Origin of the sequence: Streptomyces sp. LHD-70, from assembly GCF_031157275.1 — a bacterium.
Taxonomy (GTDB): Bacteria; Actinomycetota; Actinomycetes; order Streptomycetales; family Streptomycetaceae; genus Streptomyces.
Genome location: NZ_JAVIFW010000018.1, coordinates 1 through 112,398 on the forward strand (window position 1 = coordinate 1; position 112,398 = coordinate 112,398).

Genomic DNA, 112,398 nt, shown 5'->3' on the forward strand with positions numbered 1-112,398 from the left:
CTTCGCCAGGCCCCAGGGGTTGCCCTTCTTCTCCAGGTTCTTGAGCATCGTGCCCGCCTCGGACGGGAACGCGGACTCGATCATCACCTGGTAGCGGCGCATGTCGACGATGTGGTCGATGTGCTCGATGTCGACCGGGCACTGCTCGACACAGGCGCCGCAGGTGGTGCAGGACCACAGCACGTCCGGGTCGATCACACCGTTCTCCTCGACGGTGCCGATCAGCGGACGCTCGGCCTCCGCGAGAGCCGCGGCCGGGACGTCGGCGAGCTGCTCGGCCGAGGCCTTCTCCTCGCCCTCCATGGACTTGCCGCCGCCGGCGAGCAGGTAGGGGGCCTTGGCGTGCGCGTGGTCGCGCAGCGACATGATCAGCAGCTTCGGCGAGAGCGGCTTTCCGGTGTTCCAGGCGGGGCACTGCGACTGGCAGCGACCGCACTCGGTACACGTAGAAAAGTCCAGCAGGCCCTTCCAGGAGAACTGCTCGACCTGGCTGACACCGAAGGTGTCGTCCTCGCCCGGGTCCTCGAAGTCGATCTCCTTGCCGCCCGAGGTCATCGGGAGCAGCGCGCCGAGCGAGGTCTCACCGGTCGCGTTCCGCTTGAACCAGATGTTCGGGAAGGCCAGGAACCGGTGCCAGGCCACACCCATGTCGGTCTTCAGGGCGACCGTGATCATCCAGATGAAGGAGGTCGCGATCTTCAGCCCGGCGAAGAAGTACGTGAGGTTCTGCAGCGTGGAGAGGTCGAGACCCTCCAGCGCGTGGACCACCGGGTACGAGATGAAGAACGACGCCTCGTAGCTGTCCACGTGGTGCATGGCGCCTTCGAGGGCGTGCAGCATGAAGATGCAGACGCCGACGATGAGGATGACGGCCTCGACGAAGTACGCCTGGCCCGCGTTGGAGCCCGCGAAGCGGGATTTGCGGCCCGGCTTGTTCGCCTTGCTGAGCTGGCGGATCACGATGAGCGTCAGGATGCCGAGCACCGTCATCGTGCCGAGGAACTCGACGAAGACGTTGTACGGCGCCCACTCGCCGATGATCGGCAGCAGCCAGTCGGCCTTGAACAGCTGGCCGAAGGCGTTGACGATCGTCAGGAGCAGCGAGAAGAAGCCCACCGCCACGAACCAGTGCGCGACACCGACGATGCCCCAGCGGTTCATCCGGGTATGGCCGAAGAACTCCCTGGCCACGGTGGCGGTGCGCTGCACCGGCTCGTCGGTGCGGGTGCCCGCGGGCACGTTCTGGCCGAGCCGCATGAAGTTGTAGATCTGCAGGAGGGCGCGGACGAACAGGGCCACGCCGACCACGATCAGAACCAGCGACACGATGATCGCGGCGAGTTGCATTTGGGGGCTCCTCGGGCCTGCGAGGGGTGGTCTCGTCGTTGACTACCGGGCTGACCGTTGATCTCACGTATCGCGAGATCAACGGTGATTACTAAGCGGTAACTTATGCAGTCCGTTTGAGACTACCCACTTATTGAGCCGCACTGTAGCCACGAGTGCGGTGATCTGTGTCGCTCAGGCAACCCTGAGTGCGCGTTCCGCGTGGGCCTCGACCGCGAGTGCGTTGGCCCGGTCGGGGGTGGTCGGGCCGCGCTCGGCTTTCCGTGGGCAGTAATTCGTGTTATTCGCGACAAATAGGTCTATTGCGAACTAGCTTATTGCTCGCTCGCCCTGCCCCGTCGCGGGGTCCGACGGGAGGACGCCCATGCTCTACGGAATCGTGGCCACCGTCGTGGCCCTGCTCCTGACCACCGTGCTCACCACCTGCGTACGCCTGCTCGGCCTGCGCACCGGCCTCGTCGACCGGCCCGGCGGCCGCAAGACGCACCCCCGCCCCACCCCGCACACCGGCGGCCTCGCCGTCGTCGCGGGCACGGTCACCGTGGTCTGCACCGGCTACGCACCGCTCGGCCCCGGAGTCGCCGTACTCCTCTGCGCCGCCGGAGCGGTCGCGCTGCTCGGCTTCGTCGACGACCTCAGACCTCTCGGCGTACGACCGCGCCTCGTCGTCGAAACCGGGGCCGCCGTGGCCGTGGTCTGGGCGAGCGGCCTCACCCCGGCCGCCGGGATCCTCGCGGTCGGCTGGATCGTGCTCATCACCAACTCCTTCAACCTGATCGACAACGCGGACGGCGCGATGGGCGTCGTCGGCGTCGTCACCGCGCTCGGGCTCGCGCTCTGCGCCGCCGCCGAGGGGCTGAGCGGACTCGCGCTGCTCCTCTGCGTGCTCGCGGCCGCCCTCACCGGGTTCCTCACACAGAACTGGCACCCCGCGCGGATCTTCCTCGGCGACTGCGGCTCCCTCTTCACCGGCTTCGTGCTCGCCTGCGCCACCGTGCTCGTGCACACCGGCCACGAACCGCTGCCCGGCGCCGTCGGCCTGGTCGCGCTGACCGTGGTGGGCCTCGCCGACACCGTTCTCGTCGCGCTCGCCCGCCGCCGCGCGGGACGGCCGCTGCTGATCGGCGGCACCGACCACATCGCGCACCGGCTGCGCCGCGTCGGCTTCACCGTGCCCGGGGCGGCGGTGGTGCTCGGGGCCACCGCCCTCGCCGGGACGCTCACCGGAGTGCTGATGCACCGCGGCGCCTGGGGCCCGCTCGCCGCGCTCCCGCTGTTCCTCGCGGTGGCGGCGGGTTGCTGGGCGCTGCTCAGGGTCCGGGTGTACGACCGTCCGGCCCCCGACACCGCCCGCCGCACCCCGCACGTCGGGCGGCCCCGGCGCTCCCGCACCTCCGGGCGCCGGGCCGCGCGCGGGGCCGGGGTGCGCGGGGCGGCCGGGGTGCGCGTGGCCCACCCGCGCAGCCCGCGGACCGCGTCCAGGCGCACCCGTACCGCCGCGGTCCTGGCGCGCGGGCAGGCGGCGGCGACGGCGACCGCGAGCGGGCCACGCCCGGCACCCCGGCCGACCCAGCCCCAGCCCCAGCCCCAGCCCGCGAGCCGGGCCCAGGCTGCCCAGGCCCGCACCCGCACCCGTACCGCCGTTCCCGGAGCGCGCTCATGACCAGGCTTCTCGACCGGGTGCGGGGCACCGCGCAGCGCTTCGGCCTCGACGTCACGCGCTACCCCGACCCCGCCGCGTACGAGTCCCAACTGGTCCGGCTCATCGAGGAGTTCGAGGTCGACCTGGTCCTTGACGCGGGCGCGTACGACGGGCGGTACGCGGGCGGGCTCCGGCGGGCCGGGTACCGCGGGCGGATCGTGTCGTTCGAGCCGCTCGACGGGGCGCGCCGCAGGGTCGAGCGGGCGGCGGCGCAGGACGACGCGTGGAGCGTGCTGCCGTACGCCCTGGGCGAGGAGAGCGGTCGGGCGGTCCTGAACGTTGCGGGGGACGGCGGCGCCGCCAGCTCGGTCCTGCCGATGCTGCCCCGCTACCGCGAGGCCCACCCGGGCTCGGCGTACGTGGCCCGGCAGCCGGTCGAGATGCGGCGCCTGGACGAGCTGTGGGAGCAGGTCGTGGCGCCCGGCGAGCGGGTCTTCCTCAGGCTCGACGTGCGCGGCTCCGAGTCCCGGGCGCTGCGCGGCGCGGGCGAGCACGCCGACGACCTCACGGGACTCCAGCTGCAGACCTCGTTCGTACCGCAGTACGCGGACGGGCCGCTGTTCGCCGAGGCGCTCGACTTCGCGCAGGCGTCCCTCGGGCTCACCCTGAAGTCCCTGGTGCCGGGGGCCGCCGACCCGCGCTCGGGCGAGCTGCTCCAGTGCGGCCTGGTCCTCTTCCGGGGCTGATCCGTCAGCGAGGTGGTGGCGTACGGCGTTCTCGTGGAGCGAAGTACGGGTGCAGCGCGGCCACTTCGGGCACAGGCGCATCACTGTTGCCCGTAAGAGCGGGATAAAAGTTGAGTCGGCCTGACTCAGGTCTGTTGACCGCTTCGAATCCGTCATGCATCCTTGAGCCTGTTCCACTCAAGTCATGGAGGAATTGAAATGGCACGTGCGGTCGGCATCGACCTGGGCACGACTAACTCCGTCGTCAGCGTTCTCGAAGGCGGCGAGCCCACCGTCATCACCAACGCCGAAGGCGCCAGGACCACGCCGTCCGTCGTCGCCTTCGCGAAGAACGGTGAGGTGCTCGTCGGCGAGGTCGCGAAGCGTCAGGCGGTCACCAACGTCGACAGGACCATCCGGTCGGTCAAGCGCCACATGGGCACTGACTGGAAGGTCACCATCGATGACAAGGACTTCAACCCGCAGCAGATGAGCGCCTTCATCCTGCAGAAGCTGAAGCGCGACGCGGAGTCCTACCTGGGCGAGAAGGTCCAGGACGCGGTCATCACCGTTCCCGCCTACTTCAACGACTCCGAGCGCCAGGCCACCAAGGAGGCCGGCGAGATCGCGGGCCTGAACGTCCTGCGCATCGTCAACGAGCCCACCTCCGCCGCCCTGGCCTACGGCCTGGACAAGGACGACCAGACGATCCTCGTCTTCGACCTCGGTGGCGGCACCTTCGACGTGTCGCTCCTGGAGATCGGTGACGGCGTCGTCGAGGTGAAGGCCACCAACGGCGACAACCACCTCGGTGGTGACGACTGGGACCAGCGCGTCGTCGACTACCTGGTCAAGCAGTTCAACAGCGGCCACGGCGTGGACCTCTCCAAGGACAAGATGGCGCTCCAGCGCCTGCGCGAGGCCGCCGAGAAGGCGAAGATCGAGCTGTCCTCCTCCACGGAGACCACGATCAACCTGCCGTACATCACGGCCTCCGCCGAGGGCCCGCTGCACCTGGACGAGAAGCTCACGCGCGCCCAGTTCCAGCAGCTCACCCAGGACCTGATCGAGCGCTGCAAGACCCCGTTCCACAACGTCATCAAGGACGCCGGCATCCAGCTGTCCGAGATCGACCACGTGGTCCTGGTCGGCGGCTCCACCCGCATGCCCGCCGTCGCCGAGCTCGTCAAGGAGCTGACCGGCGGCAAGGAGGCCAACAAGGGCGTCAACCCGGACGAGGTCGTCGCCATCGGCGCCGCCCTGCAGGCCGGTGTGCTCAAGGGTGAGGTCAAGGACGTCCTGCTCCTCGACGTGACCCCGCTGTCGCTTGGTATCGAGACCAAGGGCGGCATCATGACCAAGCTGATCGAGCGCAACACCACGATCCCGACGAAGCGCTCCGAGATCTTCACGACGGCCGAGGACAACCAGCCGTCCGTGCAGATCCAGGTCTACCAGGGCGAGCGCGAGATCGCGGCGTACAACAAGAAGCTCGGGATGTTCGAGCTGACCGGTCTGCCGCCGGCGCCGCGTGGCGTCCCGCAGATCGAGGTCTCCTTCGACATCGACGCCAACGGCATCATGCACGTGACCGCGAAGGACCTGGGCACGGGCAAGGAGCAGAAGATGACCGTCACCGGCGGCTCCTCGCTGCCGAAGGACGAGGTCGACCGCATGCGCCAGGAGGCGGAGCAGTACGCGGACGAGGACCAGAAGCGCCGCGAGGCCGCCGAGTCCCGTAACCAGGGCGAGCAGCTCGTCTACCAGACCGAGAAGTTCCTCAAGGACAACGAGGACAAGGTCCCCGGCGAGGTGAAGACCGAGGTCGAGGAGTCGCTCACCGAGCTGAAGGAGAAGCTCAAGGGCGACGACTCCGCCGAGATCCGCACCGCCACCGAGAAGGTCCAGGCCGTCGCGCAGAAGCTGGGCCAGGCGATGTACGCCGACGCCCAGGCCGCGCAGGCCGCCGGCGGCGAGGCCCCGGGCGCGGACGCCCCCGGCGCCGAGCAGGCCAAGGCTGACGACGACGTCGTCGACGCCGAGATCGTCGACGACGAGAAGCCCAAGGACGCGAAGGGTGGCGCCGCATGACGGAGGAGACCCCGGGCTTCGACGAGCAGAACGAGCCCGCTGACGTCTCCTCCGGCGACACCCCTGAGGCCGCCGAGTCGAAGGCCGCTCCCTCCGCTGAGGAGGGGGCGGCCCCGGCCGGAGACAATGCAGCAGCGGACGTAGGTCTGACGGCGCAGCTGGACCAGGCGCGCGCGGCGCTTGGCGAGCGCACCGCCGACCTCCAGCGGCTCCAGGCCGAGTTCCAGAACTACCGCCGTCGGGTCGACCGCGACCGGGTCGCGGTCAAGGAGATCGCCGTGGCGAACCTCCTGACCGAGCTCCTGCCCACGCTCGACGACATCGGCCGGGCCCGTGAGCACGGCGAACTGGTCGGCGGCTTCAAGTCGGTGGCCGAGTCGCTCGAGACGGTCGCCGCGAAGATGGGCCTGCAGCAGTTCGGCAAGGAGGGCGAGCCCTTCGACCCGACCGTGCACGAGGCCCTGATGCACAGCTACGCGCCGGACGTCACCGAGACGACCTGCGTCGCGATCCTGCAGCCGGGGTATCGCATCGGCGAGCGCACCATCCGCCCCGCGCGGGTGGCCGTCGCCGAGCCGCAGCCCGGCGCGCAGCCCGCCAAGGGCGAGAGCGACGCCGAGGGCAAGGACAAGAGCAAGAAGGCCGAGACCGCCGAAGCGGCGGACGACAAGGAGAGCGGTGGCCCGGACGAGGGCTGACGTGACCGGCAACGGGAAGGAGGGACGCCGGGGATGAGCACCAAGGACTTCATCGAGAAGGACTACTACAAGGTCCTCGGTGTCCCGAAGGACGCCACCGACGCCGAGATCAAGAAGGCGTACCGCAAGCTCGCGCGCGAGAACCACCCCGACGCCAACAAGAACAACCCCAAGGCGGAAGAGCGGTTCAAGGAGATCTCCGAGGCGAACGACATCCTCGGCGACCCCAAGAAGCGCAAGGAGTACGACGAGGCGCGCACCCTCTTCGGCAACGGCGGGTTCCGACCGGGACCCGGCGCCGGCGGGGGCGGCAACTTCAACTTCGACCTGGGCGACCTCTTCGGGGGCGGCCAGGGCGCGGGCGGCGGCGCAGGCGCCGGCGGCTTCGGCGGCGGCGGGATCGGGGACGTCTTCGGCGGGCTCTTCAACCGGGGCGGCGCCGCGGGCACGCGCACGCAGCCCCGGCGCGGCCAGGACATCGAGTCCGAGGTCACGCTGAGCTTCACCGAGGCGGTGGATGGGGCCACGGTCCCCCTCCGCATGTCCAGCCAGCAGCCCTGCAAGGCCTGTTCGGGCACCGGCGACAAGAACGGCACGCCGCGCGTGTGCCCGACCTGCGTCGGTACGGGGCAGGTCTCGCGCGGCGGCGGCGGAGGGTTCTCCCTCACCGACCCGTGTGTGGACTGCAAGGGGCGCGGCCTCATCGCCGAGACCCCCTGCGAGGTCTGCAAGGGCTCGGGCCGCGCCAAGTCGTCCCGCACGATGCAGGTCCGCATCCCGGCGGGCGTCTCGGACGGCCAGCGCATCCGCCTGCGCGGCAAGGGCGCACCGGGCGAACGCGGCGGCCCCGCGGGCGACTTGTACGTGGTCGTGCATGTGGACGCCCACCCGGTCTTCGGCCGCAAGGGCGACAACCTCACCGTCACGGTGCCGGTCTCCTTCACGGAGGCGGCGCTCGGCGGCGAGGTGAAGGTGCCGACGCTCGGCGGTCCCACGGTCACGCTGAAACTGCCCGCGGGTACGCCGGGCGGCCGTACGATGCGCGCCCGGGGCAAGGGCGCGGTCCGCAAGGACGGCACGCGGGGCGATCTGCTCGTGACGGTCGAGGTGGCGGTCCCCAAGGACCTGAGCCCCGAGGCCCAGGAAGCCCTGGAGGCGTACCGCAAGGCGACTGCGGACGACGATCCGCGGGCAGAACTGTTCCAGGCTGCGAAGGGAGCTTGAGCAGATGGACGGCCGTCGACGTAACCCGTATCAACTGACCGACGAGACGCCGGTGTACGTGATCTCGGTGGCTGCCCAGCTCTCCGGACTCCATCCGCAGACCCTGCGGCAGTACGACCGTCTCGGCCTGGTCTCCCCGGACCGTACGGCCGGGCGGGGCCGCCGCTACTCCGCCCGCGACATCGACCTGCTGCGCACCGTCCAGCACTTGTCGCAGGAGGAGGGCATCAACCTCGCCGGGATCAAGCGCATCATCGAGCTGGAGAACCAGGTCGCGGCGCTGCAGTCCCGGGTCGCCGAGCTGTCGGCGGCGGTCGAGGGCGCGGCGGCCGCGATGCAGCAGCGCGAGGCCCAGGTGCACGCCTCGTACCGCCGGGACCTGGTCCCGTACCAGGAGGCACACCCCACCAGCGCACTCGTGGTCTGGCGCCCCAAGCGCCCGGAGTGACCGACGGCAGGTCAACACGGAAGGCCCGCACCCTCAGCTGAGGGTGCGGGCCTTCCGTGTTGGGGGGTGGGGTGAAGGTCGGGTCAATGGGTGGTGTGCGGGGCGCCCCCCGACCGGAAGGGGGTCCGGCCGAGGCGCTGAGGTTCGCTCTTTGACTATCCAGGAGGAGGGTGGGAGGGGGAAGCCTCAGGTTGTTGCGGGGGCATGGAGTTGAGGGGGGATAAACGGGGCGTACGGCGTGCCCGAGTGGCCAACTGTTCCCTACGTCTACTGGTGTTCCTCCAGAAGGCCCGACTGGGCGATGAGATAGCCGAGTTGAGTGCGGCTGCCGCTGCCCAGGGCGGCCGCGAGCTTGGCGACATGGGCGCGGCAGGTGCGTACGTTCATGCCGAGGCGGCGGGCGATGGCCTCGTCGACATGGCCTTCCACGAGCAGCTTCGCGATGGACCGCTGGACACCGGTGATCCCGTCGGTTCTGGGGTCGTACGCGGGGATCTCCTCGTTGATCGGCACGGCCAGCCGCCAGAACTGGTCGAAGACGCCCACCAGGTACTCGACGAGTCCGGGATGCCGGAGTTCCAGGGCGACTTGGCGATCGCTGCGGGCCGGGATGAAGGCCACCTCGCGGTCGACGATGATCAGCCGGTCGATGATCTCTTCCAGGGTGCGCACCTCGACCTCGGGGCCGACCTGTTCGAGGTAGTGGAGGGTCAACTCGGTGTGGCGGGCGGTGTGTTGATAGAGCGTGCGCATCTTGATGCCCCGGTTGAGCAGGGGTTGCACGCGGCGCAGCGCCTCTTTCAGGGTCTGGGCGGGCCGGCCGCCGCCGGGTTGGACGGTCAGCAGCTCCTTCGAGCACCCGGCCACGACGCGGTCCAGGGTGGCATTGATCAGGCTGACGCCCTCGAGCACGGTGATGGCGTGCGTGGTCGGAGGGGCGAGGGCGCTGATGGCCATGAATGGCTCAAAAGCATCGGAGAGGGCAACCGTCAGGCGCCGCCGATCCTGTATCTCTCGCTCGACAGGTTGCAGCAACTGCGCCAGAGCGGCGGAGGGGGGGACCGGGCGCAGCCATTGCGGGTCGTCGGGGTCGGGGTGGACCAGCGCCAGATCGATCAGGCAGGGCGCGATACCGAGTTCTGACCGGGCTATTCGCCCTGTGCGCAAAGCGCTTGCATACAGGCGTGAACCTGCATCGCACAGCTCCGTGTGTGAATGGGGGTGGTCCGTTTTGTACTCTTCTTTTCCCATATGTGCACCCCCAGGCTCCTGCATATCAGGAACATGATGCCTGGCCTCTGTGGTGCTGAGGGCCGAGTGTGGGTCATCTTCTAGCTGCGGGGGCTAGGAAGCGACATCTTCAAGTGAGGTTGCTCAGTAATGGCCAAGAGATTCATACGTGCAGTGGTTGCTGCCGCCGTTATTGCTGCTGCCGCAGTGGGGGCTGTGGAGTCGACCGGGGGTGGCGGGGCGTCGGAGCTGCCGTCCCGCAACAGTGCAGCGTCCGTCGATCCAGGCTGGGTGGCACCCGCTGAGTCAGCTGCCGACAGTGCCCTCGACCCGGGTTGGAACTGAGTATGACTGTTCCGGAGGACACTCGCTTCCGGCGCGAGATGGCGTCCGCCTACCGGTCCGGGTGGCACTTCATCGACCTCGTCACGGCCCTTCCGGGTCCCGGCGATTCGTTGATGGTCACCCTCTTCGGTGAGCCGATCCTGGTCGTCCGGGACGACGAGGACGACGACGTGCGGGCCTTCCGCTGTCTGCGCAAACCACGCGGTGCCCCGCAGCCGGTGCGGTGTGCCATCCGATACGGAATGATCTTCGTCAACCTGGACCAGCGCGACCACGAGCTGGTCGAACCGGAAACCATCCCGGCCACCCCCCGCAGTGCCTGACGCGATTCCCCCGTCGTCAAAAGATCGCCCAGGCGCTTCCCCCCGCAGCGGCGTCATCGTGAACCTGGATCACGGTGGCGCCGCTGTGTGTTTGCTTGCGGGACCTACAGCGCCTACGGGACCTACAGCGCCTACGGGGCCTACGGGGCCTCGCGCAGCGCCCTGCTGCCCAGCGCCTTCGTGAGCGTGATCTCGATGAGCACCCGGTGCGGGTTCGGCGAGGGTGTCCGCTCGTACCGCTCCGCGTAACGGCGTTCCGCGTCGGCGATCGCCCCCGGCTCCGTACGGATACGGGCCCGGCCCTCCAGCGTCGCCCACAGGCGGCCGGCGAACTGGCACACGGCGGCCGGGGCCCCGTCCGCGCCCCCCGCCAGGATGTTGCTGACCTTCTTGCTGGACTTGCTGCTGATGACGCGGGCGACCCCCGCCTCCGGGTCGTACGTGACGCCGACCGGGACGACGTGCGGAGTGCCGTCGGGGCGCAGGGTCGTCAAGGTGCACACATGCCGTTCCCGCCAGAAGCTGAGGTAGGCGGGGCTGGGGTCGCGGGGGTCTATGGCCATGTCAAGGAATGTATCCCCCGCCGTACGCCCCATGGACTTGAGTGGAATAGACTCAACTTTATGCACGTTGGCGAAGTCAGTGTGAGGTCAGCGTGCTGGAGTGGTACGAGCCGGTGGGAGCCAAGGAGGTAGCGCGCACGTGGATGCAGAGCTGACGAACCGGAGCCGGGATGCGCTCAATGCGGCGACGAGCCGGGCCGTGTCCGGAGGGCACGCGGACCTGACGCCGGTGCATCTGCTGCTCGCCCTCCTCGAGGGGCGCGACAACGAGAACATCACCGACCTGCTCGCAGCCGTCGACGCCGACCAGGCCGCCGTACGCTCCGGGGCCGAGCGCGTCCTCGCCGGGCTGCCGAGCGTGACCGGGTCCACCGTGGCGCCGCCGCAGCCCAACCGGGAGCTGCTCGCCGTGATCGCGGACGCGGCGCAGCGCGCCAAGGAGCTGGGCGACGACTACGTCTCCACCGAGCATCTGCTCACCGGCATCGCCGCGAAGGGCGGCCGGGCCGCGGACGTACTGAAGGAACAGGGTGCGAGTGACAAGAAGCTGCTTGACGCGTTCGGCGAGGCCAGGGGAGGCCGCCGCGTGACGACCCCCGACCCCGAGGGCCAGTACAAAGCCCTGGAGAAGTTCGGCACCGACTTCACCGCCGCCGCCCGAGAGGGCAAGCTCGACCCGGTCATCGGCCGGGACCAGGAGATCCGCCGCGTCGTGCAGGTCCTGTCGCGGCGTACGAAGAACAACCCGGTGCTCATCGGCGAGCCCGGCGTCGGCAAGACCGCCGTCGTCGAGGGGCTCGCGCAGCGCATCGTGAAGGGCGACGTCCCGGAGAGCCTGCGCGACAAGCGTCTGGTGAGCCTCGACCTGGGCGCGATGGTCGCGGGCGCGAAGTACCGCGGCGAGTTCGAGGAGCGCCTGAAGACCGTCCTCTCCGAGATCAAGGAGAGCGACGGGCAGATCATCACGTTCATCGACGAGCTGCACACCGTCGTCGGCGCGGGCGCGGGCGGCGACTCCGCCATGGACGCCGGCAACATGCTCAAGCCGATGCTGGCCCGCGGCGAGCTGCGCATGGTCGGCGCCACGACGCTCGACGAGTACCGCGAGCGGATCGAGAAGGACGCGGCCCTGGAACGCCGCTTCCAGCAGGTCCTGGTCGCCGAGCCGTCCGTCGAGGACACCATCGCGATCCTGCGCGGACTCAAGGGGCGGTACGAGGCCCACCACAAGGTCGTCATCGCCGACTCCGCCCTGGTGGCCGCCGCGACCCTCTCCGACCGGTACATCACCTCCCGCTTCCTGCCCGACAAGGCCATCGACCTGGTCGACGAGGCCGCGTCCCGGCTGCGGATGGAGATCGACTCCTCGCCCGTCGAGATCGACGAACTCCAGCGCTCCGTCGACCGCCTGCGCATGGAGGAGCTGGCGATCGGCAAGGAGACCGACGCCGCGAGCAAGGAGCGCCTCGACAAGCTGCGCCGCGACCTCGCCGACAAGGAGGAGGAGCTGCGCGGCCTCACCGCACGCTGGGAGAAGGAGAAGACCTCCCTCAACCGCGTCGGCGAACTCAAGGAGAAGCTCGACGAACTGCGCGGCCAGGCCGAACGCGCCCAGCGCGACGGCGACTTCGACACCGCCTCCAAGCTGCTCTACGGCGAGATCCCGGGCCTGGAACGGGAGTTGGCGGAGGCCAGCGAGGCCGAGGCCGAGCAGGAGGCCGCCAAAACTGGTGACATCAAAAGCCAGATGGTCAAGGAGGAGGTAGGCCCCGACGACATCGCGGACGTGGTCGGCTCCTGGACCGGCATCCCGGCGGGACGGCTCCTCGAAGGCGAGTCGCAGAAGCTCCTGCGCATGGAGGACGAGCTCGGCAAGCGGCTGATCGGCCAGACCGAGGCCGTACGCGCGGTCTCCGACGCCGTCCGGCGTACACGCGCGGGCATCGCCGACCCGGACCGCCCCACCGGCTCGTTCCTCTTCCTCGGCCCGACCGGCGTCGGCAAGACCGAACTCGCCAAGGCCCTCGCGGACTTCCTCTTCGACGACGAGCGGGCCATGGTCCGCATCGACATGTCGGAGTACGGCGAGAAGCACTCCGTCGCCCGCCTGGTCGGCGCCCCGCCCGGCTATGTCGGGTACGAGGAGGGCGGCCAGCTCACCGAGGCGGTGCGGCGGCGCCCGTACAGCGTCGTGCTCCTGGACGAGGTGGAGAAGGCGCACCCGGAGGTCTTCGACATCCTGCTCCAGGTCCTCGACGACGGCCGCCTCACCGACGGCCAGGGCCGGACGGTGGACTTCCGCAACACCATCCTGATCCTGACGTCCAACCTCGGCAGCCAGTTCTTGAGCGGGCCCAGCTCGGTCGAGCCCCGCACGTCCGAGGAGCAGAAGAAGCAGCAGGTCCTGGAGGTCGTACGCGCCTCCTTCAAGCCGGAGTTCCTGAACCGGCTCGACGACCTGGTGGTGTTCTCCGCCCTCGGCAGGGACGAGCTCGCGCACATCGCCCGGCTGCAGATCGACCGCCTCGCGGCGCGCCTCGCCGAGCGCCGGATCAGCCTCGACGTCACGCCCGAGGCCCTGGCCTGGCTGGCGGACGAGGGCAACGACCCGGCGTACGGCGCGCGCCCGCTGCGCCGCCTCGTGCAGACCGCGATCGGGGACCGGCTCGCCCGGGAGATCCTCGCCGGGGAGGTCAAGGAGGGCGACACGGTCCGGGTGGACCGGGTCGGGGACGAGCTGCTCGTGGGGCCCGCGCGGTAAGGGGCGCGGAGCAAGCGGTAAGGGGCGCGGAGTAAGGGGCGCGGACCCCGAAGTTCGGCTCGTGGCGGATCGCCGCCGTCAGGGGTTGCGGCGACCCGCCGTCGATGGTGGAGGATGGGCGAATCCGTACGAAGGGAAATACACGGTGAGCATCGACCCGTCCTCGATTCCGAACTTCGGGGGCCAGCAGGAACCGCAGGCCGAAGGACCGGCGGGCCCCGTCGTCCCCGATCAGGACCTGGTGAAGCAGCTCCTGGACCAGATGGAGCTCAAGCACGTCGTCGACGACGAGGGCGACCTCGCGGCGCCGTGGGAGAACTTCCGCACGTACTTCATGTTCCGCGGCGAGGGCGACCAGCAGGTCTTCTCGGTGCGGACGTTCTACGACCGGCCGCACGCGATCGAGTCCAAGGCGCAGATCCTCGACGCCGTGGACGAGTGGAACCGCCGCACCCTGTGGCCCAAGGTCTACACCCACACCCACGAGGAGGAGGGCGGCCCGACCACCGTCCGCATCGTGGGCGAGGCGCAGATGCTGATCGGCACCGGCGTCAGCCTGGAGCACTTCGTGTCCTCCACGGTCAGTTGGGTGCGGGCCGCGATCGAGTTCGAGCGCTGGCTCGTCGAGCACCTCGGCCTGGTCGAGGACGTGGACTCGGCGGAGAAGCCGGACGAGGAGTAGGCCTCAGGGGCGTCCCCGGAGACTTCCCAGGTGTTCGTCGTTCGAGCTGATCGGCGCCTACATGGTCGGGTGAGCTGCGCGTCGTGCGCTGCGAGAACCAAGCGCGTACGACGTGTCGGCGAGAACCAAGTCGGCGCAGACACACCTAGCTTTACTGTGCGAACCGGGCAGGTTCCGTCCCGGCTGGTGTTGAGGGAGTAAGACCTTTCGGGTCGCTGACCTGTGGGGGCTTCCTGAGCCAGGAATCCCGCTTTCGATGGGGAGGGTTCAACAGATACGTCCCGTACGCGTGTTGCGTCAGGGGAGAGCCCGGCCGGGGCATGCCACTACCAGTGTGGCGTGTACCGGCCGGGCTCTCGACGTTCGGGCGAGCGTTGCCGCGAGCCCAAGCAGCAGCGGGAACGGAAGCGCAGCTTGGAGTAGATGGCCCCCGGAGCCGCCGCCACAGCTCGCAGACCGCGGCCGCGCCGACCGCCGCGGCCACCGCGAAGCCGTTCGGCCGGGAGAGGCCGGCGAGCGCGGCGAGCGAACCCGCCCACAGCCAGCGGCCGCTGAGATGGGGGTACGGCGCCCGTCAGGGCACGGTCAGGCGGGTTCGTTCACGTCCCGGTAGTTGCCGAGGAACCGCACGGCCCCGCCGTCCACGCGGTACAGGAAGAGCCCCGCGGCTGAAGCGAACTGCCGTGTGTCCGGGTCGAAGGCGAGGGTCTTGGCCAGGCCGTCGTACCGGGCCGCGCGCAGCCGCGTCGCCGTCGAGCCGCGTTCCGGGCCGCCCTCGGACGGGCGGCGCAGCGAGGCGGCGACGAGCAGCAGCGCGTCGTACGCCTCCAGGGCGAAGGGCGCGGCGGGGCCGGCGGCGGGGGCGTCCGGGAACCGCTCGGCGTAGGCCTCGGTGAAGCGGCGGGCGGCGGGCAGCCGGCTCGGGTCGGCGTACGTGGTCACGCACAGCCAGCCATCGGCGGCCTCCCCCGCCTCCTCAAGGAACGCGAAGCGGCCTCCTTCCCGGCCTCCTTCCTGGTCCCCTTCCCGGTCCCCTTCGCGATCCCCCTCGGGCAGCAGGACCGGTTCCGGTGCCATGCGCGGGCCGTCGAAGCCGCCGCGCCGCAGGGCCCGCGCGCACCGGGCCGCGCGGGACGGCGAGGTGCCGGCGTAGACCACCGCCCCGGCGCCGGACTTCCGTACCGCCGCGGCCGCCGCGTCGAACTCCGTATCGTCCGCGGCGACTTGGTGCAACGTGACGCGGCCGCCGGCGGGCGGGGCCTGCTGGATGCGCTCGACCAGGCCCCAGTCCTCGTCGTCGGTGGCGGCGCGGTCGTCGACCACGGCGGTGTGCGCGATGCGCTCGACCGCGCCGAGGTAGCGCACGAAGGCTGTGCCCAACTCGGTGGTGTCCGCGCGGAGTTGGAACAGCGCCTGGCGGGGCGCGAGGGGAAGCAGCGACTGCGCCGCGGAGACGGTCACCATCGGGAGCAACGCCTCCTCGTACCGCTCTGCGGCGGCCGTGAAACCCGGGCCTCCGGTGGGTCCGAGCACGGCGACGACCTCGGGGTCGGCCACGAACCGGTCCGCCGCATCGGTGGCCGGGCCCGTCTCGCCACGGTCGTCGCGGACCTTCAGGGCCAGGTCGAAGGGGCGGTCGTCGTCGGCGTTGAAGTGCGCCACCGCGAGCCGTGCGCCGCGCTCCTGCGCCCGCCCCGACTCCCGCTGCGCACCGGACAGATCGGCCTGCAGACCGATGGTGTGCCGCGGCAGGGCGCTCTTGCCGCCGTCGTCCGTGGCGCCGAACCCCGCCTGTCGTACGGCGAGGAGCCCGGCCCCGGCCACCACCGCCCCGGCCCCGGCGCCGAGACCGAGCCGGAGCATCCTGCGCCGGGTCGGACCGGCCGCGGGCACGGCTGTCTCCGCGGCGGCGGCCGCAGGGGTCGGTGGCGGCGGGGCCGGTGGCGGCGGGGCGGGTGGCGGCGGGGTGGGCAGGGCGAGTGCGGCCGTGGTGCGTGCGGCGATGAGGCCGGGCAGGGGCGCGGGCAGCCAGCCGTCGTCCCCGGCGGGCGGGTGGCCCGCGGCCAGGTGCTCCCGTACGGCGGCCGTGCCGGGGCGGTCGGCCGGGGACTTGGCCAGGCAGGCGCGCAGCAGCGGCAGGAGCGCCGCGGGGGCGCCGGTCACGTCGGGCTCCTCGTGCACGGTGCGGAACAGCGAGCCCGCGACGGTGGCCGCGTCGAACGGCCGCCGCCCGGTGACGGCGTACGCGAGGACGCAGCCGAGGGCGAACACATCGCTCGGCGGCCCGGCCGTCCCGGAGCGTGCCTGCGCCTGCTCCGGCGAGAGGAAGCCGGGGGAGCCGATGACCAGGCCGCTCGCGGTCAGTGCCGTGCCGCCGTCGGCGCGGGCGATCCCGAAGTCGATGAGCCGGGGCCCGTCCAGGGCGAGCAGGATGTTGCCGGGCTTGACGTCGCGGTGGACGAGGCCCGCCGCGTGCACGTCGGACAAGGCCTCGGCGAGCCGGACTCCCAGGGTGCGCACGGTGGGTTCGGGCAGCGGGCCGTACCCGTCGACGGCCTCGGCGAGGCTCGGGCCCGGCACGAACGGTGTGGCCAGCCAGGGCAGCGCGGCCTCCGGGTCGGCGTCGCTCACCGGCACCAGCCAGCGGCCGGACAGCCGTCCCGCGGCCTGGGACTCGCGCCGGAACCGCACCCGGAAGGCCGGGTCGGCGGCGTGCTCCGCGCGCACCAGCTTCACCGCGGCATGCGTGCCGTCCGGCGAGCGGCCCAGATAGACCACGCCCATCCCGCCCGCGCCGAGCCGTCCGAGCAGCACCCGCCCGCCGATCTCGACCGGATCGCCCGGGCGCAGCGGCAGCACCCCGGCCGTCCGCGCACCGGTGTCGTCGCTCACCGGCCGCCCTTCGACGGGTCTCCGCCGGCCACCGCACCGAGGAAGCGGAACGCACCGTTCTCGACCCGGTGCAGATAGCAGAGCTCGCCCTCGTACCGGCCGTTCTCCCGGTTGAACGCGAGCGGTTTGGTGACACCGCGGTACTCGGCGGCGCGCAGCAGCGTCGCGAGCCGCGCACGCTCCGGCGGCCGCCCGTCCCGCACCGCCCGCACCATCTGGTCGATCGCCAGGTTCGCCGCGTCGTACGCCTCCACCGCGTACCGTCCGGGCGGCCCGTCGAAGCGGCGGCGGAACGCGCGGACGAACGAGGCGGCCGCGGGCAGCCGTTCCGGGTCGACGTACGACGTGCCGAGCAGCCAGCCCTCCGCCGCCTCGCCCGCGCCGTCGGGGAACGCGGGCTCGGCGAGCTCCTCCGGGCCGAGACGGGGACCGTCGAACCCGGATGCCGCCAGCTTCTTGGCGACACCGACCGCGCCCTCGGCGTGCCCGGCGTAGAGGAACGCGTCGACTTTGGCCTTCAGGATGTCGGCGACCGGCGGGCCGAGGTCGTCCAGACCGCCGGGCACCACCCGCGGGTAGAACCGCGCGCGCTCCTTGCGCAGCGCGTCGGCGACGCCCTGCGTGAGCTCCCACCCGACGGGGTCGGTCGTGCGGTCCTGCAGCAGACCGGGGTACGAGACCTTCTCCTGCCGGGTCAGCTGGATCGCGAGGCCGAAGCCGAGCGCGTACACCAGCGGGCGGCAGTGCAACGACGCCCGGTACCGGCGGCCGACGAGCCGGAACGCGCCGGGCTTGACGAGGAGCATCGGCAGCAGCGCCTCCTCGTACGCGGCGACCGCGCCGTCGACGCACGCGTCGGAGGTCGGACCGATCACCGCGAGCACGCCCCGGTCCCGCACCAGGCGCTCCGCAGCGGACTGCGCGCGCCGCTGCGAGCCGCCGTCGTCCGCGGTCCGCAGGCCGAGCTCGAACGGCTTGTCGCGGCGCGCGTTGTACTGCTCCACGGCAAGCCGCACGCCCTGCTCGTGAGCCCGCCCGTCGGCCTTGCCGGGGCCGCTGAGGTCGGCGTGCACCCCGAGGGCCCAGCGGTCTTCGGCGCCCGGGGGTGCGTCGTCGCGGGTCAGGGCCCACAGCGCCGCGCCCCCGCCCGCCGCCGCGAGCAGCGCGCCGCCCGAGCCGAGCGCGAGGATCCGGCGGCGGCTCGTGGAGCCCGGGCGCGTGCCGGGTTGCGTGACCGGGTGGGTGGCCGGGTGCGTGCCTGGTTGTGGTGCCTGTGGGGGGTCGGCGACGGTCGGGTCGATGCCGGGCAGGGCCAGCATGCGGGCCGAGCGGTCGGCGATGTCCCGTACGACGTGCTCGGGCAGCCAGGCGCCGCCCGGCCCGCATGCCGGCCCTAGCCGGGACTCGATCCGCGCCGGGGTGGGCCGGGCCGCGGGGTCCTTGGCCAGGCACTCCCGGAGCAGCGCGCACAGCTCGTCGGCGGCCGGGTCCCGCACGGTGCCCGTGCCGCCGACACCGGCCAGATCCGGCTCGTCGTGCACCGTCCGGTAGAGCATCGCCTCCGCGGTGCCCTCGCCGAACGGGGCCCGCCCGGTCGCGGCGTACGCGAGGAGGCAGCCGAGGGAGAACACGTCGCTGGGCGGCCCGAGCCGACCGGTCCCGGCCTCGGCCTGCTCCGGCGAGAGGAAACCCGGGGTGCCCGCGACCACACCCGTAGCGGTGAGCGCGGTGAGCTCGGCGGACCGGGCGATGCCGAAGTCGATCAGGCGGGGACCGTCGACGGAGAGCAGCACGTTCGCGGGCTTCACGTCGCGGTGCACGAGCCCGGCCGCGTGCACGGCGCGCAGCGCGGCGGCGAGCATCCGGCCGAGGGCGCGCACGCTGTGCGTGGGCAGCGGGCCCGAGCGGCGGACCTCCTCGCCGAGGGAGGGGCCCGGCACGAACTCCGTCGCGAGCCACGGTGTGGCCTCGTCAGGACCGGCACCGGTCACCGGCACCGCCCAGGGGCTGACGACCCGGCGGGCGGCCTCCACCTCGCGCCGGAACCTGGCCCGGAAGTCCGGCTCGTCGGCCAGCTCCGGGAGCACCACCTTGACCGCGGCGAGCACCCCGGCGCCGGACCGCCCGAGGTACACCACGCCCATGCCGCCCGCGCCGAGCCGGGCAAGCAGGCGGTGCCCGCCGATCGTCGCGGGGTCACCGGGCAGCAGCGGCTCGCTCACGTCCGTACCTCGCCGATGTTCCGCACCCCGCCGACGTTCCGTGCGCCGCTCACTTCCGTACCCCCAGCTCCGTCACGACCCTGGCCGACATGTGCCCGACGGTCTTCGCGCCGACGGCGAAGACCTCCGCCGCCGTGTGCCCGTCGCTGCCGTTCACCGCGACGGCGAGGGTCACGCTGCCCATCCGGAACACGTCCCAGATGTACGGGTGCGGGCTGCCCGGCAGTTCGCTGTGGACCTGGCCGCTCTCCTGGAGGTAGTCGGTGGCGCCGCTGGTGTCGGGGTCCAGGTCGCCGCCGGAGCGCAGACCCGTGACCCGTTCGGTGCCGTTCAGTCGCTGGTCGGGGCAGCGCAACGGCTCCTCCAGGGTGCGGGCCATCTCCCAGCGGGCGCTCTCCTCGGTGCGGTGGACCGTGACCACGGCGGTGACCCGCAGCGGACCCGCATCGCCCCGCGCGGGCAGCTCGCCGCGCCGCCCGATGCTGACGAAGTCCCCGTCGGAGAGCGGGCGTTGGGCCCATACGCAGTCCTTGCCCAGCTCGGCGCTGCGCTGCGGACTGCCCTTGTAGCCGGGGTTCCTCTCGTACCCGGCGCCCCAGTCCTCCGGCCGCGCGATCACCTTGCGGGCGAGCTTCAGGGCCTCGGCGCGGTTCTCGGGCCTGCGCTCCGGGTCGGGCACGAAGTCCAGGAACCGCTGGGACGGGTCGGCGCTCGCGGAGGGCTCGCCGCTCGGGGAGGGTTCGGCGCTCGCGGAGGACCGGGCCGCGCCGGACGGCTCGCGAGCCCCGTCGCCCTCACCCTCGCCCGCCCCGCCCCAGCATCCGGTCACGAGCACGCCGACGGCGAGGACACCGCCGCACAGCCGCACCGCTCGCCTGGGCGTGCCCGTCTCCCTGCCCATACGTCCCCCCGAGCGTGCCGCGTCCGTTCACGGCGGATGCCGTCGTACGCCCATCGTGCCCGGCACCCGCCCACCCGCCGACGGGCCGAGGACGACCTGTGACGCAACCGATGCGCGCCGAGAGCCACCGCGTTACGTGGGGCCCTCAGAGCCGCTTCAGCCGGGACACCGCGTCATCCAGCACAGGGATCCTCTTGCAGAAAGCGAACCGTACGAACGGAGCGCCCTCGTCCCGGTGGTCGTAGAACACGGCGTTGGGGATGGCGACGACGCCGATGCGCTCCGGCAGGGCGCGGCAGAAAGCGAAGCCGTCGCTCTCGCCGATGGAGCGGATGTCGGTGGTGATGAAGTACGTGCCGGCCGGCCGGTGCACGGTCAGGCCCGCCTCCGCGAGCCCCGCCGCGAGCAGGTCCCGCTTGGCCCGCAGATCCTCGCGCAGGCCCGTGAAGTACGACTCGGGCAGCGCCAGGGCCTCGGCGACCGCGTACTGGAACGGCCCGGCGGAGACGTACGTCAGGAACTGCTTCGCCGAACGGACCGCGGTGACAAGCTCCGGCGTGCCCGTCACCCAGCCGACCTTCCAGCCGGTGAACGAGAACGTCTTGCCCGCCGACGAGATCGTGACCGTGCGCTCGCGCATGCCCGGGAAGGAGGCGAGGGGCAGGTGCTCGCCGTCGAAGACCAGGTGCTCGTACACCTCGTCCGTGACCACGAGCAGGTCCCGCTCCACGGCGAGTTCGGCGATCCCGGCGAGCTCCTCGCGGGTCAGGACCGTGCCGGTCGGGTTGTGCGGGGTGTTGAGCAGCAGCAGCCGGGTGCGGTCGGTGACGGCGCGGCGCAGCTCGTCCAGGTCCAGGTGGAAGCCGCCGCCCACGTCCCCGGAGGGCCGCAGCGTCACGGGCACCCGAGCACCGCCCGCGAGCGCGATGCTCGCCGCGTACGAGTCGTAGTACGGCTCCAGGGCGATCACCTCGTCGCCCGGCTCGACCAGGGCGAGCAGCGAGGCCGCGATCGCCTCGGTCGCGCCCGCGGTGACGAGGACCTCGGTGTCCGGGTCGTACGACAGTCCGTAACGGCGCTCCTGGTGCGCGGAGATCGCCGTCCGCAGCTCGGGGACGCCGGGGCCCGGCGGGTACTGGTTGCCCCGGCCGTCCCGCAGCGCCCGCACCGCCGCCTCCCTGACCTCTTCGGGCCCGTCGGTGTCGGGGAAGCCCTGACCGAGGTTGATGGCGCCCGTGCGCAGCGCGAGGGCGGACATCTCGGCGAAGATCGTGGTGCCGAACTCGGCCAGGCGGCGGTTGAGGAGCGGGCGGGACGCGGGTGAGGTCATGCGCGCCATCCTGCGCCGAACCTCTGGAGTTCCTCAACTCTGCTTTGGGGATACGAGGGTCCGGGGATCTGTCCTGCACACAACACACACGACACAAGGGGCGGGCGTCCGGTCACACCGGGGGAACGCTTCGGGGGAACGAAAGGAAGGAGGGGAAGGATCATGTGGGTCTTTCTCTTCATCTTGATGCTCGTGGTGATCATCGGCGGCTGTATGGCCGCCGGAAAAGCGGATTCGAAGCGCGGCTCCTCGCGGCGCCGCAACAGCGGCGGCTGGTGGGCCGGAGGCGCGGGCGGCAGCACCGGCGCCTCGTGCAGCGGGGGCTCGTCCTCCTGTGGCGGCAGCTCGTCCTCCTGCGGGGGCGGCGGAGGCGGCGGCGGTGGCTGCGGCGGTGGCGGTGGCGGCTGCTGAGGCGGCACGTGCCTCGCGGCGGCGCCCGATGGAGACAACTCCCGTCGGGCGCCGCCGCGTTGGTCCTCCTCGGTTCGCCGACCGCGTCACTCGCAGGCCTGGTCGAAGACGGCAGAACAGTTGAACAGTGAGACCACCCGAGGGGATGGAAACCCTACGAAGTTGGGTAAAAACGCTGTGGCGGTGCTGCCGTTCATGATTCCCTCTTACTCATCCACGCAGCCCTCGGCCGACTCGTGGGCAGTAAGCCGGCGAACCCCTTCTCCCTGCGCCCTCCCGGCGCAGCGCCCTGGGCGCACGGCCTAGACCTCCACGCATGCCCCGGAGCCCTCCCCATGCTCACGACTCTGCAGACCTCTTACACCGACACGCGCGCCGACGACCTCGCCTGGGCCCTGGGCCGCGAACCGCTGCCCGCCCTCGCCGCGCTCGACCTCAAACTCCAGGACGTAAAAGTGCAGTTGAGGCTCCTGGGGGCCTCGCACCAAGTCATCATCGAGCAGGGCGAGTCCCGCTGCTCCGAGACCGTCGCCTGCATCGCGGGCAGCAGCACCCCGCTCCCGCTCGGCGTCGCCAAGCGCGTGGGCGACTGGGAGTACGAGTTCGCCGCCCGCGTCGAGACCATGTCGAGCGGCTCCTTCGCGGGCCGCGCCCAGGAGTTACTCGCCCTGGTCTCCGACCACCCCAACGGGCTCGCGGGCGTCTTCCCCGGCAGCCCGCACGCGTTCACCGCACTCCTCGTGCAGCGCCGGGAGGGCCAGGTGCACTGGCGCACCTGGCACGCCTACCCGCAGGAAGGCCAGCTCGTCGCCACCCGCACCCGCGTGGGCGCCCGCCTGCCCGCGCCGCAGCCCGCCTGAACATCCGCCTGAACGCCTGCCTGAACGCCTGCCTGAATACTCGCCGCCCCCAACCGCCGGGCGCGCCGGGCCAGTTGAGCCCCGGCGTGTCCGCCCGCGCCCGCGCTCGTATGCGCCCGCCTCTCGCTCGTACGCGCCCGCCCCGCGCTACCGCACCACCGCCCGCGCGCCGGTGACGCTCCGCCGGGCGCGCCGGGCGCCGCCGTTCTCACACGTGTGGGTGACAGGGTGCGCACGTGTGGTGACGTAGCGTTCCCATCGTGATCGAGTCGCCGCTGTCCGCGCCGCCCGGAGCCCCACCGTCCGCGGGGCCCGAGGGTACGGCCGTGCTGCCCGTGTCACCGCGCGCCGGGCGCCTGCTCGTCCTCGTCGCCGTCTTCATCAGCGCCGCCTGCGGCCTCGTGTACGAACTCGAACTCGTCGCCCTCGCCTCGTACTTGATCGGTGACTCCGTCACGCAGGCCTCCGTCGTGCTCTCCGTGATGGTCTTCGCGATGGGCATCGGCTCCCTGCTCGCCAAGCACCTGCGCTGCCGGGCCGCCGCCGCGTTCGGCGTCGTCGAGGCCGCGCTCGCCCTGGTCGGCGGCTGCAGCGCCCTCGCGCTCTACGCCGGGTTCGTCTGGGGCGCGGGCACGCGCGTGCTGCTCGTCGCGTTCTCCCTCGCCATCGGCGTGCTCATCGGCGCCGAAGTGCCGCTCCTGATGACCCTGATCCAGCGCATCCGCCGCCAGGACGCGGGCGGCGCCGTCGCCGACCTCTTCGCCGCCGACTACGTGGGCGCGCTCGCCGGCGGCCTCGCCTTTCCGTTCCTGCTGCTGCCGTTGCTCGGCCAGTTGACGGGCGCGCTCCTCACCGGCGCGGTCAACGCGATCGCGGGCGGCGCCCTCGTCCTGTGGCTGTTCCGGCACGACCTGAGCGCCCGCACGCGCCGCCGCCTGCTCGCGGCCAACCTCGCCGTGCTCGTGCTGCTCGCCACCCTCGCCGCGGGCGTCGGCGACTTCGAACGTGCCGCCCGTCACACGATGTACGGCGCGGACGTCCGCGTGGCCCTGCGGACCGACGTGCAGGAGGTCGTCCTCACCGGCGGCAAGGAGTCCTCGCCCGGCGCCCTCGGCCTCTACCTCGACGGGCGGCTGCGCGCCGGCGGACGTGACGCCCACCGGTACCACGAGGCGCTCGTGCACCCCGCGATGCGCGGCCCGCACGCGCGCGTGCTGATCCTCGGCGGCGGGGACGGCCTCGCCGCCCGCGAGGTGCTACGCCACCCCGGCGTGGACCGCGTCGACGTCGTCGAACGCGACGCCGAGCTGGTCGACCTGGCCCGCACCGACCCCGCCCTCAGCGCCCTCAACGCGCACGCGTACGACAACCCCCGGCTGCACGTCGTGCACGGCGACGCCTTCCAGTGGCTGCGCGAGCCCCGTACGGGCGGCGCGTCGCGCCCGTACGACGTCGTGATCGCCGACCTGCCCGAGCCCGGCGGCACCGAGTCCGCCAAGCTCTACTCCCAGGAGTTCTTCGGCCTCGCCACCCGCGCCCTCGCCCCCGGCGGCCGGCTCGCCGTGCACGCCGGACCGGCGGGGCGGCCGCGGGTGTTCTGGACCGTGGAGGCCGGCGTGCGCGCGGCGGGCCTGCGCACCGCGCCGTACCGCGTCGGGGGCCGCCGCGAGGAGCCCGGCACGGGCCGCGAGCGCGCACCGCGCGACTGGGCGTTCCTGCTCGCCTCGCGCACCCCGCCCCGGCTCGGCCTGGACGCGAGACCCGCCCGCCGCTCCCTCACCCCGAGGATGCTCCGCGACGGCGCCCGCGCGATCGAACGCACCCGCGTCCCCGGCCTGCCGCCCTCCACCCTGGTGCACCCGAGATACGCGGGGGCGGCGACCCCGGTCGGCTGAGTGCCGAATGTGGGGATACGGGGGTGCGGCTCGTACGCGCGTGGGTAGGCTCGGCTGACATGGAGCATGAGGTGTTCGTTCCCGTGGAGACAGAGCCCCTGCGACAGGCGCTCGGTGATGCCGCCCGCGTCGCCCGCGGCATCCAGGGTCTCCAGCGCGATGCGGGCGGAGAGGCGGAACCCGTGTCGGGCCGCCTCAAGGTCCGGATCGCGGGGCACACGATCACGTACCGCGGCACCCTCCGCATCACCGAGGACACCTCGGCCGCCACCCCGTCCTTCACGGTCAGCGGCGAGGCGACGGAGGTACGCGGCTCCGGTTCGGTCGAACTCTCCCTCGGCGTGAGCCTGTTGGCCACGGACGAGGGCACGCGCCTGGTGTACTCCGGCACGGGCAAGGGCGACGGCCGGGTCGCGGAGCTGGAGAAGTCCGCGGTGGAGGCGGCCGTACGGCGGCTGCTGAACCGTTTCTCGGAGAGCCTGGCGGGAGCGGCCGCGCCGACGGCGGAGCCCGAGCCGGGGCCGTCCGAGCCGATGCCCCGGGGCCGGTCCGTGGATGCGCGGAAGAACGCCGACGCGGACCTGCTGGACGACGGCGACACGGCGGACGAGCCCGACGAGCCCGACGAGCCCGACGCGGCGGACCGGGCCGAGGCTCCGGGTATGGCCGAACAGGCCGGTGCGAGCGAGACCGGCGCGAGCGAGACCGGCGCGAGCGAGACCGACGAGGAGGAAGCCGTCCCGCCCTCCGCCCTCGACCCCTTCCACCAGGACGCAGGCGACGAGTCGTTCATCGCGCCGCCCGCCGAAGCCGCGCACGCCCGGCGCACGATGATCGGCCGCAGCGCCGAGGAGGTCGACCACGCGCCGCCGCGCGGACGGTACGCACCGGTGCCCGCGCCGCAGGCCGCCACCGCGGGCGACACCCTGCGCTGGGCCGCCCCCGCCGCGGCGCTGGTCGTCGCGTCGGCGATCGTCGTCGGCCGGGTACTGCGGCGGCGCAGATAGCCAGGCTCTAGGGTCGGGTCCGTGATGACTCAGGACACGGCGACCCTCGTCGCGGGCGATGCGGAACTGACAGTGCAGGGTGGCAACGGCTGCCGCATCGGGAGCCTCCGCATCGGCGGCACCGAAGTGCTCAGGCAGGGCGACCACTTCGGCTCCTTCCCCATGGCCCCCTGGTGCGGCCGCACCGAGAACGGCCGGTTCCGCAACGGCAGCCGGGTGCACGAGCTGCCGATCAACAACCCGCCGCACGCCATCCACGGCACCGTTCGTGACCAGCCCTGGCGCCGGGCGCGCGGCGCCGGGAACGCCGCGGTGTTCACGTACGACCTGGTCGAGCCGTGGCCGTACGGCGGGCGGGTCACGCAGGTCTTCGAGCTGGAGGAGAACGCCCTGACGGTCCGGATGGGCCTGGAGACGTACGGCGACTCCTTCCCGGCGCAGCTCGGCTGGCATCCGTGGTTCCTGCGCAACCTCGGCGGCGAGGACGTGCAGCTCGACTTCGACGCGGCCTGGCAGGAGGAGCGCGGCGCTGACCACCTGCCCACCGGCAAGCGCGTCGACCCGCGGCCAGGACCGTGGGACGACTGCTTCGGCATGCCGGACGGGGTGGGGGTCACCTTGCGGTGGGCGGAACAGCTGGAGCTGAAGGTCACGAGTCCCTCGGAGTGGGTCGTGATCTACGACGAGCAGCCGGAGGCGGTCTGCGTCGAGCCCCAGACGGGCCCGCCCAACGGCCTCAACACCCACCCGCGCCTGGTCACGCCGATCGAGCCGCTGGAGGCGTCGATGCGCTGGGACTGGCGCACGCTCTAGCCCGCCTGCCCCGCCCTTAAGGGGCGCGGGGAACTGCGCGACCAGCCACGACGGCGCGCCAGCCGAAGCACGACGCAAAGAGAGCCCCTCTGGGGGCACCTCCCAGCGGTAGCTGGGGGAGATTGAGGAGCGGGGGTCCGGGGGCGGAGCCCCCAGGGCGGTACGGGCACACCGGCGGCCCACTTAAGCTGACAACCATGAGTGACGTACGCGGCGAGCTGCTGCAGCAGATCAAGGACAAGGCCGTGGTGCACGGCAAGGTGACGCTCTCCTCGGGCATCGAGGCCGACTACTACGTGGACCTGCGCCGCATCACCCTCGACGGCGAGGCGGCCCCCCTGGTCGGCCAGGTGCTCCTGGACCTCACGGCCGAGCTGGACTTCGACGCCGTCGGCGGCCTGACCATGGGCGCCGACCCCGTCGCCGCGTCGATGCTGCACGCCGCCGCCGCGCGCGGAAAGCGCTTGGACGCGTTCGTGGTCCGCAAGGCCGCCAAGGCGCACGGCCTGCAGCGCCGCGTCGAGGGCCCGGACATCAAGGGCCGCCGCGTCCTCGTCGTCGAGGACACCTCCACCACCGGCGGCTCCCCGCTGGCCGCCGTCGAGGCCGTGCGCGAGGCCGGCGCCGAGGTCGTGGGCGTCGCGACGATCGTGGACCGCGCCACCGGCGCCGCCGAGAAGATCACCGAGGGCGCCGGCGTCCCGTACCTCTTCGCGTACTCGAAGGACGAGCTGGGCCTCGACTGACGGGTGTACCGGGCGGTCGCACCGAGCCGGCCGGAGAGTCTGGAAGGATGGGGGCGACGATGACGTCGCCCCCTCAATGAACCTCCGTGAGGGGCCCTCCGGTCAGGGCCACACTTACACCGCACATCACAAGGAGCGGCCAGATGCCCATCGCAACCCCCGAGGTCTACGCCGAGATGCTGGACCGGGCGAAGGCAGGCAAGTTCGCCTACCCGGCCATCAACGTCACCTCCTCCCAGACCCTGCATGCCGCCCTGCGAGGCTTCGCGGAGGCCGAGAGCGACGGCATCATCCAGATCTCCACCGGTGGTGCGGAGTTCCTGGGCGGTCAGTACAACAAGGACATGGTGACCGGCGCCGTCGCCCTCGCGGAGTACGCGCACATCGTCGCCAAGAAGTACGACGTCACCGTCGCGCTGCACACCGACCACTGCCCGAAGGACAAGCTCGACGGGTACGTACGCCCGCTGCTCGACGTCTCCGCCGAGCGCGTCGCCAAGGGTGACAACCCGCTGTTCCAGTCGCACATGTGGGACGGCTCCGCCGAGACCCTCGCCGACAACCTGGCCATCGGCCAGGAGCTGCTCGAGAAGGCCCGCGCCGCCAAGATCATCCTTGAGGTGGAGATCACCCCGACCGGCGGCGAGGAGGACGGCGTCACGCACGAGATCAACGACGAGCTGTACACCACCGTCGACGACGCGCTGCGCACCGCCGAGGCCCTCGGCCTGGGCGAGAAGGGCCGGTACCTCCTGGCCGCGTCCTTCGGCAACGTCCACGGCGTCTACAAGCCGGGCAACGTCGTGCTCCGCCCCGAGCTCCTGAAGGACCTGCAGCAGGGCGTCGGCGAGAAGTACGGCAAGACCTCCCCGTTCGACTTCGTCTTCCACGGCGGCTCCGGCTCCACGGCCGAGGAGATCGCCACGGCGCTCGAGAACGGCGTCGTGAAGATGAACCTCGACACGGACACGCAGTACGCCTTCACGCGTCCCGTCGCGGACCACATGTTCAAGAACTACGACGGCGTCCTGAAGGTCGACGGCGAGGTCGGCAACAAGAAGACGTACGACCCGCGCACCTGGGGCAAGCTTGCCGAGGCGGGCATGGCTGCGCGCGTGGGCGAGGCCTGCGCCGCGCTGCGCTCGGCCGGCACCAAGCTGAAGTAGTAGTACTTCTTCACAGTCCAGGGCCCGGCCTCCCGACACGGGGGCCGGGCCCTGCTGCGTACCGGCCGGAGTGGTCCCCGTGCAGCCGGAGTCGTCCCCGTACTCCTGGTCTGCCGCCGGAGTTATCCACAGGCTGAGCCCGTCCGCGGAGCGACAAGGCAGACTTGGGGCATGTCCATTCACGAGAACCTCCTCGGGGGCCCGCCCCCGACCCACCTGCCCGACGACCCCGAGCCCCGAGAACTCCTCGCGGGCGGTACGGCAGCCGCGGACGTCGCCGCCAAGTACCCGTCGTCCTCGCTGGCCTGGGCCCGTCTCGCCGACGAGGCCTTCGAGCGCGGCAGCACCGTCGAGTCGTACGCCTACGCCCGTACGGGATACCACCGCGGCCTCGACGCCCTGCGCCGCGCCGGCTGGAAGGGCCACGGCCCGGTGCCGTGGGAGCACGAGCCGAACCGCGGCTTCCTGCGCGCCCTGCACGGCCTCGCGCGCGCCGCGCAGGTCATCGGCGAGCAGGAGGAGTACGAGCGCTGCGCGACCTTCCTGCGGGAGTCGTCCGAGACGGCCGCGGAGACGCTGGGCTGACATCCGGCGGGCCGGTGTCAAGGCCTGCCTGGTCGCCGTGACCAGGCAGGTCTTGCCGGACCGGGGGAGGATTGCGGAGGATGCCGGGTGGGGACCGGGGCCCCCGTGCCGGCATCGGCAGGGGCGGACCGCTACCCGGAGCAGGCACCAAGGAGACAGCGATGTCCCACGAGGCGGAAGCAACGGCCGGGGAGATCCCCGAGGCCCCGCATCTCGACTTCGCAGGCACCACGCCGTACGAGGACTATGTACAGGCGGATGTCCTCACCCATCTGCAGCACCCCCTCTCCGACGACCCCGGTGAGATGGTCTTCCTCGTCACCACGCAGGTGATGGAGCTGTGGTTCACCGTGATCGTGCACGAGTGGGAGACCGCCGCGACGGCCCTGCGCCAGGACGACCTGGGCACGGCGGTGGCCGCGCTCAAGCGCAGCGTCCGTGAGCTGGAGGCGCTCAACGCCTCCTGGAAGCCGCTCGGGCATCTCACGCCCGCGCAGTTCAACTCGTACCGCAGCGCGCTCGGCGACGGCTCCGGCTTCCAGTCGGCGATGTACCGGCGGATGGAGTTCCTCCTCGCCGAGAAGTCCGCGTCGATGCTCGTCCCGCACCGCGGCGCCCCGCGCGTGCACGCGGAGCTGGAGAAGGCGCTGCACGAGCCGAGCCTGTACGACGAGGTCGTCCGGCTCCTCGGGCGCCGCGGCTTCGACATCCCGGAGGCCGTCCTGAACCGCGACGTGTCGCAGCGGTACGAGCCGTCGCCCGAGGTGGAGGCGGTCTGGACGGCGGTGTACGCCGGGGACCAGGACGGCGAACTGGTGCGCCTGGGCGAGGCGTTGACGGATGTCGGCGAGCTGGTGTGGCGCTGGCGCAACGACCATCTGGTGGCGACCCGCCGGGCCATGGGCTCCAAGGCCGGTACGGGCGGTTCCGCCGGAGTGGCCTGGCTGGAGAAGCGGGCCCGCAAGAACGTGTTCCCCGAGCTCTGGACGGCGCGCAGTCATGTCTGAGACCGAGGCCCTGCTGGACAGGGCGGCCAAGCTGGACAAGGCCGATGAACTGGCCGTGCTGCGCGAGCAGTTCGTGCTCGACGAGGTGGTGTACCTCGACGGCAACTCCCTCGGCGCGCTGCCGCGTTCGGTGCCCGGCCGGGTCGCGGACGTCGTGCAGCGCGAGTGGGGGCGCCTTCGCATCCGCTCCTGGACCGAGTCGGGCTGGTGGACCGCGCCCGAGCGGATCGGCGACCTGGTCGCCCCGCTCGTCGGCGCGGCGGCCGGGCAGATCGTGGTCGGCGACTCCACAAGTGTCAATGTCTTCAAGGCGGTTGTGGGCGCTGTCCGGCTGTCGGGCGGGCCCGAGGCGGGGCGGGACGAGATCCTCGTGGACGAGTCCACGTTCCCCACCGACGGGTACATCGCGCAGTCCGCGGCCCGCCTGACGGGCTGCACGCTGCGCCCGCTCGCCCCGGCGGACGTGCCCGCCGCGGCCGGCCCGCGCACTGCGGCCGTCCTCGTCAACCACGTCGACTACCGCACCGGGCGCCTGCACGACCTGCCCGGCATCACCGCCGCCGTGCACGCCGCGGGCGCCCTGGTCGTCTGGGACCTGTGCCACAGCGCGGGCGCCCTGCCGGTGGGACTGGACGAGCACGGCGTCGACCTGGCCGTCGGCTGCACGTACAAGTACCTGAACGGCGGCCCGGGTTCGCCCGCCTACCTGTACGTCGCGGAGCGCCACCAGGGCGACTTCGACTCGCCGCTGCCCGGCTGGAACTCGCACGCCGAGCCCTTCGGCATGCGCCCCGGCTACGCCCCGGCGGACGGCGCGCTGCGCGGCCGCGTGGGCACGCCGGACATCCTGTCGATGCTGGCTCTGGAGGAGTCCCTGAAGGTCTGGGAGGGCGTGCCGGTCGAGGCGGTACGGGAGAAGTCCCTGGCGCTCACGGACTTCTTCCTGGAGTGCGTCGCGGCGTACGTCCCGGCCGGGCTTGTCGCCTCGATCACCCCTGAGGTGCACGCCGAGCGCGGCAGCCAGGTCGCACTTCGGTGTGACGGTGCGGACGCCGTGATGGACGACCTGATCGCCCGTGGCGTGGTCGGTGACTTCCGCGCACCGGACGTCCTCCGCTTCGGCTTCACCCCGCTGTACGTGGGCTTCGCGGAGGTCGAGCGGGCGGCCCGGGTGCTGGGCGAGGTGCTGCACGGCCGGTCGTAGGGGAGCCCGCGCCCTCTGTTCCGGCGAGGGGCGGGTCTGGGGAAGGATCACCCCCGGACCCGCCCCTCACCGCCGGACCCGCCCCGGACCTGCGGAACCGGCCCCCGGACCCGCGGAACCGGCCCTGGATCCGCGGAACAGGCCCTGCTCTCACCGAAAGGCTGCACCACCATGTCGGACGACGCCGAAGAAGAGTCGGCCTTCTCGCACCCCACCGTCGCCCCCGACGCCACCGCGTCCTACGGCGAACACCCCGACCAGGTCGTCGACTTCTACGCACCCCGCGTCGGCGACGGCCGGCCCGCGCCGCTCGTCGTCGTCCTGCACGGCGGCGCCTGGCGCGCCCCGTACGACCGGCAGCACCTCACGCCGTTCGCGGACTTCCTGGCGCGCCGCGGCTTCGCGGTCGCCAACGTCGAGTACCGCAGAGGGCCGGGGGACATCCCCCCACAGGGCACGGCCGTGCCGCACCAGGGTGCTCAGGCGCCGGTGGCGGGGCGCTGGCCGGAGACCTTCGACGACGTGGCGGCCGCGGTCGACGCGCTCCCCGCCCTCGTACCGTCGCACCTGCCGCAGGCCGATCCGCGCCGCGTGGTCCTCACCGGCCACTCCGCGGGCGGGCACCTCGCGCTGTGGGCGGCGGCGCGGCACGTGCTGCCCGCGGACTCGCCGTGGCACCTGGCGCGCCCCACGCCCCTGCGCGGGGTCGTCGCGCTCGCCCCGATCGTGGGCTTCGAGCGGGCGGTGGAGCTCGACGTGTGCGGCGGCGCGCCGGTCCAACTCCTGGGCGGTAAGGCCAAGTTCGCGGACCGCGTCCCGCTCGCCGACCCGGCGGCGCTGCTCCCCACCGGCATCGCGACCACGCTCGTGCAGGGCCGCACGGACACGACGGTCCCGTACGAACTGGCCGAGGAGTACGCGGACGCCGCGGCGAAGTCCGGTGAGCTCGTGGGCTGCACGCTCCTGGAAGGCGTCGGCCACTTCCCGCTGATCGACCCGGCGGCGGACGCGTGCGCGGTGGTGGCGGAGGAGATCGCTCAACTCGCTTTCTGAGCAGAGAGCAGAGAGCAGAGTCATTTGCTCAACGGCCACAGCTGCCGCCCCTACAACTCCGCGAAAGCGTCGAGGAGTCCGGCCGCCACCCCCACATCCTCCGTGAGCGGGCGGTCCGCGAAGTCGTCCGGGAGGGCGCGGTCCGCGAGGGCGAAGGCGTGGCCGACCGGGAGGTCGGGGTCGACGGGTCGGCCGCGCAGGCGCAAGGCCCGTACGGCGGAGACCAGTTCGCAGCCGACGACGAGCCGGTAGGGCTCTTCGGTGCGCAAGGTCTGGCGGGCGGCGAGGGAGGCGAAGCTGGCCTGTTCCTCGACGCCGCGCGAGAGCACGGCGTGGCCGAGGGAGGCGGGCGCGGAGAAGGCCCGCAGGTCGCCGAGGGCCGCCCCGGCGGCGTACTCCAGGATCATCGTGCCGGAAGCGGCCGGCGCACCGTCGGCGAGGAAGGGCCGCAGGCCGGTGTACGCGGGTTCGTTGAGGGCGGCGAGCCGGGACGTGGAGAGCCGGGCGGTCTGCACCAGGGCGAGCCTGAAGTGGTCCAGGTCGAGGGCGAGTTGGGCGAGGTAGAAGCCGCCGTGGTGGTAGGCGGCGCGGTTGGCCGCGGAGATCAGCGGGTTCTCGGCGGCGGCGTTGATCTCCACCTGGAGAGTGCGCTCCAGGGCATCGGCGGCGTCCTGTGCGGGCCCGTGCACCTGCGGCAGGACCCGGAAGCCGTACGGGTCCTGGATGCGGTCCTGCGGAGGTGCGGGCCGGTCGGCGGCGCCGAGGAGGTAGCGGCTGCGGCGGGCCACGGCGTACGAACCGGGGTGCGGGCGGGCCGCGTGCACCGGCTCCGCGTACGCCTCGTAGGAGCCGTCGACGGCGAGCAGCGAGAGGGCGCCGACGACCTGGGTGGCGGCGAGCAGGCGGCGTGCGGCGTCGAGGGCGAGCGCGGACTGGCCGAGGGTGAGGGCGTTGCTGCTGATCAGGGCGAGGGCGTCGTTGTTCTCCAGGGCGAGCGGGGCCGGCGGGGTGCCGCCCTCCCACTGATGCTCACCGGCGAGGGCCAGGCCGACCTGGGAGAGCGCCGCGATGTCGCCGGTGCCGACGGAGCCGAACTCGTGCACCACCGGCTGCGCGCCCGCGTCGAGCGCCTCGCACAGGGCGGTGACGACGGTGGGGCGCAGGCCCGCACCCCCGGCGAGGATCTGGTTGGCGCGCACGGCGAGCATCGCGCGGACCTCGCGCGCGGGCAGCGGCTCGCCGATCGCGCCGGCGTGGGAGCGGAGGAGCCGAAGGCCGTGTTCGGCGGCGGCCCCGGTGGGCACGCTCTCGTTCCGGTTGGCGCCGACGCCGGTCGAGCGGCCGTAGACCCGCCCCGATGCGGCCAGGCTCAGGGCGGCGTGCCAGGATTCCTCGGCGCGCCGCATCGCCGCGGCGTCGGGCACGGGCCGTGCGGTGCCGTCGGCGAGTCGGACGACATCGGCGGCCGGCAGGTTCGCACCGTCGAGGACGACGTCGGCGGGCACCGCCATCGAGCCGGGTCCGCCCGGTCCTTCCGGCATGTGAGACGACATCACGCGCAAATCCTCCGTTCCGGGGCACTGCGTCTTGGCCGGTGAACGTTCGTAACCGGCGATTTACGTCGGGCCATTGACAACTTATTCAGCCACCAAGACTCTGCATGAGCATATGCAGCCGGGCAAGGGGCCAGTGATGATCCAATTCCAGGCAGTCCACAAGCAGTTCCCGAACGGCACGACAGCGGTGCACGACCTCTCCCTCGATCTGCCCGAGGGCGGGGTCACGGTCCTCGTCGGATCCTCCGGATGCGGCAAGACCACCACCCTCCGCATGATCAACCGCATGGTCGAGCCCACCTCGGGCACGATCCGCGTCGCGGGCAAGGACGTCACCGAGCAGGACGCCGCCGAGCTGCGCCGCTCCATCGGGTACGTCATCCAGCAGGCGGGCCTGTTCCCGCACCGCACCGTCCTCGACAACATCGCTACGGTGCCGCTGCTCCTCGGCTGGGGCCGCCGCAAGGCGAGGGCCCGCGCCGCCGAACTCCTCGACACCGTCGGCCTGACCGCCGAGGCCGGCAAGCGCTACCCGCACCAGCTCTCCGGCGGCCAGCAGCAGCGCGTCGGCGTGGCCCGCGCGCTCGCCGCCGACCCGCCGGTGCTGCTCATGGACGAGCCGTTCGGCGCGGTCGACCCGGTGGTCCGCACCCAGCTGCAGGACGAACTCCTGCGCCTGCAGCAGGAGTTGGGCAAGACCATCGTGTTCGTCACGCACGACATCGACGAGGCCGTCCGCCTCGGCGACCGGATAGCCGTGTTCCGCACCGGCGGCCACCTCGTGCAGTGCGCCCCGCCCGCGGAACTCCTCGCCCGCCCCGCCGACGCGTTCGTCGCGGACTTCCTCGGCGCGGAGCGCGGCCTCAAGCTGCTCTCCCTGACCGGCATCGCGGAGCTCCCGCAGCACCCCGCCCCGGACGGCGACCGCTGGGAGCTGCGGCGCGACCTGGCGGGCCGACCCCTCGCCTGGCGCGACACCGACACCGACCAGGAGACTCCCGTACGCCCCCTCAAGGGCACCGACTCACTCCTCTCGGCGCTCAACGAGTCGGTCGCGTCCCCCACCGGCCTGGTCGCCCGCGTGGACGCCGACGGCATCCTCACCGGTGTCACGTCCCGCGACACCATCCACGACCACGCGAACCGGCTGCACGTCACGGCGTCCCACGCCGACACCCCCGCGACCGACACCCCCGCGACCGACGGCACCGCGACCGACACCCCCGCGACCGACGGCACCGCGACCGACGGCACCGCGACCGACACCCCCGCGACCGACACCCCCGCGACCGACAGCGCCCCCGAAGACCGCACCGAGGACGGGCCCGCCGTGACCGTCACCAAGGGCGGCCCCGCATGACCATCGACTGGACCTGGATCTCCGAGCACGCCGCCGACCTCACCGCGCTGAGCCTCTCGCACCTCCAAGCGGCGCTCTCCGCCGTCCTGTTCGGCCTGCTGATCTCGCTGCCGCTCGCCGTCGTCGCGCACCGCGTCCGCCCCCTGCGCGGCCTCCTCCTCGGCCTCTCCAACGTGCTGTTCACGATCCCGTCGATCGCGGTGTTCGTGCTGCTCCTGCCGGTCTCGGGCCTGACCCGCACCACCACCGTCATCGGCCTGACCATCTACACGCTGGTGGTCCTGCTCAGGAACACCGTCGAGGGCCTCGACTCCGTCCCGGTGAAGACCAAGGAGGCCGCCACCGCGATGGGTACGCGCCCGCTGCGCGTGCTCCTCACCGTCGAACTCCCGCTCGCCCTCCCGGTGATCATGGCGGGCGTCCGCATCGCGACGGTCATGGCGATCTCCCTGGTCTCGGTCGCCACCTACATCGGCGACGGCGGCCTGGGCCAGCTCTTCACGGACGGCTTCCAGCGGAACTTCCCCACCCCGGTGATCACCGGCGTCGCCCTGACCCTGCTCCTCGCCCTGCTCGCGGACGCGCTCCTGGTCGCCGTGCAGCACGTACTGACCCCGTGGACCAGGAAGAGGGCCTGACATGTACGAACTCCTCGTGGATCTCGGCGGCTGGCTGACCGGCCCCGAGCAGTGGGCGGGCGCCGACGGCATCGGCGTACGCCTCCTGGAACACCTCCAGTACTCGGCCCTCGCCACCGTGATCGCCGCCGCCATCGCCCTGCCCCTCGGCCTCCTCATCGGGCACACCGGGCGCGGCGCGTTCCTCGCCATCAACCTGTCGAGCTTCGGCCGCGCGCTGCCCACGGTCGGCCTGGTCGTCCTGGTCTTCCTGGCCAGCGGCCTCTCCATGACGCCGGTGTACGTGGCGCTCGTCGCCCTCGCCGTACCGGCCATCGTCACCAATACGTACGCCGGGATGGCCGCCGTCGACCGGGACGTGAAGGACGCGGCGCGCGGGCAGGGCATGCGCTGGCACCAGGTCCTGTTTCACGTGGAACTGCCGCTCGCGCTCCCGCTGATCATGACCGGCCTGCGCCTCGCCCTGATCCAGGTCGTGGCCACCGCCACCATCGCCGCGTACGTCTCCTTCGGCGGCCTCGGCCGGTACGTCTTCGACGGGCTGGCCCAGCGCGACCTGGTCCAGGTTCTCGGCGGCGCCGTCCTCGTGGCCGTGCTCGCCGTCGCCCTCGACCTGCTGCTCGCCGCCGTGCAGCGGCTCCTCTTCCGCCACCGCGCCCCCGCCTCAGCCTCCGCGTAAGGACATCTGCCATGACCCAGCTCAACCGGCGCGCCCTGCTCGGCGGCCTCTTCGCCGCAGCCTCCGTCCCGGCCCTGGCCGCCTGCAGCGGCGGCATCACCTCCCTGGAGGGCGAGGGCAACTCCCCGGCGGGCGGCGGCTCCAGCAAGGACGGCCTGACCATCGGCACGGCCAACTTCACCGAGAACCAGATCCTCGGGTACCTCTACGCGGCCGTACTCGAGGACGCCGGCGTGAAGACGACCGTCCGCCCCAACCTCGGCACCCGCGAGATCCTCATCCCCGCGCTCAAGGGCGGCGACATCGACCTGCTGCCCGAGTACCAGGGCGCCCTGCTGCACTACCTCGACCCGAAGGCCACGGTCACCGAGGAGGGCGAGATGCAGAACGCTCTCGCCGTCGCCCTCCCCAAGGGCCTGCAGATCCTGCCGTACGGCAAGGCCGAGGACTCCGACGCCTTCGCCGTCACACGCGAGACCGCTGCCCGCTACAAGCTGCGCTCCCTCGCCGACCTGGCGAAGCACAACGGCAAGCTGGTGATCGGCGCGGCCCCCGAGGTCAAGAAGCGCACGGTCGGGGTGGTGGGCCTGGAGGAGGTCTACGGCGTCGAGTTCAAGGAGTTCAAGTCCCTCGACTCCTCCGGCCCGTTGGTGAAGGGCGCGCTCCGCAAGGGCGACGTGGACGTCGCGAACCTCTTCACCACGGACACGGACATCGAGGCGGAGGGCTGGGTGGTCCTGACCGACCCGAAGAACCTGGTCCCCGGCCAGCATGTCGTCCCCCTGATCGCCGACCGCAAGGCCGACTCCACGGTCCGCCGCGCCCTGGCGAAACTGGGCGCGGCCCTCACGACGGAACAGCTCACCGAGCTCAACCGCCAGGTGGACAAGGACAAGAAGGACCCGGAGAAGGCGGCCCGCGAGTGGGCATCGCGGCACGGCCTGGCGTGAGGTGAACGTGTCAAACAGTGCCGTCTCCCGTGGCACACTCCTCGCAGTGTGAAGTGCCCGCACAGGACAGGGGGATGTCGTGGGTTCAGCTTCTGGCGGCGGGGTGCCAGGTTCGGGTTCGGATTCGGGTGCTGATTCCGGTGCTGATCCGGGTTCTGATCCGGGTTCTGATCCGGGCCGGTACGGCGGCCTTCAGCCGATGACGGCGGCAGACGCCGCCGACCCGGGCGACCGCTTCCGCCCGGTCTCAGCCGAGGCCGCGCCCGAAGCCGAGCCCGAGGCCGCCCCCGAAGCCGCCCCCGAAGCCGAGGCCCCGACCCACGCCCCGGCCCAACCGGACACGCACACGGACGTACGCGACCTGGACCCGGCGCCCGCGACTGTTCCCGCCCCCGCGCCTGCCCCCGGCCCCGGCCCCGCCGCAGGGGTCACGACGATGCAGAGCGGCGGCGGAGGCGGTGCCGGAGGCGGATACGGCGTCAGCACGACCGAACTCGGCAAGATGGCAGACGAGTTGGACGAGGCAGCCACGCTCCTCGAGAAGGCCGACAAGGGCCTGTCGGAGTCGGCGAACACCGCCCGTATCCACAGCATGCTGGCCGCCGGACGCATGCTGAGCGGCACGACGAGCGCCTGGGACAAGGAGGTCACCCGACTGGCGAAGCAGTGCCGGTCGCTGGCCGACAAGATGCGCGAGACGCACACCACCTACACGACACAGGAACAGCGCACGGCGCAGGAGTTCGAGGCGATCCTCGCCGGGTTCGAGAGGGGTGCGTGATGGCGACGCTGGAAGAACGCCCGGACCCGACGGAGCGCCCGGACAAGAATCCGCACGACCACCCGAACGCGGTCCGCCGCGAGGACATCACGGTCTCCGAACTCGACGACGTACGCCCCCAGGCCTGGGAGCGCGCGGGCGAGGAGTGGGACGACCTGGCGGTGGCGGCCAGGAAGGCGCGTACGCACGTCGAGAACGTCCTCGACAAGCTCCCGCTCGTCTGGCAGAGCGAGGCATCGATGCAGGCCCGCCTCCAACTCCTCTCCCTCTACCAGGAGTTGACGATCGCGAAGCACGAGTCCAAGGCGGCAGCGGACACCCTCTCCGCCGCCAGGCACGGCTTCAAGCTCGCCTCCACCTGGCTCGACGAGGCCAAGGACCTGGCCAAGGAGAAGCACCTCACCCTGCACGACGACGGCAGCGTCTCCGTACCCGACCGGGACTATCCGCCCAACGACCCCGACAGCGCGGGCGCGGCCCGGCTCGACCAGGAGAACGCGGAGAGCCTGCGCACCCGCGCGGCGGCGGCGCTGGGCTACGCGGGCGACGTCAACGAGCACGTCGGGTACGAACTGGAGCGCGTCAAGAAGGCGGTGGAGTTCTCCGTCCTGGACGAGCGGACCCGCGAGGCCCTCAAGCAGGACAGGGCGGGCGCCAAGGACCTGAACCGGGTCTTCTCCGGCCGGGGCGGCGTGCTGCTGCCGCCACCGCTGCGGGACGAGGGCGCCGGGGACTACGACACCCGTGAGGCCACCGACGAGGACCGTGCCATCAAGAACAAGATGGGCTTCTTCGCGATGGGCTCACCCGGGGTGCTCGGCGGCCCGGTCTCCGCGAAGCACATGCTCCACTACCTGTCGAACACCGGCGAGCCGCTGGACATCGACGTGGATTCGATGATGGACGACCTGCCGGACATGAACCGGAACGTCGAGGCGCAGCTGAAGGAGAACACCCCGGCCTGGGAGGCGCAGGCACTCGCCGAGTACGAGCGGACCGGGAAGCCGGTGAAGATGGTCCAGCAGACCGGCTGGCAGGGCTGGAGCGCGACGCAGGACCCCGACTGGTACCACGCGGTGGGCTCCTTCCACTACAACACCGTTGCCCAGGTGGAGGTCGTGCCCGGCCCGGACGGCGAGCCGAAGACCACGATCAAGTACCAGACGCATGTGTACGACCGCTACAACTGGGACGCGCAGAAGGCGACTCCGGTACCGGCGATGGGCAACGTCTCCGACGCCGAGATGGCCCGGCTCCACCAGTCGGGCCAGGCCAAGGAGTACGACATGGGCGGACAGAGCGAAGTGCGCACGTGGAACGGCTGAGGCGGGGCTCATGGCAGCGGCGGGCGCTGTTCGGCTTCCTGGCGCTGTGCGTGCTGTGGATCGTCGGCGTGGCCGTGTGGTTCGTGGTCGCCCTCGTCACCCCGCCACCGCCCGAGCCCTGGGAGGACGAGGAGCGGGCGGCGGGTCTGCACCACGAGCAGGTGGACGCGGCGCGCTTCTACGTACCGGAGTTCTCCAGGACCGAGAAGAACGGCACGGTCGTGCTCCGGTACAAGGTGCGCGGACAGGATGATTCGACCGTGGCCGACTTCCTTTGGACGTACGACATCACCGTCAAGCCGGAGAAGTCCGGGCCGAACGAAGAGACGTATCGGGACCGCTTCGGTGAAGCGCGGCGGACGTTCACAGTGGTGTACGAGGACGCGGGCGCGGAGATCGACGACAAGTGGGAGTCCAGCGCCCGGATCACGGTCAGGGCGGTCCAGGACTAGGCGTTCATCTCGATGAGCACGGTACGCAGCAGCAGCGTATGGACGAGCGCACCGCTCGGGCACGGTCGGCAGCGCCAACTGAGCGGCCAGGTGCAGCCGTTGGCGGCGGGTACGGGGATGTACGAGACGAGCCCTGGCCCGCCCGTCAGACGAGACGCGTTCTCGGGCCACGCGCGGTGCGCCGTACTGCCCACCGGCACGAGGAAGTAGACGGCCCGCCGCCCCCGCTCCTCCACGACGACGGGCCCGGGCGCACCCCCGGTCACCTTTTCCAGCCGGTCGGCGAGCAGCCGCCCGAGGTCACCGTCGACGCGCACGGCATCGAACTGCACGCCCGCCTTGCGGAGTTGGAAGCCGGTGGCCGGGAGCCAGGTGGGGTTGTTTCCCAAGTTCATGGGGTCAGTGTCAGTGGGGCGCGTTAGCGTTTTCCATGACTCAGCGTTGATGGTCGGTCACGGTCGAGTGGGGTTGTGCCCGGTCGAGACCGGTAGAGGGGGTGTTCGCCCATGGCGCGAGCGGAGAACAGGGACACGGCGGGTACGACGGCCCGCCAGGTCGCGGAAATGGCCCGCGCGCTGCGCATCAAGGCGGGCTTTTCGCAGGAGGAGTTGGGCCGCAAGATCGGGTACACGGCGGCGGCGGTGAGCGCGATGGAGCGCTGCCCGCAACCGGCGAGCGATGAGATGTTGGTGCAGTTGGAGCGGGTTATCGGGGGTGGGTTGGGGTTCTTCGAGCGGGCTCGGGAGTACATGCGGTTGGAGCGGTATCCGGCTCAGTTCCAGAGCTTTGCGCGGCTGGAGCAGAAGGCGCTCACGTTGAACTCGTACCAGACGATGGCCGTGGACGGCCTTTTCCAGACCGAGGCCTACGCCCGGGCCCAGATCTCTGGAAACTTCCCGCCGCTCAGTGACCAGCGGGTCGAGGAACTCGTGGACGCGCGCATGGGCCGCAAGTCGCTCTTCGACCGCCGTCCTGCGCCGGTGTTCGAAGTAGTCCTGGATGAGGCGGTGTTACGTCGTGTGATCGGCGGAAGGAGCATCATGCGCGACCAGTTGACGCTGCTCCTTGAATACGGTCGATGGCGCAACATCATGCTGCACGTGCTACCGCTGGGACAGGGCCTCGTTGGGGAGAACGCGGGGACGCCTGGCCCGATGAAGCTGGTGGAGACCGTCGATCACGACCACATCGTGTACCTCGAAGTCCAGGACGAGAGTGTGCTGATCAGCGAACCCGCAAAGGTGAGTGCATATACCCATCGGTATGCGAAGATCCGTTCCCAGGCCTTGGGTACAGGTGATTCGCTGGGCCTCATCGAGGAGTTGGCAGGAGAGCTGAAGTGAGCGGCAGTCTCGGGTGGTTCAAGTCCAGCTACAGCAGCAGCACGGGCGGCGACTGCGTGGAAGTCGCCTCAGCCCCCGACCGTATCCACATACGCGACTCCAAGACCCCCGACCGGGCACGACTGGTCGTAGGGCGGGCCACCTGGGAGAACTTCCTGGCATGGACGAACCCCAACTCCTGAGCGCCGCCGACCCGGCGAACCCGTACCCGACGTACGCCGCGCTCCGCGCGCAGGGCCGGGCCCTGTGGAACGAGTCATCGCAGCAGTGGCTGATCCCGCACCACAGGGACGTCACCGCGCTCCTGCGAGACCGCCGTCTCGGGCGCACGTATCTGCACCGGTTCACGCACGAGGAGTTCGGCCGTACCCCGCCGCCCGCCGCGCACGAACCGTTCCACGTGCTGAACGACAACGGCCTCCTCGACCTGGAGGCGCCCCGGCACACGCGGATCAGACGGCTCGTGTCGAAGGCGTTCACGCCGCGCAGGGTGGCGGAACTCCAGCCGTACATCGAGGAGTTGGCGGGCGAACTCGCCGCGGACCTGGTCGCGGACGGCGGCGGAGACCTGGTGTCGCGGCTGGCCGAACCACTCCCCGTGGCGGTCATCGCGCAGATGCTCGGCGTGCCGGAATCGGACCGGCACCTGCTGCGGCCCTGGTCGGCGGCGATCTGCGGGATGTACGAGCTGAACCCGTCGGAGGAGACGGCGCGGGCGGCGGTCGAGGCGAGCGTCGAATTCACGGCGTACCTACGCGAGTTGATCACGGAGCGCCGCAGGAACCTGGGCGACGACCTGATCTCGGGCCTGATCGCCGTACACGACGAGGACGGGACCCGGCTCACGGAGCAGGAGATGATCTCCACGGCGGTGCTGCTCCTGAACGCCGGCCACGAGGCCACGGTGAACTCGACGGGCAACGGCTGGTGGGCCCTGTTCCGCCACCCCGACCAGCTCGCGGCGCTCCGCTCCGGCGGCGTGCCGCTGTCCACAGCTGTGGAGGAACTCCTGCGGTACGACTCACCGCTGCACCTCTTCGAGCGGTGGGTCCTGGAGGACATCGAGGTCGGCGGGGTGCCGATCCCGCGCGGCTCGGAGGTGGCCCTCCTCTTCGGCTCGGCCAACCGCGACCCGGACGCCTTCACGGACCCGGACCGCCTGAACCTGTCCCGAACGGACAACCCCCACGTCAGCCTGGGCGGAGGCATCCACTACTGCCTGGGCGCCCCGCTGGCCCGCCTCGAACTGGCCGCGTCCTACGGTCAGCTGCTGAGCCAGGCCCCGGGCCTGCGGCTGGCTGCCGAGCCGCGCTGGAAGGACGGACTGGTGATCCGGGGGCTGCGGGAGCTGGTGGTGGAGGCGGGGTGAGCAGGGGCTGGAGTGGGGCCAGGAGGGACCCGTAGTCCCTGAGAAGGACCCCCGGAGATCCGTAGCTGGGGTGACGACCGGCGTTCCGGGGGCGCCTACCGTCTTCGGTGTGACCCAGACGACCCAGGCGACCCAGACCTCGCCGACCCAGCCCTTGCCCACCGAGGCCGGACTGCTCCGCGCCGCTCTGCAGGCGTTCCGTAGCGACCTGCTGACCGGGGCGTTCGCGTTCCGGCCGATGGAGCCGCTCGTCGTGGAGGGCGAAGGCACCAGTCGGCTGCTGCGGTTGATACCGAAGTCCCGGCGCCGGTCCGCGCGTTGGCTGCCGCACGCGGGGACCCTCCTGGCGGCCGCGTTCGTCTTCCTCGCCGGGGCATGGATGCCGAACCGGGACTTCATCGAGGGCCTCTTCACCGCCCTGTTGGCCGTGGCCCCAGTGCTGCTGACGCTGTTCCGGCCGGTGGCCGCGTTCTGGCTGTCGTTCGCGCTGACCCTGCTCGCGGTACCCATGTCGCTCACGGCGCTCTTCCCTTGGACGTGGGCCGGATTCCTGGCACACCTGGCCGTGATGGTGCATGTGGCGCTGCGGTCCCGGCCCCGTGTCGCGGCGGAGATGTGGGGAGTCACCGTGGTCTTCGCGGTGCTCCTCGCGGGGTTCAACGGCGACTCCGCCGCGCCGGTGGCGATGCCGCTCCTAGCCGGACTGTGCCTGGCCACCGCCACCTCGCTACGCGGCTGGTCCTCCGCCCGCCGCGAGGTCGTCGCGAAGGAGCGTGAGGTTGTCGCCAAGGAGGAGGTGACGCTCGTCGAGCGGTCCAGGCGGACGCTGCTCGAAGAGCGCACCACCATCGCCCGCGAGCTGCACGATGTGGTGGCCCACCACATGTCCGTCGTCGCCATCCAGGCGGAGGCCGCCCCGTACCGGGTGGAGAACCCGCCGCCGGAGCTGGCCCAGGCCTTCGCCACGATCCGGGAGAACGCGGTCGCCGCGCTCACCGAACTCCGCCGCGTCCTCGGCGTCGTCCGCGCGGAGGACTACGAGGCCCCCGACGCGCCCCAGCCCACCCTCGCCGACCTCGGCGCGCTCCTCGACAACGTCCGCGAGGCCGGACTGACCGTCGACCAGGCCGTCACCGGCGCGGCCCGCGCGCTGCCGCAGGGCGTGGAGCTGTCCGCGTACCGCATCGTGCAGGAGGCCCTCAGCAACGCGCTGCGGCACGCACCCGGCGCCACCGCCAAGGTGGAGGTCTCGTACGTCCTCGGCGGCCTCGGCCTGCGCATCGTCAACGGCCCGCCGACCGGTTTGCTGAAGGCCTCTCCCGGCGCCGGGCACGGGCTGACCGGCATGCGGGAGCGGGTCGCGATGCTCGACGGCGAGATGACGGCGGGGGCGGCGGAGGACGGCGGGTACGAGGTGACCGTGTTCCTGCCCGTGCGGGGCGAGGCCGAGGAGCGTTCCGTATGACCGGCACCGAAGACGGCACGGGCGCGGACCGCATCCGCGTGCTGATCGCCGACGACCAGATGATGGTCCGCGAGGGCTTCTCCGTTCTGCTCGGCGCGATGCCGGGGATCGAGGTCGTCGGGGAGGCGGTGAACGGCCGCGAGGCGGTCGCGAAGGTCGCCGGACTGCGGCCCGACGTCGTCCTGATGGACATCCGGATGCCCGAGCTGAACGGCATCGAGGCCACCCGCGAGATCGTCGCCGCCGACACCGACACCCGCGTCCTGGTCCTGACCACCTTCGACCTCGACGAGTACGTCTACGAGGCCCTCCGCGCCGGCGCCTCCGGCTTCCTCCTCAAGGACGCCTCGGCCCGCCAACTCGCCGACGGCGTACGGGTCGTGGCCTCCGGCGAGGCCCTGCTCGCGCCGACGGTCACCAGGCGGCTGATCTCCGAGTTCGCGAAGCTCGGCGCGGCCGAGTCGAAGGCCCCGGCGGTCACCCAGCTCGGCGACCTCACGGAACGCGAGACGGAGGTCCTGGTCCTGATCGCCCAGGGCCGCTCCAACGCGGAGATCGCCGCACACCTGGTCGTCGCCGAGTCGACGATCAAGACCCATGTCAGCCGGATCCTGGTCAAGCTGGGCCTGCGAGACCGCACACAGGCCGCGGTGTTCGCGTACGAGGCCCGCCTGGTGACGCCTTCGTAGGTTCGATCACTCGTTCGGGTGGCGCGCTCGCGGAACTGTCGCCTCCGCCACCGGGGCCTCGACAGACTGGTGCATGCCTGCGAAGGGGGGACTCCGCCACAGGCCCGGGGCGCCGCACGACCGCCGTAGCGGGGCCGGGCTCAACCTGTCTGGATGTCCCGGCGTCGCAGCCCCGCCAACCCGACCGCCGTGGCCACGGCGGTCAGCGCGAGGAGGACGCCGAAGGGGCCCCACTCCATCGCGTTGCCCGGCAACCGGGGCAGGTGCTCGAACGGCGAGACGTCCATCGCCCGCTCCGGCAGGTCGAACGCCGCTCCCAGCCAGCCGAGCCCGAGGCACAGGCCCGCGTACGCCCAGCCGAGGACGGCCGCCCGCGGCACCAGCCCGTACACCAGCACCGCGACCGCGCCGATCAGCCAGATCGCCGGGACAAGGACCAGGCAGCCGCCGAGGATCGCCCCGGCCCGCTCGCCGTAGCCGAGGGCCAGACCGAGGCCCGCGAGAACCATCAGGAGGGCCGCACCACCGAACGCGATCAGCAGATGTCCCGCCGCCCAGCGCACCCGGCCGACCGCGCCCGCCAGCACCGGCTCACCGCGCTGCGAGGTCTCCTCGCCGTTCAGCCGGAGCACGGACTGCACCACGTACACCGCGGCGATCATGCCGAGCATCGAGATCATCGCGGCGAGGAAGGAGTCGGTGATCCCGGACTGGCCGCCCATCCGGGCCAGCAACTCCTTGGTCTGCTCGTTGTCCCCGACCAGATCGGCGACACCCTCGGTGATCCCGCCGAACATCACACCCGTGACGAGGAATCCGATGCCCCAGCCGAGCAGGCTGCCCCGCTGCAGCCGCCACGCGAGCCCGCCCGCCGTGGAGATCCGCCCCTCGGCAGGCCCCGGCCGGGCCGGCATGAAGCTCATGCCGATGTCCCGCCGCCCGGTCAGTACGTACGCGAGCACGGCCTGCACCGTGACCGCACCGACGAACAGCAGCAGCACCCACCACCGCTCCCCGCCGAAGGCCCGCAGATTCTCCGCCCAGCCCACCGGCGACAGCCACGTCAGCACATGCGAACCGTCGTCCGCGGCCGCGTCGCCCGCCGCCTTCAGGACCCAGGCGAGGCCGAGCCCGGCGGCCGTCAGGCCCTTGGCGAGCCGTGCGGTCTCGGTGAGTTGGGCGCACACCGCGGCCAGCGTCGCGAAGACCATGCCCACGCCGCCGATGCCGAGGCCGAGTGCCACCGCACCGCCGAGAGCCTCCCCGGCCAGACCGAGGACGACGAGCAGCGCGATACCCGTGTTGGCGATCAGCGCGACGAGCAGCGACGCGGTCAGCGGAGCCCGGCGGCCGACCATGGCCGCGGAGAGCATCTCCTGCCGGCCGGTCTCCTCCTCCTCGCGGGTGTGGCGCACGACCACGAGCAGGCTCATCAGCGCCGCGAACGCGGCCATGAACGCGAGATAGCGCCAGCTCACGAGCGCGCCGAGGGAGTCGTCGAAGACCGGCCCGTAGAGGGAGCGGAGAGAGCTGTTGGCGGCCATCGACGTGACGACCCCGGCCCGCTCGGCGGGGGTGTCGTAGATCTGGCCGAGGGTGTTCGTGGCGCTCGCCGTGGTGCCGCCGATGAGCAGCACCCACAGCGGCACCATCACCCGGTCCCGGCGCAGCGCGAGCCGCAACAGGGCTCCGGTGCCCGCGAGTTGACGCGATCCGCGCACCCTCGGCGGGACGGCGACAGGGGTCACGGCGGTCATCGCGCCATCGCCTTCTCGGAGTTCCGTCCGGCGCGGGCACCGGGCACATCGTCCTGGTAGTGCCGCATGAACAGCTCCTCCAGGGTGGGCGGCGTGCTGGTCAGCGACCGCACGCCGGACTCGGTCAGCGCGCGCAGCACCGCGTCCAGCTTGTCCGAGTCGACCTGCAGCTTGACCCGGTGCCCCCGGCCCCCCTCGATCGGACCGCCGTCGAGATCGTGCACGCCGGGCAGGGAGCCCAAGCCGTTCGGGGCGCCCGCGAGTTCGGCGGTGACGCTCGTACGGGTCAGGTGCCGCAGGTCGGCCAGGGAGCCGGTCTCGACGGTGGCGCCCTTGCGGATGATCGAGACGCGGTCGCAGAGCGTCTCGACCTCGCTGAGGATGTGGCTGGACAGCAGGACGGTGCGGCCCCGGTCGCGCTCCTCGGCGACACAGTCCTGGAAGACCTCCTCCATCAGCGGGTCGAGCCCACTGGTCGGCTCGTCCAGGATCAGCAGGTCCACGTCCGAGGCGAAGGCCGCGACCAGGGCGACCTTCTGCCGGTTGCCCTTGGAGTAGGTGCGGCCCTTTTTGCCCGGGTCCAGCTCGAACCGCTCGATCAGGTCGGCCCGCCGCGCCTTGTCGAGGCCGCCGCGCAGCCGCCCGTACAGGTCGATGACCTCGCCGCCGCTGAGGTTGCGCCACAGGGTGACGTCGCCGGGGACGTACGCGATGCGGCGGTGCAGCTCGACCGCGTCGCTCCACGGGTCCTTGCCGAGGAGCTGGGCGGCGCCCGAATCGGCGCGCAGCAGGCCGAGGAGTACGCGGATGGTGGTGGACTTCCCGGCGCCGTTGGGCCCGAGGAAGCCGTGGACCTCACCGGTCTCGACGTCCAGGTCGAGGCCGTCGAGCGCGTGTGTCCGTCCGAAGGACTTGTGCAGTCCGGAGACGGTGATTGCCTTCGTCATGATTTTGAACGTACGGTAGTTTCACAAATTTGTGAAGTTAAGGAAGCGTATAAACTCGGCAGGACGCGATGAGCAGGGGAGATGATCGGGGCATGGGCCAGCCGGCCGGTACGGAACGGGACGAAGAGGCGGTCGCACGCTTCGTGGAGAACTTCGCGGCCGTGTTCGTCGACGCGGGCATCCAGCGCATGCCCGCCCGCGTCTTCGCCGCCTTGCTCTCCTCCGACGCCGGCGCCATGTCGTCGGCGGAACTGGGCGAACAGCTCCAGGTCAGCCCTGCCGCCGTGTCGGGCGCGGTGCGCTACCTCAGCCAGCAGCACATGGTCTCCCGCGAACGCGAACCCGGCACCCGCCGCGAGCGCTACCGCGTCCACAACAACCAGTGGTACGAGGCGCTCGCCAACCGCGACCAGATCATGAAGCGCTGGGAGGAGGCGCTGCGCGAAGGCGTCAACAGCCTCGGCGCCCAGACGCCCGCCGGTCGGCGCATGGCGGAGACGCAGGCGTTCTTCGAGTTCGTGGGCCAGGAACTGCCCCTCCTCCTCGAGCGCTGGCGCGAACGGCGCGAGGAGCTGTACGGGGACCGCTGAAGGGCCGCGGGGACCGCAGCGCCCTCAGGGCAACGTCAGCGCCCACGCCTCCGGCCGCACCGTCCACGTCCTGGCCCTGACCGGCCCGGAGGTCACCGCGTCCGCGCGGTACCGGAAGTCCGGGCCCGAGACCGTCACCGCCCGCGCGTGCGCCCGCACCGGCGACTCCGCGCCCACGGCCCACACCTCGACCCGCGCGAACCCGCCCCGCAGCGGCCGCACCGAGACCCCCACGACCGGCTGGTCCAGGTCGACGAGCGTCACCCCGTCCGCCTCCACCCGCAGCCGCGCGGGCCCCGGCGCCGCACGCACCGAGGGCGAGGGCCGTACGAGCGTCCGCATCAGCGACTGGCACGTACGCAACAACGCCCCCGGACCGGAACCTGATCCGGAACCTGATCCGGAACCCGAGCCGGAACCTGATCCGGAACCCGAGCCCTCCGCTGGCCCCGCACCCGACCCCGCCCCCGACCCATCCCCAGGGCCCCCCGAGCCCCCCGCCCCTCCGGAACCGGACCGGTTCAGGGAGGCGTGTTCCGGAGCCACCGCCGGGATCGCGAGGCGGCCGAGCACCACCCCGTCGCTGTCGTCCACAAGGAGGTCGAGCCGCCGGGGCGAGCCGTCGAGGACCGCGCGGGCCGCGGCCACCGTGCCCGACGGCACCCCGAGCGCGTGCGCGAGCCCCGTCGCCGTACCCACCGGGACCAGGGAGAGCGCCGCGGCCGACAGCTCGCGCTCGCGGTGCAGCGCACCGACCGCACGGAGCAGCGCGCGGTCGTCGCCCACCACCACAGGCCTGCGGGAGCCGCGCCTGGTCAGGGCACGTGCGAACTCCTCCGGGCCGTCCGGCAGACAGACCTTGACCGGGCCGCCGGAAGCGCCCGCGCAGAGCACGTCCTTCGCGATCCGGACCGACTCCCCGTCGACCGCGCGGGCCGTCGGATCGATCACCACCAGGAGCGGATTGGGCGGCTGAAGCGGCTGCGCGCTCTGCCCGGCGGGCTCTGGAGCCGACACCTCGGTCCTTCCTCGGGTAGCATCTTTGTGCAAGAGCCCCTTGCGCTATTGCGCCAGGGGCTTCGTCTATTCCGGGGCACCGGTCCGACGGGTGCGGCCAATGAGGGTCGCCGGTGTGCGCGTACGACAAGCGTTCGTGCACGCCCCTGACCTTGGACATGCCCCGCCCGGAAGGGGTGTACGCCTGTGCCCGCACTTGTGCTGCTCGGTGCTCAGTGGGGTGACGAGGGCAAGGGAAAGGCCACCGACCTGCTCGGTGGCTCCGTTGACTATGTGGTGCGCTATCAGGGCGGCAACAACGCCGGCCACACGGTTGTCGTAGGCGACCAGAAGTACGCGCTCCACTTGCTCCCCTCCGGAATCCTCTCGCCGGGGTGTACGCCCGTCATCGGCAACGGTGTCGTCGTGGACCCGGCTGTGCTGCTCTCCGAGCTGAGCGGCCTCAACGAGCGCGGTGTCGACACCTCGAAGCTCCTGATCAGCGGCAACGCCCACCTGATCACGCCGTACAACGTCACCGTCGACAAGGTGACGGAGCGCTTCCTCGGCAAGCGGAAGATCGGCACGACCGGCCGTGGCATCGGCCCGACCTACGCGGACAAGATCAACCGCGTCGGCATCCGCGTCCAGGACCTCTACGACGAGTCGATCCTGGAGCAGAAGGTCGAGGCGGCCCTCGACACGAAGAACCAGCTCCTCACCAAGGTCTTCAACCGTCGCGCGATCGAGACGGACAAGATCGTCGAGGAGATGCTGACCTTCGCGGACCAGCTGAAGCCGTATGTCGCGGACACCACGCTGCTCCTCAACAACGCCATCGACGAGGGCAAGGTCGTCCTCTTCGAGGGCGGCCAGGGCACGCTGCTCGACGTGGACCACGGCACGTACCCCTTCGTCACGTCCTCCAACCCGACCTCGGGTGGCGCGTGCACGGGTGCGGGCGTCGGCCCCACGAAGATCAGCCGGGTCATCGGCATCCTGAAGGCGTACACGACCCGCGTCGGCGCCGGACCGTTCCCGACCGAGCTGTTCGACCAGGACGGCGAGGACCTGCGCCGCATCGGCGGCGAGCGCGGTGTCACCACCGGCCGTGACCGCCGCTGCGGCTGGTTCGACGCGGTCATCGCCCGCTACGCGACCCGCGTGAACGGCCTGACGGACTTCTTCCTCACGAAGCTCGACGTCCTCACCGGCTGGGAGCAGATCCCGGTCTGCGTGGCGTACGAGATCGACGGCAAGCGCGTCGAGGAACTCCCGTACAGCCAGACCGACTTCCACCACGCGAAGCCGGTGTACGAGTACCTGCCGGGCTGGTCCGAGGACATCACCAAGGCCAAGTCCTTCTCGGACCTGCCGAAGAACGCGCAGGCGTACGTGAAGGCCCTGGAGGAGATGTCCGGGGCGCCGATCTCCGCGATCGGTGTCGGCCCGGGCCGGGACGAGACGATCGAGATCAACTCGTTCCTCTGAGCCGTACTCGGTTCGTACGGTTCGTACGTTCACTCGAAGGGGTGGGCCGCTCTGAAGGGCGCCCACCCCTTCGCCGTGTTCGGCAACGCTTCTGCTCATGACCGAGCAGAGCCGCCACATGCTGGTGGAGGACTTCACCCCCGCGTACGCAACCGGCTTTTCCTCGCGATCACTGTGCAGGGCGGGCATCCCGGTGTACCTGCTCGTGGACCGGGACGCGGGCACTGTCGTCGTGCACTCCAGCCCGGAGTCCGAGCACGGCTACTACCGCCACCGAAGCATCCACCGGTTCGGGGAGAAGATCACCCTCCCTGACCCCGTCGGCGTCCCCCTCGACACCGAGACCCTGAAGGACTACGTCCGCTGACTCACCCCACCCGGGTCAACCGCACCGCGATCGACTCCGGGTAGCGCAGTTCCAGCTCGTTCTCCGACTTCCAGGTGAGCGTCTCCGGGACGCTGTGCGGGCAGCCGATGTTCCGGGGTGTGGACGGGTCCAGCTCAAGAGGGCTCAGGGTGACCGTGTTCTGCGTGGCGTCGACCAGTTCCGCGCTGCCGTTGCAGCGGTAGTCGATCGACCAGCCCTTGTACGTCGCGATCTTCGTGCCCACCGGCCCCTGCTTGATCTTCAGCGTGCCGGACACCTCCGACTTCCAGGTGCCGAGGAACTTGTCCGGGATGGGGCGCGGCGAGAGGCGGGTCTGCTTCAGCTCGGCGGACTTCTCTCCGGTCGTCCAACTCAGCTTGCCCGAGGACAACGTGAGGTTCTTGGCCTGGTTCAGGTCGCACTTGCTGACGGAGTCCCGGTGGCGCACCGACTTCACCGTGCGGAACGAGGACAGCGTGACCGTGTCTTCGTCCTGCCGGTCGACGGCGGCGGTGACCTTGCAGTACGAGTCGGGCGTCAGATACGCCAAGTGGGCCTTGGTTCCGGGCCGGTCGAAGATGACGCGCAGATACTCGTGCTCGTCGGTGACGGAGCTCTCCGCGTGCTGTACCAGTCCCTCCCAGGCCCCGCCGATGCGCGGCGCCGCAGGCTGGGTGCCGTCGGCGTCCTGACTCCGGTCGCCTGTGGGCTGCTTGCCGTCGCCCGGGGGGTCGTCGGAGCGCAGGGTGAGCACGACTCCGGACGCGGCGAGGACGGCCGCGACCGTGCCGAGCGCCACCCACGCCACCCGCGCACGCGACTTGGGGGCCCGCGTCGCGACGGCGGACCCCGCCTGCGTGGGCAGCCGGGTCGGGGTGGGCAGCCGCGTCGGGGGCGGGTCGAGCTGGGTGGGCGGGGCGTCGGCGTCGAGGAGTTCGGCGGCGCGCCGGCCCAGCTGGGCGAGGAGCGAGCCCGGGAGCCAGGCGCTGCCAGGCCCGATCGCCGCGCCCCCGGTGCGCGCCAACAGGTCGTCCACCGTGGGCCGTTGCTCCGGCGCCTTGGCCAGGCAGTCCCGTACGAGGGGGAGGATCCCGGGGGGTACGGCGGTGAGGTCGGGCTCCTCCTCAGCGATCCGGAACATCACGGCGTGCATCCCGCTGTCGGCCGTGCCGAAGGGCATCCGCCCGGTCGCCGCGTACGCGAGGACCGAGCCGAGGCAGAACACGTCCGACGCGGGCGTGAGCCGCTGCCCGCGCACCTGCTCGGGCGACATGAAGCCGGGCGAGCCGATGACGGCACCGGTGTGCGTCCTGATCCCGTCGACCGCCGGGTCGAGGGCGCGGGCGATGCCGAAGTCGATGACGCGCGGACCGTCGACGGTGAGCAGGACGTTGGACGGCTTGAGGTCGCGGTGCACGAGCGCGGCGCCGTGGATGGCCTGCAGCGCGTGCGCGAGGCCGCCGGCCAGGGCGAGGACGGAGGGCTCGGGCAGCGGCCCGTGGTTCCGCGAGACGACGGTGTGCAGATCGGGGCCCGGTACGTAACCGGTCGCCACCCAGGGCGTCTCGGCCTCGGTGTCCGCGTCCAGGACGGGTGCGGTCCACTGCCCGCCCACGCGCCGGGCGGCGGCCACCTCGCGGGTGAACCTCCGGCGGAACTCGGGATGCCCGGCGAACTCGGCGTGCACGACCTTCACGGCGACCGTGCGCCCGCCTTCGGAGCGCGCGAGATACACCCGACCCATGCCGCCCGCACCGAGCCGCGCGAGCAGCCGGTAGGGGCCGATGCGGGGCGGATCTTCGGTTGTCAGCGCGTCCACTCGTTCGACTGTAGTGGACGATCTCCCCGATTCGGCTGGGGATCAGGGGAGTTGGGGCCGATTCTCCGTCTGGGCCGACTCGCGGTATGGGCCGATTCTCGGTCTGGGCCGACTCTCAGTGGGGGCGACCCTCGCCGTTGATGCCGTCGCCCAGGCTGAGCGTGGGGGACGGCGTGACGCTGCGCGTCGGGGTCGGCGTCGGATCCGGCGTCCGCGTCGGGCTCGGGATGTCCGAAGGGGACGGGGACGCCGACGGTGACGCGGACTCCGTGGCGTCGTCCTCCGGCGGCGGCCCGAAGTCGTACGTCGGGCTCTCGTCGATCGGCGGGCTCCACGGCGTCTCCTTCGGGGGTTCGAAGGGGCCGGAGTCGGTCTCCATCAGCATCACCATGACCCCGGCGAACACCAGGCTGGCGAGGGCGAGGAAGAGCCCGACGGGGTTGTTGAGGTTGTAGACGTACCGGCTCGTGCCCCAGGGGCTCTTCTTGAACACCGGCTCGTGGTCGTCGTCCCCCTGCGGACCGTCCCCTCGCGGACCGTCCCCTCGCGTCCTGTCCCCCTGCGTCATCCCCGCAGCCTAAGGACTCCGGGTCACGGATCGATCGCCGGGCCGTCACCGCATGCCCGCAGGCCCTCCGGCGAGGCGCACGGGACATGGCCGTGGGTGCGGATCACGTCCTGGCCGCTGCCGCGCAGGGTGTAGTTGAGGAAGCTGGAGACGAGGGAGTCAGCGGGCGGCTGCCCGTACGTGTAGGCGTGCTCGATCTCCCGGAACGGGTACGGGGAGTCCGCGAGGCCCTCGATCGTCGGCGCCGCCCCGTCCAGGCTGAGCCGGTGCAGCCCCTTCGGTACGGAGGTGGAGCGCAGCTCGGAGTACCCGATGGCGCCAGGGATGTCCGCGACGTAGTCGAGGACCTCTTCCGTGCCGTCGACCTCGCAGCGCACGACCGAGACCTTCGGGTTGTCCTTGGTGCGGCAGTCGGCGGACGACCAGGCCACCTCGAAGCCGCGCAGGATGCGGCGCTGGAACACCGCGCGCGTACCGGAGTTGGCGTTGCGGCTGACCAGGACGACCGGCAGGGCGGGCAGCTTCGGGTCGAGGTCGCGCCAGGTGCGGGCCTCGCCGCGGTAGAGGCGGCGCAGGTCGGTGAGGGAGAGGTTCTTCAGCGGCACGCGGTCGTTGAGGACCATCGCGAACGACGAGACGGCGACCCGGTTCTCCCGCAGCTGCGGATGGCCGCTGGGCTTCGGCCCGTCGGAGAACGCGACCAGGGCGGGCGACGCGTCCGCCTTCGCGCCCGCCTCGGCGAGTTCGTTGATACCGGGTGCGCTGCCGTGCGCGTCGACGGTGATGTCCGAACCGGGGCAGTCCTTCTCGTACTTGTCGGCCAGTTCCTCGGCGACCCGCTTGAATGCGGTGGACCCGACGACCGTCAACTCGCCCTGGGCGCAGCCCATCGGCGGCCGGTTGCCGCCGACGACGATCAGCGTGGAGAGCGCGATCACAGAGAGCGTGAGCAGCCCGGCGAGCAGCTTCGCGGGGCGGCTGAGCAGGGGCGGGGTGTCGTCGGGCGTCGTACTGCGGTTGGGGCGGACCTTGCCGTCCCGGATGCCGCCGGTGATCGTGATGCCGTCGCCGACATGGCCGCCGGTGAGCAGCACGAGCAGCTTGAAGTGCTCGCCGGGGTTGAGCGGTACGCGCGGGATGCGCAGCGTGGACTCGTGGTGCACCATGCCGAGCGCGGGCGCGAAGTGCTCCATGAGGTGCCCGGACTCGCCGGGCTGGGTGACCGCTATGCCGCGGATGGCGCGATCGCTGAACTCGGCGGTGAGGCCGTGCAGTTCGCGTCCGGTGTAGTCGTCCCCGGCGATGCTCTGCGAGCCGTCGTTCTCGACCCGGAGCAGTACGAGGGTGGCGTCCGTCATCTGGCCCTCGTTGAACACGCCGAAGCGCACGTTCGCGCGGCCCGCGCCCTCGTCGCTGCCGATCGGGGTGTCCATCTGCACGCGGTAGCCGATCCGCTTGCGGCGCGGCACCCGGCGTTCGATCCAGAGGGTGACGAGCGTCGCGACGACACCGAGCAGGGCGGTGCCGACGGCGATCACGTTCTCGGTGCTGAGCCAGTCATCCACGAGGGCACGCTACGAGCGCGATGGGCGCCCCGGGCGATCAACTCCCTTGCTGTCGCCTGCTGTTCACCGCCCGGTCGTACGGGAGGTTCACCGCCCGGTCGTACGGGAGTACGTCTCGCTGCGTCCGTCCTCGTCGAGTCGGCGGACGACGAGGGTGCGCTCGTCCGGCATCGTGAGCTCGCGGGCCGGGCCCGGACTGCAGTTGTCCCCCTCGTCGGACGTGAGCGTGGCCGGGCCGAGCGTCACGGTGGTGGGGTCGGCGGAGCGGAGGCGCGCCGTCCAGCTGCAGTCCTGGTTCGGGCCCTCGCTGGACAGGCGCATGACCCGCTCGCCGCGCGCTCCCCGGGTGAGGGTCAGCGTGCGGGTGACGGGGCCGCCGGACGCCTGGGCCTCGTCCCGCCAGGTGCCGAGGAACGCCTGCGGGATCGTGCTGGACGCGGTCGGCGCGGGGCTCCCGTGCTGTTCCGTACGGCCGGGCTCCTCGCCGTTCATCACCCCGTACACCGAACCGCCCGCACCGACCGCGACGGCCACGGCGACCGTGACGAGGAACGCCGTGGTCCGGCCACTGCGCTGCGCCGACGGTTCGGGCTCGGCGCCGGAGTCGGGGCCGGAGGCGGTGTCGGAGGCGGTGTCGGCATCGGGCGACGGGTGCCCGAAACCGAAGGGCTGGGGCGGGCCGGACAAGGCCTGGGCGTGCGGCTCGCCGAAGGGCTGGGTGTCCGCGCCTGCGCCGGTGTCTGCGCCTGTAGTGGAGTCGGGGCCGGGGCCGGGTATCGGGGGGTGCGGGGCAGAGGGCGTGCCCGTTCCCTCGTCCCGGGCGCCGACCTCGTCCCGGGCGCCGACCTCGTCCCGGATGCCGACCTCGTCGTCGGCGGGCGACCGAGGTTCCGGTACGCGTACCTCCAGCGCGGCCGGATCCTCCACGTCGAGCAACCGCACCGCGTGCCGCCCGAGTTGGGCGATCAGCGTGCCGGGGAGCCAGGGTTCGCGGGCGCGCCCGTCGGCCACCGTGTCGTGCGCCCCGGTGCGCAGCAGCAGCGCGTCCAGGGAGGGGCGGTCCTCGGGGGTCTTCGCGAGGCAGGACCGCACCAGCTCCCGCAGCGGCTTCGGCAGCGCCCGCAGGTCCGGCTCCTCCTGGGCGATCCGGAACATCAGCGCGTGCACCCCGCTGCTCTCCGCGCCGAAGGGCAGCCTGCCGGTGGCGGCGTACGCGAGCACGGAGCCGAGGCAGAACACGTCGCAGGCCGGGGTGATCCGGTCGCCGCGGACCTGCTCGGGCGCCATGAACCCGGGCGAGCCGACGAGCGCGCCCGCACGCGTGAGCCCGCCGTCGGTCACCGTCTCCAGGGCGCGGGCGATGCCGAAGTCGATGACGCGCGGCCCGTCGATGGTGAGCAGGACGTTGGACGGCTTGAGGTCGCGGTGCACCACACCGGCGGCGTGGATGTCCCGCAGCGCGTGCGCGAGCCCGGCGGCGAGGATGCGCACGGAGCGCTCGGGCAGCGGCCCGTGCTCGTGGGCCACCACGCTGTGCAGCGAGGGCCCGGCGACGTACCCGGTGGCGAGCCAGGGCCGGGCCGCCTCGGTGTCGGCGTCCAGGAGGGGCGCGGTCCACGCCCCGCCGACCTGCCGTGCGGTCTCGACCTCCTGGCGGAAGCGGCCGCGGAACTCCTCCTGCTCGGCCAGCTCCGCGCGCACCAGCTTCACGGCGACGATGCGCCCGGAGGCCGACCTGGCGAGGAACACCTGCCCCATCCCGCCCGAGCCGAGGCGCCCGATGAGCCGGTACGCGCCGATCGTCCGCGGATCCGAAGCGGCAAGCTCGTCCATGGCCCCGTGCCCTCCCCGTACCGGCTTCCCCGGCTCGCAGCAGCCCGACAGTCCGAGGATAGGTTCCGGTCCGGCGACCGGCCCCGGCGTTTGCCGGACACCTCCTAGCGTTCAGGAACCGTTTCCAGCCCGTGCATCGCCTGGGACAGTCGCTCCAACACCCGTACGGTTTCGGCGAGTTCGTCCTGCCCGAGGGCCTCGGCGAGCTGTGCGGCGAGGCGGGCGTGGCCGGGGCGGATGCGGTCGACGCCGGCCCGGCCCTGCTCGGTGGGTGTGACGAGCTTGGCCCTGCGGTGGGCCGGGTTGGGCTCGTACCGCGCGAGGCCGTCCGCGACGAGCCGGTCGGCGACGCGCTGCACGCTCTGCCGGGTGATGCCCATCCGGCGGGCGATCGCGGCGACCGGAAGCGGCTCCTCCAGGACGGCTCCGAGCACCTGCCACCAGGCGGCGGTGAGCCCGGCGGGCCGCGCCAACTGCTCGGACACGGCGAGGAACTGGCCGTTGAGCCGGAACACGCCGAGGGCCGTCCGGCTGAGCGCCTCGGTCTCCTTCACTGCTCCTCTCCCGACCCTTCCGCCGCCGCGAGCACCTCGTACGCGGCCGCGTCGGAGTGCCGGAACAGCCGGTACCAGGCGTCGAGTCGCTCGCCCTCGTACACCCCGAGGCGGCCGAGGATCTCGCGCGCGAAGCCTTCCGGGTCGGTGCTGTTGGCGGTGATCAGATCGCCGTCGGTGACGGCGGTGTCGTCGACGTAGTGCTCGGCGCCCTTGTAGCCGGTGGCCTGGAGGTAGAACGAGACGTTGCTGGTGTGCGGCCGGTCGTCGAGCAGCCCCTCGCGGGCAAGGCCGGCGGTGGCGCCGCAGATCGCGGCGACGGGCACCCCGGCGTCGAGGAACGCGCGGGCCTTCCGGGCGAACGGCGCGAGCTGCTCGCCGCCCTCGTCCCACAGGTCGCCGCCGGTGAGGATGAGCAGCGCGCTGTCCTCCGGGCGTACGTCGGCGAGCGTGAGGTCGGGCGTGATGCGCAGGCCGCCGATGGTGGTGACCGGGTCGAGGCTCGCCCCGACGTACCGGATCTCGTAGCCGCCGCGGGCCAGCCAGGCCGTGGCGTGACCGGACTCCCAGTCGGCGTACGTGTCGTAGACGGCGACGTGCACGGGCTTGCGGGCGGTGCTGGTCATGGCTGCTCCCGGATACTCGGATCCTGTGAACCTGACAGCAGTCTGTCAAATCGACAGCATGTTGTCAATGACGTTCGGGCGGGGAGAGGGCTTAACCGCTCTGGGAGGCGGGCTTAAACCCCCCACCCCTACCTTCCGGGCCATGGAGAACCTGCAGAGCCTGCCGAGCCTCGCCGCCCACCTCGGCCTCGACCTCACCGCCGTGACCGTGCTGACCTTCGGCGTCTTCTATCCACGCCACCGCCGACGCGAGCTGGTGCCCGCGTATCTCGCCCTGAACGTCGCCCTGTTCGCCGTCGTCGCGGCCCTCGCGCGCGGTGGCACGGGCGGTGGGCTCGCCCTCGGCTTCGGGCTCTTCGGGGTGCTCTCGATCATCAGGCTGCGCTCCGACACGGTCCAGCACCAGGAGGTCGCCTACTACTTCACGACCCTCGTCCTCGGCCTCCTCTGCGGCCTCCCCGGCCTGGACCTCGGTACCGCCGCCGCGCTCTCCGCCGTACTCCTGCTCGTGATGTACGCGGCCGACCACCCCCGCCTCTACCGCCGCGACCGGCGCGCCCTCGTCACCCTCGATGCCGTGCACCGCGAACCGGACACACTCCGCGCGGATCTGGCCGACCGCCTCGGCGAACCGCTCGGCTGGACCGTCCGTGAGGTCGACTACGTACGCGACCTCATGGTCGTGGAAGTCCGCTTCCGAGAGCCGGAAGTCCGGGAACCTTCGGGCGGCGCCGTACGTACGTCCCGTACGCCCCGCCCCGCACCCCGGACCCGCACGATCGCCCCACGTCCCCCGCAAGAGGAGACCGTGTGAACCCCGCCCTGCGTGCCGTCGGCCGCGCCGCGCTCGCCGCTCATCCGATCCCGCTCGCCGAGGTCCTGGCCCGTGCCGAGCTGCTCGCCCGGTTCGACCACAGCTATCTGGTGCCGGTCGAGGTGTTCGAGGAGTTCGCCGCGCTGCTGACCGATCCGCGGCGGCCGAGCGGCCCGTTCCGGGCCCTGTCGATCGGCGGCAAGCGCTGGTTCTCGTACCACTCCGTGTACTACGACACCCCCGCCCTGCGGACCTTCCACGACCACCGGCAGGGGCGGAGGCTTCGGTTCCGGGTGCGCGAGCGGCTCTACCGGGACACCGGGGAGCGGCAGTTCGAGGTCAAGCTCAAGGGGCCGCGCGGCGAGACCGTCAAGCACCGCGAGCGGCTGACCGGCACCGACCACGCCCTCGACGCCGACCGCCACGCCTTCCTCGGCGGAGTGCTGCGGTCCGCGTACGGGATCGAGGCGCCGGACGGCCTGGAGCCCGCGCTCGTCACCGACTACCGCCGGGCCACGTTCGTCGCGGACGGCCAGCGGGTGACCTGCGACGCGGGGCTCGTCGTGCGGGAGGCGGCGGGGGAGGGGCGCAGTGCGCGGGCCGACGGGGGCCTGGTCCTGGTCGAGACGAAGACCCGCGGCCACCTGACCGAGGCGGACCGCCTCCTGCACCGCTTCGGCCTGCGCGCCTCGGAGTTCACGAAGTACACCTGCGGATTTGCCGCGCTGCGGCCGGAGTTGGGGGTGAATCGGTGGGTGCGACCGGTGCGGGAGGTGTTCCCCGCACCCCCCAGCCCGTCCGGCGTTTGAGGACGAGCGCCTCAGCGCGATACGGGGTCTGGGGCGGAGCCCCAGTTACGGGAAGGGGCGGGACTGGGGAAAGAACAGCGTCACCCGGGCCCCACCCGTACCGTCCACCACACACCGACCCCCCACCTCCTCCGCCGTACGCCGCGCGATGTCCAGACCGAGGCCCGTGGACCCACCACCGCTCGCCCCGCGTTCCGCTGCCGTATCCCCGAACCCCGGCCCGGCGTCGGCCACTTCGAGCCGCACACACCCACCCGGCCCGGGGCCGACCGTGACCCGAAAATCCGTCCCCTGCGGCGTGTGATCAAGGACATTCCCGATCAGCGCGTCCAACGCCGCCGCGAGATCGTCCTCCGCCACCGGCACCCACAGCTCCGCGTCCCCCGACGCGAGGGTCAGCTCCCGCTCCTGGTCCTCCGCCAACGGCAGCCAGAACGCGGTCCGTTCGCGGGTGACCCGGGCCAGGTCGGCGCGCTCGGGCCGGGTGCGCAGCGGCTTGCGGGCGCGCCGGATCACTTCGTCGACCTGCTGTTCCAGGGACGCCACGCCCGCCGCGATCCGCTCGCCCTCCGCCTCGTCGCGCAGCCCCTCCGCGTCCAGGCGGAGCGCGGCCATCGGGGTGCGCAGTCGGTGCGCGAGGTCGGCGGCGTTCTCCCGCTCGGCGGCGATCAGCTCGTCGATACGGGCCGCGAGATGATTCAACTCCTCACCCACAAGCCGGAGTTCGGGCGGCCCGGAGGGCGTGGCGCGGGCCGTCAGGTCGCCGTCGGAGAGCCGCTCCGCCACCCCGGCGAGGCGGCGCGCGGAGCCGACCAGGCGGGCCCCGAGCCGGTCGGCGATCAGCAGGCCGACGAGGACGAGGCCGAGCCCGATCCCGGCGAGGATCAGCCAGGAGGCCAACATGCCCTCGTACAACTGCCCCGGGGTCAGCGCCACCTGAACCACCGCCGTGCCCTCGCGCGGCCCCTGTACCGGGACCAGGACGAGGCGGCCGCCGTCCGGTGCCGCGTACGTGAAGGCGCGGCCGCGCCGGGCCAGGCGTACCGCGTCGCTCACGCGGGCGGGCGCGCCGAGCACCCGGCCGTCGGCGAGGATCACCGAAGTGGCGGGGCCCGAGGGCGAGTTGGCTCCGTCGACGAACGACTCGGCGGCGCCGGTGCCGAGGACGGCGCCCACGCCGGAGGCCACGTACTGCGCCCGCGCGGTCGCCTCGGCGGTCGCGCGCTCGGCGGCGTGCGTACGGGTGAGGAGCGCGAGCGGCACGAGCAGCGCGGCCAGGACGAGAGCGGTGGTCGCGGCGGTGAGAACGAGCAGCCAGCGCCGCATCAGCCGCCCGCTCCTTCCGTTCCTTCCGCTCCGTCCGCTCCGTCCGTTCCTTCCGCTCCGTCCCTTCCATCCGCTCCGTCCGTTCCATCCGGTGGTGCGAGTTTGACCCCCACCGTGCGGACCGTGTGCAGATAGCGCGGCCGCTGTGCCGTCTCGCCCAACTTCCGCCGCAGCCAGGACAGATGGACGTCGACCGTCTTGTCGGCCCCGCCCAGCGGCTGCTGCCACACCTCGGCGAGCAGCTCGCGCCGCGAGACCACCTGACCGGCCCGGCGCGCGAGGTGGGCGAGCAGGTCGAACTCGCGGGGCGTGAGGTCCAGGGCCCGCCCGTCCAGGACCACTTCGCGCCCGGCGAGGTCCACGCGAAGCCCGCCGACCCGCAGCGGCTCCGCCTCCTCGGGCCCGCCCAGGCGCCGCAGCACCGCCTTGATCCGGGCGTCCAGCTGGGCAGCGCCGAAGGGCTTCACGATGTAGTCGTCGGCGCCCGCGTCGAGCAGTGCCACCATGTCGGGCTCCTCGTCGCGGGCCGTGGCCACGATCACCGGTACGTCGCTGACCGCCCGCAGCATCCGCAGCACCTGCGCCCCGTCGACGTCCGGCAGGCCCAGGTCGAGGACGACGAGGTCGGGCCGGTCCGTGACGGCCGCGTCGAGCCCGCTCATCCCGGTGGGCGCGGTCGCCACGGCATGCCCCCTGTCGCGCAGGGCACGCACCAGGGCGCCGCGCAGCTGCGGATCGTCCTCGATGACCAGGAGATGGGGCATGCGGTCACGGTAGGACGGCAGTTCGGGCCGCGGGCAAGGGGGTACGAGGGGCTGCGCCCCCGCCGCGGCGGTTCCTTGGGCGGGCTTTAACCGGGCGTTAGGGAACGGTGGGGGAGGCTGGTCCCGTACGACTTCTCGTGGACAGGGCGGACAGGGGCGTACAGGGGCGGACAGGGGCGGACAGGGGTGGACGACGGGTGAAGGGGCGGAGTGCCGCGGTGACCGCGGCCTGGGCGGCGGTCGCGGCCGTGGCGGGCGCGCTCGGCGCCTGGACCCTCGCGGGGTTCGACGGGGCGGCGGGCGACCGGGGCCGGCCCCTGGACGACGCCGCGGTCCGCCGCGCCCTCGCCGCCCGCCCGTCGGCACCCGCGACACCCGGGACACCCGTGACGTCCGCGCTGCCCGCTTCCCCGGACCCGTCGGCCAGCCGGGAACCGGCCTCCCCCGAGCCCACCGGCAGGGCCACGCCCCCGCCCCGCCGCTCCACCCTCCGCTTCACCGGCGGCACCGCCACCGCCGAGTGCCGCCCGGACGGCACGGTCTACCTGACCTCGTGGAGCCCGGCCGACGGCTACCACGTCGAGGAGTACGCCCGCGGCCCCGCCCGCTCCGCCCGCCTGGAACTGGAGCCGAGCGCGGAGGACGCGTCGGACACGTCGGACGCGTCGGACGCCGAGGACACTGACGACGTCGAGTACGAGATCTCCTGCGGGCCCACCGGAAAGGCGACGGCGGCCCCGGCCCCGGAGGACGACGACTGAAGGGTCGCTCCGCAGGGCTCGACAGACTGTCGGGCCCACCCCCTGCGCACCGAACACGACGCCGATGGTCCGTCCGCATCCCGGACATTTACTCTCGGCGCATGACCCCTCATGTCACCCCTCAGGCCGATCCCGCGAAGGGCGCCGCCGTCAAGGCCGCCGACCGCGCGCACGTGTTCCACTCCTGGTCGGCGCAGGAGCTGATCGACCCGCTCGCCGTCGCCGGCGCGGAGGGTGCGTACTTCTGGGACTACGAAGGCAACCGCTACCTCGACTTCACCAGCGGCCTCGTCTACACCAACATCGGCTACCAGCACCCCAAGGTCGTCGCCGCGGTGCAGGAGCAGGCCGGGCGGATGACGACGTTCGCGCCCGCCTTCGCCGTCGATGTGCGCTCCGAGGCCGCACGCCTCATCGCCCAGCGCACGCCCGGCGACCTCGACAAGATCTTCTTCACCAACGGTGGCGCCGAGGCGGTCGAGAACGCCGTCCGCATGGCCCGGCTGCACACCGGCCGCCCGAAGATCATGAGCGCCTACCGCTCGTACCACGGCGCCACCTCCGCCGCGATCAACCTGACCGGCGACCCGCGCCGCTGGGCCTCCGACAACGGCACGGCGGGCGTCGTGCACTTCTGGGCGCCGTTCCTGTACCGCTCGCCGTTCTACGCCGAGACCGAGGCGGAGGAGTGCGCGCGGGCGCTCCAGCACCTTGAGGACACGATCGCCTTCGAGAACCCGAACTCGATCGCCGCGATCGTCCTGGAGACCGTCCCCGGCACGGCGGGCATCATGACCCCGCCGCCCGGCTACCTCGCGGGCGTCCGCGAGATCTGCGACCGGTACGGCATCGTCTTCGTCCTCGACGAGGTCATGGCGGGCTTCGGCCGTACGGGCGCCTGGTTCGCCGCGGACCACTACGACGTGGTGCCCGACCTGCTGACCTTCGCCAAGGGCGTCAACTCGGGGTATGTCCCGCTCGGCGGCGTCGCGATCTCGTCGGCCATCGCGGAGACCTTCGCGAAGAAGCCGTACCCGGGCGGTCTCACGTACTCCGGTCACCCGCTGGCCTGCGCGGCGGCGGTCGCGACTCTGGAGGTCATGGAGGAGGAGCGGATCGTCGAGCACGCGGCCCGCATCGGCGAGGACGTCCTCGGCCCCGGCCTGCGCGAGCTGGCCGAGCGGCACTCGTCGGTGGGCGAGGTCCGCGGCCTCGGCGTCTTCTGGGCCCTCGACCTGGTACGCAACCGGGAGACCCGCGAGCCGCTGGTCCCGTACAACGCGACGGGCGAGGCGAACGCCCCGATGGCGGCGTTCGCGGCGGCCTGCAAGAAGAGCGGTCTGTGGCCCTTCGTCAACATGAACCGCACGCACGCGGTACCGGCGTGCAACGTCACGGAGTCCGAGGCCAAGGAGGGCTTGGCGATCCTGGACGAGGCGCTGTCCGTCGCCGACGAGCACGTGGAGGGCTGAGCGGTCCGGGGGCCGGAGCCCCCGGACCCCGCGCTCTGTCGTTCGGCTGCGGCGCCGTCGTGGCTGGTCGCGCCCCGCGGCGGAGCCGCAGATGTCACAGCCCCGCGCCCCTGAAAAACCCACCCCTTCGGTGCTCAAAATTGAGCCCCTCCGGCGATTGAGGAGCGGGGGTCTGGGGGCTGGCCCCCAGAAGCTGTCCGCAGGACTTTCGGGAAGGGGCGGGGCGGGGAGAAGAACCGGTCAGCTGAAGACGATCATCGACCCTTGCCCAAGGCTCCGCGTAGCCGCCGCGTGCAACCCGAGCCACACATGCCGCTCCCGAGCAAACGGATCATCCCCGTAAGCAACCGCCGCCGCAGGCTCCTCCAGCTCCGTCGGGGCCGAGGGCGGCGCCGGAGCGGGCGGCGGGTTGGCCGGGTCGAGCCCGATCGACGAAGCCACGAACTCCAGCTCACGCAGCAACGCCTGCACCGACCCCAACGGCCCACCCCCCGCGAGGAGTTCCTCGTCGGCGAGCGGCGCCGCGAAGTCCACCGGTACGTACGCCCCCGCGTGGTCGTAGTGCCACACCAGGTGCGACTCCTTGGCCGTGGCCTCGAACATCTCCAGGAGCTGTTCGTAGTCCCCGCCCAGCTCGTCGACCGGCGTGACCTCAAGGCCGCACAGCTTCAGCAGATACGCCCGCCGCAGGAAGTGCAGCGCGTCGTAGTCGAAACCGGCGACCGGCGCCACGTCCCCGGAGAGCCCCGGCATGTACGCGAAGACCGGCACCGGCGGCAGCCCGGCCTCGCCGAGGGCCTTGTCGTAGAGGGCGAGTTCCTCCGCGAACGGGTTGTCGGGGCTGTGGCACAGCACATCGACGAGGGGGACGAGCCACAGGTCACAGGCCAAGGGACAACTCCTCGGGTCGGCGGTCGCGGTCGGCGTTCGTGCCGGAAGGGTAGTGCTCACCCCCGTACGGCACTCACCCCCGTACGGCACTCACCCCCGTACGGCACTCACCCGTACGGCGGGGTTCTCTGCGTTCTGCCCATCCAGGTCCCACACCCACACCCCGTCCACCAACTCCCCGTCCTTCCCCAGGAGTTGTCGCACCGTGGCCCGCAGCGCCTCCGCACCCGGCTGCGGGGCGAGCACGAGGGCGCCCGCGTTCCAGTACGCCAGGTCCTGCGCGGCCTGCCGGCGCCACGCCTCGCCGAGCCGCGGCGCGCGGCCCGAGTAGCGGACGTCGCGCAGCAGGTTCGCGGTGTGCCGGGGCGCCGCGCCGTAGATGCCGATGCGCTCCTCGCCCCAGGGCCCGTTGAAGTAGCCGCCGGGCAGCTTGAAGCCGAGGCCCGCGGCGGTCTGCCAGTGCAGGCCCTCGGCGTTCCCGGGGTCCGGCAGCGGCACGGGGACGAGGGTCTCGCCGCGCGCGGTGTCGACGTACCGCTTCCAGGTGCCGTCGGTGATGAACGGCGGTACGGCGACCCGCTCGACCGTGGTCAGCGGCATCGGCACGATCGGCACGAGCGCGGCGGCGACCGCGGCGAGGCCTAGGGCCCGTCTCCCCGCGAAGATCGGGGAGACGGGCCCTAGCGCGCGCCGCGACGGGCGGGCGGCGGCCAGGCGGTCCACGGCGAGCGCGACGAGCATGCCGAGCGCGGGCGCGCACACCATCGCGACCCTCGACTCGATGACCGACTCGAAGAGCGGCGCGTGCGCCAGCGGCCGCCACGGACCGGGCAGTACGACATCCGTCGACGGAATCCGGAACTCCGGCCCGAGCGACAGGAACGCCGCCGCGAGCGCCGTGAAGGCGAGCGCCCGCACGGCCGCCCGGTGCCACAGTCCGAGGGTGATCGCCAGGGCCAGGGCGACCAGCGGCCAGCCGTAGAAGGCGTTCTGCTCGGTGATGTTGAGGGCGAGCGGCTCGGCGGCCTCGCGGCTCCCGGCGAGCGAGCGCTCGGCGAAGGAGAGCAGCGCCAGCGGACTGTTGCCCGCGCCCTCGCCGTGCAGCACCGAGTGGTAGCTCTGCGGCCCGAAGAACTGCCAGTACAGCGGGTACGCGACGATCGGCAGCGCCACCCCCGCGCCGATCGCGAGCCCCTTGCCGAGCGGCCGCCACACCGCCCGCGCCACGTCCCGCCGCACCACCGCGTAGGCCACGGCGAACAGCAGCATCCCGATCACGGCGAGCAGCAGCGGCTCCTCGCCGAGGAAGATCTGGTACGCGGCGAACAGCCCGAGCACGACCCCGTCCCGTACGACCCGCGCACCCGGCGCACACAGCCTGAGCGCCCGGTCGACGATCAGCGGGATCATGAACAGGACGACGAAGTTGGGGTGCGCGTTGGCGTGGCTGACCATCGGCGGCGCGAACGCGGCGAGCAGCCCCCCGACGACCGCCGCGCCCCGCCCGGTGCCGAGCCACTTCCGGATCAGCCAGTACCAGGCGAGCCCGGTCGCGGCGAGACCGAGCGTCAGCGCGAGCGCGAGCGAGAGGGCGGGCCCGAAGGCGGCGGTGACCGGCGCGAGGGGTACGGACAGGCCGAGCATCACGGTGTTGGCCATCAGGTTCACGCCGTCGGGGAACCCCTGGAGATCGGTGAAGAGCGGGTTCCGCAGATGGGGACCGTAACCGACACTGTCGGCCGTGACGGCGAAGAACCACTCCCACTGGTTCTGGTCCTGCAGCGAGTCCGGCAGATAGCGGCTCGACGGGTCGGGCCAGCGGCCCTGGTGCAGCAGGAACGAGGCGAGGAGGAAGACACTCAGGACGGCGATCCGCGCGGGCGGGAGAGCCCGCGCCTTCATCACCGCCAGCTCGCCGAGGACCCGCGGATAGTCGAGGGGGCGGACCTTCGAGCCCTCCTGGTGCGCCCAGCGCACCGGCACTTCCGCGATCGCCAGACCCCGCCCGCGCAGGTACTGCAGCACCTCGACGTCGATGGCCCAGCCGTCGGTGCGGGCGGCGGCGAACGCGGCGCGGGCGTGCGCGCCGTCGAACAGCTTGAAGCCGCACTGGGTGTCGCGGATGCCGGGCACCGCGACCGCGCGTATCAGGAAGTTCCCGCCCCGGCCGAGCAGTTCACGCCGCCGGCTCTGGTGCGTCTCGATGGTCGAGCCGGGCCGGGCCCGGGAGCCGACGGCGGCCGCACAGCCCCCGCCGAGCTCCTTCTCCAGGTGCTCCAACTCCTCGACGGGCGTGGCCAGATCGGCGTCCGTGACCAGCACCCGCCGCCCGCGCGTATGCGCCACGCCCTGGCGCAGCGCGTACCCCTTGCCGCGGTTGCGGTCGTACGCGACGACCTGGATGCGGGCGTCGGCGGCGGCCGCCTCCTCGGCGATGGCGCGCGTGCGGTCGCCGGACCCGTCGTCCACGACGACGATCTCCCAGCTCTCCCACGGCCCCTCCGCGAGATACCGCCGCACGGCGTCAAGGCTGGGACCGAGGCGCAGCTCCTCGTTGTACGCGGGCACGACGACGGACAGCTCGGTCGTCGCTGACGTCACGGGGGCCACGGTCACTGCGCGAGGTTCTCGACCAGCGCGAGGGAGTGCTCGTTGTACGCGGCCACGAGGGCGTAGGCGGCCCCCGCGTCCCGCCGCGCCACCGCCTCGACCAGTTCGATGTGGCCCCGCCACAGCTTGCCGCGCAGATCGGGGGCGCGGCGCAGAAGCGGCACGGCGAACACCCAGGACTGCACGCGCAGCCGGTGCAGGAAGTCGCTGAGGTACGGATTGCCGAAGAGCCCGCCGAGCTCGCGCCAGAACCGCAGGTCGTAGCCGATCAGCACGTTCAGGTCCCCGGCGGTGGCGGCGCGCTGCGCCTCCTCGGCGCGGCGGCGCACGGAGACGAGGTCGACGCGGATCCCCTCGGTGCCGCGCTCGGCCATGCCCCGGAAGATCGCCTCGGCGACGATGCTGCGGGCCTCGACCATGCCGCGGTAGTCCCCGAGCGTGAACTCGTGCACCTTGAACCCGCGGTGCTGCACGGAGTCGAGCAGCCCCTGCGCGGACAGGTCGACGAGCGCCTCGCGCACGGGGGTGGCGGAGACGCCGTACTGGTCGGCGATCTCCTTGACGCTGAACTCCTGGCCGGGCCCGAGCCGCCCGGCCAGGACCTCGTCGCGCAGGGCGTCGGCGATCTGCTGGCGCAGAGTGCTGCGGGTGACCGCGGTGCTGCGCATGGTCGTGGCTGTCCCTCTCGAAGGCTCCGGCTGCCTGCCGTCATCGGAGCTGGTCACGATACGCGCCCGGCCTAGGGGCCCACCGGGCCGCGTCGACCGGGCCCGGGGGCCTCCTCGACGGCCTCGGCGACCAGGACCGCGTGCTCGAGCAGGGCCCGTACGTGCTCACCGGCGGCCCGGTAGTACACGTGGGTGCCGGCCCGGCGGGAGGTGACGAGTCCGGCGGTACGCAGCCGCGCCAGGTGCTGGGAGACGGCGGCGACCTGGGCCCCGGCCACCTCGGCCAACTGCCCCACGGGCCGCTCGCCCCGCGTGAGTTCCCACAGCACCGTGAACCGGGTCGGATCGGCCACGGCCTTGAGCACGGCCACCGCGGTGTCCCGCCGAGCGGAGGTTTGTTGCACATCCACGCAAGCAGCCTACGTGCGTGCCTCCGGCGGATAAATCAGCCCCTCGAATCAGCCCCTCCGGCGTTTGAGATGGGGGTCCCCCCTGCTCGAGCGAAGCCGAGAGCTTGGGGGAGGGGGTCCGGGGGCTGGCCCCCGTGCCGACGGCAGCCACGCGGCGCCAGCCGCATATCGGACACAGCCGGGAAGGGGCGGGGAGGGGACCAAACCAAGCCCGTCCGGCGCTTGAGGACGAGCCCGAAGGGCGACAGGGGTCCGGGGCGGAGCCCCGGTCAGCGAGCCTCCGGCGGCCGCTGCCGGGGCATGTTCGGCCGAGCCGTACCGGGCGGCAACGGAAACCGCCCCACCGGCGCCCCCTCCGACCGAGCCCCGACGGACACCGACGACTGCAGCCCCAACGGAGCCGGCCCGGACCGGAACTCCACCATCCAGTCCGCGGTCTCCGACCGCACCAGCTCCGTGACGTCCTCGGAGAACCTCCGCAGCACCCCGAGACACCGCTCCGCCGCCTCGCTCGCCGTGCCCTCGGTGGGCCCGAGCACCTCGCGCACGCTCTCCGACGCCCAGTCGAACTGCAGCACCTGGAGCCGCCGCTGCACCGCCTGCGCCGTGGCCATGTCCCTTATCCAGCCGGAGGTGAGCCCGAAGTACCGGTCGCAGGCCACGCACGCCACGGCCAGGAGCAGCGCCAGATACCCCCAGGGCGCCACCCCCTCGACCGTGGACGTCACGTCGAGCAGCGGCAGCGCCGCCCCGGCCACCGCGCCGAGCGCCGCCCCGAGCCGCAGCAGCCGCGCGCCCCGCCGCTTCCAGGTGCGGTCGGCCAGGTACCAGGCGGCGGTGTGCAGCGCGCCCGCCTCCACCCAGCGGTACAGCTCGTCCAGGCGCTCCGCGGGCTCACCCCAGTCGCCGAGCGGGAACGGCCGCCCGGTGAGATCGTCCGCGCCCCCCACCCCGGCCGCCCGTTCCGTACGGCGTTCCGTACGGCGTTCCGTACGGCGTTCCGTACGGCCGTCCGTACGGGGGTCCGCACCTTCGCCCGGCCCGTGCGCACCGCCGCCCCGTGGCACCTCGGGCTGCATATCCGGCTGGCTCACCCGGCACTCCCTCGCCTCCTGCGGACTGCGGTACGTACCGCCCCTGCCGGGACGGGTGTGGCTGATGTGCAGGACCCTTACTACCTCCCAATGGGTGGCCGTGAGCCCTTTTTCGTGGGTTTTACGGCCGGAAGTGGGCCTTGATCAGGTATAGGGCCCTGGTCCGCGGCCCCGCGCCTCACTCGAAAGAGTGCTGGGGCGATCCGCCCCTTGAACACGTAGGCTCGTGCCAGGCGGAAAAACCCGCCGCGTACGTCCGTACGTACGCCCGTACGGACGTAGCCCCCGACCAGTCGAAAGCCAGGAGCTGATCGTGATTCCCGGTGGTGGCCAGCCCAATATGCAGCAGCTGCTGCAGCAGGCCCAGAAGATGCAGCAGGACCTCGCCCAGGCGCAGGAGGAGCTGGCGCAGACCGAGGTCGACGGGCAGGCGGGCGGAGGCCTGGTGAAGGCCACCGTCAACGGCTCGGGCGAGCTGCGCGGCCTGGTCATCGACCCGAAGGCGGTGGACCCTCAGGACACGGAGACGCTGGCCGACCTGATCCTCGCCGCGGTGCAGGCGGCCAACGAGAACGCGCAGGCGCTGCAGCAGCAGAAGCTCGGCCCGCTGGCCCAGGGCCTCGGCGGTGGCGGCGGCATCCCCGGCCTGCCGTTCTAGCGGCGGCCCCGGGTCCGTCACGGAAGGGTGACGCCGGGATCTCCTCTATCTGAGGCCCCGGTCCACCAACTACCGTACGTACCAAGCCAGAACAGAAGCCAGAACAGAAGCCAGAACAGAAGACAGAAAGCACCAGGAAGGCAGTCCGTTGTACGAAGGCGTGGTCCAGGACCTCATCGACGAATTGGGCAGGCTGCCCGGCGTCGGTCCCAAGAGCGCGCAGCGGATCGCCTTCCACATCCTGCAGGCGGAGCCGACCGATGTGCGCCGCCTCGCGCACGCCCTCCTGGAAGTGAAGGAGAAGGTCCGCTTCTGCAGCGTCTGCGGGAACGTGGCACAGGAGGAGCAGTGCGCCGTCTGCCGCGACCAGCGGCGCGACCTGGCGATCATCTGCGTCGTCGAGGAGCCCAAGGACGTCGTGGCGATCGAGCGCACCCGCGAGTTCCGCGGCCGCTACCACGTCCTGGGCGGAGCGATCAGCCCCATCGAGGGCGTCGGCCCGGACGACCTGCGGATCAGGGAACTCCTCGCCCGGCTCTCCGACGGCACCGTCACCGAGCTGATCCTGGCCACGGACCCCAACCTGGAGGGTGAGGCCACGGCGACGTACCTCGCCCGCATGATCAAGCCGATGGGCCTGAAGGTCACCCGACTGGCCAGCGGCCTTCCCGTCGGCGGAGACCTTGAATACGCGGACGAGGTCACCCTGGGCCGCGCCTTCGAAGGGAGACGACTGCTCGATGTCTGACGCCACGCAGGTCAAGAACGGTGCGCCAGGGCGCGGGCCGGCCGCCGGTGCTCCGGCGCCGCCCGACCCGGCCGATTTCGCGGTGCAGATCGCCGATCAGGTCGAGAGCTTCATCCTCACGGTGACGGAGGTGGCCAAGGGCGACGAGCCGGACTCCGCCATTCCGTACCTCCTCCTGGAGGTCTCCCAGCTCCTGCTCGCCGGCGGCCGCCTCGGCGCCCACGAGGACATCGTCCCGGACGAGCGGTACGAACCGGATCTGGGACCGGAGCAGGCCGTCGAGGAGGCGGACGAGCTCCGCGAGCGCCTCGCCGCCCTCCTCGACCCGGTCGACGTCTACTCCGAGGTCTTCGACCCGTACGAACCCCGCAAGGCCCCGGTGGCCTGCCGTATCTCGGACGACCTCGCGGACGTCGTCACGGATCTGCGCCACGGCCTCGCCCACTACCGCGCGGGCCGCACGGTCGAGGCGCTGTGGTGGTGGCAGTTCTCGTACTTCTCCAACTGGGGCTCCACGGCCTCCGCCTCGCTGCGCGCCCTGCAGTCCCTGGTCGCCCACGTCCGGCTCGACCAGCCGCTGCAGGAGCTGGACGGCCTGGACACCGACCAGGACCTCGGCGAGGAGGACGAGCTGGCCGAGGAGGCCGGCAAGGTCATGGCCGAGGAGATCGCGGGCCCGCTCGGGCTGCGTCAGGGGCGGTGACCGGTGCTCGGGCGGATGGCCGGAACACGCACCTCCGGCATTCGCCCCGCTGTGACCCGCCCCACTTTCCGGAGTGTCCCGGAGCTCAGCGGGCATGTGCCGTTCTGGAGCGGCCGGGTGACAGGGGCCCTGGTGATCACTTCGTGAGCGGGACATCTCACGATGCGATATATGCGGGGCGATAACCGGCCGCTCGTTAAACTGAGCCGACCGCACCAAGAATTGAGCGAGGAGCGCACGTGAGCCTTGTCGTGCAGAAGTACGGAGGCTCCTCCGTAGCCGATGCCGAAGGCATCAAGCGGGTCGCCAAGCGCATTGTCGAGGCCAAGAAGAAGGGCAACCAGGTTGTTGCCGTGGTCTCCGCGATGGGTGACTCGACGGACGAGCTGATCGATCTCGCCGAGCAGGTATCGCCGATCCCTGCCGGGCGTGAGCTCGACATGCTGTTGACCGCCGGAGAGCGGATCTCCATGGCCCTGCTGGCGATGGCGATCAAAAACCTGGGCCACGAGGCCCAGTCCTTCACCGGCAGCCAGGCGGGTGTCATCACCGACTCGGTTCACAACAAAGCGCGCATCATCGATGTCACGCCGGGCCGGATCCGCACCTCCGTCGACGAGGGCAACATCGCCATCGTCGCCGGCTTCCAGGGCGTGAGCCAGGACAACAAGGACATCACCACGCTCGGTCGCGGTGGCAGCGACACCACGGCGGTGGCCCTCGCGGCCGCCCTCGACGCCGACGTGTGCGAGATCTACACCGACGTGGACGGCGTCTTCACGGCCGACCCGCGGGTCGTCAAGAAGGCCCGCAAGATGGACTGGATCTCCTTCGAGGACATGCTGGAGCTGGCCGCATCCGGTTCCAAGGTGCTCCTCCACCGCTGTGTGGAGTACGCCCGTCGCTACAACATCCCGATCCACGTACGGTCGTCCTTCTCGGGGCTGCCGGGTACGTGGGTCAGCAACGAACGACCGCAGCAATCTGCACAGTCTGCACAGGGAGCCGAGCAGGTGGAGCACGCCCTCATTTCCGGAGTCGCCCACGACGTCTCCGAGGCCAAGGTCACCGTCGTCGGCGTCCCGGACAAGCCGGGCGAGGCCGCGTCGATCTTCCGCGCCGTCGCGGACGCCGAGATCAACATCGACATGGTCGTGCAGAACGTCTCGGCGGCCTCCACGGGCCTGACCGACATCTCGTTCACGCTGCCGAAGGCCGAGGGCAAGAAGGCCACGGCCGCCCTGGAGAAGATCAAGCCGTCGGTGGGGTACGACTCCCTGCGCTACGACGACCAGATCGCCAAGATCTCCCTGGTCGGCGCCGGCATGAAGACCAACCCGGGCGTCACCGCGCAGTTCTTCGAGGCGCTCAGCGACGCGGGCGTGAACATCGAGCTCATCTCGACCTCCGAGATCCGCATCTCGGTCGTCACCCGCGCCGACGACGTCAAGGAGGCCGTGCAGGCCGTGCACACCTCCTTCGGCCTCGACAGCGACTCCGAAGAGGCCGTGGTCTACGGAGGCACCGGCCGCTGATGACCCCTGCGCCGACGGCCCCGGACGCCCACGCCCGACCCACACTCGCGGTCGTCGGGGCGACCGGGGCCGTCGGCACGGTCATGCTCTCGATCCTGTCCCAGCACGCCGACATCTGGGGCGAGATCCGACTCGTCGCCTCCCCGCGCTCGGCCGGCCGCAAGCTGGCCGTGCGCGGCGAGGAGGTCGAGGTCGTCGCGCTCACCGAAGAGGCCTTCGAGGGCGTCGACATCGCGATGTTCGACGTACCCGACGAGGTCTCCGCCCAGTGGGCGCCGATCGCCGCCGCCAAGGGCGCGGTGGTCGTGGACAACTCGGCCGCTTTCCGGATGGACCCGGACGTCCCGCTCGTCGTCCCCGAGGTCAATCCGCACGCCGCCCGGGTCCGCCCGCGGGGCATCGTCGCCAACCCGAACTGCACGACGCTCTCCATGATCGTCGCGATGGGTGCGCTGCATGCCGAGTTCGGCCTGCGCGAGCTCGTGGTCTCCTCGTACCAGGCGGTGAGCGGGGCCGGGCTCGCCGGAGTGGACGTGCTGCGCGAGCAGTTGAACCTGGTCGCGGGCAGCGACCTCGGGACGAAGCCGGGCGATGTGCGCCGTGCCGTCGGCGAGAACACCGGGCCCTTCCGCGAACCGATCGCGCTCAACGTCATCCCCTGGGCCGGCTCGCTGCAGGACGACGGCTGGTCGTCCGAGGAGCTCAAGGTCCGGAACGAGTCCCGGAAGATCCTGGGTCTTCCCGATCTGCGGGTGAGCGTCACCTGTGTCCGCGTACCGGTCGTCACGACCCATTCGCTGACCGTCCACGCCCGCTTCGAGAACGAGGTGACCGTGGACCGCGCCCACGAGATCCTCTCCACGGCGCCCGGCGTCGTCCTCTTCGACAACCCCGCGGCCGGTGAATTCCCCACCCCCGCGGACGTGGTGGGCACGGACCCCACCTGGGTCGGCCGCGTACGCCGCGCCCTCGACGACCCGGCCGCCCTCGAACTCTTCGTCTGCGGGGACAACCTGCGCAAGGGCGCCGCGTTGAACACGGCACAGATCGCGGAGCTCGTGGCGGCTGAACTGTCGTAATTCGCCCTCTTTTGTGGGTGGTTGGTCCGGAACTTCAGGGGAATCCCGGGCGAATTTCTATGTGACACCTGTGTAAGTTGTGTGCCTAACTTGCCGGTCCAGGCCACGTGAGCTGGACCACTGCCCCGTACGACGATTCGCTCCCCGCTCTCCGCGCGATGCGCAGGATTTTCTGCAACCGCGGTCGGCCGGGGAGCGTCTTTGCGGTCGGCCTTCCAAAGGCATCGCACTGAAACGGGGCACATCGGGGCGTAGGGGAAGAGCTGGTACGCATGACGGCATGGGGTGCATCGCTACACACGCGGTTCGCGGCGCCGGTGGCGCCCGCGGCAAACCTCCGGCGCGAGGCGTACAACCCTGACGGGGGGAAGCGTGTCCAACAAGCGTGGCAGAGGTACTCGAATTCCCCATGGCCCGCGGCGCAGCCGTGCGGCCGCAGCGCGGCGGCATGCCGGTGATTGCCCCCATGCCCGCGACGCGGCCCACCCGCATGCCCGGCCAGCGCGAGGGCGCTGACGAAGCCATGGCCTCCGGCACCACCGTCGACCACCTCACCGAGACCTACCGCGCGCACTACCGCTCGCTGCTCGGCCTCGCGGCACTGCTCCTCGACGACACCGCGTCCTGCGAGGACGTCGTCCAGGAGGCCTTCATCCGCGTGCACTCCGCGCGCAAGCGGGTCCGCGACCCGGAGAAGACGCTGGCCTACCTGCGCCAGACCGTCGTCAACCTCTCCCGCTCCGCCCTGCGCCGCCGCATCCTCGGCCTCAAGCTGCTCTCGAAGCCGATGCCGGACATGGCGAGCGCGGAGGAGGGGGCGTACGACCAACTGGAGCGCGACGCCCTGATCAAGGCGATGCGCGGCCTCCAGCGCCGCCAGCGCGAGGTCCTGGTGCTGCGGTACTTCGCGGACATGACCGAGGCTCAGGTCGCCGAGACCCTCGGCATCTCGCTCGGCTCGGTCAAGGCGTACGGCTCGCGCGGCATAGCGGCCCTGCGCGTCGCCATGGAGGCGTCGGCATGAGCAAGTACGACCCGCACGATGAGCGGCGCTATGACGGCCGCCCGGGAGATCAGGCCGGCAGCCGGTCCGGCGGCCGGACCGAAGGCTCGTCCGACGGCCGGGAGTCTCGGTACGACGACCGGCTCGGCCGTAACAGCGGCAACGCAGCTCAGTACGAACAGCACGGCGGGAACGAACCGGTGAACAACGGCCCCAGCACCCACGGCGACGAGGGCGCGAGCACTTACGGCGACGAGGGCGCGAGCACCTACGGCGGCGAGGGCGCGCACCAGAGCCCGGAGGGGGCGGAGAGGCTGGAGAGGCCGCAGGGTGTGGACGGTGCGAGCGGTTCGGCCGGGGCGCGCGGTTCGGCTGGTCCGGCCGGTGCGAGCAGTACCGCCGGTTCGGCCGGGCTTGACGCCGACGAACTGCTGGTCCGCAACCTCCTCCAGGACGCCGTTCAGGAACTCGAACCCTCCGACCAAGCCCTCGACCACCTGCGCCGAGCCGTGCCCGCCCGCCGGGCCCGCAAGCGTCAGGCCGTCGTGGGCATGGCCGCCGCGGCCCTGTTCATCGGCACCGCGGTCCCCGCCCTCGTCCACGTCACCAGCTCGCCGAGCGCCGACGACGACCATCCCTCGGCCGTCGGCCACAGCTCCCAGGTCCCCGGCGGCAACGGCTCCGCCCGGGTCACCGGCGGGGGCGAGCAGGGCGGCGACCAGCCCTCCGGCAAGGACGACGAGGGCGCCAAGGGCAAGGACGACGAGGGCGGCAAGGGCAAGGGCAAGGGCGACACCGAGCCCGGCGAGGGCGCGACGGCCGGCGCCGACCCGACGGCCACCGAAGCCATCACCGCCACCACCTGTGACGCTGCCCAGCTGGGCAGCGCCACCGCGACCGCCGAGCCGCCGGACGCCGAGGGCAAGGTCTACGGCACGTTCCGCGTCGCCAACACCTCCGACGCCGAGTGCACGGTCGGCGGTGCGGGCAGCGTCGTCTTCGCCGCCCAGGGCGCGGCCGACCCCGCGAAGATCAACGTCGTGGACCACGCCGCCGGTGACGCCGCGACCCGCCTCCCGGACCCGGCGACCAACCCGACCTCGGTCGCCCTCAAGCCGGGCATGGCCTACGAAGTCCGCTTCGCCTGGGTGCCCTCCGAGAGCTGCCCCGGCCCCGGCGCCTCCCCGGACCCGACGCCCACGGGCGACGGCGCCAGCGGCGGTACGGAGCAGAGCGGCATGGCGCCCCAACTCGGCGCCGAGGAAGGCCCGTCCGACGGCACGGTCTCGGTCACCCACACCGCAGAACCGGGTGCCCCCAGCGCGGCAACCACCCTCGCGGGCTGCGCCGGCACGATCTACCGAACGGGCGTACTGACGGCTTCTTGAGGTCGGTACGGGGTTCCAGCCCCGGCCCGGCTCAGGCCTTGGCCTTCTCCTCGGACGCCGTACCGGTGCCGGAGGCAGATCCGCACTCGGCTGCGCCTGCGTCCTCTCCTACGCCCGCGCCTGCGTCCTCTCCTACGCCCGCGCTCTTCACTTCGTCCTCGGCCCCGCTCTTCACTTCGTCCGTGGACGACGACCCGCTCGCCTGGTCGTCGCTCGGTACGAGGCCCAGCTCGGCGTCCTTCGCGAACTCCACCTCGCGCCGGAACAGCCGGAACCACATGAACAGCACGAACCCCGCGAAGATGAACCATTCCCCGGTGTAGCCCAGGTTCTGGAACGCCTTCAGGTCGAGCCCGCTGCCCTGCGGCGCCAGCGGCGGTACGGGTGTCATCCCATCCGCTGTCCGGTCGACGGTGACCCAGGCGTCGTACACCTCGTATGGCACCAGGTTCACCAGCGACGCGGCGCTGATCATGCCCAGCTGACCCTCGGGCAGGCCGCCCTCCTTGTGCACTCCGTCGGTGCCGGAGTTCTCCGAGGCCTGCAGCGCACCCGTGACCGTGACCTCGCCGGACGGCAGTTCCGGCGCCTTCGCCTTGCCGGCCTCACCGGGCATCCACCCGCGCACCACGGGCAGCGCCTTGCCCCCGTCCGTACGGAGCAGACCCAGGACGTAGTACCCCTGCTTGCCGTCCAACTGCCGCTCCGGAAGCAGCAGTTGACGGTCCCAGCGGCCGGTAGCGGTGGCCCGCTCGCCGGAGGTCTCCTTGTCGACGGGCAACAGCTCGGTCAGCGGCCGCGCCGGCCCCTTGCCCGCCTCGTCGCTGCGCTTCTCGGCCGCCTTATGGCTCTCCACACGGTCCTCGAACCGCCCGAGCTGCCAGGACCCCATGAACACGCAGAAGGGGATGGCCAGCACCAGGAAGAGGTTGATCCCCCACCATCGCGGAGTCAGCAGAAACCGATACACGCCTACCACCGTACGGTGCCCCACTCCGCCGCCGGGCTCAGGGTGCCGGGTAGGACCCCGGCCACCCGCCCGTACCCGGGCCAACCCTCCTCGGGCCAACCGTCCCCGGGCCAACCCTCCCCGGGCCAACCCTCCCCGGCGGGCCTCAGCCTCGCGCTCTGTAAGGGCTCACCCCCAAGTGCCGGGTGGCGAAGTCCAGCTCCAGGCGGACCTGCTTGATCCGCTCCTCCACGACCAGCGAACCGTGCCCCGCGTCGTACCGGTACACCTCGTGCACCGCGTCCCTCGCCGCCAGCCGGTCCACATAGTTTTCGACCTGGCGGATCGGGCACCGCGGATCGTTCACCCCCGCAGAGATGTACAGCGGCGCACGCACCCGGTCCACGTACGTCAGCGGCGACGAGGCCTCGTACCGCTCCGGGACCTCCTCCGGCGTACCGCCGAGCAGCGTGCGGTCCATCGACTTCAGCGCCTCCATCTCGTCGTTGTACGCCGTGACGTAGTCCGCGACGGGCACCGCCGACAGGCCCAGCGACCAGGACTCGGGCTGGGTGCCGAGCCCGAGGAGCGTCAGATAGCCGCCCCACGACCCTCCGGAGAGCACCAGCTTCGCCGGGTCGGTGAGGCCGGAGGAGACGGCCCACTCCCGGACGGCCTCGATGTCCTCCAGCTCGATGAGCCCGACGCGGTGCTTCAGCGCGTCCGTCCACTCCCTGCCGTATCCCGTGGAGCCGCGGTAGTTGACCCGCACGACCGCGTACCCGTGGTCCACCCAGGCCGCCGGGCCCGCCGCGAACGCGTCACTGTCGTGCCAGGTCGGACCGCCGTGGATCTCGAAGATCGTCGGGAACGGGCCCTCGCCGGCGGGCCGTTGCACGAGCGCGTGCACCCGGCCGGCCGGGCCCTCCACCCACACGTCCTCCACCGGAACCGAACTCGGAGCCTTCATGCCGGGCGGATCGAGGACGACCGCACCCGTCGTCGACCGCACCTGCGGCGGCTCGGCCGCTGAGGACCACAGGTACTCCACCGTGCCGTCGGGCCGCGCCGTTGCCCCCGAGACCGAGCCCTTCGGCGTCTCCACCTCGATCAGCGCACGCTCCGCCAGATCGAACCGGAACAGCTCGCTACGGGCCTCGAAGCTGTGCACGACGAGCAGCGCGGAGCCGTCCGGATACCACTCCGCGCCCACGTCACCCGGCAGCTCCAAGGCGAGGTCGAGCTCCTCGCCGGTGGCGACGTCCCAGATCATCGGCTCCCAGCGCCCGCGCCGCTGATGTCCGACGAGCAGCCGGGTGTCCCCCTCGACCGGCGCGAAGCCGAGCACCTCGAGGCCCAGCTCCTCCACGCCGCCCTTGGAGTCGTCGAGCTCGGCCACCGTGCTGCCGTCGAGCCGGACCACGCGCAGCGCGGAGTGCATGGCGTCGCCGTGCTCGGTGTGTTCGACGGCGATCAGCGTGCCGTCGTACGACAGGTCGCCGACGCCCGCCGACTCGCGGTGGCGGTAGATCTCGACGGGCTTCTCGCCCGCCCGCGCGACGTGGATCGTGGAGCCGTCCTCGTCCGTGGAGCGGCCCACGACGGCGATTCCGCCGTCCCGGCCGATGGCGAGGCCCGCCGGATACGAGGGTTCGAGGCCCGGAGCGGCCGGCTCGTCCGCTTCTACGGCATCCGCGCCCCCGTCCTGCTGCCTCTGTGCCGCGCCGCCCGCGAAGGGCTGACGCATCCACACGCCGAACTCGTCCCCGTCCGTGTCCGAGAACCACCAGATCCACTGGCCGTCCGGGCTCAGGGCACCGTCCGTCGTGCCGTTCGGCCGGTCCGTCACCTGGCGTTGCTCGCCGGTCGCTCGGTCCCAGGCGTACAGCTCGAATGTCCCCGTCGCGTTCGACACGAACAGCGAGCGGTCCGGTGCGTCCTCCGCCCACTCGGGCAACGACACACGTGGCGCCCTGAAGCGCTTCTCCCAGTCCGGCCAGTTCGGCATCTCCGCAGTCATGGCCCCATACTGCCTGGCCCGACCGACAACCTGCCGTCGCGGCCCTCAGCCTGTGGATAACTCCTCCCGGCCGCCTGTGGATAACTCTCCGAGCCGACCGGGATTGTCAGTGCGGCGATGCAGACTCGCGGCATGACTTCACACACGGCCTCACGCTCGTGCCTCCGAGGCGTGGCGCAGGCGCAGGCGCAGGGAAAGGCGCAGGGAAAGGCCAGGGGCCCGACCCGGGATCCGGGTCAGGCCCCTGACGTGATCATTCGCGACGACTGTGGTTCGGGGCGGCGGCCTCTCAGCGGTTGCCCTGGCGGCGTGCCTGGCTCTTCTGCTGCATCCCCCGCGTCTTGGCCGAGATCGACTGCACCTCGGGATGCGTGCTCTTCGACCGCGCCTGCTGAGCGGAAACCTTCGAGTGCTGGGGATCCTTCGGACTGTTATGGCCTTGGACGTTCTTGGGCATGTCCCCTCTCCTCCTCGCGTCAGAGCGCCATACGCATTCCACTGTCCCCCCGACCGTCCCCGTCGGCATCTTGACCATGCCCGCATTCACTCAGAGGCTGCCCTGACCTGCGCATATACGGCAATCGCAACCCGAGATCCCGCCCCGAGACCGGCGCAGACTCCAGCACGAAAGACTCGGAGCCGTGACTGCCGAACCCTCCTTGTACGTCGTCGTCTGCGCGGCCGGAGTCGCCTCTGACACCGGCAAGTTGATCACCGCAGCCCAGGAACGGCAGTGGGACGTGGGCGCGGCCTCGCCGACAGCGGACCGTCGCCGGGCACGGACGGCTTCCCCTGGGAGCGCGTGCTCGATCTCCTGCCGGGGCACGGGGAGGGCGACCACGGCCTCTCAGGCCATGAAGGCCAAGCGTGTGGCGCTGTCGGCGCTCAGATCGTCGCCGCGTCGATCACGAAGCGGTAGCGCACGTCCGAGTTCAGGACCCGCTCGTACGCCTCGTTGACCTGGCTGGCCTCGATCAGTTCGATCTCGGCGCCGAGGCCGTGCTCGGCGCAGAAGTCGAGCATCTCCTGGGTCTCGGCGATGCCGCCGATCATGGAGCCGGCGAGCACCTTGTTGCCGCCGATGAGGGAGAACAGGTTGAGCCCGATCGGCTCCTCCGGGGCGCCGACGTTCACCAGCGCGCCGCCCGTCTTCAGCAGGCCCAGATACGCACCGAAGTCCAGCGGCGCGGAGACCGTGGAGAGGATCACGTCGAAGCTGCCGGCCAGCGCCTCGAAGGTGGCCGGGTCGCTCGTCGCGTAATAGTGGTCGGCGCCCAGCTTCAGGCCGTCGTCCTTCTTGCGCAGTGACTGCGACAGGACGGTGACCTCCGCGCCGAGCGCGTGCGCGATCTTGACGCCCATGTGGCCGAGGCCGCCGAGCCCGACGATCGCGACCTTCTTGCCGGGGCCCGCGCCCCAGTGCTTCAGCGGGGAGTACGTGGTGATGCCGGCGCAGAGCAGCGGCGCGGCCACGTCGAGCGCGAGCCCGTCCGGGATGCCGACGACGAAGCCCTCGGTGACGACGACCTTCTGCGAGTAGCCGCCGTAGGTGGGCTCGCCGTCCTTGCCGACGCCGTTGTACGTCTGGATGTTCCCCTTGACGCAGTGCTGCTCCTGCCCGGACCGGCAGGGCTCGCACTCGCCGCAGGAGTCGACCATGCAGCCGACGCCGACGCGGTCGCCGACCTTGAACTTGGTGACGCCCGCACCGACGGCCTCCACGACACCGGCGATCTCGTGGCCCGGCACCATCGGGAAGATGGCCTCGCCCCAGCCCTCACGGGCCTGGTGGATGTCGGAGTGACAGATTCCGGCGAACTTGATGTCGATGAGTACGTCGTGCTCGCCGACGGCACGGCGCTCGATGGTGGTGCGCTCCAGCGGTGCCTTGGCGCTGGGAGCGGCGTATGCGGCAACAGTCGTGGTCATGGCCTCAAGACTGCTCCCGCCCCACCCCGATCACCAAAGAATCCGCAGGTCACCGCTTTGCGTACGTTCAGTGGTCCTACTACTGGCGGGGTCAGGCTCGCGGTCGGACGACCGGGAATACTGGATGTCATGGACGAGAACGATGCGGCCAAGCCACCCGCGGCGGACCGCCCGGACCGCCCGGACCATCCGGACCGCCTGGACCGGCGGGCCGAGCTCAGCGAGTTCCTGCGCACCCGGCGGGCCCGGCTCAAGCCCGAGGACGTGGGGCTCGCGTCGATGGGGCGGCACCGGCGGGTGCCGGGCCTGCGGCGCGAGGAGCTGGCGCAGCTCGCCGGGGTCTCGGTCGCGTACTACACGCGCCTGGAGCAGGGCAACGGGCGCAATGTGTCAGCGGAGGTGCTCGACGCCATCGCGCGCGCCCTGAGGCTCAGCGACACCGAGCACGCCCACCTTGTCCACCTCGCGAGGCCGACCCGGCAGCGCCGCAAGGCGCCCGCACCGAAGCGGCAGCAGCAGGTGCGGCCCGCGCTGCGGCACCTGCTCGACTCCATGGAGGGCGTGCCCGCGTACATCGGCGGGGCGCGCTCCGACATCCTCGCCTGGAACCGGATGGCGGCGGCCCTGTTCGGCGACTGGGGGCGGCTGCCGCGCGCCGAGCGGAACTGGGCGCGGCTCACCTTCCTCGACCCGGACTACCGAAAGCTGTTCCTCGACTGGGACACGAAGGCCACCGACATGGTCAGCTACCTGCGGCTGTACGCGGGGCGGAATCCGGAGGACCCGGAGCTGTCGGCGCTCGTGGGTGAACTGTCCGTCAAGAGCGAGGAGTTCAGGCGGCTGTGGGCCACGCATGACGTGAAGGAGAAGGGGCACGGGGTGAAGCGGATGCGGCATCCGGTGGTGGGTGAGCTGACGCTCGCGTACGAGACGCTGCACTTGCCGGATGACGATGGGCAGTTCTTGTCCGTGTATCACGCGGAGCCGGGGACTTCCTCGGCGGAGGCGTTGCGTTTGCTTGCCAGTTGGGGCGTGGGCGATTCGACGCGAGCGAACTTGTAGCCCCGATGAGGCGATCCGGTCCCCGTGGTCCTGACCTCCGGGAGACATCGATCAAGATCTTCTCCCTGCTTCTCCCCAACGATCACAGGGAGAAGCAGGAAGGGCCTGATCCGATATCCGGATCAGGCCCTTCCTGCTGTTACGGCTGTCGGGGTGGCGGGATTTGAACCCACGACCTCTTCGTCCCGAAGCAACTAGGAAGTGAGCCTGTTCCCGGGCTGATCTGCCTTTCACCTGCGGCGACGGTCCACGGTTGTGCGTGGCTATCCGCCGCTGTGCGTACGGGTTGTCACGCAGTTAGACACTCAAGGCTTCGGGTTCTGACTGCCCGTCACAGTCGTCTTCAGCTCACTTCAGAACTTCGAAGCGCTCCCGCACTTGCTCGTCCAGCTTGCCTTCTTCCAAGTCGCTAAGAGCGGCTGCGTATCCGGCCAGGACCGCCTCGTGCACGAGGTCGTAGAACTCGACCGGGATCAACTCGTAGACACCGGAGCAGACGTTCAGGGCTGCTTCATGCGAAGAGGAGTAATGGGGGTCGCGGACGTCGTCACCCAAGCGGCGGACGAGATCTCGTATCGCTTTCTTCTGGTCGTCGGTCACGTCGGGCCCACTACCCTCCCGACGCAGCTGACAACCGCGCCGCCCGCGCCGCTGGCTGGAGCATCGGAATCGCTTCGGCGTTGTGAGTGCAGCGAGGAGGTTGAACTCTTGCCGAGACCTGAGCTCGGTACACCGGTCGCCTGCTGGCTGGTGGGGCCAGTTACCGATGGATTGGAACCTCGTAGACGATCTCGCAGAGAGAGGTGGGCACGACGATGTCCGCCGTCTCCACGGGGCGGCCCTGATCGCTGTAATACGTGCGCCGGATGTGCGTGACGAGTGTCGCCTTCTGGATGCCGAGGAGTGATGCCTCTTGGGCACTTGCCTGCCGTGGCTCGGGTTGCTCCACGGCATGGCTGATCGTGACGCCGATCTCCGCCATGCGGTTCACGACCCCCGCCCCGGCGTGCGGTCCTCCCTCGGGAAGGACGACGAGCGTGCCGGCGGTGAGGTCGTACGGCTCCCAACTCGTCGACAGCTGCACCGGCTTGCCGTCGGCGAGGAACTCGTACTGGGTACAGACGCACAGGTCGCCCTCGGCGATACCGAGACGTGCCGCAATCTCCGCCGGTGCCGGAACCTTGGCCTCGGTCCGGCTCTCCCAGTCCCCTTGCCTGCCCACGGCCGACATGTCAGCGCGGAACGGCGACCCGCTGCGCTGTTCCCGCGCCGACGAGCGCACCATGCGTACGCGCTCGCGAGGCTCGGCGACGTACGTACCGGAACCCGCGCGGCCCTCCAACACGCCCTGGGAGATCAGTAGTTCCTGGGCCCGGCGAACCACGTTCTCGCCGACGCCGCATTCCTGAGCGATCTGGGCACGCGACGGGAGCCGGTCTCCAGGAGTCCACTCGCGCTCCGCGATGCGCTGCTGGAGGACGTCGGCGATGCGGAGGTACGGAGGCTGCTCAGGCATATGGAAAATCTAGTTCACTAGCTCTAATCTAGTTAACTAGCTGCACGTAAAGTGATCGCCTGGCGACGGAGGCTCCCCCTGTGCCCGCTTCGGAGACGAGAGCCGAGGACATCGCCGCCCGGTTATCCGCCCTCGGCCTCACGACGCGCACCGAACAGCACGCCCGACACACATCGATCGAAGCGGAGGTCCCGGAACCCCTCCCCGCCGAGACATGGCGGGAGGTCTTGGAAGTGGTGGCAGAGGCCGACCAATTCGGGTTCGTTGCCAGCAAGTTGAACGGTCGCACGTTATGGGCCGCCGTACGCAGAGCGGTCCCCGCGACGGGCGATGTCCGGGGACCTGGCCATCAGCGATAGGAGCTGATCAGCGTGTTCAACCGTATCCGCCGCGCCATCGCGCGCACCAGTAAGCGATACCGACCGAAGGAGAGGCAAAGCCGCGGCTTAACACCCGCCCGACCGGCGGTCGTTCACTTCGAGCACACCCCTTGGCCGGCGTTCCTCATGGGGCCTCGCCAAGACCACACGTACGGCCTCGTCGGCGAGGAGCGTGCGAAGCAGCTCGCCTGGTCCATGCCGGGGGAGGCCCACTGATGGCGCCCAACCAGACCGTCCCGACCCCCTACCAGTCGAGCTCATGCTGGATCGGCACGCACCGCGAGTGCGCACAGTTCTCGCCCGCGTCGGCACCGACCGGCGTCCCCGTGGTCTACGAGACGTGCACCTGCTCTTGCCACGTGCCGGTTGGCCAAGGGGTACCGAGGGGGGTTTCCCAGTGAAGGGTTGGGCACCCGGCGGCGCAGCGGTCGCCAACGTCGAGATCACATCGGTCAACGTGCAGCGCGGCGACGTAATCCAGATCGGCGGTCAGCCCTGCCGCGTTGCCGACCTCTTCCAACTACCGGGTGGTGCAAAGCGACTTCGTTTCGAGTCGGGCGAACTGCTGACCATGCACACCCACACCCGCCTCATCGCCCTACGGATGTTGAGGAAGTGGTGATTCAACCTGTGGCTTCCCGCCGTCACGCCATCGCTGACGACCTGAGAAACCAGATCTCGACAGGTCGAATCGCGGCCGGCGAACGCCTGCCTTCCGAGTCGGAACTTGCCTCGCACTACAAGGTCAGCACGCCGACGCTCCGAAACGCCCTCGCGATCCTCCAAGCCGAAGGTCTCGTCGAGAAGATCCACGGCAAGGGCAACTTCGTCCGCCGTCGGCTCCGCAGACTCACGTACGTCGGTGGTGGGCGCTTGACGGATGCGTGGAGTGGGGCGGAGGAGCCTCTACGTGTCACCATCAGCGCCACCAACATCAAGGCCCGAAGGGACTTGGCAGCCTTGCTTGGGGTCTCGGCAAGGACCACGCTGACGGAATTTGTGTGCCTCAGCTACGAAGGGAACCAACCGCACAGTCTGGCCCGCATCTACGTCCCACGAGACCTGGCGCCGACCGACCTGACCGATGGGGCGCCCTGGCGTGAGCGGGTGGAGGAACGACTGGCAGAGCTGTGCCCGCCACTGGTCGAGATTCGGGAGACGGTCGGCGCCCGGTGCCCGACACCAGAGGAGGCCTCGACCCTTCGGATCAGCTCGGCTCTGGCTGTTCTCGCGATCACACGCGTTGCGGCCGACATCGCGGGCCGCGTGGTCGAAGCGGCAGTGCTGGTACTCCCCGGCGACCGTGCAGATGCGGTGTTCACCACCCACCACACGACCGAAGGGAAGGGGAAGGAGGGATGACCTCACACAACGAGCTGCGACTCCTCCCATGGCCGGGGGCCGAGGGTAAGCCTTGCTTTTTGAGCACCGACGACAGCGGCAGCCACCTGTCCCGCTTGGCTGACAATATTGAAGCGATGCAGCTCGGCATCGCGGCCGAACTCCTGGAGCACGCATGGGAAGTGCTAGGCGATGAGGAGACAGATCCTGAGGAGTTGCGCCTCCTGGCAATGGATCTGACTGAAGTCCTGCACGACGCACTCCGTGTGGCGACAAGCCGCGGTTACCGCCCGGCCGGACCTCCTTCCTCCAGCCGTGACGGAGGGGATGACGGCTCGCCGCCGCCGGCGGCCATCTCCGGCTAGCAGCAACGCTTATCCCGACGACAGCGGAGCCCCAGACTGAGTCTGGGGCTCCGCTGCTTGGGTCGAGGGCCAGTCCCGTCAAAGCCCCCTTCCAACGACCTTCTGATCCGTAGCACTATGTGGAGCGGTCAGCGACCGTCAGGCCGTTCGTTCTGCGGTCCCGGAGAGTCAGCTCAGGTCGTGTGCGGGTGCCGTGGTTGCGGTACTTCTGCTGCTGTACTGCACACGGATCCGGAGGGCCTTTCGCCTCGCGGATAACGTGCTGGTCAGCAGCTTGATCAGGCCAAGTTCCCGAGCCTCTGTCCACAGATGGTCTAGATGTCAGCAACCGCCATCGTGGTGCCTACCAGCCTTGAAGCAGCCGTGAAAGGTATCCGAGCCAGCTCAAGTTGATGGCGCAACATCGGTCCCGCTGGGGGCCTTCCCTGGGGGCGCCGACTATGCGCCCTTGTGGCAGGACTGACGGCACGTCACCGTCGGACTTAGCAGTTGCCTCTGACAGTGCCGTGAGTACGAGGGGGGAACAACATGGGGGATCTGGGCGTCGGCATACCGTGGTCACAGCGCGTCTTCGGCGAGCTGGCCGTACCGCTGGCTAGGCGTATCCCGCAGTGTATTGGTAGAGCTCACGAGCGTGCGCGGGATGGGCATCGAGGTGTAGGTACGCAGACCTTGGAAGCCTATGGACACGGTCTTCATGCCTCGCAGTACGAGGAGCTGGAAGCCGGGCTCGCTGATCTTCCCGGTGTCACGGCGGTGCGTCTGCAGGCGCGCACGGTGATGGTCGTTGCTGGGCAGGTGCTCTATCCGATCCGCTATGCCAAAAGGGATCTACCGGTAACGGGTGCTCGACTCCGTCGCGCCGTCGGCCTTCGCGCTGACCTCATCCGACGCCACGGCCCTGAGCCTATGCAGGGCGAGTTGGATCTTGGACTTGAGGAGTTACAGGAACAGGAGTTCCATAGGGACCTTGGGCAACTTGCCCCAGACGTCGGAGTGGTCCTCCTGGCCTACGCGTGCGCGATGGGTACCGGGATCGTGCGTCTTGAGTGGGGAGACGCCGAGTTGCGCCGTGGTGACCGTCACCTTCTTTGGCACAACCACGAGCCCCTCGAACTGCCCGATGCCCGGCGATCGGCCTGACGCTCGCCGCTGACAAGGGCCCCGGGGACGTCGACTCGCACTCGACAGGGAACGGCGGCCGACTCCAGCCATGGCTGTCATGGGCGCCCTGTGAGTGGCGCACCGTCACCGTGCGAGCACGGCCCTGGTACCACTGGGCGCAATCGCCTGAGTGCACCGTGCCCGAACACCGCAGCGTGGAGTGCCAGGGAGAGGTCGACAGAGAGTCGCAGTCCACTGCACAAAGTAGCTGGCCCGTGCCATCATTACTCGAATCGCGATCAAGTGTCGGACGGCGGAGTGCACTCGGGGTGGGCTGCTGTGCACGAATGCGACGAAAATCGGGTGGGCGGGTACATGACGCAAGTGCCGCTAGTTGGAATGGGGACCATTAATTTTGAGTTTTTCAAGATTAAGACAGGCTCCGTCGATGGGGCGCGAGCGCACTTCGAAGAGATGGTGCAAGATCTCGTCGGAATTCTGCACCCTGATCTCTCCACCCTCGACGCCAACCCTGGCGACTGGGGGATCGATGCCTACGTTGGATCCCTCATCGATGGGCACGTAAACGTCTGGCAATCAAAATATTTTATCGACGAATTCGATAAATCTCAGCAAAAGCAAGTGCGGGAATCTTACGATCAAGCCTTGGCCTGTGCGAAGCGGGAAGGATACACGCTGTCAACTTGGACGTTGTGTATCCCCAGAAACCTAGACGGCCCTAATGAGAAGTGGTGGACCGATTGGAAGAAGAGGAAGGAGAAGAGTGATGGCGTAAGGATCGTGCTTTGGAACCAAGTTCAACTTCGCCGTCTGCTCCTCTCCGAAGATGCCAAGAACGTTAAAGAATACTACTTCAATCCATCAGCTTCGCTTCCGAGCCCCACTTATCGTCCGACGGTAGCCCTGACGGATTTCGATCAGTATGAAGGTGCGCTCTTCGTCCATCAACTACGTCACGCCGGCATGTTCGAGTGTGATGATGCAAAAGAAGAATTCTTCAATGCCGAGATTTTGAGTCATGAGGTGACGGACAAGGCTGTACCCGAAGAGATGGAAGCGCTATCTCGGTCAAAGTCTGAGCTCGGGTCCATCTGGGCGCAGAGATTCAATGTCTCGTGTCAATCGAATCTGCATGGACCGCTAGTTGGTCTCTATGTCGACGTAATGGATGCCGTTCGGAATCACCATCCCAATCTTCCTACGGTGATCCAATCTGGGTTGGTGCATGCGTTCGGAATTGTGCACCAGCGCGTAAATGATGGGAGAGCTGGTTGGTCACGCGACTTTCGAGATGTAGCTGCCGATCATATGCGGTCCGCTAGCTCCGGTAAAGTGGCGACGGGCAACACTCCTGACGCCGAATTCGCCAGCGAAGGTGCCGGTGAGCGCGATGACTAGTCAGGCAAATGTCCCCGATAAGCGAGCTCACGAGAGCTATTTCCGCCCTGAAGATCAAGAAGAGTTCAGGTTGGCCCAACTGCTACTTCTTCTGGAAACAGCAAACTTCACGAAACTTGTCCCCAGTATTGAGCGGCTAGGCGTTCTAGATTTCTTCGCGGCAAATCCCTTCTTGCTGGTGCAGCCAGAAGAGGACGAGTACCGCGATCTCGTGCTAGCCGGATTCTCGGTTAAGCCACTTACTTATGCTTCACCAGGGCATAGATTCGTTACTCGTCGCGCCAGGCTCCAGAGTGACTTGGCGCTGCTTGTCGCGTACGGCTTTGTTGAGCCGGCGACTGGCGATGGGTATCGCGTTTTTCGGATTACCGAATCAGGTAGTGATGCGGCAGGTCAGCTTTCAAGTATCTATGCTCTGGCATACAGGGAGAGCGTAGAGGTAATTGCGAAGCGTTTAAGGAAAGTGGCGGATAGTAAGTTGCCCGAGTTCTGCCGAAAATGGCTTAACGCGGATCCTGCAATGCTGGATCTACTCAACATCTGAGACAAGGAGATCGCGAGTATGACTATCCCAAAGGGTCCAGGGTTGAGGCTTCTGGGGCTGCGCCTTATCGGCTACAGGAAGAACTATGAAATCAGGTTCACCGACGGGGGATCATGGAGTCCGCTGAGCCTCATCGCGGGTGAGATCAGCACTGGAAAGACTACAATCCTAGAGTTTGTCGACTACTGCTTGGGTGGATCTTCTTTCCCCCAGCATCCCGAAGTCGTGGACGCCGTGAAGGCGGTGCAGCTCTCTATTGAGGCGAGCGTCCCGGTCGAGTTGGAAGAAGAAGACTCGGAAATCGGCCCTGATGCCGCAAGGCTTGGGTACGCTCGGCAGCGCTTCCTGATTCAGCGAAGCGTTGAGGGATCAATCAAAGATGTTCTCATTTTTTTCGGTGATTTGGATGAGGTGGAGCAAGTTGCTCCCAATGTCGTCTCCTCCGACTCTTCCGCGAGTGAGAGCATTTCGAAATTTCTCCTTACCCTTTGCGGGTTGGATGGAATTAAGCTCCGTGTTGCTCCGACAAGGCCAGACTCTGTCACCCACCAGCTCAGCTTCCGCGATACGGCTCCGTTGTGGTACCTGACTAACACGCGTCTTGATAACAAGAACTTGGTTTTTGAGCATGCGCCGCACAAAGCGAATAAGCTGCGGCAAGTGGTTGACATACTCTTCGACGTATTCGACGAGGGTCGCGCTGTCCTGGCGGGACAGGTTGCGGAATTGCAAGAGCAGCTACGCGGGGAACGCAAGGGTATTGATGCCCTGAGGCGCTTCATTCGCGAGCAGGGAATTCTAGGTCCCGTGGAACTGGATTCGCTGATGGAGCAGGCGACTGCCCGGCGAACTCAAGCTGTATTGAGACTGTCTGAAGTCGATGATGCGGCGCAGGAGCAGACGCTGTTCGCAGCTGAAGCTCGACGCGCATACCAGGATATGGAAGAGCGAGCCAGGGACGTCGCAGGAAGAGCGCGCGAGCGTGAGACCCTCTTAAGGAGGCTTTCACCCCTGCGGGCTCAGTACGCTGATGACCTGAAGAAGCTCACACTGCTCAAGGAAGCCAAGAGGCTATTTGATCCCTTGGCTGTTACCGTTTGCCCTGCCTGTGCGTCTTCTCTAGGCGATGTCAGTATCGTCAACGGAAGGTGCACCCTGTGCCGCTCTGCCGTGCCACATCTGGCGCATGAGGCACTAAGTGCTGTTGGCGCAGAGGCGAGCCAAAATGGGCAGACGGAATTGGAGACCTCCACAAGCGAATTTGATGTATCCAAGGAGTTAAGCAGTACCAAGAGGCGCCTAAATGAACTCAACGATTACATTGAGGCGGTCTCCGCTGAAGCCAAGGATGCTCGATCTGAAAGCAGTAATTTGGATGCCGAGTCCATCGTACTTCGCGGGCGATTTGACAGTCTGACCAGGGAAGCTGTAACGCCTCTCCTGGCGGAGCGTGACGCCGCCGTGCGGGCCGTGGCCGACGCCGACCTGTCTATCGATCAGGTAGCGAATCAGCGGCGCATGCTGGAATCGGTTGAGAAGCATGAGCGTGAAGTTGAGTCTCTTGCAGCACGCCTAACCGAAGCGCGCAGGCGTGCTGCAGATGCTGAAGCGGCGAGGCGCGAGCGGTCTGAGATGCTGGGTAAGTTGTCGGAGCGTTTCTACGACATTCTCCAGAGTTTCGGATATCCGAAGCTGACCGAAGCGGAAATTAACGGTCAGCTCATTCCTTACGTTCGTGGAATCCGGTACGACCGCGTTGGTTCATCGGGGGCAACTACTCTGATCTCGCTCGCGTGGGAGCTTGCAATTTTTGAGCTCGCTTACGAGGAGGGGCGGAGGCATCCTGGGTTCCTCATGATCGACAGTCCGCAGAAGAACCTCGCCCCCGAGGGAATTCTTTGGACGGCTGAAAGCGAGGAGAACGCGGAGGAGGTGGCTGAGGCGATCGTGCGGAGAATTTACCGACACCTGACCGAGTGGCTCGCAACTTCGGGCGCGGGGGCTCAGATCATTATCGTTGATAACGTCCCGCCCCCTTCGGTAGTGAAGTCGATCATTGTGAGGTATTCGGGCTCCGCTGCTGAACCTCCGTATGGGTTGATCGACGATGCATCTACCCCCTAAGGCAATCTCCCCGGGCCTACTGCGCCGGCGCCATTAGGTCGGTGGAGCGGCTTTGGGCTGGAGCTGCTTTGGGGCGAGTGATCTTGGCCCCGTAAGCTTCCGGCGAGTCGGGCAGTCAGTGGACCTGCCCGTTAAAGCACGACGTTGGGGCCAAGATCTTCGAGGCTCGCCCCAAAGTGGCTGCCTAAAGCCGTGGAGCCGACCGCCCCAGCCATATCGGGGTTTCTCTGACCTTCGCCCGCAGCACGCGAGCGCGCCGACGGGCGCGGCCAGCCGGGGCGGAGACAGGAGGCAGGCCGCGCCGCACAGGCGGCGCGCGCCCGCGCCGTGCGCGGGCCTTGATGAAGTAGGGAAAGTTCTATCGCGCTACGGCCCAGTGGCTGCGAGGGCGTCCCGGTTGGCTACGAGGCAGCTGCTCAGGTCTTCCAGCGAGCATGCGATCTGAGCATTCGAGATCGGCTCAAAGTCTGTGATCTCCGGTGCTGTTGCGCGGTAGTTGGAAGGATCGAAGCCGTATCCCTCGACGAGACTCCAGCCGGCCTGGACGTCTGCGGTGCCACCGTCTGCCGATGAGACGCGCAGCCAGGCTGTGCACTGATCCGAGAAGTCGTACGGCAAGTACGCAATGCCTCCTGTTCCCCTCAGCTCGTCGACCTGCTCCATCCACTGGTCCAGCAGACGTGCCAGGCCTGAACCGAGGTGCTGCACGGCGGTGGGGGACTCGTCGATCGCGAGGTAGTACGAATCGCATGTGTGGCGGTGCGCGCCAATGTGCAGCCGAAGGTCCCTGTGGTCGCCCTCTGGGGATATCCGCTCAAATCTCAGAGCTACAGATGCCGTCATGTTCAAGCCCTAGCTCTGAGTGGTGGCCAGGCGACGGCCGTCGTGGCTCCGTACATGTGGCCCGGCGCCGTCGAGGGCATCCAAGAGCCGGATCGCGTAGACCTCGGACATGTACTCCGAGACCTGGTCCGGCGTGAGCCAGTCAACGGCGGTCGATTCGCTGGACGTTCGCTCTTCGCCGCCCGCGGGCTTGCAGCGGAAGACCAGGGCCACGATGCCTCGGGTCGTGTTCTTGTAGACCCCGGTGAGCTCGTCCACCTCGACGTGGATGCCCGTCTCCTCCAGGACCTCGCGCCGTACGCCGGCCTCGGGCGTCTCGTCGAGTTCGAGCACGCCGCCCGGGAGTTCCCAAGTGCCGTTGTCCGCGCGACGGATCGCCAGCAGTCGGCCGTCTTCGCGTACGACGACTCCGGCCACGGACACGGAGTGCAGCGGCGTTGACTGGGCTTCCTGGGCGCTGTTACTCATGTACAGGAGCATAGGAGGAGAAGAAGGACTATGGGAACAGCGGTAGGAGGTGAGAGGTCCGTACCTCGGTACGTCCAGATCGCCGAAGAGATCGTTCAGCAGATCCGCGGTGGTGTCCTCGCGCCGGGCGACATGGTGCCGAGCGAGTCCGAGCTGGTCGATCGGTACGGAGTTTCCGGCGGGACGATTCGTAAGGCCATGGTCGAGGTGCGGGCCAGTGGGCTTGTGGAGACTCGGCACGGCAAGGGGTCCATCGTGAAGGATCGGCCGCCCGTACGGCACCGTTCTTCTGATCGCTTCCGGCGTTCGCACCGGCAGGGTGGCAAAGCTGCCTACCTCGCCGAGTCCGCACAGTCTGGCGCCGAGGCCAAGGTCAGCGTGCTCTACATCGGGCCCATGGAGGCCCCGGAGGATGCTGCCGAACGGCTCGGCGTCTCCGCCGGCACCCAGGTTCTCGCTCGCCGACGGCTCTACTTCCGTAACGGCACCCCGGTCGAGACCGCGACCTCGTACCTCCCGTGGGACGTCGTGAAGGACATCCCCGAGCTGTTCGCCGAGAACCCCGGCGGTGGTGGCATCTACGCCAGACTCGAAGAGCATGGGCACGAGTTCGCCGAGTTCGTCGAGACGCTGCAAGCGCGGTCGGCGGCTAAGGCGGAAGCCTCCGAGTTGGCGCTGAGTCCCGGTGCGCCCGTAGTGCATCTGGTCCGTGAGGCCCGTACGACAGAGGGGCGCGTGGTCGAGGTGTGCGACACCCTGATGGCTGCTGACCAGTTCGTTTTCGAGTACCGGATTCCCGCCGCCGACTGACGCGCGCTCAACTCCCCACAGCCCGCCCTGACTTGTTCGTCGCGGCGGGTTGACTCATGTACAGGAGTGCTGCACTCTTCTTTATGTCACTCATGTATATGAGTGACGGAGTCCAGCATCTATATAGGAGTGATCCGCTGTGCGTCAGATTCCCGTCGACACCTCCACCGCCACCGTGATGGTCGCCAAGGCCCCCCAGCCCAAGGTCAAGGACCGCCGTACGGGCGAGATCGCCCAAGACGTCGAGACCGGCGCCCAGTTGATGACCGTGGACGTGATGTTCGCGGCCAACGACGAGGTGGAGATCCTGTCCGTCACCGTCCCGCAGCCCGGTATCTCCGGCGAGCTGGCCATGGGTACCCCGGTCGGGCTGACCGGCCTCATCGCCCGCCCGTGGGAGAACGAGTTCAACGGGCAGAAGCGGCACGGCATCGCCTTCCGGGCCGTCGCCGTCACCTCGCTGATGGCCGGTGCGGCCGAGGCCAAGGCGGCCTGATCATGGCCGAGTTGATGATCACGGTTCTCGTGGTGGTCGCTGCTGCCGCAGGTCTTCTGCGGTGGCGGCGTCCCGCCTGGTACTGGGTGTGCTTCGGTGCCGCGTTCGCCTCGGTTCGGGCCTTGGTCCGCTACACCTCGGTCATGGAAGCCTGCGGGCTCACTGTCCCTCCGCCGCGCTGGCGGCTCACCTTGGCTCGGGTGGCCAACAGGCCGGTGCCGGAGGCTCGTTCGCCGCGAATCCTGAGGTTGCGGCCCACGCGGACCGGCCTCGTCATACGGCTCAAGCTTCGTCCCGGTCAGGATGCCTTTGACTTCGCGGCGTCGACTGATCGCCTGCGGCACTCCTTCGGGATGTACGCCGTCAGCTCACGCGAAGTTCGGTCCAGCGTCGTTGAGTTGAGGATGACGGGGTACGACGTCCTCGATCGCGTACGGATGCCTGCTGAGGCTCCTGCCGACAGGGCTTCGCCGTTTCGTATCCCGGTCGCGCTCCGCGAGGACGGTGCCGTCCACTACCGCGACTACCGGTCCGTCCCCCATGGCCTCACCCTCGGTGCCACCGAGTCCGGCAAGTCCGTCTACCAGCGGACTCTTGTCTGCGGCCTCGCACCGCTCGACGTCGCCCTGGTCGGCATCGACTGCAAGCAGGGGGTTGAGCTCTTCCCGCTCGCCCGTCGCTTCTCGGCTCTCGCCAACGACCCGGACACCGCACTCGAACTCCTCGAAGCCCTCGTGTCGCACATGGAAGACGTCTACCTGCTCATACGCGCCGAACAGCGCATCAGCGTCGCGGTCCCGGACGCAGAGATCGCCGCCGACATCTGGGACCTGCCCGCCGGCCTTCGCCCGACTCCGGTCGTAGTCCTGGTCGACGAGGTAGCCGAGCTCGCGCTCTTCGCCACCAAGGACGAGGAGAAGCGCCGCGACCGCATCATCACCGCGCTCGTACGTCTCGCTCAGCTCGGTCGCGCCGCCGGCATCTACCTGGAGATCTGCGGTCAGCGCTTCGGTTCGGAGCTCGGCAAGGGCATCACGATGCTTCGGGCCCAGCTCACCGGCCGTACCGCCCACCGCGTCAACGACGAGTCCAGCGCCAACATGGCCTTCGGAGACATCGCTCCCGACGCCGTACTGGCTGCCATCCAGATCTCGCCCGACACTCCGGGCATCGCCGTTGCAGGCGACTCGACCGGCGGCTGGGCCCGTATCCGCGCCCCGCACACCTCGCTGCGCAATGCCGTGAACCTCTGCAACGAGCACGCACACCGCACGCCGGACCTGCCTGCCCTCGCGCCCTTCCGGCCGGTCGTCACCGTGCCGTCTTCGGCTTCCGCGCCGCTCACCAAGTCCGCGTCCGCCACGGCCTGACACATCCCCCGCACCACGGTCGGCGCGACTGCTTCGTGCCAAGTCCCTACCCCACCCATGCTCAAAACAGGAGGCCAACTCATGGATGCCGACGAGGACTTCGCTCGTACCGCATCGCTGCTCGGCGCGCTCGACCTGTACGAGCGCCGCTACGAGACCGACGCCGAGTTCATCGCGGTTCTCGCCCCTGCTCTCGCTCTGTCCCTGCCTCCGGGCTTCCTCCCGCCCATGCCGCCTCGCGGTGACGAGCCGGGGGAGGGGTGGTGGTGACGCCCCGGGCCTCGGTAAAGGCGGACGCCGTCCTTGTCCAGGCGGTCATTGCTGGGGCTCTGTCCTTCGCCCACCTGCACGACCTCGCCGCCGCTGCCGGTCAGGACGGTTGGAAGGCGTGGGCCTACCCGATCAGCGTCGACCTGCTTCTGGTCGCGGCCTGGCGGCGGCTCCGTAGCGTTGGGCCGTCCCGGCTGGCCTGGTGCTGGTTCCTGATCGCTCTGGTCGCCTCGCTCGGGGCGAACGTCGCCACCGCCGGATTCCTCGACCTTGAGCACCCGCCAGCCTGGCTCCGGTTCGGCGTCGCCGGGTGGCCCGCGCTCGCGTTCCTCGGCGGCACGCTTCTGGCTCACACACCGGGGAGGGTGGCGGACGAAGAGCCGGTCGCGGTTCAGCCGGCTCAGGTGGCCCCTACTGCTTCTGAGCCCGAGGATCCGCCGTCCGTCGGGATCGGCGCTCGCGCCCCCGGAGAGCCCGCGGTCACGGATGCGACCCCACCCGTCCCCGCCGCCCTCGTCGCCCACGCTCGCAAGGTCGCCGAAGCCCACCAGGCACGTACCGGTACGGCCATCGACCCCGACACCCTCCGCGCCCGCCTCGGCGTCCCGTCCCAGCTCGCCGATGCCATCGCAGCCCAACTCACCTGACACACAAGGGAGTACGCCCCATGCCCGCCCGCAACCACTTCCACTCGGTGATGCAGATAGGTCCGGTCCAGATCGGCACCCACCGCGACCGCCGCGGCCGTACCAAGCACGCCGCCGCCTGCACCGCCGACCGCTGCGGCTGGTCCGCCGACTACTCCAGCCAGTCTGCCGCTCAGCTCGCCGCCCGCACCCACCGCTGCAAGGTCCGCTGAGGAGAACCCATGGACGTCCCGCTCTGGCTCGCGCTGCTCGCCGTCGGCGTACTTGGCGTGAAGCTCATCCGCCCGCCCTGGTGGCTCGTCGCCGTACTGCTCCTCGGCGGCTACCTCCTCTCCGACAGCCTGCTCACCCCGGTCATCGACACGGCCATCAACAAGTGATCGCTCACAGCAGGGAGTTGACCCCGATGTTCCAACCGAAGATCCCCACCAACCTGCAGCCGACGGCCACGCCCAACGCCACCCCGGCCACCGTCATCGAGCCGACCACGATCGCTCGGCACTATCCGCTAGCCCCGGCAGCGGCACAGCCCAACCGCCCCACGGTCCAGCTCACGCCCGGTGCCCTGGTCACCCTCGTCGCCGGCGGTACGACCGCAGTCCTGGTCCTGGGCGCTGTCCTGGTCTCGCTGCTCCTCGCCGTCGCCATCACTGCCGCGTCGACCGCCATCACGGCCCTGGTCATCCGCTCGCTCATGAACGCCGACACGAAGCGTCGCTGACCGGCCCCCGGGCGGCCCTGAAACCGCCAAGTCTCTGCCGCCCGGGAGCCGTGCCCAACCGATCCAAGAACCGGAAGGAACCTCCAGCATGGCCCACCGCACCCGCCCGCCATCCCGGATCTGCGCATCTTGCTGTGGCTTCGCCTCCGCCGCCATTACCCTCGGCGGCCGCGACCGCCACGGACCCCTTCGTACGATCACGGCCCACTGCCCGTCCTGCGACGGCACCGGCATCGCCCGCCCCACCCGCGTACGGGAGGGCGCCCGTGTCTAACGCCGCTCTTCTCGACCCAACCACCCTCGGGGACTTGCTGAGGGTGGCCTCGGCCGACGACTTCGACCGCTGGCAGGACCAGATCCGCCGCACCGGCGGCTGCGCCGACCCCATCCACCTCACCGGCTGGACCCTCACCAAAGACAAGACCACCGGCGAGACCCTGCACCACTACTCCACCGAGTCCGAGCCAGGCGGCCGTCTCCGCGTCGCCTGCGGCAATCGACGTGCCTCCCGCTGCCCGTCCTGCGCCTGGACGTACGCGGGCGACACCTACCACCTGATCCGCGCAGGCCTGGCAGGCGACGACCGCCGCGAAATTCCGACCACGGTCCGGGACCACCCGCGGGTCTTCGCCACGCTCACGGCCCCGTCCTTCGGCCCGGTCCACAACCGACCCGACCGAGGCACCTGCCGCTGCGGCACTCGCCACGCTAAGGACAACGAAGCGCTGGGCACGGCCCTGGACCCGACGACGTACGACTACGCCGCAGCCGTCCTCTTCAACAACCACGCCGGCGACCTGTGGATGCGCTTTACGACCCGGCTCCGTCGAGAGATCGCCGCCCGCGCCGGACTCACCCAACGCGAACTGAAGGACACAGCTCGCCTCTCCTACGGCAAGGTCGCCGAGTTCCAGAAGCGCGGAGCCCTGCACTTCCACGCGGTGATCCGTATCGACGGCCCGGACGGCCCTGAGACCCCGTCCCCGTCCTGGGCAACGGTCGCCCTGCTCACAGACGCAATCCACGCCGCCGCAACGCACAGCTACACATCCGTCTCTGTCCCGGCTGCCGAGAACGAACCGGCCCGAACCTTCTGCTGGGGGCGGCAGCTCGACGTCCGCCCAGTCAAAGCCTTCGGCGACGGCTCCGACATCACAGAACAGGCCGTCGCCTCGTACGTCGCGAAGTACTCGACCAAGGCGGCCGAGAACACCGGCACCCTCGACCGCCGCATCGGCGAACTCGCTGAACTCGACCGCTACGACGTCCCGGAGCACACCCGCCGCCTCATCGAGGCGTGCAAGGCGCTTGACCCGCTCTACCCGGACCGCCGCCTCTGGACCTGGGCTCACATGCTCGGATTCCGGGGCCACTTCTCCACCAAGTCCCGCCGCTACTCAACGACTCTCGGCGAACTCCGCCAAGCCCGAGCCGACTTCCGCGCCGCCCAAGAACGCGAAGCCCTCGGCCTCAACGACCGCGAACCGTCGACCGTCCTAGGCCTGTCGGACTGGCAGTACGCCGGCCACGGCCACACCCCCGGCGAATCCGCACTCGCCGCAACCATCGCCCGCGGCCTCCAACTCAACCGCGACACCGCCCGCGAAGCCCTGCACGACCAACTCGCCCTGGAAGGAACCGCAGCATGACCACCACCACTGTCACCGCCACCGCAGAGCTGCTGACCGTTCCGGAGGTCATGACACGGCTCAAGCTCGGTCGCTCCAAGGTCTACGACCTGATCCGAACCCATCGACTGCCCTCGATCACCATCGGCCGAGCTCGCCGGATCCCCGCCGAGGCTGTGCAGGACTTCATCCGTGAGCAGCTGGTGGAGGCTGCCTGATGGCAACACGTCGCAGCCGTGGTGACGGCGGCCTCCACTGGGACGAGAAGCGGCAGCGCTGGATCGCCACTGCGAACCTGGGTTTCGATCCGAGCGGCAAGCGGATCGTCAAACGGGGAAGTGGCAGGACCAAGACCGAGGCCAAGAACAAGCTCAAAGAGGTTCTGCGCGACCACGAAGACGGGCTCGCCATCGCGCCCACCAACTTCACGGTCGCGGACGCGGTGAACGACTGGCTCGCGTACGGCCTGGCGGGGCGTGATGAGCGCACGGTCGAAACCGTCACCAGGCTGAGCCAGCTCCACGTCATCCCGAGCCTCGGCGCGCGAAAGCTTCGCGATCTCAGCGCCGAGGACGTCGACCGCTGGCTGGCGACGAAGGCTCGCTCGCTCAGTACTCGCACCCTGCAAGCGCTGCACTCCTGCCTCAACCGCTCGGTCAAGCGAGCCATGGCGCGTGACAAGGTCAAGCGCAACGTCGTCGAGCTGTGCGCCGTTCCTGCCGGCCGACCAGGCCGACCGTCCAAGGCGCTCACATTGGCCCAGGCGGAATCGGTACTGAAGGCGGCCGAGGGAACCTCGATGTATGTGTACATCGTCGTCGCCCTGCTGACCGGAGCCCGCACCGAGGAGCTGCGCGCACTGACCTGGGACCACGTGTTCCTCAAGGGCAGGCCGGACGCCAATCCGCCGCAGCCTCCGCACATCGCCGTGTGGCGGTCGGTCCGACGAGGCGGAGACACCAAGACACGGAAGTCCCGGCGCACGCTCGCCCTGCCCGCGCGGTGCGTAGAGGTCCTGTGGGCTCAGTACGAAGACCAGGGCTGGGATCGTCTCGCAGCTGGAGACGACTGGGAGGAGAACGGGCTCGTCTTCTCCTCGGCTGTCGGCAAGCCGCTGGACGCGACCAACGTCCGACGCGCCTTCCGGACGGCCCTCAAGGACGCCGAAGGGATCAACGCCGACGAGTGGACTCCTCGGGAGCTCCGGCACAGCTTCGTGTCACTGCTCTCCGACAGTGGCGTACCTCTTGAAGAGATCTCCCGACTCGTCGGCCACTCCGGAACGGCCGTGACCGAGGAGGTCTACCGGAAGCAGATCCGGCCCGTGATCCAGACCGGCGCCGTGGTCATGGACGGCATCTTCAAGCGGGCCCCGGAGCGGTAGTCACTCAGATAGACACGCAGACGAAAACAGGTGAGGCACCTACCAAAGTTGGTAGGTGCCTCACCTGCTGTTACGGCTGTCGGGGTGGCGGGATTTGAACCCACGACCTCTTCGTCCCGAACGAAGCGCGCTGCCAAGCTGCGCCACACCCCGATGTCGCTGCTGTGGGTGACCACGTCGCGGCGACATCGATTACTTTAGCGGACCGTCGCTCGTAGACGAAATCCGGTTTTGGCGGGGCCCCAGGCCGGGGCGGATGTGGCCCCGGCCGAGAGGGTCAGGGCCAGCCGTAGGAGCCCGGCGGGCAGACTGCACCAGGCAGGCAGGCCCACCCGCCTGGTGCAGGAACGGGCACGCACAGGCGCAGGCCGCCTCAGCCGGTGCCAGCCCCGCGGCGGCGCCCTCAACCGTGACAGTCCCGTCGCAGCGTCCTCAGCCGTACTGGTCCCGCCGAAGCGTCCTCAGCCATGCCAGTCCCGCCGCAGCGTCCTCACTCGTGCCAGTCCCGTCGCGGCGTGAGCGTAAGCAGCGTTGCCTCCGGGGGGCAGGCGAAGCGGACCGGGGTGTAGCGGTTCGTGCCGCAGCCCGCCGAGACGTGCAGGTACGAGTCGTGGCCGTCGGCCGTGTGCCGGGAGAGGCCCTTGACGCGGTCCGTGTCCAGGTCGCAGTTGGTGACGAGGGCGCCGTAGAAGGGGATGCAGAGCTGGCCGCCGTGGGTGTGCCCGGCGAGGATCAGCGGGTAGCCGTCGGCCGTGAAGGCGTCCAGGGAGCGGATGTACGGGGCGTGCACCACGCCGATGGAGAAGTCGGCGCTCGATTCCGGGCCGCCGGCCACGCGGGCGTACCGGTCCCGCTTGATGTGCGGGTCGTCCACGCCGGTGAGGCCGATCTCGTACCCGTCGATCTTGAGCGTGCCGCGGGTGTTGGTGAGGCCGACCCAGCCCGCCGCGTCGAAGGCGTCGCGGAGGTCCTCCCACGGGTTGTGGACGACGCCGACCGCGGGAGCGTTGCCGTTCAGGCCGTGCCTGCCCTGCAGCTTCTCGATCAAGTACCGGGCGGGGTTGCGGAGTTTGGGGCCGTAGTAGTCGTTGGAGCCGAAGACGTACGCGCCGGGGAACTCCATCAGCGGGCCGAGTGCGTCCAGGGCCTCGGGGACGCCCTCCGGGTCGGAGAGGTTGTCGCCGGTGTTGATGACGAAGTCGGGGCGCAGGCCCGCGAGGGACTGGAGCCAGCGCTGCTTCTTGCGCTGCCCGCTCACCATGTGGATGTCGGCGACCTGAAGCACCCGCAGCGGCCGCATCCCCTCGGGAAGCACCGGCACGGTGACCCGTCGGAGCCGGAAGGAGCGGGCCTCGAACCCGGCCGCGTACACCACACCTGCGGCTGTGGCCGCGGTGATTCCCAGAGGTACTCCGTATCGCGCGCGCATACGCCCATCGTTGCAGAAGCGCCGCGGAAGTCGTACCGCCGGGAAATCTGCGGGCGCCATCGGCAGCGCACCTGCGACACTTGGGCCATGACCACGCTCAAGTCCAAGCTGCAGGAAGACCTCACCGCGGCGATCAGGGAGCGCGACGAGCTGCGCTCCTCCACGCTCCGGCTGACCCTGTCCGCCATCACGAAGGAGGAGGTCTCGGGCAAGTCCGCCCGCGAGCTCTCCGACGACGAGGTGCAGAAGGTGATCACCCGCGAGGCGAAGAAGCGCCGCGAGGCGGCGGAGGCCTTCGCCAACGGCGGGCGTGCCGAGCAGGCCGAGCGTGAGCAGGCCGAGGGCGAGGTGCTCGCGGCGTACCTGCCGAAGCAGCTGAGTGACGGCGAGCTGCAGGAGATCGTCGCGCAGGCCGTGGAGGAGGCGAAGGCCGCCGGTGCCGAGGGGCCGCGCGCGATGGGCCAGGTCATGAAGATCGTGAACCCGAAGGTCGCGGGCCAGGCCGAGGGCGGCCGCGTCGCCGCGGTGGTCAAGCAACTCCTCGCGGGCTGACCCGCCCCGGCGGTACGGCGGTACGTACGAACCCTGCACGGGACGTACGAACCCGCACGGAAAAAGAGGGTGCCCCCTGGTTCAGGGGGCACCCTCTTTCACATCAGCCGACCGGGCTCACCGCGGCTGCGGCCACCGACCGCCGCCGTTGCCGCCTCCGCCGCCGTTCCCGCCTCCGCCGAGAACGTCCGGCGGGAGCGTGAAGTCCGGCCACGGGTTGCCTCCGCCGGGCTTGTTCGGCTTGCCCGGCTTCTGGTCGTCGTCCTCGTGCTCGTCCTTGTCCTTGTCGCCCTTGGGCTTGTCCTTGGGGATGTCGACGAGGTTGAAGTCCGGCGCGGGCTTGCCTTCGAGGGCGCCCGACATCGCCGCCTTCCAGATGGGGCCGGGGACTTCACCGCCGTAGACCTTGTCGTAGTACCTGCCGCCGATGCTGATGTCGGTCATCTGCCGCTTGTGCTGCGGGTCGCCGACCCAGACCGCGCCGGCCATGTTCGGCGTGTAGCCCACGAACCAGGCCGCGTAACGGAAGTCGGTGGTTCCGGTCTTGCCCGCGCTGGGGCGGCTGCCGAGTCCGGCCTGCTTGCCGGTGCCGTCCTCGACCACGCCCTTGAGGAGGGTGTTGACGGTGTCGGCGGTCTTCGGCGACATGGCCCGGTTGCACTTGGTCTTCGGCACCGGCATGGACTTGCCGTCGGCGTCGGTGACCGCCTCGATCGCGACGGGCGTGCAGTACGTGCCCCGGCTGGCGAACGTCGCGTACGCGGACGCCATCGTCAGCGGCGACATCTCCTGCGTGCCGAGCGCGATCGACGGCGCCTGCGCCATCTGCTGCCCGTCGGCCCGGTTGACGCCCATCTTCTCGGCCATCGAGGTCACCGGGCAGATCCCGATGTCGCTGATCAGCTCCACGTAGTAGGTGTTGACCGACTTGGCGGTCGCCTCCCGCATCCCGTAGGGGCCGACCTCTTCCTCGTTCTCGTTGGTGAGCTTCTCGTTCTGCGTGTTCGTCCACTGCCCGGAGCAGGTGTTCACCGGGCTCGGGTACGGCATCTCGTACGGCGAACCGTACTTCTGCGTCGGCGACTTGCCCTGCTCGATGGCGGCCGCGGCGACGATCGGCTTGAACGTCGACCCGGGCTGGTAGCCGGCGCCGCCGCCCATGCGTTTGTCCACGGAGAGGTTGATGGCCAGTTCGTTCGGTCCGTAGCCGTACGGCCGGGACTGGCCCATGCCGAGGACCTTGCCGGTGCCGGGCTCGACGATGGAGACCGCGGTGGCCACCTGGTCGTTCTGGTGGACGTTGTCCTTTATGGCCGTCTGGACGGACTCCTGGGCCTGCGGGTCGAGCGTCGTCCTGATCTTCAGGCCGCCCTTGTCCCAGATCTTCGCCCGGTCCTTGCGGGTGTCGCCGAAGGCCGGGTCGTTCAGGAAGGCGTTGTGGACGTAGTCGCAGAAGAAGCCGGCGCCGCGCGCGGCCGTGATGCAGCCCTCCCGTGGGCGGCTGACCTGGAGGCCGAGCGGCTTCTTCTTGGCGGCGTCGGCCTCTTCCTGGGTGATGTCGCGAGTGGCGGCCATGCGCTGCAGGACGACATTGCGCCGCTTCTTGGCCTCCTCCGAGTCGTTGACCGGGTCGTACCGGCTCGGGGACTGGACGATGCCGGCGAGCAGCGCGGCCTCCTCCAGCTCCAACTCCTTGGCGGACTTGGAGAAGTAGCGCTGGGACGCGGCCTCGACGCCGTACGCCTGCTGCCCGAAGAACGTGATGTTGAGGTAGTTCTCCAGGATCTGCTTCTTGCCCAGCTCCTGCTCGACCTGGATCGCGAACTTCAACTCACGGATCTTGCGGCCGAGGGTCTGCTGGGTGGCTTCGGCGACCTTCGTCGGATCGTTGCCCGCCTCCTCGACGAAGACGTTCTTCACGTACTGCTGCGTGAGCGTAGACGCGCCCTGCGAGACGGTGCCCGACTGCGCGTTCTCGTTGAGGGCGCGCAGGATGCCCTTCATGTCGACCGCGCCGTGCTCGTAGAACCGGGAGTCCTCGATCGCGACGATCGCCTTCTGCATGTACGGCGAGATGTCCTTGAGGTCCACCAGGGTGCGGTCGCGCGAGAAGACCGTGGCGATCGTGCCGCCCTCGCTGTCCAGGATCGTCGTGCGCTGACTGAGCGGCGGACGCTTCAAGTTGGCCGGGATCTCGTCGAACTCCTCGACCGACCCCTTGGCCGCCAGGCCGAGCGCACCTGCCGCGGGCAGGGCGATACCGGCGAGCACAGCCCCCGCGAGGGCGCTGACACCGAGGAACTTGGCCGCCTGCTGAGTCGGGGACAGGCCTCCGCCCGAGCGCTTGTTTCCCATGAGGGGCAGCCTAATCCGTGGTCAAGGGTGTTCCGACGGAGCGGGTGCTCCTCGGGATGTTCGGACCGCAGCGCATGACACTTACGGCTTCTACGGCTTCACGCACCGGTTCTACGGCTTACGTCTACGGCTTCAGGCACCGGTGATACACAACAAGGCGCCCGCGCGAAAGCCCTAGTGAGAGGCCTACGTTCCGAATCGCCGGACAGGCGTAACGCCTTGGCCTAAGCTGGCTCTCACTGTCACAGCAGTGCGGTGCCGCATCAAGTGCTCATGCACGACCACATGCAGAGCTTGAGCGGAACCCGACCTGGCTGTTCGGCCCCTTCGCCGTCCCCGAATCCGGCGGAGCGGTGCCCGAATCCGCCGCATGTGTCACCTGGCGTCCGCTATGACTCAACTGAACTGTCCCGGTTTGCCGGGGATAGTCGCGCATGTCTTCGGCTCACTCCGTCGGGTGATCTGCCGCTTACGCATAGTCCGTTCGGGCCATTCAAGATTGGGCCCGAAGGGGGTGTTGCGCTGTGCCCGCCTTCCGTAACGTCCTCAACTGGCGGCGGTGAATATGCCGCTGCCGCCGTGGGGGAGCCTCGATTCGGGAGAGGACGGCGCCGGTATGGGCTGGGTAACCGACTGGAGTGCGCAGGCGGCCTGCCGCACTACCGATCCGGATGAACTGTTCGTTCAAGGAGCAGCGCAGAACCGGGCCAAGGCGGTGTGCACCGGATGCCCGGTGCGCACGGAGTGCCTGGCCGATGCGCTGGACAATCGCGTCGAATTCGGCGTGTGGGGTGGAATGACGGAGCGGGAACGCCGCGCACTGTTGCGCAGGCGTCCCACGGTGACCTCCTGGCGCCGGCTCCTCGAGACCGCGCGTACGGAATACGAGCGCAGCGCGGGAATCCTCCCCGTGGACGTCGAAGAGCTCGACGAGGTCCACGAGCAGGAGCACTACGAGACGTACGCCGCCGTGGGATAGCCGAGCCGGGGGAAAGCCTGGGCCCTGGCTCAGGCGGCCCCGGCCGGGCGGTCGCAGGATGCCAGGCGATCGCCGATGTCACGCAGGCCGGCGAGGTCATGGACGTCACCGGGCAGAGCGGCCACTTCGGTCACCGGGACTTCCGGGTGCAGCGCGGTGAAGCGATCGCGCGTGCGCTGCTCACGAGCGAGCAGCTGCATGCGTTCCGCGTGCAACCGCAAGAGCCCGGCGGCGAGTTGCTCGGCTTCGGACGGCTGCTCAGGGCGCTGCTCCGAGCGCTGCTCGGGCGGCTGCGTGGAGGTGGAGGAGTCCGTGGCAGGGGATGAAGTAGCCGTGGATTCAGGAGAGTTACGCAGTTCTTCTTTCCCGCCCTCCTGATCCACAATGCGAGGCTCGTCAAGATTTTCCGCAGCGGCGAGCGCCCGCTCGGCCGACAGCCGAGCGGCGCCGCTGCCGTGCACACGGTTCAGCACGAGCCCCGCCAGCGGCATCTCCTCCGCGGCGAGCCGCTCCACGAAGTACGCGGCCTCCCGCAGCGCGTCCCGCTCCGGCGCCGCCACCACGAGAAACGCCGTGCCCGGAGCCTGCAGCAGGCGGTACGTGGCGTCCGCGCGCGTGCGGAACCCGCCGAACATCGTGTCCATCGCCGCCACGAACGTCTGCACGTCCCGCAGGAACTGACCGCCGAGCAGCTTGCCGAGCGTGCCCGTCATCACGGACATGCCGACGTTCAGGAACTTCATCCCGGCCCGCCCGCCGACCTTCGCCGGAGCCATCAGGACGCGGATGAACTTGCCGTCGAGGAACGAGCCCAGGTTCTTCGGCGCGTCCAGGAAGTCCAGGGCCGAACGCGACGGCGGAGTGTCGACGACGATCAGGTCCCACTCGTCCCGGGCCCGCAGCTGGCCCAGCTTCTCCATCGCCATGTACTCCTGCGTGCCCGCGAAGCCCGCCGAAAGCGACTGGTAGAAGGGGTTGTTGAGGATGGCCTCGGCCCGCTCCGGGTCCGCGTGCGCCTCGACGATCTCGTCGAAGGTGCGCTTCATGTCCAGCATCATGGCGTGCAGCTCGCCGGCGCCGTCTCCGTCGAGGTCCTTCACCCGCCGCGGGGTGTTGTCGAGGGAGTCGATACCCATGGACTGGGCCAGCCTGCGCGCCGGGTCGATGGTGAGCACCACGACCTTCCGGCCGCGCTCCGCCGCCCGCAGGCCAAGGGCTGCCGCCGTCGTGGTCTTGCCGACGCCGCCCGCCCCGCAGCACACGATGATCCGGGTCGTGGGGTCGTCGATCAGCGGATCGACATCGAGCACCGGTACCGGATCCAACGTCATGCGACCCCCTGCTTGCGCAAGTCCGTGGCCAGGCGGTACAGCCCGGCCAGATCGATGCCCTCGGTGAGCAGCTCCAACTCGTGTACGGGCAGGTCCAGTTCGGTGAGCAGCCCGCGCTGCCCCCGTTCCAGGGCGACCCGCTCCTCGTACTCCGCGGCCTGCGCGAGCAGCGGATCGACCAGCTGCTCCGCGTGCCCGCCCTTGCGCGCCCCGCCGAGCCCGGCGCTCGACAGCGCCTTCGCCAGTTCCGTACGACGCACATCCGTCGGCACCGGAACCTCGACCACCGCGGGGCGCACCATGTTGACCAGGATCCGGCCCACCGGAAGCCCCGCGCCCCGCAGCTCGGCGATGCCGTCGACGGTCTCCTGGACCGGCATCTCCTCGAGCAGCGTCACTAGGTGCACCGCCGTCTCGGGGGACTTGAGGACCCGCATCACGGCCTGCGCCTGATTGTGTATCGGGCCGATCTTGGCGAGGCCCGCCACCTCGTCGTTGACGTTCAGGAAGCGCGTGATGCGGCCCGTCGGGGGCGCGTCCATCACCACGTAGTCGTAGACGTACCGCCCCTTCTTGTCCTTGCGGCGGACCGCCTCGCAGGCCTTGCCGGTCAGCAGGACGTCCCGTACGCCCGGGGCTATCGTCGTCGCGAAGTCGACCGCGCCGAGCTTCTTCAGGGCGCGGCCCGCGCTGCCCAGGCGGTAGAACATCTGGAGGTAGTCGAGCAGGGCCTGCTCGGCGTCGATGGCGAGCGCGAACACCTCGCCGCCGCCCGGCGCGACCGCCATCTTCCGCTCCTCGTACGGGAGCGCCTCCGCCTCGAAGAGCTGCGCGATGCCCTGCCTGCCCTCGACCTCCACGAGGAGTGTCCGCTTGCCCTCGGTAGCGAGCGCGAGCGCGAGAGCGGCGGCCACCGTGGTCTTACCGGTACCGCCCTTGCCACTGACGACCTGGAGCCTGCTCACGTGATCGAGCCTAATTCCTCGGCCCGCGCCGCGGAGGCTTCGGGGCGGATCGCCGCCGGGTTCGGGCAGTGAGGTCCGTTACGCCGCCTGCGGGGTGCACGCCCGCGCGGGGCTGCCGGAGGCAGGCATTACAGTCGGCCGTATGACCAAGTGGGAATACGTGACCGTGCCCCTTCTCGTGCACGCGACGAAGCAGATTCTGGACACCTGGGGCGAGGACGGCTGGGAGCTCGTCCAGGTCGTCCCCGGCCCCAACAACCCCGAGCAGCTGGTGGCCTACCTGAAGCGGGAGAAGCAGGCATGAGCAGCGCCGTCGAAGCCAAGCTCGCCGAGCTGGGCCTGACCCTGCCGGAGGTCGTCCCTCCGCTCGCCGCGTACCAGCCGGCGGTCCAGTCCGGGGTGTACGTGTACACGGCCGGGCAGCTGCCCATGGTGGACGGCAAGCTTCCGCAGGTCGGCAAGGTCGGCGGCGAAGTCACCCCCGAGGACGCCAAGGCGCTGGCCCGCACCTGCGCGCTGAACGCCCTCGCGGCGGTCAAGTCGGTCGCCGGTGACCTGGACCGGATCAAGCGGGTCGTGAAGGTCGTCGGCTTCGTCGCCTCGGCCACCGACTTCACCGGCCAGCCCGCCGTGCTCAACGGCGCGAGCGAACTGCTCGGCGAGGTCCTGGGCGACAAGGGCGTGCACGCGCGCAGCGCGGTCGGCGTCGCGGTCCTGCCGCTCGACGCGCCGGTCGAGGTCGAGCTCCAGGTAGAGCTCGAGGACTGAGCGGCGGCAACAGTGGTCGAGGGGCGGTCGTGATCCACGGCCGCCCCTCGAACATCCGCGCCACAGCGGATAGCCTCCGGCCATGGCGAATGGGCAGTGGTATCCCCCCGAGTGGCCGGACCGTATTCGCGCACTCGCGGACGGCACCCTGAAGCCGGTGCAGCCGCGCCGGGCGGCCACGGTCATGCTCCTCAAGGACACAGCGGGCGCCGAGGACACCGAGGGCACCACCGGTGGCATCGCCGTCCACATGCTGCGCAGACGCGCCTCCATGGCTTTCGCCGGAGGCGCGTACGCGTATCCGGGCGGCGGCGTCGACCCGCGCGACCACGAACGGCTTGTCGCCTGGGCGGGGCCGAGCCGCGCCGACTGGGCCGCCCGGCTCGGCGTCACCGAGACGGAGGCCCAGGCGATCGTCTGCGCCGCCGTGCGGGAGACGTACGAGGAGGCGGGCGTGCTGCTCGCGGGCCCCACGGAGGAGTCCGTGGTGTCCGACACCACGGGCGCCGACTGGGAGGCCGACCGCGAGGCGCTCGTGCGCCGCGACCTCTCCTTCGCCGCGTTCCTCGACCAGCGCGGCCTGGTCCTGCGCAGCGACCTGCTCGGCGCCTGGACCCGCTGGATCACCCCCGAGTTCGAACCCCGGCGCTACGACACCTGGTTCTTCGTCGCCGCGCTCCCCGAGGGCCAGCGCACCCGGAACGTCTCGACGGAGGCCGACCGCACCGTGTGGATCGCCCCCGCCGACGCCACCGCCCGATACGACCGCGGCGAGCTCCTGATGATGCCGCCGACCATCGCGACGCTCCGCCAGCTCGGCGCGTACGACAAGGCCGGCGCCGCGCTCGCCGCCGCGTCCGGCCGTGACCTGACCCCCGTAGTGGCCCAGGCCCGCCTGGAGAACGGCGAGTTGGTGCTCGTCTGGCCCGGCCACGAAGAGTTCACCAAGCACCTCCCGGCCGCGCACGGCGGCCCGAACGCCCAGGGACCCTCCGCATGACCGAAGCCGCCGCCCTTCCCGGCCAGCCGCGCGGCGGGGTGCTCTCCGGCCCCGCCACCGCCCGCACGATCAACGTCCTCGCCCCGAACCCCTCGGCGATGACCCTCGACGGCACCAACACCTGGATCGTCGCCGAACCGGACTCCGACCTCGCCGTAGTGATCGACCCGGGCCCGCTCGACGACGACCACCTGCACCAGGTCATCGGCGTCGCCGAGCAGGCGGGCAAACGGGTCGCCCTGACGCTCCTGACGCACGGTCACCCCGACCACGCGGAGGGCGCGTCCCGCTTCGCACACCTCACCCGTACGAAGGTCAGGGCCCTGGACCCGGCCCTGCGCCTCGGCGACGAGGGCCTCGGCGCGGGCGACGTCGTCACGACCGGCGGCTTGGAGCTGCGCGTCGTACCGACCCCGGGCCACACCGAGGACTCGCTGAGCTTCCATCTCCCCGCCGACCAGGCGGTGTTGACGGGCGACACGATCCTGGGACGCGGTACGACGGTCGTGGCGCACCCCGACGGCCGGCTCGGCGACTACCTCGACTCGCTGCGTCGGCTGCGCTCCCTGACGGTGGACGACGGCGTGCACACGGTGCTGCCGGGCCACGGTCCGGTCCTGGAGGACGCGCAGGGCGCCGTCGACTTCTACCTCGCGCACCGCGCCCACCGCCTGGCCCAGGTCGAGACGGCTGTGGAGAACGGCTACCGCACCCCGTCCGAGGTGGTCGCGCACGTCTACGCGGACGTCGACCGCTCCCTGTGGCCCGCGGCGGAACTCTCCGTACGGGCACAGCTGGAGTACCTGCGGGAGCACGGGCTGATCTGAGGCCCGCGCCCCGCGAACGAGGCTTGATCAGGGGCGCGGGGAACTGCGCGAAGGGCTCAGCCACGACGCTGCATCAGGCGAACGAGAACGGGGCCCCACCGGACGACCGGTGGAACCCCGCAACGTTCGAACAGGCAACCCCGCGGCTAGCGAGACCGCTTGGCCAACCGCTCCACGTCCAGCAAAATCACCGCACGAGCCTCAAGCCGCAGCCAGCCACGACCGGCGAAGTCCGCCAGCGCCTTGTTGACCGTCTCGCGGGAGGCGCCGACCAGCTGGGCCAGCTCTTCCTGCGTGAGGTCGTGCACCACGTGGATGCCCTCCTCGGACTGCACGCCGAAGCGGCGCGACAGGTCGAGCAGCGCACGGGCCACACGGCCGGGCACGTCCGAGAAGACCAGGTCGGACATCTGGTCGTTGGTCTTGCGCAGGCGCCGGGCGACGGCGCGCAGCAGCGCGGAGGCGACCTCGGGGCGTGCGTTCAGCCAGGGCTGGAGGTCGCCGTGGCCGAGACCGAGGAGCTTGACCTCGGTGAGGGCTGATGCGGTGGCGGTGCGCGGGCCCGGGTCGAACAGCGACAGCTCGCCGATCAGCTCGCCGGGGCCGAGGACGGCGAGCATGTTCTCGCGTCCGTCGGGTGAGGTGCGGTGCAGCTTCACCTTGCCCTCGGTGACCACGTACAGGCGGTCGCCGGGGTCGCCCTCGTGGAACAGCGCTTCGCTGCGTGCGAGGGTCACCTCACTCATGGAGGCGCGCAGCTCCGCCGCCTGCTCGTCATCGAGCGCCGCGAAGAGCGGGGCGCGCCGCAGAACGTCGTCCACGAGTTCTCTCCTATGTCGACCTGCTCAGGGGACCGTGGTCCCCATGATGCCGGACGGTCAAAACAGTGTGATCAGTCACAAGTTTGCCGTACCGGCGTGGCGTCCTGTGCGACAGGGGGCCCAATCGGGGTCTGTTCACCGGGGTCAGCGGCGGATGTCAGTGCCTGGCTTTAGTCTGGCCGAGTGTCCATTGGGCCGGTGAGAGGGCAGGACAAGGGGGCTGGGACGGTGGCGGAGCGCAGCGATTCCGCTGTGGGCGAACAGCCTTCAGGGAGCGCGAAGAAAGCGGCAAATCGGGCAAATGGGGAGGGGGTGGAGAGAGTGCCAGAAGCACCCATGAAGTCGACGTCATCGCCCAGGAGGGCGACGGCCAAGAAGGCGACAGCGACTCAGAAGGCGACACCAGCCGCGGACAAGACGGCGACGGCGAGCAAGAAGACGGCGGCGAGCAAGAAGACGACGGCGACGAAGAAGACGGCGACGGCGGCCGCGAAGAAGGCGGCGGCGACGAAGAAGTCCGCAGCCCCCACCGCCAAGAAGCCGAAGCCGTCAACTGCCAAGAAGGCGACGGCCGCAAAGAAGGCCACGGCCGCGGGGCCCGCCCTGAAGGTCCCTCAGCCCGAGTCCCGCCTCTCCCTCGTCCGCCGCGCCCGCCGCATCAACCGCGAGCTCGCCGAGGTCTATCCGTACGCCCACCCGGAGCTGGACTTCGAGAACCCCTTCGAGCTGCTCGTGGCCACGGTGCTCTCCGCGCAGACCACCGACCTGAGGGTGAACCAGACGACGCCGCGCCTCTTCGCCGCGTACCCGACCCCCGAGGACCTGGCGGCGGCCAACCCGGAGGAGGTCGAGGAGCTGATCCGGCCGACCGGCTTCTTCCGCGCCAAGACCAAGTCGATCATGGGCCTCGCGGCCGCCCTGCGGGACCGGCACGGCGGCGAGGTGCCCGGCCGCCTGGAGGACCTCGTCAAGCTCCCGGGCGTCGGCCGCAAGACGGCGAACGTCGTCCTGGGCAACGCCTTCGGCGTCCCCGGCATCACCGTCGACACCCACTTCGGCCGGCTCGTGCGCCGCTGGAAGTGGACCGACTCCGAGGACCCGGAGAAGATCGAGGCGCTGATCTGCGACATCTTCCCGAAGAGCGACTGGACGATGCTGTCGCACCGGATCATCTTCCACGGCCGCCGCATCTGCCACGCCCGCAAGCCCGCCTGCGGAGCCTGCCCCATCGCCCACCTCTGCCCGGCGTACGGAGAGGGCGAGACGGACCCCGAGAAGGCCCAGAAGCTCCTGAAGTACGAGAAGGGCGGCCTGCCGGGCCAGCGCCTGAAGCCCCCGCCGGACTACCCGGGCAAGG

The 112,398-nt window shown here is 70.4% G+C and carries 110 protein-coding genes, 1 tRNA gene and 2 pseudogenes (1 of these 113 only partly in view); 74 read left to right on the top strand and 39 right to left on the bottom strand.

The window, feature by feature from the left end:
• A partial coding sequence (locus RCO28_RS29470; RefSeq protein ID WP_308944344.1) for a (Fe-S)-binding protein occupies positions 1-1,347 on the bottom strand: 1,347 nt, incomplete at its 3' end.
• Between the two features lie 364 nt (positions 1,348-1,711).
• Between RCO28_RS29470 and RCO28_RS29475 the strand changes: the two genes are divergently transcribed.
• From RCO28_RS29475 to RCO28_RS29500, 6 genes are all read left to right on the top strand, one after another.
• Complete coding sequence (locus RCO28_RS29475; protein ID WP_308944345.1) at positions 1,712-3,010, top strand: MraY family glycosyltransferase; 1,299 nt, start codon at positions 1,712-1,714, stop codon at positions 3,008-3,010.
• On the top strand, positions 3,007-3,735 hold the full coding sequence (locus RCO28_RS29480; RefSeq protein WP_308944346.1) for an FkbM family methyltransferase: 729 nt from the start codon (positions 3,007-3,009) through the stop codon (positions 3,733-3,735). The genes RCO28_RS29475 and RCO28_RS29480 overlap by 4 nt, the downstream gene beginning before the upstream one ends.
• Before the next feature lie 198 nt (positions 3,736-3,933).
• A complete protein-coding gene (gene dnaK, locus RCO28_RS29485) occupies positions 3,934-5,805 on the top strand; it encodes a molecular chaperone DnaK (RefSeq protein ID WP_308944347.1) in 1,872 nt (623 codons plus the stop codon).
• A complete protein-coding gene (gene grpE, locus RCO28_RS29490) occupies positions 5,802-6,503 on the top strand; it encodes a nucleotide exchange factor GrpE (RefSeq protein WP_308944348.1) in 702 nt (233 codons plus the stop codon). The genes dnaK and grpE overlap by 4 nt, the downstream gene beginning before the upstream one ends.
• Positions 6,504-6,536: 33 nt before the next feature.
• Positions 6,537-7,727 carry a molecular chaperone DnaJ gene (gene dnaJ / locus RCO28_RS29495; protein WP_308944349.1) on the top strand — a complete coding sequence of 397 codons (1,191 nt, stop codon included), beginning with the start codon at positions 6,537-6,539 and terminating at the stop codon, positions 7,725-7,727.
• A 4-nt stretch (positions 7,728-7,731) separates the two neighbouring features.
• Positions 7,732-8,175 (top strand): heat shock protein transcriptional repressor HspR, encoded by a 444-nt coding sequence (locus tag RCO28_RS29500; protein WP_282536195.1) that lies wholly within the window; start codon positions 7,732-7,734, stop codon positions 8,173-8,175.
• A gap of 267 nt (positions 8,176-8,442) precedes the next feature.
• On the opposite strand, the gene RCO28_RS29505 is transcribed toward RCO28_RS29500, so the two are convergent.
• Positions 8,443-9,426, bottom strand: coding sequence for a helix-turn-helix transcriptional regulator (locus tag RCO28_RS29505; protein ID WP_308944350.1), 984 nt, complete (start codon positions 9,424-9,426; stop codon positions 8,443-8,445).
• Between the two features lie 326 nt (positions 9,427-9,752).
• Between RCO28_RS29505 and RCO28_RS29510 the strand changes: the two genes are divergently transcribed.
• A complete protein-coding gene (locus tag RCO28_RS29510; protein ID WP_282536198.1) occupies positions 9,753-10,073 on the top strand; it encodes a (2Fe-2S)-binding protein in 321 nt (106 codons plus the stop codon).
• 140 nt (positions 10,074-10,213) lie between these two features.
• Here the strand turns inward: RCO28_RS29510 and RCO28_RS29515 are convergent, their stop codons facing one another.
• On the bottom strand, positions 10,214-10,636 hold the full coding sequence (locus RCO28_RS29515; protein ID WP_308944351.1) for a pyridoxamine 5'-phosphate oxidase family protein: 423 nt from the start codon (positions 10,634-10,636) through the stop codon (positions 10,214-10,216).
• A 139-nt stretch (positions 10,637-10,775) separates the two neighbouring features.
• Here RCO28_RS29515 and clpB point away from each other — a divergent pair, with 139 nt between their 5' ends.
• Both clpB and RCO28_RS29525 read left to right on the top strand, forming a co-directional pair.
• On the top strand, positions 10,776-13,397 hold the full coding sequence (gene clpB, locus RCO28_RS29520) for an ATP-dependent chaperone ClpB (protein ID WP_308944352.1): 2,622 nt from the start codon (positions 10,776-10,778) through the stop codon (positions 13,395-13,397).
• Positions 13,398-13,542: 145 nt separating this feature from the next.
• Entirely contained in the window at positions 13,543-14,079 is a 537-nt protein-coding gene (locus tag RCO28_RS29525) for a YbjN domain-containing protein (protein WP_308944353.1), read from the top strand.
• A 585-nt stretch (positions 14,080-14,664) separates the two neighbouring features.
• On the opposite strand, the gene RCO28_RS29530 is transcribed toward RCO28_RS29525, so the two are convergent.
• The 4 genes from RCO28_RS29530 to RCO28_RS29545 form a co-directional block, all read right to left on the bottom strand.
• Positions 14,665-16,971, bottom strand: coding sequence for a bifunctional serine/threonine-protein kinase/ABC transporter substrate-binding protein (locus tag RCO28_RS29530; RefSeq protein ID WP_374991276.1), 2,307 nt, complete (start codon positions 16,969-16,971; stop codon positions 14,665-14,667).
• The gene (locus RCO28_RS29535) at positions 16,968-19,193 is read right to left on the bottom strand and encodes a bifunctional serine/threonine-protein kinase/ABC transporter substrate-binding protein (protein ID WP_308944354.1); all 2,226 of its coding nucleotides are present in this window, start codon (positions 19,191-19,193) and stop codon (positions 16,968-16,970) included. Before RCO28_RS29535 ends, RCO28_RS29530 begins: the two co-directional genes overlap by 4 nt.
• Before the next feature lie 49 nt (positions 19,194-19,242).
• Positions 19,243-20,094, bottom strand: a complete 852-nt coding sequence (locus tag RCO28_RS29540; RefSeq protein WP_308944355.1) for a hypothetical protein — start codon at positions 20,092-20,094, stop codon at positions 19,243-19,245.
• Positions 20,095-20,239: 145 nt separating this feature from the next.
• On the bottom strand, positions 20,240-21,433 hold the full coding sequence (locus tag RCO28_RS29545; protein ID WP_308944356.1) for a pyridoxal phosphate-dependent aminotransferase: 1,194 nt from the start codon (positions 21,431-21,433) through the stop codon (positions 20,240-20,242).
• A 153-nt stretch (positions 21,434-21,586) separates the two neighbouring features.
• On the opposite strand from RCO28_RS29545, the gene RCO28_RS29550 reads away from it, so the two are divergent.
• The 11 genes from RCO28_RS29550 (at position 21,587) to RCO28_RS29600 (ending at position 32,171) form a co-directional block, all read left to right on the top strand.
• Complete coding sequence (locus RCO28_RS29550; RefSeq protein ID WP_308944357.1) at positions 21,587-21,835, top strand: hypothetical protein; 249 nt, start codon at positions 21,587-21,589, stop codon at positions 21,833-21,835.
• Between the two features lie 335 nt (positions 21,836-22,170).
• Positions 22,171-22,695 (top strand): DUF2617 family protein, encoded by a 525-nt coding sequence (locus RCO28_RS29555; RefSeq protein ID WP_308944358.1) that lies wholly within the window; start codon positions 22,171-22,173, stop codon positions 22,693-22,695.
• Positions 22,696-22,955: 260 nt separating this feature from the next.
• Positions 22,956-24,590, top strand: coding sequence for a polyamine aminopropyltransferase (locus RCO28_RS29560; protein ID WP_308944359.1), 1,635 nt, complete (start codon positions 22,956-22,958; stop codon positions 24,588-24,590).
• Between the two features lie 83 nt (positions 24,591-24,673).
• Positions 24,674-25,597 (top strand): SRPBCC domain-containing protein, encoded by a 924-nt coding sequence (locus RCO28_RS29565; protein ID WP_308944360.1) that lies wholly within the window; start codon positions 24,674-24,676, stop codon positions 25,595-25,597.
• A 24-nt stretch (positions 25,598-25,621) separates the two neighbouring features.
• The gene (locus RCO28_RS29570) at positions 25,622-26,410 is read left to right on the top strand and encodes an aldose 1-epimerase (RefSeq protein WP_308944495.1); all 789 of its coding nucleotides are present in this window, start codon (positions 25,622-25,624) and stop codon (positions 26,408-26,410) included.
• A gap of 197 nt (positions 26,411-26,607) precedes the next feature.
• Complete coding sequence (gene pyrE / locus RCO28_RS29575; RefSeq protein ID WP_308944361.1) at positions 26,608-27,156, top strand: orotate phosphoribosyltransferase; 549 nt, start codon at positions 26,608-26,610, stop codon at positions 27,154-27,156.
• 143 nt (positions 27,157-27,299) lie between these two features.
• A complete protein-coding gene (gene fbaA / locus RCO28_RS29580; RefSeq protein WP_308944362.1) occupies positions 27,300-28,322 on the top strand; it encodes a class II fructose-bisphosphate aldolase in 1,023 nt (340 codons plus the stop codon).
• Positions 28,323-28,493: 171 nt separating this feature from the next.
• Positions 28,494-28,907, top strand: a complete 414-nt coding sequence (locus RCO28_RS29585) for a DUF3151 domain-containing protein (RefSeq protein WP_308944363.1) — start codon at positions 28,494-28,496, stop codon at positions 28,905-28,907.
• Between the two features lie 161 nt (positions 28,908-29,068).
• Positions 29,069-29,914, top strand: coding sequence for a tryptophan 2,3-dioxygenase family protein (locus RCO28_RS29590; RefSeq protein WP_308944364.1), 846 nt, complete (start codon positions 29,069-29,071; stop codon positions 29,912-29,914).
• Positions 29,907-31,118 carry a kynureninase gene (gene kynU / locus RCO28_RS29595; RefSeq protein WP_308944365.1) on the top strand — a complete coding sequence of 404 codons (1,212 nt, stop codon included), beginning with the start codon at positions 29,907-29,909 and terminating at the stop codon, positions 31,116-31,118. Before RCO28_RS29590 ends, kynU begins: the two co-directional genes overlap by 8 nt.
• A 171-nt stretch (positions 31,119-31,289) precedes the next feature.
• The gene (locus tag RCO28_RS29600; protein WP_308944366.1) at positions 31,290-32,171 is read left to right on the top strand and encodes an alpha/beta hydrolase; all 882 of its coding nucleotides are present in this window, start codon (positions 31,290-31,292) and stop codon (positions 32,169-32,171) included.
• A 50-nt stretch (positions 32,172-32,221) separates the two neighbouring features.
• Here the strand turns inward: RCO28_RS29600 and RCO28_RS29605 are convergent, their stop codons facing one another.
• Positions 32,222-33,724: an aromatic amino acid ammonia-lyase gene (locus RCO28_RS29605; protein WP_308944367.1), complete on the bottom strand. Its 1,503-nt coding sequence runs from the start codon at positions 33,722-33,724 to the stop codon at positions 32,222-32,224.
• 139 nt (positions 33,725-33,863) lie between these two features.
• On the opposite strand from RCO28_RS29605, the gene RCO28_RS29610 reads away from it, so the two are divergent.
• The 7 genes from RCO28_RS29610 to RCO28_RS29640 all read left to right on the top strand — a co-directional run bounded on the left by RCO28_RS29610 (position 33,864) and on the right by RCO28_RS29640 (position 39,912).
• Complete coding sequence (locus RCO28_RS29610) at positions 33,864-35,087, top strand: ABC transporter ATP-binding protein (RefSeq protein WP_308944368.1); 1,224 nt, start codon at positions 33,864-33,866, stop codon at positions 35,085-35,087.
• Positions 35,084-35,725 carry an ABC transporter permease gene (locus tag RCO28_RS29615; protein ID WP_308944369.1) on the top strand — a complete coding sequence of 214 codons (642 nt, stop codon included), beginning with the start codon at positions 35,084-35,086 and terminating at the stop codon, positions 35,723-35,725. Before RCO28_RS29610 ends, RCO28_RS29615 begins: the two co-directional genes overlap by 4 nt.
• A gap of 1 nt (position 35,726) precedes the next feature.
• Complete coding sequence (locus RCO28_RS29620) at positions 35,727-36,404, top strand: ABC transporter permease (RefSeq protein WP_308944370.1); 678 nt, start codon at positions 35,727-35,729, stop codon at positions 36,402-36,404.
• Between the two features lie 11 nt (positions 36,405-36,415).
• Complete coding sequence (locus RCO28_RS29625; RefSeq protein WP_308944371.1) at positions 36,416-37,354, top strand: ABC transporter substrate-binding protein; 939 nt, start codon at positions 36,416-36,418, stop codon at positions 37,352-37,354.
• A gap of 199 nt (positions 37,355-37,553) precedes the next feature.
• Complete coding sequence (locus RCO28_RS29630; protein WP_308944372.1) at positions 37,554-38,135, top strand: hypothetical protein; 582 nt, start codon at positions 37,554-37,556, stop codon at positions 38,133-38,135.
• Positions 38,135-39,460, top strand: coding sequence for a hypothetical protein (locus RCO28_RS29635; protein ID WP_308944373.1), 1,326 nt, complete (start codon positions 38,135-38,137; stop codon positions 39,458-39,460). The genes RCO28_RS29630 and RCO28_RS29635 overlap by 1 nt, the downstream gene beginning before the upstream one ends.
• Positions 39,448-39,912 carry a hypothetical protein gene (locus RCO28_RS29640; RefSeq protein ID WP_308944374.1) on the top strand — a complete coding sequence of 155 codons (465 nt, stop codon included), beginning with the start codon at positions 39,448-39,450 and terminating at the stop codon, positions 39,910-39,912. The genes RCO28_RS29635 and RCO28_RS29640 overlap by 13 nt, the downstream gene beginning before the upstream one ends.
• On the opposite strand, the gene RCO28_RS29645 is transcribed toward RCO28_RS29640, so the two are convergent.
• Entirely contained in the window at positions 39,909-40,307 is a 399-nt protein-coding gene (locus RCO28_RS29645) for a hypothetical protein (RefSeq protein ID WP_308944375.1), read from the bottom strand. The genes RCO28_RS29640 and RCO28_RS29645 overlap by 4 nt on opposite strands.
• A 111-nt stretch (positions 40,308-40,418) precedes the next feature.
• On the opposite strand from RCO28_RS29645, the gene RCO28_RS29650 reads away from it, so the two are divergent.
• From RCO28_RS29650 to RCO28_RS29670, 5 genes are all read left to right on the top strand, one after another.
• The gene (locus tag RCO28_RS29650; RefSeq protein WP_308944376.1) at positions 40,419-41,255 is read left to right on the top strand and encodes a helix-turn-helix transcriptional regulator; all 837 of its coding nucleotides are present in this window, start codon (positions 40,419-40,421) and stop codon (positions 41,253-41,255) included.
• Positions 41,252-41,437: a DUF397 domain-containing protein gene (locus RCO28_RS29655; protein ID WP_308944377.1), complete on the top strand. Its 186-nt coding sequence runs from the start codon at positions 41,252-41,254 to the stop codon at positions 41,435-41,437. The genes RCO28_RS29650 and RCO28_RS29655 overlap by 4 nt, the downstream gene beginning before the upstream one ends.
• A complete protein-coding gene (locus tag RCO28_RS29660; protein WP_308944378.1) occupies positions 41,416-42,624 on the top strand; it encodes a cytochrome P450 in 1,209 nt (402 codons plus the stop codon). Before RCO28_RS29655 ends, RCO28_RS29660 begins: the two co-directional genes overlap by 22 nt.
• A 70-nt stretch (positions 42,625-42,694) precedes the next feature.
• A complete protein-coding gene (locus tag RCO28_RS29665; RefSeq protein ID WP_374991277.1) occupies positions 42,695-44,089 on the top strand; it encodes a sensor histidine kinase in 1,395 nt (464 codons plus the stop codon).
• Positions 44,086-44,778, top strand: a complete 693-nt coding sequence (locus RCO28_RS29670) for a response regulator transcription factor (RefSeq protein ID WP_308944379.1) — start codon at positions 44,086-44,088, stop codon at positions 44,776-44,778. The genes RCO28_RS29665 and RCO28_RS29670 overlap by 4 nt, the downstream gene beginning before the upstream one ends.
• Before the next feature lie 140 nt (positions 44,779-44,918).
• On the opposite strand, the gene RCO28_RS29675 is transcribed toward RCO28_RS29670, so the two are convergent.
• Positions 44,919-46,535, bottom strand: a complete 1,617-nt coding sequence (locus RCO28_RS29675; protein ID WP_308944380.1) for an ABC transporter permease — start codon at positions 46,533-46,535, stop codon at positions 44,919-44,921.
• Entirely contained in the window at positions 46,532-47,482 is a 951-nt protein-coding gene (locus RCO28_RS29680) for an ABC transporter ATP-binding protein (RefSeq protein WP_308944381.1), read from the bottom strand. The genes RCO28_RS29675 and RCO28_RS29680 overlap by 4 nt, the downstream gene beginning before the upstream one ends.
• Positions 47,483-47,574: 92 nt before the next feature.
• On the opposite strand from RCO28_RS29680, the gene RCO28_RS29685 reads away from it, so the two are divergent.
• Complete coding sequence (locus tag RCO28_RS29685) at positions 47,575-48,072, top strand: MarR family transcriptional regulator (protein WP_308944382.1); 498 nt, start codon at positions 47,575-47,577, stop codon at positions 48,070-48,072.
• A gap of 24 nt (positions 48,073-48,096) precedes the next feature.
• Here RCO28_RS29685 and RCO28_RS29690 read toward each other — a convergent pair whose 3' ends face one another.
• Positions 48,097-49,089: a diacylglycerol kinase family protein gene (locus RCO28_RS29690; protein WP_308944383.1), complete on the bottom strand. Its 993-nt coding sequence runs from the start codon at positions 49,087-49,089 to the stop codon at positions 48,097-48,099.
• 186 nt (positions 49,090-49,275) lie between these two features.
• Between RCO28_RS29690 and RCO28_RS29695 the strand changes: the two genes are divergently transcribed.
• A complete protein-coding gene (locus RCO28_RS29695) occupies positions 49,276-50,559 on the top strand; it encodes an adenylosuccinate synthase (protein ID WP_308944384.1) in 1,284 nt (427 codons plus the stop codon).
• Positions 50,560-50,740: 181 nt separating this feature from the next.
• Positions 50,741-50,926: pseudogene (locus RCO28_RS29700) on the top strand (Uma2 family endonuclease); the annotation flags it as partial.
• Position 50,927: 1 nt separating this feature from the next.
• Here RCO28_RS29700 and RCO28_RS29705 read toward each other — a convergent pair.
• From RCO28_RS29705 to RCO28_RS29730, 6 genes are all read right to left on the bottom strand, one after another.
• Positions 50,928-52,745 carry a serine/threonine-protein kinase gene (locus RCO28_RS29705; protein ID WP_308944385.1) on the bottom strand — a complete coding sequence of 606 codons (1,818 nt, stop codon included), beginning with the start codon at positions 52,743-52,745 and terminating at the stop codon, positions 50,928-50,930.
• 115 nt (positions 52,746-52,860) lie between these two features.
• Complete coding sequence (locus tag RCO28_RS29710; RefSeq protein WP_308944386.1) at positions 52,861-53,313, bottom strand: hypothetical protein; 453 nt, start codon at positions 53,311-53,313, stop codon at positions 52,861-52,863.
• 23 nt (positions 53,314-53,336) lie between these two features.
• Positions 53,337-54,878 (bottom strand): substrate-binding domain-containing protein, encoded by a 1,542-nt coding sequence (locus RCO28_RS29715; RefSeq protein WP_308944387.1) that lies wholly within the window; start codon positions 54,876-54,878, stop codon positions 53,337-53,339.
• Positions 54,879-54,965: 87 nt separating this feature from the next.
• Positions 54,966-56,711 (bottom strand): serine/threonine-protein kinase, encoded by a 1,746-nt coding sequence (locus RCO28_RS29720; RefSeq protein ID WP_308944388.1) that lies wholly within the window; start codon positions 56,709-56,711, stop codon positions 54,966-54,968.
• A gap of 104 nt (positions 56,712-56,815) precedes the next feature.
• Positions 56,816-57,265: a MarR family transcriptional regulator gene (locus tag RCO28_RS29725; RefSeq protein WP_308944389.1), complete on the bottom strand. Its 450-nt coding sequence runs from the start codon at positions 57,263-57,265 to the stop codon at positions 56,816-56,818.
• On the bottom strand, positions 57,262-57,891 hold the full coding sequence (locus tag RCO28_RS29730) for a type 1 glutamine amidotransferase family protein (RefSeq protein WP_308944390.1): 630 nt from the start codon (positions 57,889-57,891) through the stop codon (positions 57,262-57,264). The genes RCO28_RS29725 and RCO28_RS29730 overlap by 4 nt, the downstream gene beginning before the upstream one ends.
• A gap of 142 nt (positions 57,892-58,033) precedes the next feature.
• Between RCO28_RS29730 and RCO28_RS29735 the strand changes: the two genes are divergently transcribed.
• Both RCO28_RS29735 and RCO28_RS29740 read left to right on the top strand, forming a co-directional pair.
• Positions 58,034-58,705, top strand: coding sequence for a DUF4956 domain-containing protein (locus tag RCO28_RS29735; protein ID WP_308944391.1), 672 nt, complete (start codon positions 58,034-58,036; stop codon positions 58,703-58,705).
• Positions 58,702-59,514, top strand: coding sequence for a VTC domain-containing protein (locus RCO28_RS29740; protein WP_308944392.1), 813 nt, complete (start codon positions 58,702-58,704; stop codon positions 59,512-59,514). Before RCO28_RS29735 ends, RCO28_RS29740 begins: the two co-directional genes overlap by 4 nt.
• 45 nt (positions 59,515-59,559) lie before the next feature.
• On the opposite strand, the gene RCO28_RS29745 is transcribed toward RCO28_RS29740, so the two are convergent.
• Both RCO28_RS29745 and RCO28_RS29750 read right to left on the bottom strand, forming a co-directional pair.
• Positions 59,560-60,840 (bottom strand): HAMP domain-containing sensor histidine kinase, encoded by a 1,281-nt coding sequence (locus RCO28_RS29745; protein ID WP_308944393.1) that lies wholly within the window; start codon positions 60,838-60,840, stop codon positions 59,560-59,562.
• Positions 60,840-61,604 (bottom strand): response regulator transcription factor, encoded by a 765-nt coding sequence (locus RCO28_RS29750; RefSeq protein ID WP_308944394.1) that lies wholly within the window; start codon positions 61,602-61,604, stop codon positions 60,840-60,842. Before RCO28_RS29750 ends, RCO28_RS29745 begins: the two co-directional genes overlap by 1 nt.
• 218 nt (positions 61,605-61,822) lie before the next feature.
• Between RCO28_RS29750 and RCO28_RS29755 the strand changes: the two genes are divergently transcribed.
• Together RCO28_RS29755 and RCO28_RS29760 are read left to right on the top strand one after the other, a co-directional pair.
• Positions 61,823-62,365, top strand: a complete 543-nt coding sequence (locus tag RCO28_RS29755; RefSeq protein ID WP_308944395.1) for a hypothetical protein — start codon at positions 61,823-61,825, stop codon at positions 62,363-62,365.
• A 101-nt stretch (positions 62,366-62,466) separates the two neighbouring features.
• Entirely contained in the window at positions 62,467-63,837 is a 1,371-nt protein-coding gene (locus RCO28_RS29760; protein WP_308944396.1) for an aspartate aminotransferase family protein, read from the top strand.
• Positions 63,838-64,077: 240 nt separating this feature from the next.
• Here the strand turns inward: RCO28_RS29760 and RCO28_RS29765 are convergent, their stop codons facing one another.
• The 5 genes from RCO28_RS29765 to RCO28_RS29785 form a co-directional block, all read right to left on the bottom strand.
• Positions 64,078-64,728, bottom strand: coding sequence for a hypothetical protein (locus tag RCO28_RS29765; protein ID WP_308944397.1), 651 nt, complete (start codon positions 64,726-64,728; stop codon positions 64,078-64,080).
• A gap of 90 nt (positions 64,729-64,818) precedes the next feature.
• Positions 64,819-67,338 carry a dolichyl-phosphate beta-glucosyltransferase gene (locus RCO28_RS29770; protein ID WP_374991278.1) on the bottom strand — a complete coding sequence of 840 codons (2,520 nt, stop codon included), beginning with the start codon at positions 67,336-67,338 and terminating at the stop codon, positions 64,819-64,821.
• 2 nt (positions 67,339-67,340) lie between these two features.
• Positions 67,341-68,006, bottom strand: coding sequence for a GntR family transcriptional regulator (locus tag RCO28_RS29775; RefSeq protein ID WP_308944399.1), 666 nt, complete (start codon positions 68,004-68,006; stop codon positions 67,341-67,343).
• 71 nt (positions 68,007-68,077) lie between these two features.
• Positions 68,078-68,416 (bottom strand): metalloregulator ArsR/SmtB family transcription factor, encoded by a 339-nt coding sequence (locus tag RCO28_RS29780; RefSeq protein ID WP_308944400.1) that lies wholly within the window; start codon positions 68,414-68,416, stop codon positions 68,078-68,080.
• A 269-nt stretch (positions 68,417-68,685) separates the two neighbouring features.
• A complete protein-coding gene (locus RCO28_RS29785; RefSeq protein WP_308944401.1) occupies positions 68,686-69,510 on the bottom strand; it encodes an SLATT domain-containing protein in 825 nt (274 codons plus the stop codon).
• A 313-nt stretch (positions 69,511-69,823) separates the two neighbouring features.
• Between RCO28_RS29785 and RCO28_RS29790 the strand changes: the two genes are divergently transcribed.
• From RCO28_RS29790 to RCO28_RS29820, 7 genes are all read left to right on the top strand, one after another.
• The gene (locus tag RCO28_RS29790) at positions 69,824-70,168 is read left to right on the top strand and encodes a YbaB/EbfC family nucleoid-associated protein (RefSeq protein ID WP_308944402.1); all 345 of its coding nucleotides are present in this window, start codon (positions 69,824-69,826) and stop codon (positions 70,166-70,168) included.
• Between the two features lie 148 nt (positions 70,169-70,316).
• Positions 70,317-70,916: a recombination mediator RecR gene (gene recR, locus RCO28_RS29795; RefSeq protein WP_308944403.1), complete on the top strand. Its 600-nt coding sequence runs from the start codon at positions 70,317-70,319 to the stop codon at positions 70,914-70,916.
• Positions 70,909-71,619, top strand: a complete 711-nt coding sequence (locus RCO28_RS29800) for a DUF5063 domain-containing protein (protein ID WP_308944404.1) — start codon at positions 70,909-70,911, stop codon at positions 71,617-71,619. Before recR ends, RCO28_RS29800 begins: the two co-directional genes overlap by 8 nt.
• A 239-nt stretch (positions 71,620-71,858) precedes the next feature.
• Positions 71,859-73,154 (top strand): aspartate kinase, encoded by a 1,296-nt coding sequence (locus RCO28_RS29805; RefSeq protein WP_282536254.1) that lies wholly within the window; start codon positions 71,859-71,861, stop codon positions 73,152-73,154.
• Entirely contained in the window at positions 73,154-74,233 is a 1,080-nt protein-coding gene (locus tag RCO28_RS29810; RefSeq protein WP_308944405.1) for an aspartate-semialdehyde dehydrogenase, read from the top strand. The genes RCO28_RS29805 and RCO28_RS29810 overlap by 1 nt, the downstream gene beginning before the upstream one ends.
• A gap of 448 nt (positions 74,234-74,681) precedes the next feature.
• Positions 74,682-75,257, top strand: a complete 576-nt coding sequence (locus tag RCO28_RS29815; protein WP_308944497.1) for a SigE family RNA polymerase sigma factor — start codon at positions 74,682-74,684, stop codon at positions 75,255-75,257.
• Entirely contained in the window at positions 75,254-76,624 is a 1,371-nt protein-coding gene (locus RCO28_RS29820) for a hypothetical protein (RefSeq protein ID WP_308944406.1), read from the top strand. Before RCO28_RS29815 ends, RCO28_RS29820 begins: the two co-directional genes overlap by 4 nt.
• 31 nt (positions 76,625-76,655) lie before the next feature.
• On the opposite strand, the gene RCO28_RS29825 is transcribed toward RCO28_RS29820, so the two are convergent.
• From RCO28_RS29825 to RCO28_RS29835, 3 genes are all read right to left on the bottom strand, one after another.
• Positions 76,656-77,594 (bottom strand): SURF1 family protein, encoded by a 939-nt coding sequence (locus tag RCO28_RS29825; RefSeq protein WP_308944408.1) that lies wholly within the window; start codon positions 77,592-77,594, stop codon positions 76,656-76,658.
• A gap of 145 nt (positions 77,595-77,739) precedes the next feature.
• Entirely contained in the window at positions 77,740-79,593 is a 1,854-nt protein-coding gene (locus RCO28_RS29830; protein WP_308944409.1) for a prolyl oligopeptidase family serine peptidase, read from the bottom strand.
• 289 nt (positions 79,594-79,882) lie between these two features.
• Positions 79,883-80,050, bottom strand: coding sequence for a hypothetical protein (locus RCO28_RS29835; protein ID WP_308944410.1), 168 nt, complete (start codon positions 80,048-80,050; stop codon positions 79,883-79,885).
• A gap of 184 nt (positions 80,051-80,234) precedes the next feature.
• Here RCO28_RS29835 and RCO28_RS29840 point away from each other — a divergent pair.
• Positions 80,235-80,357: pseudogene (locus RCO28_RS29840) on the top strand (flavoprotein); the annotation flags it as partial.
• A gap of 121 nt (positions 80,358-80,478) precedes the next feature.
• On the opposite strand, the gene RCO28_RS29845 reads toward RCO28_RS29840, so the two are convergent.
• Entirely contained in the window at positions 80,479-81,522 is a 1,044-nt protein-coding gene (locus RCO28_RS29845; protein WP_308944411.1) for an NAD(P)-dependent alcohol dehydrogenase, read from the bottom strand.
• Positions 81,523-81,651: 129 nt separating this feature from the next.
• Here RCO28_RS29845 and RCO28_RS29850 point away from each other — a divergent pair, with 129 nt between their 5' ends.
• A complete protein-coding gene (locus RCO28_RS29850; protein ID WP_308944412.1) occupies positions 81,652-82,584 on the top strand; it encodes a helix-turn-helix domain-containing protein in 933 nt (310 codons plus the stop codon).
• Positions 82,585-82,932: 348 nt separating this feature from the next.
• Here the strand turns inward: RCO28_RS29850 and RCO28_RS29855 are convergent, their stop codons facing one another.
• Positions 82,933-83,184, bottom strand: a complete 252-nt coding sequence (locus tag RCO28_RS29855) for a hypothetical protein (RefSeq protein ID WP_308944413.1) — start codon at positions 83,182-83,184, stop codon at positions 82,933-82,935.
• 160 nt (positions 83,185-83,344) lie between these two features.
• Complete coding sequence (locus tag RCO28_RS29860; RefSeq protein WP_308944414.1) at positions 83,345-84,100, bottom strand: GntR family transcriptional regulator; 756 nt, start codon at positions 84,098-84,100, stop codon at positions 83,345-83,347.
• A gap of 80 nt (positions 84,101-84,180) precedes the next feature.
• On the opposite strand from RCO28_RS29860, the gene RCO28_RS29865 reads away from it, so the two are divergent.
• The 8 genes from RCO28_RS29865 (at position 84,181) to RCO28_RS29900 (ending at position 91,377) form a co-directional block, all read left to right on the top strand.
• Positions 84,181-84,459: a hypothetical protein gene (locus tag RCO28_RS29865; RefSeq protein ID WP_308944415.1), complete on the top strand. Its 279-nt coding sequence runs from the start codon at positions 84,181-84,183 to the stop codon at positions 84,457-84,459.
• 418 nt (positions 84,460-84,877) lie between these two features.
• Positions 84,878-85,102, top strand: a complete 225-nt coding sequence (locus RCO28_RS29870) for a hypothetical protein (protein WP_308944416.1) — start codon at positions 84,878-84,880, stop codon at positions 85,100-85,102.
• Positions 85,099-85,842, top strand: a complete 744-nt coding sequence (locus RCO28_RS29875) for a GntR family transcriptional regulator (protein ID WP_308944498.1) — start codon at positions 85,099-85,101, stop codon at positions 85,840-85,842. Before RCO28_RS29870 ends, RCO28_RS29875 begins: the two co-directional genes overlap by 4 nt.
• The gene (locus tag RCO28_RS29880; protein WP_308944417.1) at positions 85,839-86,186 is read left to right on the top strand and encodes a hypothetical protein; all 348 of its coding nucleotides are present in this window, start codon (positions 85,839-85,841) and stop codon (positions 86,184-86,186) included. The genes RCO28_RS29875 and RCO28_RS29880 overlap by 4 nt, the downstream gene beginning before the upstream one ends.
• A 672-nt stretch (positions 86,187-86,858) precedes the next feature.
• Entirely contained in the window at positions 86,859-87,329 is a 471-nt protein-coding gene (locus tag RCO28_RS29885; RefSeq protein ID WP_308944418.1) for a hypothetical protein, read from the top strand.
• 336 nt (positions 87,330-87,665) lie between these two features.
• On the top strand, positions 87,666-88,709 hold the full coding sequence (locus tag RCO28_RS29890) for a hypothetical protein (RefSeq protein WP_308944419.1): 1,044 nt from the start codon (positions 87,666-87,668) through the stop codon (positions 88,707-88,709).
• On the top strand, positions 88,702-89,253 hold the full coding sequence (locus RCO28_RS29895; RefSeq protein WP_308944499.1) for an ABC-three component system middle component 2: 552 nt from the start codon (positions 88,702-88,704) through the stop codon (positions 89,251-89,253). Before RCO28_RS29890 ends, RCO28_RS29895 begins: the two co-directional genes overlap by 8 nt.
• An 18-nt stretch (positions 89,254-89,271) precedes the next feature.
• Entirely contained in the window at positions 89,272-91,377 is a 2,106-nt protein-coding gene (locus tag RCO28_RS29900; RefSeq protein WP_308944420.1) for a hypothetical protein, read from the top strand.
• A 366-nt stretch (positions 91,378-91,743) separates the two neighbouring features.
• On the opposite strand, the gene RCO28_RS29905 is transcribed toward RCO28_RS29900, so the two are convergent.
• Positions 91,744-92,220, bottom strand: coding sequence for a hypothetical protein (locus RCO28_RS29905; protein ID WP_308944421.1), 477 nt, complete (start codon positions 92,218-92,220; stop codon positions 91,744-91,746).
• A gap of 9 nt (positions 92,221-92,229) precedes the next feature.
• Complete coding sequence (locus tag RCO28_RS29910) at positions 92,230-92,700, bottom strand: NUDIX domain-containing protein (protein ID WP_308944422.1); 471 nt, start codon at positions 92,698-92,700, stop codon at positions 92,230-92,232.
• Between the two features lie 18 nt (positions 92,701-92,718).
• Between RCO28_RS29910 and RCO28_RS29915 the strand changes: the two genes are divergently transcribed.
• The 11 genes from RCO28_RS29915 (at position 92,719) to xerC (ending at position 100,014) form a co-directional block, all read left to right on the top strand.
• Entirely contained in the window at positions 92,719-93,498 is a 780-nt protein-coding gene (locus RCO28_RS29915; RefSeq protein WP_308944423.1) for a GntR family transcriptional regulator, read from the top strand.
• Between the two features lie 139 nt (positions 93,499-93,637).
• Entirely contained in the window at positions 93,638-93,994 is a 357-nt protein-coding gene (locus RCO28_RS29920; RefSeq protein WP_308944424.1) for a hypothetical protein, read from the top strand.
• 14 nt (positions 93,995-94,008) lie between these two features.
• Complete coding sequence (locus tag RCO28_RS29925) at positions 94,009-95,364, top strand: FtsK/SpoIIIE domain-containing protein (RefSeq protein WP_374991279.1); 1,356 nt, start codon at positions 94,009-94,011, stop codon at positions 95,362-95,364.
• Between the two features lie 81 nt (positions 95,365-95,445).
• The gene (locus RCO28_RS29930; RefSeq protein WP_308944426.1) at positions 95,446-95,634 is read left to right on the top strand and encodes a hypothetical protein; all 189 of its coding nucleotides are present in this window, start codon (positions 95,446-95,448) and stop codon (positions 95,632-95,634) included.
• On the top strand, positions 95,631-96,281 hold the full coding sequence (locus RCO28_RS29935; protein WP_308944500.1) for a DUF2637 domain-containing protein: 651 nt from the start codon (positions 95,631-95,633) through the stop codon (positions 96,279-96,281). The genes RCO28_RS29930 and RCO28_RS29935 overlap by 4 nt, the downstream gene beginning before the upstream one ends.
• Before the next feature lie 20 nt (positions 96,282-96,301).
• The gene (locus tag RCO28_RS29940) at positions 96,302-96,493 is read left to right on the top strand and encodes a mobile element transfer protein (RefSeq protein WP_308944427.1); all 192 of its coding nucleotides are present in this window, start codon (positions 96,302-96,304) and stop codon (positions 96,491-96,493) included.
• Positions 96,494-96,502: 9 nt separating this feature from the next.
• Positions 96,503-96,661, top strand: a complete 159-nt coding sequence (locus RCO28_RS29945) for a hypothetical protein (protein ID WP_308944428.1) — start codon at positions 96,503-96,505, stop codon at positions 96,659-96,661.
• Positions 96,662-96,687: 26 nt separating this feature from the next.
• Entirely contained in the window at positions 96,688-97,002 is a 315-nt protein-coding gene (locus RCO28_RS29950) for a SpdD-like protein (RefSeq protein ID WP_308944429.1), read from the top strand.
• A gap of 266 nt (positions 97,003-97,268) precedes the next feature.
• Entirely contained in the window at positions 97,269-98,651 is a 1,383-nt protein-coding gene (gene repSA, locus RCO28_RS29955; RefSeq protein ID WP_308944430.1) for a replication initiator protein RepSA, read from the top strand.
• Positions 98,648-98,848, top strand: coding sequence for a helix-turn-helix domain-containing protein (locus RCO28_RS29960; protein ID WP_308944431.1), 201 nt, complete (start codon positions 98,648-98,650; stop codon positions 98,846-98,848). The genes repSA and RCO28_RS29960 overlap by 4 nt, the downstream gene beginning before the upstream one ends.
• Positions 98,848-100,014 carry a site-specific integrase gene (xerC, locus tag RCO28_RS29965; protein WP_308944432.1) on the top strand — a complete coding sequence of 389 codons (1,167 nt, stop codon included), beginning with the start codon at positions 98,848-98,850 and terminating at the stop codon, positions 100,012-100,014. The genes RCO28_RS29960 and xerC overlap by 1 nt, the downstream gene beginning before the upstream one ends.
• Positions 100,015-100,093: 79 nt before the next feature.
• Here the strand turns inward: xerC and RCO28_RS29970 are convergent.
• Positions 100,094-100,167 (bottom strand) — tRNA-Pro (locus tag RCO28_RS29970).
• A 337-nt stretch (positions 100,168-100,504) separates the two neighbouring features.
• Positions 100,505-101,443 carry a metallophosphoesterase gene (locus tag RCO28_RS29975; RefSeq protein ID WP_308944433.1) on the bottom strand — a complete coding sequence of 313 codons (939 nt, stop codon included), beginning with the start codon at positions 101,441-101,443 and terminating at the stop codon, positions 100,505-100,507.
• An 87-nt stretch (positions 101,444-101,530) separates the two neighbouring features.
• On the opposite strand from RCO28_RS29975, the gene RCO28_RS29980 reads away from it, so the two are divergent.
• Positions 101,531-101,995 (top strand): GatB/YqeY domain-containing protein, encoded by a 465-nt coding sequence (locus RCO28_RS29980; protein ID WP_308944434.1) that lies wholly within the window; start codon positions 101,531-101,533, stop codon positions 101,993-101,995.
• A gap of 117 nt (positions 101,996-102,112) precedes the next feature.
• Here RCO28_RS29980 and RCO28_RS29985 read toward each other — a convergent pair whose 3' ends face one another.
• On the bottom strand, positions 102,113-104,350 hold the full coding sequence (locus RCO28_RS29985; RefSeq protein ID WP_308944435.1) for a transglycosylase domain-containing protein: 2,238 nt from the start codon (positions 104,348-104,350) through the stop codon (positions 102,113-102,115).
• A gap of 616 nt (positions 104,351-104,966) precedes the next feature.
• Here RCO28_RS29985 and RCO28_RS29990 point away from each other — a divergent pair.
• Entirely contained in the window at positions 104,967-105,329 is a 363-nt protein-coding gene (locus RCO28_RS29990; protein WP_308944501.1) for a WhiB family transcriptional regulator, read from the top strand.
• A 29-nt stretch (positions 105,330-105,358) separates the two neighbouring features.
• Here RCO28_RS29990 and RCO28_RS29995 read toward each other — a convergent pair whose 3' ends face one another.
• Positions 105,359-106,660, bottom strand: a complete 1,302-nt coding sequence (locus RCO28_RS29995) for an ArsA family ATPase (RefSeq protein WP_308944436.1) — start codon at positions 106,658-106,660, stop codon at positions 105,359-105,361.
• Positions 106,657-107,625 (bottom strand): ArsA-related P-loop ATPase, encoded by a 969-nt coding sequence (locus tag RCO28_RS30000; RefSeq protein WP_308944437.1) that lies wholly within the window; start codon positions 107,623-107,625, stop codon positions 106,657-106,659. The genes RCO28_RS29995 and RCO28_RS30000 overlap by 4 nt, the downstream gene beginning before the upstream one ends.
• 142 nt (positions 107,626-107,767) lie before the next feature.
• Here RCO28_RS30000 and RCO28_RS30005 point away from each other — a divergent pair, with 142 nt between their 5' ends.
• The 4 genes from RCO28_RS30005 (at position 107,768) to RCO28_RS30020 (ending at position 110,220) form a co-directional block, all read left to right on the top strand.
• Complete coding sequence (locus tag RCO28_RS30005; protein ID WP_003981536.1) at positions 107,768-107,929, top strand: DUF4177 domain-containing protein; 162 nt, start codon at positions 107,768-107,770, stop codon at positions 107,927-107,929.
• Positions 107,926-108,393 carry a RidA family protein gene (locus tag RCO28_RS30010; RefSeq protein ID WP_308944438.1) on the top strand — a complete coding sequence of 156 codons (468 nt, stop codon included), beginning with the start codon at positions 107,926-107,928 and terminating at the stop codon, positions 108,391-108,393. The genes RCO28_RS30005 and RCO28_RS30010 overlap by 4 nt, the downstream gene beginning before the upstream one ends.
• A gap of 82 nt (positions 108,394-108,475) precedes the next feature.
• On the top strand, positions 108,476-109,393 hold the full coding sequence (locus RCO28_RS30015; protein ID WP_308944439.1) for an NUDIX hydrolase: 918 nt from the start codon (positions 108,476-108,478) through the stop codon (positions 109,391-109,393).
• Entirely contained in the window at positions 109,390-110,220 is an 831-nt protein-coding gene (locus RCO28_RS30020) for an MBL fold metallo-hydrolase (RefSeq protein ID WP_308944440.1), read from the top strand. Before RCO28_RS30015 ends, RCO28_RS30020 begins: the two co-directional genes overlap by 4 nt.
• Before the next feature lie 146 nt (positions 110,221-110,366).
• Here RCO28_RS30020 and RCO28_RS30025 read toward each other — a convergent pair whose 3' ends face one another.
• Positions 110,367-111,041, bottom strand: a complete 675-nt coding sequence (locus tag RCO28_RS30025) for a Crp/Fnr family transcriptional regulator (protein WP_282516665.1) — start codon at positions 111,039-111,041, stop codon at positions 110,367-110,369.
• Positions 111,042-111,377: 336 nt separating this feature from the next.
• On the opposite strand from RCO28_RS30025, the gene nth reads away from it, so the two are divergent.
• Positions 111,378-112,398 carry the 5' portion of an endonuclease III gene (nth, locus tag RCO28_RS30030; RefSeq protein WP_308944441.1) on the top strand. It continues 26 nt past the right edge of the window, so only the first 1,021 of its 1,047 coding nucleotides appear in the window; it begins with the start codon at positions 111,378-111,380; its stop codon lies beyond the right edge, outside the window.

Coding starts and splice junctions, on each gene's coding strand:
- RCO28_RS29475 (WP_308944345.1), top strand. CDS start 1,712: ATGCTCTACGGAATCGTGGCCACCGTCGTGGCCCTGCTCCTGACCACC.
- RCO28_RS29480 (WP_308944346.1), top strand. CDS start 3,007: ATGACCAGGCTTCTCGACCGGGTGCGGGGCACCGCGCAGCGCTTCGGC.
- dnaK (WP_308944347.1), top strand. CDS start 3,934: ATGGCACGTGCGGTCGGCATCGACCTGGGCACGACTAACTCCGTCGTC.
- grpE (WP_308944348.1), top strand. CDS start 5,802: ATGACGGAGGAGACCCCGGGCTTCGACGAGCAGAACGAGCCCGCTGAC.
- dnaJ (WP_308944349.1), top strand. CDS start 6,537: ATGAGCACCAAGGACTTCATCGAGAAGGACTACTACAAGGTCCTCGGT.
- RCO28_RS29500 (WP_282536195.1), top strand. CDS start 7,732: ATGGACGGCCGTCGACGTAACCCGTATCAACTGACCGACGAGACGCCG.
- RCO28_RS29505 (WP_308944350.1), bottom strand. CDS start 9,426: ATGGGAAAAGAAGAGTACAAAACGGACCACCCCCATTCACACACGGAG.
- RCO28_RS29510 (WP_282536198.1), top strand. CDS start 9,753: ATGACTGTTCCGGAGGACACTCGCTTCCGGCGCGAGATGGCGTCCGCC.
- RCO28_RS29515 (WP_308944351.1), bottom strand. CDS start 10,636: ATGGCCATAGACCCCCGCGACCCCAGCCCCGCCTACCTCAGCTTCTGG.
- RCO28_RS29540 (WP_308944355.1), bottom strand. CDS start 20,094: ATGGGCAGGGAGACGGGCACGCCCAGGCGAGCGGTGCGGCTGTGCGGC.
- RCO28_RS29545 (WP_308944356.1), bottom strand. CDS start 21,433: ATGGCGCGCATGACCTCACCCGCGTCCCGCCCGCTCCTCAACCGCCGC.
- RCO28_RS29550 (WP_308944357.1), top strand. CDS start 21,587: ATGTGGGTCTTTCTCTTCATCTTGATGCTCGTGGTGATCATCGGCGGC.
- RCO28_RS29555 (WP_308944358.1), top strand. CDS start 22,171: ATGCTCACGACTCTGCAGACCTCTTACACCGACACGCGCGCCGACGAC.
- RCO28_RS29570 (WP_308944495.1), top strand. CDS start 25,622: ATGACTCAGGACACGGCGACCCTCGTCGCGGGCGATGCGGAACTGACA.
- pyrE (WP_308944361.1), top strand. CDS start 26,608: ATGAGTGACGTACGCGGCGAGCTGCTGCAGCAGATCAAGGACAAGGCC.
- fbaA (WP_308944362.1), top strand. CDS start 27,300: ATGCCCATCGCAACCCCCGAGGTCTACGCCGAGATGCTGGACCGGGCG.
- RCO28_RS29585 (WP_308944363.1), top strand. CDS start 28,494: ATGTCCATTCACGAGAACCTCCTCGGGGGCCCGCCCCCGACCCACCTG.
- RCO28_RS29590 (WP_308944364.1), top strand. CDS start 29,069: ATGTCCCACGAGGCGGAAGCAACGGCCGGGGAGATCCCCGAGGCCCCG.
- kynU (WP_308944365.1), top strand. CDS start 29,907: ATGTCTGAGACCGAGGCCCTGCTGGACAGGGCGGCCAAGCTGGACAAG.
- RCO28_RS29600 (WP_308944366.1), top strand. CDS start 31,290: ATGTCGGACGACGCCGAAGAAGAGTCGGCCTTCTCGCACCCCACCGTC.
- RCO28_RS29605 (WP_308944367.1), bottom strand. CDS start 33,724: ATGTCGTCTCACATGCCGGAAGGACCGGGCGGACCCGGCTCGATGGCG.
- RCO28_RS29610 (WP_308944368.1), top strand. CDS start 33,864: ATGATCCAATTCCAGGCAGTCCACAAGCAGTTCCCGAACGGCACGACA.
- RCO28_RS29615 (WP_308944369.1), top strand. CDS start 35,084: ATGACCATCGACTGGACCTGGATCTCCGAGCACGCCGCCGACCTCACC.
- RCO28_RS29620 (WP_308944370.1), top strand. CDS start 35,727: ATGTACGAACTCCTCGTGGATCTCGGCGGCTGGCTGACCGGCCCCGAG.
- RCO28_RS29625 (WP_308944371.1), top strand. CDS start 36,416: ATGACCCAGCTCAACCGGCGCGCCCTGCTCGGCGGCCTCTTCGCCGCA.
- RCO28_RS29630 (WP_308944372.1), top strand. CDS start 37,554: ATGACGGCGGCAGACGCCGCCGACCCGGGCGACCGCTTCCGCCCGGTC.
- RCO28_RS29635 (WP_308944373.1), top strand. CDS start 38,135: ATGGCGACGCTGGAAGAACGCCCGGACCCGACGGAGCGCCCGGACAAG.
- RCO28_RS29645 (WP_308944375.1), bottom strand. CDS start 40,307: ATGAACTTGGGAAACAACCCCACCTGGCTCCCGGCCACCGGCTTCCAA.
- RCO28_RS29650 (WP_308944376.1), top strand. CDS start 40,419: ATGGCGCGAGCGGAGAACAGGGACACGGCGGGTACGACGGCCCGCCAG.
- RCO28_RS29660 (WP_308944378.1), top strand. CDS start 41,416: ATGGACGAACCCCAACTCCTGAGCGCCGCCGACCCGGCGAACCCGTAC.
- RCO28_RS29670 (WP_308944379.1), top strand. CDS start 44,086: ATGACCGGCACCGAAGACGGCACGGGCGCGGACCGCATCCGCGTGCTG.
- RCO28_RS29675 (WP_308944380.1), bottom strand. CDS start 46,535: ATGACCGCCGTGACCCCTGTCGCCGTCCCGCCGAGGGTGCGCGGATCG.
- RCO28_RS29680 (WP_308944381.1), bottom strand. CDS start 47,482: ATGACGAAGGCAATCACCGTCTCCGGACTGCACAAGTCCTTCGGACGG.
- RCO28_RS29685 (WP_308944382.1), top strand. CDS start 47,575: ATGGGCCAGCCGGCCGGTACGGAACGGGACGAAGAGGCGGTCGCACGC.
- RCO28_RS29710 (WP_308944386.1), bottom strand. CDS start 53,313: ATGACGCAGGGGGACAGGACGCGAGGGGACGGTCCGCGAGGGGACGGT.
- RCO28_RS29720 (WP_308944388.1), bottom strand. CDS start 56,711: ATGGACGAGCTTGCCGCTTCGGATCCGCGGACGATCGGCGCGTACCGG.
- RCO28_RS29730 (WP_308944390.1), bottom strand. CDS start 57,891: ATGACCAGCACCGCCCGCAAGCCCGTGCACGTCGCCGTCTACGACACG.
- RCO28_RS29735 (WP_308944391.1), top strand. CDS start 58,034: ATGGAGAACCTGCAGAGCCTGCCGAGCCTCGCCGCCCACCTCGGCCTC.
- RCO28_RS29745 (WP_308944393.1), bottom strand. CDS start 60,840: ATGCGGCGCTGGCTGCTCGTTCTCACCGCCGCGACCACCGCTCTCGTC.
- RCO28_RS29750 (WP_308944394.1), bottom strand. CDS start 61,604: ATGCCCCATCTCCTGGTCATCGAGGACGATCCGCAGCTGCGCGGCGCC.
- RCO28_RS29760 (WP_308944396.1), top strand. CDS start 62,467: ATGACCCCTCATGTCACCCCTCAGGCCGATCCCGCGAAGGGCGCCGCC.
- RCO28_RS29775 (WP_308944399.1), bottom strand. CDS start 68,006: ATGCGCAGCACCGCGGTCACCCGCAGCACTCTGCGCCAGCAGATCGCC.
- RCO28_RS29800 (WP_308944404.1), top strand. CDS start 70,909: ATGTCTGACGCCACGCAGGTCAAGAACGGTGCGCCAGGGCGCGGGCCG.
- RCO28_RS29810 (WP_308944405.1), top strand. CDS start 73,154: ATGACCCCTGCGCCGACGGCCCCGGACGCCCACGCCCGACCCACACTC.
- RCO28_RS29815 (WP_308944497.1), top strand. CDS start 74,682: ATGCCGGTGATTGCCCCCATGCCCGCGACGCGGCCCACCCGCATGCCC.
- RCO28_RS29820 (WP_308944406.1), top strand. CDS start 75,254: ATGAGCAAGTACGACCCGCACGATGAGCGGCGCTATGACGGCCGCCCG.
- RCO28_RS29830 (WP_308944409.1), bottom strand. CDS start 79,593: ATGACTGCGGAGATGCCGAACTGGCCGGACTGGGAGAAGCGCTTCAGG.
- RCO28_RS29835 (WP_308944410.1), bottom strand. CDS start 80,050: ATGCCCAAGAACGTCCAAGGCCATAACAGTCCGAAGGATCCCCAGCAC.
- RCO28_RS29845 (WP_308944411.1), bottom strand. CDS start 81,522: ATGACCACGACTGTTGCCGCATACGCCGCTCCCAGCGCCAAGGCACCG.
- RCO28_RS29850 (WP_308944412.1), top strand. CDS start 81,652: ATGGACGAGAACGATGCGGCCAAGCCACCCGCGGCGGACCGCCCGGAC.
- RCO28_RS29860 (WP_308944414.1), bottom strand. CDS start 84,100: ATGCCTGAGCAGCCTCCGTACCTCCGCATCGCCGACGTCCTCCAGCAG.
- RCO28_RS29880 (WP_308944417.1), top strand. CDS start 85,839: ATGACCTCACACAACGAGCTGCGACTCCTCCCATGGCCGGGGGCCGAG.
- RCO28_RS29890 (WP_308944419.1), top strand. CDS start 87,666: ATGACGCAAGTGCCGCTAGTTGGAATGGGGACCATTAATTTTGAGTTT.
- RCO28_RS29895 (WP_308944499.1), top strand. CDS start 88,702: ATGACTAGTCAGGCAAATGTCCCCGATAAGCGAGCTCACGAGAGCTAT.
- RCO28_RS29900 (WP_308944420.1), top strand. CDS start 89,272: ATGACTATCCCAAAGGGTCCAGGGTTGAGGCTTCTGGGGCTGCGCCTT.
- RCO28_RS29905 (WP_308944421.1), bottom strand. CDS start 92,220: ATGACGGCATCTGTAGCTCTGAGATTTGAGCGGATATCCCCAGAGGGC.
- RCO28_RS29910 (WP_308944422.1), bottom strand. CDS start 92,700: ATGCTCCTGTACATGAGTAACAGCGCCCAGGAAGCCCAGTCAACGCCG.
- RCO28_RS29915 (WP_308944423.1), top strand. CDS start 92,719: ATGGGAACAGCGGTAGGAGGTGAGAGGTCCGTACCTCGGTACGTCCAG.
- RCO28_RS29925 (WP_374991279.1), top strand. CDS start 94,009: ATGATCACGGTTCTCGTGGTGGTCGCTGCTGCCGCAGGTCTTCTGCGG.
- RCO28_RS29930 (WP_308944426.1), top strand. CDS start 95,446: ATGGATGCCGACGAGGACTTCGCTCGTACCGCATCGCTGCTCGGCGCG.
- RCO28_RS29940 (WP_308944427.1), top strand. CDS start 96,302: ATGCCCGCCCGCAACCACTTCCACTCGGTGATGCAGATAGGTCCGGTC.
- RCO28_RS29945 (WP_308944428.1), top strand. CDS start 96,503: ATGGACGTCCCGCTCTGGCTCGCGCTGCTCGCCGTCGGCGTACTTGGC.
- RCO28_RS29950 (WP_308944429.1), top strand. CDS start 96,688: ATGTTCCAACCGAAGATCCCCACCAACCTGCAGCCGACGGCCACGCCC.
- RCO28_RS29960 (WP_308944431.1), top strand. CDS start 98,648: ATGACCACCACCACTGTCACCGCCACCGCAGAGCTGCTGACCGTTCCG.
- xerC (WP_308944432.1), top strand. CDS start 98,848: ATGGCAACACGTCGCAGCCGTGGTGACGGCGGCCTCCACTGGGACGAG.
- RCO28_RS29975 (WP_308944433.1), bottom strand. CDS start 101,443: ATGCGCGCGCGATACGGAGTACCTCTGGGAATCACCGCGGCCACAGCC.
- RCO28_RS29980 (WP_308944434.1), top strand. CDS start 101,531: ATGACCACGCTCAAGTCCAAGCTGCAGGAAGACCTCACCGCGGCGATC.
- RCO28_RS29985 (WP_308944435.1), bottom strand. CDS start 104,350: ATGGGAAACAAGCGCTCGGGCGGAGGCCTGTCCCCGACTCAGCAGGCG.
- RCO28_RS29990 (WP_308944501.1), top strand. CDS start 104,967: ATGGGCTGGGTAACCGACTGGAGTGCGCAGGCGGCCTGCCGCACTACC.
- RCO28_RS29995 (WP_308944436.1), bottom strand. CDS start 106,660: ATGACGTTGGATCCGGTACCGGTGCTCGATGTCGATCCGCTGATCGAC.
- RCO28_RS30005 (WP_003981536.1), top strand. CDS start 107,768: ATGACCAAGTGGGAATACGTGACCGTGCCCCTTCTCGTGCACGCGACG.
- RCO28_RS30010 (WP_308944438.1), top strand. CDS start 107,926: ATGAGCAGCGCCGTCGAAGCCAAGCTCGCCGAGCTGGGCCTGACCCTG.
- RCO28_RS30015 (WP_308944439.1), top strand. CDS start 108,476: ATGGCGAATGGGCAGTGGTATCCCCCCGAGTGGCCGGACCGTATTCGC.
- RCO28_RS30020 (WP_308944440.1), top strand. CDS start 109,390: ATGACCGAAGCCGCCGCCCTTCCCGGCCAGCCGCGCGGCGGGGTGCTC.